Here is a 115,343-nt window from a genome sequence, read left to right as displayed (position 1 = left end):
TTCAGCAACAATACCATTAGCTTTAGATCAAGGAGTAAGTGAAGGAAAGCTCAATAATGATGAGAAGATTTTATTATATGGTTTCGGCGGTGGGTTAGCACAAGCAGGATTGCTTATCAATTGGACCCTATAACACTTTTTTGTGATATTGAGCAGCAGCTTTGTTCTTATTGATATAAAGGGTCAGTAGTTTAAGTTATCAAGGATACTAAAATAACAAAAGACACCGTACTAATAGGTATGGTGTCTTTGAATTATCTTAAGGATTTAAAAATCTCAAAATGGGCGGAAGTCGCCTATAGTAAGAAGTTTGGGTTTGTTAGTGATAAGTGAACAGGACCAAAATATCATGTTTACTCCAATATTTAGTGGGAATGCTATTTACAGTATATATCCCTGAAATTTGAGGAGGAAATTTTAACATGCTTGATGCTAAGACCATAGAAATCGTTCAGTCAACAGCACCTGTTCTCAAGGAACATAGTAAACCAATAGGAAAGAGATTTTATGAATTACTATTTTCAAAAGCTCCTGATTTGTATAATCTTTTTAACCAAACGAACCAAAAAAGAGGAATTCAACAAGAGGCCTTGGGATATGCTGTCTATGCTGCTGGTGAACATATTACGAACCTTGAAGCGATAAAACCTGTAATTAAAAGAGTTACTGAGAAACATCGTGCGATAGGGGTCAAGCCTGAACAGTATCCGGTTGTAGGTGAAACGTTGCTTCAAGCAGTTAAAGATGTGTTGGGTGACGGAGCCACAGATGAAATCATAGAGGCATGGGGAAAGGCCTATGGCTATATTGCAGATGCCTTTATTGATATTGAAAAAAACCTTTATGAGGAAACAGAACATCAGCATGGTGGATGGGAAGGATATCGAAGCTTCAATATCGATAAAAAGATAAAAGAAAGTGATGTGGTAACCTCCTTTTATCTAAAGCCTACAGACGGAAAACCCATTGCCTCCTACCATGCTGGGCAATACCTAACACTTAAGGCTGAAATTACTGGCGAGAAATATACGCACATACGCCATTACAGTCTTTCGGATTCACCTGGAAAGGATTACTACCGAATTAGTGTTAAACGTGAAGATGCCCATGGAGATGCTCCATCTGGAATTGTATCTAACTATATACATAGACAGCTGCAAGTTAGAGATACGCTGCAATTTTCTGCTCCAGCAGGTGACTTCGAACTGGATAACACCGATTTACCCGTTGTTCTAATTAGTGGCGGTATTGGCATTACACCTTTGCTTAGCATGTTAAATACCATTATAGAAAAGCAGCCACAACGTCAGGTTACGTTCATCCATGCAACAAGCAATAGTCAAACACATGCTTTTAAAGATCATCTGCAACAAATAGTGAATGAACATCAACATATAAAATCATTTGTAGTCTATGGTGCACCAACAGAAGCCGATCGAACCTCTGGGCATTTTGATAAAGAAGGATACGTAGGTTTAGACTTCCTGCAATCTATCGTTCCATCAAAAGAAGCTAATTTTTATTTTTGCGGACCTATTCCTTTTATGGAAGCAATCAATGAGGCCCTAAATAAATGGAGTGTATCGAAAGACCGTATTCATTATGAAGTATTTAGTCCACTCGCTATTTTAGGAGAAAAATAAGTAAACTAAATTTGTGAATAAAAAGGATCTTTCATTGAAGTGAACCCAAAAAGCTAGACACATTATTTACTTAGGCAGCCTTGAGGGCATGAACCCGGTAATCTACCGGATTCATGCCTTTTAATCTTTTCTTGATTCGTTGTGATTGTAGTAATGGAAATATTCTTCTAGTTCTTGTTTGAAATGCTTTCTTGTGCAATGGATTATGGGATTTTTTTCTTCCAAGTACCCTAAAAAAGCATGTAATTTTTCATTTATCGTATATTTAGTCAAAAAAAACTGTACCTCCAATTGTTAGTTGGTGACTAACGATTGGGGTGCAGTTCATTTTAGGGTTCTCTGTTATCCGACACTTGAAATTAAGTTACTTAACATTTTTCTCGGAAGCGTCTGTATTCTCTATCAAAACATTCTCTTGTTTATTTATTGCATTTTCAGCGGTATTTAACTTTTTTCTCATTGGGAAGTAATACAAAACAGCTGGGACAACTAACCCAATAATCCAAGCGATATCTGCTCCTTCAAAGGCCTTGGCTATCGGTCCTACATAGAATGATGTGTTTATAAAAGGGATTTCCGCCAAAATTGATACAAGAAATGCCATACAAGTAATCCAATTTATTTTGCCATATTGACCGTTCACATCAAAAATATCTTTTACATTGTAATGGCCATGTCGCAGCAAATAATAATCAACAAGGTTGATGGATGTCCAGGGAATTAAAAAATAACTAATGAAAAAGATGAAATTCAAGAAAAAGGATAGGAAATTACTCTGACCTAGTAAGCACAAAACGGTACCTGCTACTGTTACACAGAATATCATTCCTATTCTTACTTTCGGTGTGACCTTTAATTTAATAAACGGTTCAATTGTTGTTATGGTTGCCATGAATGCTCCATATAGGTTAAAGACATTTATAGCAAGCTGTCCAAAGATGATTATAAAGAACATGATTATAGCAAAATTTCCAAACAGGCTGGCCAAGTTACCGCCAGAGTGATCAAGGAAGTTAGGAATCGCTATGGTTAAGGTTGCGCCTAATGTCATCATCCATATAGTCCCGATGACTGTGCCAGCGTAACTATACCAAAATGTATGGGCCGTGGGTGTGGTTATCGGTAGATAGCGAGAATAGTCTGCAACGTAGGGGGCATATGCCAATTGCCATGTAGCAACCATACTCACCGCCAGCAAAAACACTGGTATATCCAAATTTCCAATGGCCCAACTGCCTGCCGGAACTTGCAATTGGAAGACTATATATGTAGCTACAATATAAATACAAAGAGACGCCCAGGATAATAATTTTTGCATTTTATGAATTAAGTTATAGCCATAAATGGTGGCCACGAAACAAAGAACATTTAGAAGTATTATGCTCCATGTTTGGTCGATCTTTGTTAAGCTGCTTAAGGTTTGTGCTGCAAGCAAACCGCTGCTGGCAAAGAAGCCTAAATAGACAAACATAACGAGAAACAAGGGGAAGATGGCTCCGATTACACCAAATTGAGCCCGGCTTTGGATCATTTGCGGAATTCCGAGTTGAGGTCCTTGAGCTGAATGGGAGGCCATGAAAATGGCGCCTAATAAGGTACCGACAATTATTGCAGCCAGACTCCAAAATAAATTAAGACCTAATGTAATGGGCAATGCCCCGGTCACAAGGGTGGTAATATGCATATTTGCCCCAAACCAAATTGGAAATAAATCCCGGGCCTTGCCATGGCGTTCATCTGCCGGAATATATTCTATACTGCGAGTTTCAACTTTCATCAATTTACCCCCTATCAAATTCGGTATACTACCATGTACCATGCAAGCTTATTTTATAGAATCACTATAATTGTAAGCGTATACAGATGTCAATATTTTCAGAAAAAATAATTTTTAAGGGAACTATCATAAAAGATCCGTTCATTCATCTAGTGAATTTCAATCAATCAGTTTGATTATTAGACTGAATGATTGAAAATATTAAACTTTAGTTTGAAAATTGTGGAACAACATATCTTCGAATAAAAAATAAAATTTTATTTTTTTGAATTGACAGTCTATTTACCATGACCTATAATTGCACTTATCAAGAGCTTGCATGGTACATGGTACAAACTTTTAAAAAGGAGGGGCTTTTCATTACAGCTATCTTAACGTTGGGGATTACGGCTCAGGTTACGAACGCTATACGCGAATCCATAGTAACTGGAGATTATGAACCAGGACAAAAATTATCGGAAACTGTTTTATCTGAATATTACAAAGTTAGTAGAACCCCTATCAGGGAAGCATTTAAACAGCTAGAAAGAGAAGGGTTAGTCGAGATCATTCCAAGGGTTGGAACATGTGTGACCAAACCAACTGAAAAGGAATTGGATGAGTTATTTACTTTAAAGGAAGTAATGGAAGGACTTGCAGCGGGGTTGCTTGCAGAAAGCGGAAGTGCTGAAGACATTAACAACCTTAAGCAAGCAGTGTCTGACATGGAGGTTGCTATACAAACCTCGGATAAAAAGCTATATGTCGAGGCTAATGATGTTTTTCATTCAGTCATCCAAGAAGGCGCCAATAACTCTAAATTAAGTTACATGCTAAACTTGCTGCTCAATCAAATACCTTATAGACAGTATGTCTTTTTAACCATCGAAGATCCGAATCGCCGTGAGAGATCATTAAAGGAACATCAGGCGGTCTTGATAGCTATAGAAAAAGGTGATCGGGAGGAAGCGGAGAAGGCCATGCGAGAGCATGTAAAAGCAAGTGGAATGCAACTTAAAATGGACATAGCAAAGAAACTTGGTCAAAAAAAGTGATATGAGGGGGAATGAGTACTATGAAATTTGGAATCTTTGCAAATCTTGCAGGACAGGGAAGACATGATGAGTATTATAAAGTGCTGGATGAAGCCCGTGAGCAAGCTATTTACTGTGATGAAAATGGTTATGATTCGATTTGGTATACCGAGCACCACTTTGGTCATGAAGGAAATGAATTGATTTCTAACCCGATCTTAATGGGGGCTGATATTGCTGCACGTACAAAGAACATTCGAATTGGACAAGCTGCGAATGTCGCCACTTTCTGGCATCCGCTGCGTTTGGCGGAAGACATAGCAATGCTTGATCAGTTAAGCAAAGGACGTGTGGAAGTTGGTCTGGCACGTGGATTATACGGACGGGAAGCGGCCAATTTAAACACTTTGGCAGATCCGGCAAATCAAGAACAAAACCGTGCACTGTTTGAGGAAACATTGGAAATTTTAAAAAAGGCTTGGTCAAACCGTTTCTTTTCACATCAAGGTGACATCTATCAATTTCCCCCTAAAGGTTTAAAGTGGAGTCACCCTATGAGCCCATCAACACCGGAATTTATGGATATGGAAAAAGGCGAAATTGATAAAATTTCCCTTATGCCTAGACCTTACCAGCAATCACTTCCGCTGTGGCAAGTAATTGATTCACCGCGTTCTATTGAATTGGCCGCGGAGAACGATATACAAGGAATGTTTTGGATGCCGACCGTCAAAGAATTAAAAGGCCGTTTTGAACTGTATCGTGAAAGGGCTTCCAAATCCAAAGGCTATGAAGTTCCACTTGGTCAGGGTATAGCTTTAGTACGTGATGTATATGTAGCTGAAACGATGGAACAGGCTCGTCAAGATGCGGCAGAAGCAGTATTGAACAACTATCGCTGGATTTGTCACTGGAGGGGGCTTAGCAACCTTATGGATCCGGGCGAAACAGTAAAAGAAGGACAGGAATTGAACTATGAATTCTTACATCCAAGAAATTTATTGTTTGGTACACCTGACTATGTAGCTGAGAAAATTCAAGAATTGAAGGAAGAACTGAATTTAGAAACTTTACTGCTTTGGGTGAACCATAATGGTTTGCCACATGAAAAAATGATGAAAAGTTTAAAATTGTTCACGGAAGAAGTAATGCCAAGATTCACAAAAACTAAATTGGGGGTAATGTAAATGTTAGATATTCGTAAAGTGTATACAGCTATTGAAGAAACACGTATTGAGGGCGGTAAAAAAGTAGAGAATCCCATCAAGATGATAACAACTATGGCGGTTATCAAAAATCCATGGGCTGGCAGAGGGTATGTTGATAATTTAAAACCGGAAATTGATGAATTTGCACCGCAAATTGGCGAACTATTAGTTGCTGAACTATTTAAGCACATTGATTCCGCTGATGACGTCGAAGCATTCGGCAAGGCAGCTGTCGTGGGAGTTGATGGGGAGGTTGAGCATGCATCAGCTTTTATCCATACTTTGAAATTCGGTAACAAATTCAGGGACGCCGTGAAAGGAACGAGTATCTTAAGTTTTACTAATAAGCGTGGTGGCGCTGGATCTGCTGTGCTCATACCGATGGTACATAAGACAGATGAGTCTGAACGCTCTCATTTCATTACATTTGAAGCTTCTATACCTGATGCACCAAGGGCCGATGAGATCGTTGTTGCCATTGGGGCTTCTACAGGAGGACGTCCTCATCCGAGAACAGGAAACAGGCATCAAGATATGGTTGAAATGGGGCTGGTTTAATGCCAACTACATTGCATGGAAAAGATTCGCTTCATTATGAAGAGAAAGGGATTGGTCAATCGCTTATCTTTATTCATGGTGTTGGTCTTGATCTTACGATGTGGGAAAAACAAGTTGAAGAATTGTCGAAACATTTCCATGTTATCACATATGACATGGTTGGGCACGGAGGATCCGAGCATCCTCCGGGTCCTTATTCCCTTTCACAGTTTGTTGAGCAGTTAGCAGAACTAATGAATCACTTACGGATTAAAGGAAGTCATATTATTGGTTTCTCCATGGGTGGTATGGTTGCTCAGGCATTTGCATTAAAATATCCGGATAAAGTAAAAACGCTAACAATTATGAACGCAGTGGCCAATCGGACGAAGGAACAGAGGAAAGCCGTTTTAAAAAGAGTGGAAGAAGTGAAAATAACGGGCCCTTTGGCAACAATTGAACCAGCCATTAAACGCTGGTTTAATCTTGAATTCTTGAATTCAAAGGAAGAGACCGTCAGTAAGATTCGGGAAAGACTTCAGACAAACGATGCTGCTTCATATTTAGCGGCCTATACACTTTTTGCAACTGCGGATGAAGAATTGTGGCCGCAGATCCACCAGATTAATATACCGACCCAAATTATAACAGGGGAGCATGATGTAGGTTCAAATCCCGAAATGGCAAGACAAATGCATGAAAAGATTGTGGATTCAGAATTAATGATAGTACCAAATATGAGGCATATGCTGCCGATAGAAGGAGCCAAAATAGTGAACGAAGTTATTAGGTCGTTTATTGAAAGACAAAAGCAAAGGGGTGACTCGATGTGAAAGAGCTGAAGAAATATCAGATGTATATAAACGGGGAATGGGTAGAATCATCAAGTGGTGAATATTTCGATAGTTATAACCCTGCAACCGAAGAGGCTTGGTGTCAAGTCGCCAAAGGGAATGCTGAAGATGTAAATCGTGCCGTTCAATCTGCGCATAATGCATTCTTGCATTCAGGATGGACCAATATGACATTCACGGAGCGGGGGCGTCTGGTTAGAAAGCTTGGAGAGCTGATTGCTGATCACTCTGAAGAGCTTGCGAAAGTCGAATCACTGGATAATGGGAAATTAATACGCGAAATGCGTGGTCAGGTAAAATATTTACCTGAATTTTTCTATTACTATGCGGGTCTAGCAGATAAAATCCATGGTCAAACCTTACCAATTGATAAAAAAGATATGTTCGCTTTTACATCCAAAGAGCCCCTGGGGGTAGTAGCCGCCATTACTCCTTGGAATTCCCCTCTTTATTTAACAACCTTGAAGCTTGCACCTGCACTTATAGCAGGAAATACCATAGTCATTAAACCTTCGGAAATGACTTCGGCCTCTCTATTGGAACTGGTGAAACTGGTTGAAGAAGCTGGTTTTCCACCTGGTGTAGTCAATGTTGTTACCGGTTTTGGAATGCCTGTAGGCGATACACTAACCTCCCATCCTCTTGTAAGGCGTGTGGCCTTTACGGGAGGTTCAGAATCAGCACGGCATATTGTTCGTAATTCGGCTCAAAATTTTGCACAGGTATCACTTGAACTTGGAGGGAAATCACCCAATATCGTATTTGAGGATGCTAATCCTGATAATGCGGCGATGGGTATCATAGCTGGTATATTTGGTGCTTCAGGACAAAGTTGTGTGGCAGGTTCGCGTGCATTTTTACATGTCGATATTTACGATGAAGTGATGCAAAAACTTGTAGACCGAGTATCGAAAATCAAGATTGGTGATCCTTTTCAAGATGAAACAGAAATGGGACCGCTGGCTACGCAGGCCCAATTGGAGCGAGTCGAAAAATACGTGGCTATCGGGTTAGATGAAGGTGGAAAACTTGTTTGCGGAGGTAAAAAGCCTGAATATTTAGAAAAAGGTTGGTATTTTGAACCCACGATCTTCGAGCATCACGATAATAATTCCCGTATTACTAATGAAGAAATATTTGGTCCTGTGTTAAGTGTTATCCCTTTTAAAGATGAAGAAGAGGTTATTCAATTAGCGAACAGTACTGATTACGGATTGGCAGCTGGAATTTGGGTGAGTGATATTGCAAAAGCTCATCGAGTCGCGAAAGCTATACGTGCTGGAATCGTTTGGGTGAATACCTATCGAAGTATTTCACCAATTGCTGCAATCGGCGGATCTGGCCTAAGCGGTTATGGAAGAGAAGGCGGTTATGAAGCGATTCATGAATATATGCAAGATAAAGTGGTTTGGATCAATACATCATCTGAGCCGATTCCTGACCCGTTCATAATGAGATAATAGAAATTTTTGGGTAGACGCTTTTATCGTAGGGTTTTAATAAGGAGGAAAAGTGAAATGAAATTACTGGGGATTTCAGGAACGATAATAGGAACGAAGACGAAAGTTGTTATTGAAAAGGTTTTAGAGGAAGTTAAGAATAACCATCCTGATATAGAAGTCGAATTGCTTGATTTGAAAAAGTATGATGTTCAATTTTGTGATGGCCGTAATCCGTCAACATACACTGGAGATACGAAAAAAGTAATTGATATCGTTACCTCAGCAGACTTTTACATTATAGGAACTCCAATATTCCAAGGGTCAATTACAGGAGCTCTTAAAAACTTATTTGATTTAATCCCCCCGAAGGATTTCCGTAATAAAGTAATGGGGCTAGTGGCTACCGGTGGAACCTACCAGCATTATTTAGTCATTGAAAATCAGCTGAAACCTATAGCCAGCTATTTCCGTGCATTTGTTGCACCTGGCTCTGTTTATGCTCATAACGACCATTTCAATTCACAAAACGAACTGGTTGATGAGGAAGTTTTGGAACGTATTTCAATGCTGAGTGAAGAAATCGTTTTTATGCAAAAAGCACTGAAAAGTACTAAACCAGAGCACCAATTAAGCTAAAAGATAGTAGATTTAGGAAATGAAAAAACTCCAGCTGATAAATCGTTTTGGAATTGAGTACATTTCAATTAGCAGAGCTAAGTAGCAAGGAGGGGACAAATTGCTATTAGATGTAGAAGAGATAATAAACTTAACTGATTTATCCTTTATTAGAGTTTGTAATGAACAGTATGGGATTAATAGAGGAGTTTATAATACCATCGATGCTTGGTTTTATAAGCAAGGAATTAGTAACATTCTAGAAAGGCGCAATAGTATATTGTATTTTCTTGAATTTATTAAGCGAAGTTCCGAGAGTGAAAATAATCACTGTAAATTTGGTCACGGTGGCTTAACGACAAAATTAGAAGAGTATTATTTTTCAAGAATGGAATCGACTGTTTCAAAAATTGCCTCTAATCTTTAGATGAAGCACTTACAAAGAGTGAAGGGTGGCTGAGAACATGACAATCATAGATAAAGTAGAAAAAAAACATTTACTAATTAAAGGGGAATGGGTGGAGGCGAAGGAGTATAGTCCGCTTCGTTCTCCTTATTCAGGAGAAGTCATAGCTGAAATCCCCCTGGCCACTGACGAAGAAACCGACCAAGCTATTGAAGCGGCGCAAAAAGCTGCTAAGGTGATGGCAAAAATGCCAGCCCATCAACGTGCGAAAATCCTGGAAACATTGGCCCATCTTCTTGAGGAGCGCGCAGATGAAGCCGCCCAAATCATATCTATTGAATCAGCAAAGCCGGTTACAACCGCTAAGGGCGAGGTGGCGCGAACAATTGAAACCTACAAGTTTGCCGCTGAAGAAGCAAAACGAATTCATGGAGAAACGCTTTCGCTGGATGCCGCCCAAGGCGGCGAAAACCGACTCGGTTACACTGTACGTGAACCGATTGGAGTGATTGGGGCCATAACACCTTTCAATTTCCCCATGAATCTAGTCGCTCATAAAGTAGGTCCTGCTATCGCCGCAGGAAATACAATTGTATTGAAGCCAGCAAGCCAAACGCCTTTATCCTCTCTGTTCCTCGGAGAATTATTACAGGAAGCTGGATTGCCTGCAGGAGCATTAAATGTTGTCACAGGTGGAGGAAGAGTGGTTGGAGACAAGTTGGTCACTGATTCTAAAGTAAGTATGATTACTTTTACCGGCAGCCCAGGAGTCGGAATTGGCATCCGCAACAAAGCCGGATTGAAACGAGTGACGCTGGAGCTGGGATCCAATGCAGCTGTCATCATTGACAGGGGTGTGGATATCGATAAGATCATTTCTCGTTGTGTGACGGGAGCATTTTCCAATCAGGGACAAGTATGTATTTCTTTGCAAAGGGTTTATGCTCATGAAGAAATCTACGATCGCTTTGTTGAAAAGTTTATAGAAGCAACCAAACTATTAAAATTAGGTGATCCGCTTGATCCAGAAACGGATGTTTCCGCTTTGATCTCCCCAAATGATGTTGAAAGAAGCCTCAATTGGATTGATGAGGCGAAACAAGGTGGAGCCAAGATTGCAACAGGTGGAATAGCGGAAGGCAATATCCTTCATCCGACCGTCATATTGGATGCAGATACTCACACAAAGGTATCTTGTCAAGAAGTGTTCGCCCCAATCGTTTTGATTAACAAAGTGCAATCAGTAGAACAAGCTATTGATTTGGTGAATGATTCAATATATGGCCTGCAGGCAGGGATTTATACGAATGATGTAAGTACAGCACTGGATGCAGCGGAAAATTTACAAGTTGGTGGAGTCATGATCAACGACATTCCGACATTCCGTGTGGATAATATGCCGTACGGTGGAGTGAAGGAAAGTGGAACTGGACGTGAAGGATTAAAATATGCAGTTGAAGAAATGACAGAAATGAAGCTGGTTGTCTGGAACCGAAATTAGGGGGTGGAAAAGCATGGCTTATTATGCAGCAATTTTACATATGATTGATGCTGAAAAAAATATAGAAGTGCGTCCACATCATATCGAGTATTTAAACGAACTTGATTGTAGAGGGAAGGTTTTTGCAAGAGGCCCTTTTGCGGATGGCTCAGGCGGCTTGGTTGTCTATATTGCAGACACATTTGAAGAAGCACTCTCTTTAGCGGAAAATGATCCTCACGTTGTACATAAAGTGCGGAGATTCGAATTAAAAGAATGGAACATTTAATAATGAAACGTTATGATTGCGTGTCAATGCAATGAATATATACCGGGAGCTGGAGACAGTTCCTTCATTATAGGGAGGGTTGCCGAGGCAACCTTTTTTTATGTGCAAATCAAATCGATAACGAAAAGGTAAAGTTATACCAAAAGTAAGTAACGATAATAATCAGACCTTACTACCCTTTTATAACTGCCAGTTGTTATATTGTGAAAGTATTAGTGCAAAAAAAATCAAAGAGCGAAATAAAAAAATGCTTCGTGTAGTTAAACAGGCAGGAAAAAATAGGTTTAAAAGTCTTGTCTATACAAGGCTTTTTTTGAATTAAGGTCAATTATGTGATAGCAAGATGGCTTATTAAGTTGAAAAATTATAGAATTGAGTAGCTGCTTAACTGGCTAGCGAAGACCCGGGGACGCTTGCTTTGACGAGGCTTGGAAGGCGGAAAGGCAGCGGTTTTCTGAAATCAACTGGATTTTTTTAAAATTTTAACTTTCTACAGCAGTTCCGGAAAATTAATCTGATTCCCTTGATATATCAAGGCTTTCTTCGGTGTCACCCATAAGTTGCATAGTAATGCGCTTATTACTATCTTTACTTTGCATAATTCATCTCACAATACTAGGAGTAGGAAAGGCGATGAACTCATTATGATTTTTAGCGAACGATTAAAAAAAGAACGGGAAAAAAGAAATTGGTCACAAAATGATCTAGCAGAGAAGATTCATGTGAGTCGCCAATCTGTGTCCAAATGGGAAACGGGAAAAAATTATCCAAGTATTGAAGTACTCATTAATTTAAGTGATTTATTTCAAATTACGGTAGATGAATTATTAAGGAGTGACGATGAATTGAAAGAAAAAATAATAAGGGAAAGTAAGCAGTTAGCATTTCCAAAAAGGAAAATGTTTTTTGATATCGTATTATTAATAGGAGCATTTTTGTTAGTGTCTAAATTAATTATTTTTGGTCTTAATAAATTTGCCGGCACCGATATTACCATTTTAAAAAGCATGCCAGTTGTATCGAATTTTTTACCATTAGCTTTGATGGTTATTGGCGGTATTGGTTCAGATTATTTGAAGGATAAATATGTAGATTGAAAGAACTCTGCTTATAAAACTGATTAATGAATCACAAAATGGAATCTTGTATTTCCCTTTTATTGGGGGCAGGAAAACTTTTTGATTAAACTTAATTATAAAAGAACAGAACCTTTGAATTTCAGGTTCTGTTTCTATTTCCTATTTGAACTTTTGCACTTCTTCTTGTCCCTCGAATTTGTTATCTTTCAATATGCCGATTTCTTCAATATGGTTTCGTGCCGTTTCATCCCCTAATTTATAAATGAGGGCATAAAGCCTTTTCATGGCTGCATCGTATTTATCATTTGCCCGGTCATGATGATAAAGAAGGTAGGGCACATGTGAACGGGCATATGCCTCCAGGTCATCTGTCCGGTGTTCCTCCAAGCATTGTTTCAATTCTGCAAGTTCCTCATCAGTTGCGTGTACAGTGAAGCTTGGATTCTCTTCAAGTTTTTGTCCGAGTAAGTCGCCGCTGACCAAATCGACATGATAGGTCTGTTTTTCCTGCATCATTCTGCGCATCATCCTTTCAAGCGTTTAGCTATTCTGTACCACTATTTGTAAAAAGTTAATCATCAATGTAAACATTTCCTTAATGAAAAAGATAGGAAATAGAGGTATCGGATTTCTTATCAAATGGTATAAGATGAATTTACAGAATAATATGGAAAATCAAGGAGTGATATAGTGAAGAGGTCAATCATGGTTATTTTTTTGGTGTTGATTGCTTCAGGCTGCGTAACAAGGAATTATGATTCCAATATGGATTTAGGGAAAAGTCAGTTGAATGAGGAAAATTATTTAGAAGCCCACGAGGCATTTGAATTAGCTTATAAAGAAGCAAAAACACCGGAAGCAAGGGAGTTAATGGATCTTTCAGGTTTTCTGGCGAGTGGAATGAAGAAATACGACGAACAGGATTTTGATTCGGCCAAAAGCGATTTTGAAGAAGCGACCGCATATAAAGCAAAATACCGGGAAGGTAAACTAATGGTTTCAAAGGCGGTGGAAATGCAACCGGTATCAGACTCCGCCACGATAGAAGCAGTAGAGGGAAATGACGAGGCGGAGCCGGCGGAGGAAGCAACTGTGGACGGAACCAATGGATCCAAAGTAGAAGATGAGGCGGCAACGGATACAATAGGCAAAGAAGAGAGCAAGGCTTCGGTTAGTACATTAAGTAAATCTCAGGCAGAGAAGCTTGTGATGGATTATGTGGACATGGAAAATTTTCCGAATTTGAATATCGAATATGATCATGATGCCGAAAAGGGAGATTACATTTTTCATGTTTTCGAGGTGTATGAACCTAGTCAGAAAAGTGGCCACAAAATCACTTGGGGCTGGTATGGAGTGAATAAGAAGACTAAAGAAGTTTATGAAGTCTTGTAGGATAACTGTATGGTCGAATTGAAGGCCCCTGTTGAGGCCTTTTTATTTTGCAGAGCAGCAAAATACAGGATTCGATATAATTTTATACTTTTTGTAAAAATGTCGTCCTATTCTTTATTTCTTAAGAATTTTTTAATATTTCCTGTTTATGATTGAGTCAAGTAAAGGACAAAGGACAATCATAGGAGGGATAAAGATGGAGAATTATAATGGTGATGAGCAAGTCAGAGTGAAGGCAGAACGGAAAAAGGGTAAGTCTCTTTGGCTAACTAGCCTTGTTTCCGGAACGGTTGCTGCTATGGTTACATCGTCTGTATTTCTATTTGGCGGGGACTTTATAGATCAAGAGAATAGTTCAGTGAATGAGTCAACCGAAACGGCAGGTGTACAGCAAACGGAAAGTGTTGAAAAAGATAAAAGTGTCACGGCGGAAAAGTTATCGACGAGTACGGATTCAAATGATAGGGCAGAGATGGTCGAATCAGCATCCAAATCGATTGTCGGGGTCGTGAATTTACAGGAGATGCAAAACCAGAACCCGTACCAGCGGCAAAGCACGGAGAGCGAAACGGTTGAGAGCGGCACTGGTTCAGGGGTCATTTACAAAAAAGCTGGTGGGAAAGCCTATATCATCACGAACAATCATGTTATTGAAGGAGCTAAGGAAGTCGAAATTTCATTGTATGATGGACAAAAGACAACGGCAGCTGTTGTCGGGGCTGATGCTTTGACGGACTTAGCGGTTTTGACAATTGATGCCTCGATGGCACCTGAGGGAATTAAATTCGGGAATTCCGATAGCATGCGTCCAGGTGAAGAAGTATTGGCAATTGGCAATCCTCTTGGACTTGATTTTTCACGATCGGTTACACAAGGGATCGTCAGTGCGACCGGACGCTCCATTTCAGTCGATACATCGGACGGGGAGTGGGAACTTGATGTCCTTCAAACAGATGCAGCGATCAACCCCGGCAACAGCGGCGGTGCATTGATCAACACCGCTGGGGAAGTGATCGGGATAAACAGTTTGAAGATTTCCGAAAATGGTGTGGAAGGCTTAGGGTTTGCCATACCAAGTAATGATGTGATTCCAATTGTTACGGAACTGATTAAAAATGGAAAAATCACGCGGCCATATTTAGGAGTCAGCTTGGCCAGTATAGAAGAACTACCGCAATATTACCTTCAAAATGTTCCAGAATCTGCTAAATCCGGCGTAATGGTGACGAGTATAGAGGCGGGCTCGGCTGCGGCGAATGGAGGGCTTATGCAACAGGATATCATCGTTGAGATTGATGGAACGAAAATTGATACCGCGGCAGCATTAAGGAAATACTTATATTCAGATAAGAAGATCGGCGATAAAGTAAAGGTTAAATTATATCGAGGCACTGAAGAGAAAACGGTAACGATCACCTTGCAAAAACCATAGAAAGAGTAAAGGCCCCTGGTTATTATCAGGGGTCTTATATTGGAGTTTTTTAATAGTATACAGTAGGTTAATATCGGAAAAATAGATAGTGTATTTGCACTGTTTTTGCAGTTTGTTCATATAGTCTTGAATACCTAAAAGTGAATGGTGGCGTCTTCTATTTGTCAAGGTTTTCATCGTGGATATGTTAAAAAATAGAAAAGATTTGACAAATTTGTGAAATGTCATAAAATAGAAAGAAAGGGGATGAAATTATGGAAGCTAATCAGAAGATGTTAGATGCAGTGAAATGGGTATCGGGCACAGGGTGTGTAATCGGAATTATTATTTTTGCTTTAAGTTTCTTTGTAAGCGATTACAATAAGGATTATATATTTACCGCTGTTGGAATCGCCATCACATTAAGCGCAGCTGCCATTTTTCTAGTTGGTATATTTTTTGTCCTGACAGAAGAAATGGTAATGAATACACATAAAGGCGAAAGAATTGAACCGGAAACGACTAAAATCATAAAAATGAAAACAAAGGCTAAATCTCCAACAAAAAGAAGTACAGAATTCAGTAACTAAAACGAGGAATATAGTGCAATATACTGTTTTTCTAAACAAAACTAGTTGTTCTTTTGCCTAACTTGCTGAATTTGAGTCAACTTGATCTCATTTAGTGAATGCGCTTTCATTTTATGTGTTATCAGAATCGAACTCCCAATTTGTTACGTTTTAATTCAATACAATATACTGCACTCGTCATTGCCAAACACACGATGTGCTTGACATCCAAACCAACTGCCTGCACGCCAGGAAATTCTCACTTACATTTTAAACTATATCCACGAGAAAAGGACACTTTTAAGAAGTCCTTTTTTTGTGGATTTTTTTCTATGTAATTTTAATTGATAATTCAAAAGGGATACAGGTATCAATATGGGGTTATTGGTCAGTGGGTTTTGCTAAAGGCAGATTTGATAGAACTACCAAACCTGAATTACTTCTACCACGACTATTGCTAAACGGCTGTTTAAAAATAATGACAGGGCATAAGGATTGCGAAAGAACCCAATTTCATTTCAAACTCGTTGTTTCCTTATATATATATAATATTGACCTGTGTTGGATCATAAGAGTATTGAAGCATGGAGACAACATCGTGTTTAATGTGTCTACCATTTACCAACCTCCATGGCCGAGTGAAAAAAATCCGTTTTAAATAATGTTTTCTAACGATAAATACTTAATTGACAGGGTAGGTAATATAATTCATAATCTTTAAGAGTTTTGAGGCAATATACACGGTGAATATAATGTGAAATTTTTATTTCATTATATTAGAGTAATATTAAACGGAAAGAGGATCGGTAATATATGCAATCCTGTACTGATAAGTGAATTTTCATAGGCAAGATTATGAAACATTTATTATATTTCATTTGCTGAAGATTTTCGAACATTTCAGTTCATTTACCATCTTCTTACTGCTCTTTAATGAACTTTATGTGACAGATGTCACTTTGTATTGTCTTTTTTTAGACTTGGGATTAATATTGGTATGTCGGGGTTTGTGAACATGGTAACACTTTGTCCGAATAATTACCAATTGGAATTTTATTATGTAAGAAAGGGGTAGTACTATGAAAATAAAATGGGCTCTATTAACTATACTTTTTACTATTGCCACTGTGCTAACCGGTTGCGATAACCCATTAATGGTCTTGGACCCTAAAGGGCCAGTAGCTGCAACACAAGCAGATGTTATTATGATTTCGATATGGACAATGGCCTTTGTCGTCCTTGTCGTTATGGTACTGTATATCTTCATGATAATGAAATATCGTGCTTCCAAACAACGTGATGATTATGAACCGCCTCATATTGAAGGAAGTAAGGTTCTTGAAATAATTTGGGTTGCGATCCCAATTCTAATCGTCGCTTTCCTATCCGTTGTTACTGTTAAAACAACAAATGAAGTTGAGGCAACACCTAAAGGATACGGTGATCAAGAACCTTTAATTATTTACGCTTCATCTTCCAACTGGAAATGGCATTTTAGTTATCCGGAAGAAGATATCGAAACAGTCAACTATCTGTTTTTACCTACTAACCGACCAATTGAATTTAAACTTTACTCATACGGTCCAATCTCAAGTTTCTGGATTCCGCAACTTGGAGGACAAAAATACGCGATGTCGGACATGGTTAATACGTTGCACTTAGCAGCTGATGTACCAGGAGAGTATATGGGTCGAAATTCAAACTTCAGTGGTTCAGGTTTTGCTCAGCAAACTTTCAACGTTAATGTACTGTCTGCAGAAGAATACGATAAGTGGGTAGATGAAATTAAAGCTACTGCTAAACCGATTACTGAGGAAAAATTCAATGAATTATTAAAACCTGGTCATGTGGGACAATCCACTTACACGGGAACTCACTTAGAGTTTTCCCCAGCTCCTGAAGGGGAAAATGCTGGTCATGACCACGGATCTTCTGATACGGAAGAAACTGATTCCAAGGATTCACACGAGGAACATTCAGAACACAGCAACATGAATCATGATCACTAAGAATTAATTTCGTATAAAACAACTAGGTTTACAAGATAAGGAATATTTTCCTGAAAGGAGTCACAAAAGTATGGATTACTTTGATCGATTTGCCGTACCTCATCCAAGTCCTGCGATTTATGCATCCATGGTTGCCATTGGTTTAACCATGATTGCGGTTGTTGCCGGAATTACCTATTTTAAAAAATGGGGTTACTTATGGCGTGAGTGGTTAACAACGGTTGACCATAAACGTATTGGTATCATGTACATCTTGGCAGCACTGCTTATGCTCTTCCGTGGTGGCGTGGATGCTCTTATGATGCGTGCTCAAACGGCTATTCCAGATAACGGTCTTTTGGATGGACAGCATTATAATGAGGTATTTACAACACACGGGGTCGTCATGATCCTGTTCATGGCTATGCCATTTATCATTGGGTTAATGAACATTGTCACACCATTGCAAATTGGAGCGCGTGACGTAGCATTCCCACGTCTGAATGCAGTAAGCTTCTGGTTATTCTTCATGGGGGCAATGCTATTTAACATCTCTTTCGTAGTCGGTGGTTCTCCTGATGCAGGTTGGACATCTTACTTCCCGCTGGCAAGTAACGATTTCAGTGAATCAGTAGGTTCTAACTATTACGCGATTGCAATTCAAATAGCTGGTATCGGTACATTACTGACTGGTATCAACTTTATCGTAACAATCTTGAAAATGAGAGCACCTGGCATGAACTTAATGAAAATGCCAATGTTCACATGGTCTATCTTGATCACAAACTTCATTATCGTTTTCGCTTTCCCTGTATTGACAGTGGCACTTGCGTTGATGACAATGGATCGTCTATTCGGAACTCAGTTCTTTACAATGGCCAATGGCGGTAGCGATATGCTTTGGGCGAACTTGTTCTGGGTTTGGGGACATCCTGAAGTTTATATAGTAATTCTTCCAGCTTTCGGTATTTACAGTGAAATCATTTCGACATTTGCACGTCGTAACCTGTACGGGTATAATTCGATGGTTATCTCCATGGTAGCTATTTCTACTCTATCTTTCATTGTATGGGCTCACCATTTCTATACAATGGGTCACGGTGCAATGGTTAATGGTATCTTCTCGATTACCACGATGGCAATTGCCGTCCCGACTGGTGTTAAGATTTTCAACTGGTTGTTCACACTTTGGAAAGGTAAAATCGTTTTTACCGTTCCGATGCTATACTCTTTAGCTTTCATTCCGATTTTCACGCTCGGTGGGGTAACAGGGGTTATGCTTGCAATGGCAAGTGCTGACTACCAATACCATAATACAATGTTCTTAGTAGCTCACTTCCACTACGTTTTAATCCCTGGTACTGTATTTGCCGTACTTGCTGGTTTCACGTACTGGTGGCCAAAAATGTTCGGTTTCATGTTGAGCGAAAAAATTGGGAAATGGTCGTTCTGGTTCATTACAATCGGCTTTAATGTAACATTCTTCCCGATGTTCATCACTGGTTTAGATGGGCAGGCACGTCGTATGTATACGTACTCTGAATCAACAGGGTATGGTCCATTGAATATGCTCTCTTTCGTTGGAGCGATTGGCTTGGCAATAGGTTTTGCACTTATTGTGTACAATATCTATTGGAGCACTCGTTATGCGTCAAGAAATATTTCAAACGATCCATGGGATGCACGTTCTCTAGAGTGGGCTACACATACACCAATCCCTGAATATAACTTTGCAATTGTGCCAACAGTTGATTCTACAGAAGCTTTCTGGGATTCAAAGAAAAAAGGCTTTAAGTTATTTGGCGGTAAAGTAGAAAAGATCCATATGCCAAATAACAGTGGTGTGCCGTTTATCATGAGCTGTATCTTCTTCGTTTGGGGCTTTGCGATGGTATTCAGCATGTGGATCATTGCAATCATTGCAACGATCGGTATCTTTGCTTGTATGATTCACCGTTCATTCGAAAAAGATCACGGACGTTATATCTCTGTTGAAGAGATCGAAGAAACTGAAAATAAATTGCGAGGTGCTAAGTAATGAAAATAGATAACTCGCTGCCACTAGAATATAGCACGGAAGAAAATCGCTTAAAGATTTTTGGATTCTGGATTTTCCTAGGAGCAGAAATAGCTCTTTTCGCTACACTGTTCGCCACTTATTTTGTATTAGTTGACGGAACTGGAAATGGTCCAACAGGGGAACATCTTTTTAAACTCCCAACCCTGATGTTTCAAACAATCTTTCTTTTAACTAGTAGTTTTACCATAGGTCTTGGAATCAATGCAATGAGACTTGGCAGACAGAAAGCAACGATTGGTTTCTTCATTATCACCCTTATTCTTGGTTTAGGCTTCTTGGGAGTCGAAATTTATGAATTCGTGGAGTATGTACATGAAGGAGCAACCATTCAAACAAGTGCTTTCTTATCTAGTTTGTTTACATTACTAGGTACGCATGGAGCTCACGTTACACTTGGTTTATTCTGGGGAACCTTCATCATCATGCAGATCAAAAAGCGCGGTATGACTCCAGAAACAACAAACAAGGCTTTCATCTTTTCACTTTACTGGCATTTCTTAGACGTTGTCTGGATTTTCATCTTCAGTTTCGTCTACCTGAAAGGAATGATGTAATATGAAAGAATTATTCCCACGGGGCCAAGTTATGGGATTTGCATTTTCTCTAGTCCTGACTTTGGTCGCACTATCAGTTATTATGTTTGATCTCTCACTAAAAATGGCTATGATCATCCTTCTTGTTACAGCTTTCATGCAAGCTGCACTGCAATTAGTTATGTTCATGCACGCAGGTGAGTCTGAAGATAAAGCATCGATTTACACAAACGTTTATTACGGATTGTTCGTTGCATTGGTTACAATTTTCGGTACAATGCTAACAATGATTTGGGGATATCAATAATCGATTCCGGAAAAGCTGGGCGTCTTGATGACGCCCAGTTTTTTTGTATTTTAATAAATATAAATTCTTATACCGATCCATGGAAATTTGTTAAGAAGGATGTGGATGAAACCATTTTGTTTAGTATAACCATTTCGGAACATTATATTTATAAAGGGGAAATTGCATTTAAATACAATGTTTTACCAAAGTAAAACGTTAATAGAACGGACACATCTTCTAAGAAAAACTGCCAGCCCTATTGATATAATAAGTTATATAAGAATTAATTTATAAATGTAGCGGAGATGATGAATTGACATTGCCGGTTTTGATTTTGACAATTATCTTAAGTTTGTTAAAAATATTGGTTTCCTGTCTTCCAACCGATGCTGTTAATTGGATTATCAGCAAATTTAAAATACACTCAGAAATTAGTGGCGGGAATGCGATCGTATCCTTTGACGGAAAACGTTTGGAAGGTGAAGAAAAAATTCAAGTTATTAATCATTTTAATAACGCCAGGTTTTTGAAGAAAAATCATATATTCCCGGGTAACGAGCAATTGTTTTTACATCCAGAGGACAGTGGGACTCCATTAGTCATTGATACTAAAAAAGGCAAAATTGATGTTAAGTTATTTGTGTACATTTACAATGACCGCGTGGATGTAATTAAACAGTACAAGAAGAAAGTCATTTCTTATAGTCTGTTTTCCGATAGCCTCCAAGAACGTTCCATGCCATTAATAAGAAATTTAGTTTAAGAACAGTAAATTGGTCTCAGTTTGTAAACAAAAGGGTTCTGTATTAAATTAAAAACAAAGTTGATTGGAACGGTGTGTGCGAGACCCTTGCGGGGAAAGCGCGTCCTGGGGAGACCTCGCAGGCGCAAAGTGAGTGCCAGGAGAGGAAATAAACGATTGAATTTAACAAACCCTCAACAAAAACTGTAGGAAAATCAATTATTAGCTTGTTTGTAGACAAAAGGGGTTCTATCTAAATTTTAAAACAAGTTGATTGGAACGGAGGGTACGAGACTCCTGCGGGAAAAGCGCGTCCAAGGGAGACCCCACAGGCGCCAAGAGCGCCGAGGAGGCTCCCGGACCGCCCGCGGAAAGCGAGTGCCTGGAGTGGAAATTAACGGTTAAATTGTCTACAGCTGAGACGGTCCTTTAAAAGATCGTCTTTTTTATAAGTCTTTTATTGTATAATCCCATTTCATTTAGGTGCTTTTTTCATTAAAGAAAAATTTTAAATTACTTGTTATTCAGAGGTTAACGTACACAAACTGACGACTGAATTTTAGTGTCTTTGTGTTTTTTAGTAGGAGGGAATTGCTGCAAGAGGGTCTTTAATAGTGCATATGAAAAATATTTTGGATATTATTTAATGGTAATAAAAAAGCAGGTATCTATTGCGATGCCTGCCTTCTTACGCTTTCCATTGTTTTTCAACTTGATGAAGGGCTTGTTGTAAAATTACTTCATGATCTGTACCCGGTTTAGCAAGGACGTTAGTTTGATAAGATTTTCCTTGGAAATCAACTGTTACTGTAACTTTTACCATTATGCATCTTTCCTTTCTTGATTCCGAATTAAATGAGGTGGTTGTACCTATTTCTTTAATACCCGTGGCAGAGGATTTTTCAAACATTTCAAAAGCTGTAAAATCTAAAGAATTAATAAAAGCTGTAAAATCTAAAGAATTAATATTCAAAATTATCTGATATTTTTAAGGATGTGTCAACATTTTTTTTTTTTTTGACCTACCCCATTTCCCGTTTAAATAAAAAACGACCTGGCTTGTACACATGACAGCCAGGTTGTTTTTGTAAACGAACTATATTCATATTTTAGTTAAAATAATACCGATTAATGCTGCAAAAACACCGGCAATTTGATAGGTTTTTAGTTTTTCCTTGAATAAATAACATCCAGCGAATACGACAACTAAACAGTTAAGGCTGACGACAGGAAAAATGATGCTTGCGATCCCGGTGTTCAATGCAAAGAAATAACATCCATAGCCTATCATGCTTAAAAAACCTACTAAGGAACCGATTTTGACTTCCTTTAGCTTGATTTTTTCTTTTTTAAAGGCCAGAGCCGAAAGAAGATAAAGCATTCCTCCTCCATACATTGATACTAAGATATCAAGGGAGTTTAAATGAAGACGTGTTGATGTCGTCATTAGAATTCCGAGCACACCAAATGATAAGATGGAGAATAATGTGTGCATGATCCAAGGGACATATTGATGGTTACCTTTGGCGTTAGGTGTATACTGGATAACTAATGTAGCGAGAAACATGCAGACTATTCCACTCCACTGCAAGGAAGAAATATGTTCGTGAAAAATTAAAGCTGCACAGAGTATGGGGAATATTGCATTCGCTGCGATTAATGGTGATGTCAAGCTTGCCGGCCCTTTTTCAAAGGCGCTTGCCATCTGGATGTTACCATTAGCGTTCAGTACACCAATTGCTGCACCAAGCATGATGGACAGCCAGTTCAGCTGCAAACCATCCATAAATACTCCATAAACAATGGACAAAATAAAAGCTGAAAAATAAAAGAAAAATTGGATATGGATCTTGGAATAGCCTTTTCCGCTGCTCCATTTGAAAATGCTGTTATTGATTCCGAAACATAAGCTGGTGATGAGTGCTGCAAAAATCCACATGTGTATATTCTCTTCTTTCTGATAGGTTGAACTGCTTTTTCCATTTTAAACTGAATATATAAAGGAATCAAACCCAATTTAAGAGAGTTGCATTGACAGATTGACTATTTTTTTTTATATTTACTAAGACAATTTTAAAATATTTCCCGATAAACGGGAGAGGTTCATAGCATCACCCTCTTAAAAAAACTATGGCTTTGATATTTTTCGCGAATCAACCATATCTTTGAGGAGATATGGTTTTTGTTATATAGAGGCCCATTTTATGAATCTCCCTGAAACGTGGGATTAGGAGGACTTTTAATGTCTGGAAGAAAAGAAGAAGAATTAAAAAAAGATATCACTCTGCTTGGGAATCAAGGAACAAAATATACATTCGACTATGCGCCTGAAATCCTTGAGTCATTCGATAACAAGCATCCGAACCGGGATTATTTCGTCAAATTCAATTGCCCGGAATTCACTAGCTTATGTCCGATAACGGGCCAGCCGGACTTTGCTACCATTTACATCAGCTATATTCCCAGTGTGAAAATGGTGGAAAGCAAGTCTTTGAAACTTTATTTATTCAGCTTCCGCAATCACGGTGATTTCCATGAAGACTGCATGAACATCATCATGAATGATTTAATCGAATTGATGGATCCTAAATATATTGAAGTCTGGGGCAAGTTTACACCTAGGGGCGGAATTTCCATCGACCCTTACACGAATTATGGGAAACCAGGTACGAAGTATGAGGAAATGGCGAATTACCGCTTGATGAACCATGACTTATACCCGGAAACCGTGGATAATCGCTAAAGAATAGGAGAGACAATGGGCATATGCCCGTTGTCTTTTTCTTTGTTATTAGCCATTCTTGATCAGTCGTCCTGATGAATTGTCCTTTTTGAAAATACAAATGTCCTCCTATAACGGAATTCCCACTTGATTGTTTCGAGAAAAAGCGTAATAATAGGGAGAGTTGATTTTGACAGAATATTTACGAAAATAGGGGATGTCGAGATGAAAGTTGCAAAGTTTGGTGGAAGTTCACTTGCGTCAGGTGAACAGTTGAGGAAGGTATTCGAAATTGTTGTTTCTGATCCAGAGAGAAAGATTGTAGTTGTTTCGGCTCCAGGGAAACGCAATTCCGATGATATAAAGGTGACGGATTTATTGATTGAAGCTGCGGAACAGCAGCTGCGCGGGGATAACGGAGAGCATTTGATAGAAGATGTCGTATCCCGCTATGCGAGCATTGCTGAAGAGCTGGATATATCCGAGAGTGTCATCACTGGGATTCATGAAAATTTAATGGCACTGCTGCATGCAGACCAAACTAACCCGAAGCGTTATCTGGATGCCTTGAAGGCCAGCGGCGAGGATAATAATGCGAAGCTGGTCGCAGGTTATTTCCAAAGCCGTGGTGTAGAGGCACAGTATATAAATCCAAAGAAGGCCGGCTTGATCGTAACGGATGAAGGTGGATTTACCAAGGTGCTGCCAGAGTCTTATGATCGGTTATATGCTCTGCGTGATGAGCCTGGAATCGTAGTATTCCCAGGGTTCTTCGGTTATACGTTAGATGGTGATGTGTTAACCTTCTCAAGAAGCGGTTCCGATATTACTGGTTCGATTCTTGCGAATGGGGTCAAAGCTGATTTGTATGAGAACTTTACGGACGTGGATGCCGTTTATGCGGTGAATCCAAATGTGGTTTCCAATCCGAAGGGAATCCGGGAATTAACCTATCGTGAGATGCGTGAGCTTTCTTATGCCGGCTTCTCGGTATTTCATGATGAGGCGCTGATTCCTGCATTCCGTGCGGGAATACCTGTCCATATCCAGAATACGAACAATCCGGCGGCACAAGGGACCCGCATTGTGAATACACGGGATAATACGAACGGGCCCGTTATTGGGATTGCGAGCGATAAAGGATTTTGCAGCATTTACATTAGCAAATATCTGATGAACCGGGAAGTTGGTTTTGGCCGGAAACTGCTGCACATCCTTGAAGATTATGGAGTTTCATATGAGCATATTCCATCAGGCATCGATGATGTGACGCTAATTCTAAGGCAGGACCAGATGAAAGGTGAAGCCGAGAAGAAAATCATTTCCCGAATCAAGAAAGAGCTCCATGCCGATGAAGTGAATGTGGAGCATGATCTTGCCTTGATCATGGTTGTAGGGGAAGGAATGCGTCATAATGTCGGTACAACGGCAAGGGCTTCAAAAGCCTTGGCCGAAGCGAAGGTGAATATTGAGATGATCAACCAGGGCTCTTCGGAGGTAAGCATGATGTTCGGTGTGAAAGGGCACAACGAAGAGACGGCGATTCAGGCATTATATCACGAGTTCTTTTGAGTATGGGCGTTTAGGGACCTCCTTGAAATGAACTGCACCCCCATTGTTAGACATCATCTAACAATGGGGGTGCAGTTTTCCTATAAAAGTGAATAATTTATGTAATTATCTTTAAGGGATTATGATAACCGGAATGCAACATTTCCCCGCTAATCATTGTGTTGCTCATAAACTATAAAAGGAAAGCCTCCAATCTTCTATTTGGAGGCTTTCCTTTTATGTTAATCCATAATGGTCAGGAGTTGATCGATCGCGTTCCTTGGACGCGGGGCAGGGATCATATCGGGATAGCCAACGTGAAGGCTGCCGACGATCTTCTCGCCAGGTTTCACGCCTAATGCTTCACGAAACTCCATGCTGTGTATCATGCCGTATGTTTCCCATATCATCCCGATTCCCTGTTCCCAGGCAAGCAGGCTGAAATTCTGGATCAAGGCACTTGTAGCCGCATAATCTTCTTCACGTGTCATGGGATTCGGATTCTCTTCCATGATCACTGTGACAAACATCGGTACACCTATAAGTTTATTATATCCTCGCTGTCCGGCTGCTTTTTTCTTTTCGGGGTCCTTCTCTTTGCCTTCCATGAATGCACGGGTTGCTTCTGCGAGTTTTAAGCGGCTATCACCCTGCACCACGACGAAGCGCCACGGTTGGGTCATTTTATGGTTCGGTGCCCATGTTGAAGTTTCCAATAATGATTGGATGGTATCAATAGGAACAGGAATGTCCTTAAATCGTTTGATGCTGCGCCGTTCTTTAATGATATCTTCTAGTTTCATGATCATCCTGCTCCTTTAATCATATATGTAAGTTTAATAGTTGAAAAAAATAATCCCCGGCTGCCTAATATGCTTCCAACGTGAATAAATTACTTGAATAAAGAGGGGGCAATATTCTAGTGACTTGCATTCGCTAATGAGCATATAATTTTACTAGGCACAGAGAAGCCGGGGCGACATTGTATCTATGTACAATATCAAAAGGGTACGATAAGAGAATATCGTAATTGCTTATCAAATTTCAGAGATCGATAATGAAATTGAAAATCATTATCAATTAGAATTTTCGCTTATTTCCTGTTATTTGTCAAGGGTATTTATAAAAAAAAATCAAGATATTTACCAATCTCTTAAAACAGTTAAATTCTTTTAAAAAATCTGTATAAAAATGTATAATGAGAGGATGAAAAGATGCTATCTACATATGAAGAATCGAAGGTGTCATAGATGAAAAAATTGTCCTCATTTCTTAAGCCGTACTGGCTTTTGATCATTCTTGCTTTATCCTTAATGATTGTCGAGCTCGGGGTAGAGCTGTTACAACCTTTATTTATAGCAAAAATAATTGATGATGGCATTTTGCAGAAAGATTTATCGGTGGTGATTAAATGGGGAAGTGTCATGGTTGGGCTTTCCGTTTTTTCATTTCTTGGCGGAATCGTTAATTCCTTTACGGCATCACATGTAAGTCAAAGCTTTGGACATGATGTCAGGAAAAGCCTTTTTGGTAAAATACAGGCGTTTTCTTTTGCGAATTTGAATAATATCCCGACTTCCTCGTTGATAACAAGGATGACAAATGATGTGACCCAACTTCAAAATACGGTTTTTATGGGCTTGCGTATCATGGCGAGGGCGCCATTGATCGTAATCGGCGGAGCGATAATGGCTATTGCGGTCGATTTGAAACTATCACTTGTTTTGGTCATTTCAATTCCGGTTCTTGTTTTCTTCCTGAGATGGGTTATGAAACGAGCAGCCAAGCTGTTTAAGCTCGTACAGAAAAAACTCGATAATGTCAATGGTGTCATGAGGGAAAACCTGATAGGCATGCGCTTGATCAAGGCTTTTCTTCGTAAGGAGCATGAAATCGGCCGATTTGACGATGCGAATGAAGAGTTGAAAAGAAAGACCGTGACTTCACTTCGTCTAATAGAAACGACGATGCCTGTACTGATGCTGGTCATGAATGTGGCGATTCTGATCATTCTCTGGCTTGGAAGCGAATTTATAACAACTGGAGATATACAGGTAGGGGAAGTTGTGGCAATTGTAAACTATGCCACAAGGATTGCGGCATCTCTTTCCGTTTTTTCATGGCTGATCATGGTCATTTCCCGTGCGAAGGCTTCAGCGGAGCGTGTGACGGAAATATTTGAAACCCCGATAGATATTGATGAAGGTAAGGCGGAAAGCAAGAGTGGGTCCGTCAATGGGGGAGGCATCAAGTTTTTGGATGTATCTTTCCGCTATCCTGGAACCGATACGCCGATATTGAAAAACCTGACCTTCTCTATCGATCCGGGAGAAACGCTTGCCATCTTAGGAGCGACAGGATCAGGGAAAACATCTCTGTTTCAGCTGATTCCGAGATTATACGAAGTTGAAAGCGGCTCCATTCAAATTGATGACCAGGATCTGAAAGATATCCCCCTGAATTCGCTGCGGAAAAGGATCGGCTATGTACCGCAAGAGGCGCTGCTTTTTTCAGGAACCATAAAAAATAATGTCGCTTGGGGAAAAGAAGGTGCCTCGATGGAGGAAATCATGGCAGCGGCCAAGCATGCTCAGGTGCATGAGACCGTAATGAAACTTCCGGAGCAATATGAAACTCAGTTAGGGCAAAAAGGAGTGAATCTGTCCGGGGGGCAAAAACAGCGCTTATCGATCGCAAGAGCATTGGTGCGCAGACCGAAGATTCTCCTTCTGGATGATAGTACGAGTGCGCTGGATTTGAAAACGGAAAGTAAATTGCTTGCCGCTTTAAAGGACTATACATGCACAACGCTCATCATTACACAAAAAATCAGTACAGCCATGGAGGCGGACAAAATCTTGTTGCTGGAAAGCGGTCAAGTCCTTGCGCTGGGGAAACATGAGGATTTGCTTCAAACAAGCGATCTTTATCGAAAAATCGTTCACTCACAGTTTGGGGAGGAGGGGATTTCGCTTGAGTCAAAGAATATCTCCCGATAAGGCAAAGTCTAAACCGGTCAACTCCTGGAATACGATAAAAAGGATCATTCCCTACTTAGCAACGAATAAAAGCCTGCTATTTTGTGTCCTTTTCATGGTGCTGATAAGCTCGGTTTTGGGATTGCTTGGCCCCTTTCTTGTTGGGATGGCCATTGATGATTATATTGTCACAAGAGATAGCGGGGGGCTGATCAGCCTTCTTTTCGGACTTCTCGGAGTCTATATATTCTATTCCCTATCCATGTGGCTTCAGAATTATTGGATGATCGGAATCGCGCAGGATACGGTTTATGAAATGCGCAATCAATTATTCAAAAAGCTTCACCAGCTGTCCATCCCCTTTTTTGACCGGCGCCAGCATGGGGAATTGATGAGTAGGGTCACGAATGATATAGAAAATGTCAGTTCCACTTTGAATAGTTCCGTCATCCAGATTTTTTCAAGTGTGCTGACACTGGTCGGGACGATCGGAGTCATGCTGTATTTGAGCCCTTTATTAACTGTTTTAACCTTATTCATCGTTCCTCTTATGTTCTTCGGTCTGAGGTGGATAACGAACCGGACGGGAAAGCTGTTTAAACAACAGCAGAAGAACCTTGGGGAGCTGAATGGGTTTATAGAAGAAACGATTTCCGGACAACGGATCGTAAAGGCTTTTTCACAGGAAGATAAAGTGATCCGGGATTTTATCATCCGGAGTGAAAACTTGAAGAAAGCCGGCTTCCTATCACAATCATACTCTGGTCTGATTCCAAAACTGATGAATTTACTGAACAACTTAAGTTTTACCGTAATAGCTGCTGTCGGCGGGTTTTTGGCGCTGAGTGGCATAGGAACGGTTTCCATCGGGGTAATTGTCATCTTCACCGAGTATTCAAGGCAATTCACCCGTCCGCTCAATGACCTGGCTAACCAATTCAATACATTCCTCTCAGCTGTTGCCGGTGCGGAGCGGGTTTTCGCCATACTTGATGAAGAAGAAGAGGAAGTGGATGAGAAGCAAGCCTCTGAACTTCGCGATATCCGCGGTGAGGTGGTCTTTGAGGGTGTTTCCTTTTCGTATAATGATGAGGAGCAAACGATATATGATGTTAATTTCCATGCGGAAAAAGGGGAGACCGTCGCGCTTGTAGGTCCCACTGGGGCCGGTAAGACCACGATCATTAATCTTCTTGCCCGTTTTTACGAGCCGAACAGCGGCCGGATAATGATTGATGGCCAGGATATCCAACAGGTGACGAGGTCCAGTCTCCGTAAGCATATGGGCTTCGTTTTACAGGATTCCTTCTTGTTTCAAGGTACGATTCGTGAAAATATCCGCTACGGACGACTGGAGGCGGAAGATGAAGAAGTGGTGAATGCAGCCAAGCTTGCCAATGCCCATTCCTTTATCATGAAACTGCCAGATCGATATGATACCATCTTGAATCAAGAGGGCAGTGGAATAAGTCAGGGGCAGCGCCAGCTATTATCGATTGCCAGGGCTATTTTAGCCGATCCCGTTCTATTGATTTTGGATGAAGCGACAAGTAGCATAGATACGATTACCGAACTTAAAATCCAGGAAGCATTACACCGCTTGATGGAGGGAAGGACAAGTTTTGTCATTGCCCACAGATTGAATACAATTCAGCAAAGTGATCAAATCCTTGTACTTGATGAAGGAAGGGTCATTGAAAAGGGATCCCATGATGAATTGTTGCGGCAGAAGTGTTTTTATTACGACCTATTTCGCAGTTCTTTAAGGGGAAATCAGATTGGATGAAGAAAGAATGTGTGCCGTCAGGTGCACATTTTTTTGTTGGTCCCATAACAAGGACAACTTCCGTTTCATTTAATGATGCACCTTCTAAAGATGGGGTTTTTTAACCGATGCGGTTTTTATAAAGAGTGTGAATTCAAAAATACATATTGGTGGTAAAAGAGGTAATTATCGACAAAATAATGGAAAATACTTTACAAATTGACCAATTTACTATTGCTAAAAATCCTTATGGTAACATATAATTCAGAATATATATAAAATTCTTTAAATTTAATGGGCGTGGGGAGGAATACAGCCCAGCACCCTTATAAATGAAGGTTTTTTATAGTTGTAAAATAGTTCAATGGAGGGGAGATGGAAATAAATGAAAGCGCTTAAGTCGGTTATACTTTGGGGGATCATATCTGCTTTGGGTGCGGTGAGTTTTGGTTTCGTCGCGCTAAACCGGGGGGAAAGCATCAATGCCATGTGGATTGTCACTGCAGCACTCTGTGTTTATTCAATTGCATACCGCTTTTATAGTAAATTCATTGCACGGAAAGTGTTTGAGCTAGATGACAATCGCCAGACTCCATCGGAAGCGAATAATGATGGGAAAGATTATGTTCCTACAAACAAATGGGTGTTGTTTGGCCACCATTTTGCAGCAATTGCCGGAGCTGGCCCTCTGGTAGGTCCCATCCTTGCAGCGCAGATGGGATATTTGCCAGGGACGCTATGGCTTGTAGTCGGAGTTGTATTGGCTGGTGCCGTACAGGATTTTATCATTCTCTTCGGTTCGATGCGCCGTAACGGCAAATCATTGGGAGAGATGATCAAAGAGGAAATTGGACCGATTACTGGATTGATAGCGATGATCGGTATCCTGGGTATCATGATCATTTTATTAGCGGTACTTGCCCTGGTTGTCGTAAAAGCGCTGGTGGGCAGTCCGTGGGGGATGTTCACGATTGCCTCGACCATACCAATCGCGGTCCTTATGGGCATTTACATGCGTTATATAAGACCGGGACGGGTTGGTGAAGGATCGATTATCGGAATCATACTATTGATGCTGGCTTTATATTTAGGCCGCTTTGTAGCTGAGAGCGCAACATGGGCGCCAATGTTCACATTCAGCGGGGAAACGATTGCTATCATGTTGATTGTATACGGATTCGTTGCCTCCGTTTTGCCTGTATGGATGTTATTGGCACCGCGTGATTACTTAAGCACATTCTTGAAAATCGGTACGATCATCGGACTTGCACTTGGTATCTTTATTGTCATGCCGAGCCTTGAAATGCCTGCCGTCACTCAATTCATCGATGGAACAGGACCTGTATTTTCCGGAAATTTATTCCCATTCCTATTTATTACGATCGCTTGCGGAGCGGTATCGGGATTCCATGCACTCGTTTCATCAGGTACAACTCCTAAAATGATTGAACGCGAATCGCATTCACGTCCAATCGGATACGGGGCGATGTTGACTGAATCCTTTGTAGCCATCATGGCGATGATAGCCGCCTGTGTATTGACGCCAGGTATCTATTTTGCCATTAACAGCCCGGGGGCCGTTGTGGGAACGGAACCTGCGCAAGTGGCTGCAACAATATCGGATTGGGGTTTCATTTTGACGCCTGAGATGATTACAGGCCTTGCAGAGGATGTTGGGGAAGAGACCATTATATCCCGTACTGGAGGAGCTCCAACCTTTGCTATCGGCATGGCCCATATCTTCTCGCAAGTGATTGGCGGAGCGTCCCTGATGGCATTCTGGTATCATTTCGCGATCCTGTTTGAGGCATTGTTCATATTGACCACCATTGATGCGGGAACCAGGGTAGGGCGTTTTATGATACAGGATATCATCGGCACCTTTTACAAACCATTTGCAAAAACGAATAAATGGCTGCCCAATATTATTGCGACTGCCATTTGTGTAATCGGTTGGGGGTACTTCCTTTATCAAGGGGTCATTGATCCTCTTGGCGGAATCAATACCCTTTGGCCGTTGTTTGGAATTGCGAATCAGATGCTTTCCGCCATTGCGTTGCTGCTTGGGACGACGGTCCTTTTCAAAATGGGCAAAAAAGCGTACACATGGGTCACTCTTGTGCCTACTACATTCTTGTTGATAGTGACCATGACGGCAGGGTGGCAAAAGCTGTTCCACGAAAACCCGGCGATTGGCTTTTTAGCGCATAAGGATAAGTTTAAAGCAGCCTATGATAATGGGGAAATTCTTGCTCCGGCAGCCAATCTGGCCGAAATGAAGCGGGTTATTGTCAATGATTATGTGGATGCTGCCCTTTGTGCCATCTTCATGATCGTGGTGATTACGGTCCTGATTTCTGCCATTAGGTTATGGATAAAGGTCTTGAAGAAGCAGAAAATAGATTTACATGAAACACCTTATGTATCAAGGTCATCATAAGGGAGGGAAGGCAATGTTGAAAAGATTAATTAAAATTCTAAGCTACAGGAAGCAGTTCGTCAGTTTGCTCGTCGGCGTGCCAAGTTATGATACGTATGTGGCACATATGAGAATGCATCATCCTGAGGATCCCGTGAAAACCAGGAAAGAATTTTTCTGCGAAGCCCAGGATGAACGGTATAATGCAAAGGGTGGGAAAGTGTCTCGTTGCTGTTAATTGAATATTTTTTGAGGGTCCTCAATATGAGGGCCCTTTTTTTTATTGGTTTTTTTGAAGCGGGATATAAGTAGAGGGGGAAATGTAACGGTAATGGAGTCGTAAAAATGTGGAAAAGTAATTATAAAACCAAAAAAATCAAATTATCTAAGCCTTTATTCATAGTGATGTTATATAACCTAACATTTTTTTATAAAATATAAAAATTAAGTTGAATTATTAGAAAATTAAGTATATGATAAAAAATATAACATAATAGTGTTAATAAACATAACATATACAAAAAACAAGGGGGAAAAAAACAGTATGCAAATGGCAGATTCGGTATTCATGTTTTTGGCGACAATGATGGTTTGGTTAATGACACCAGGGATTGCCCTATTTTATGGAGGGATGGTAAAAAGTAAAAATGTCCTGAATACGGCAATGCATAGTTATATGCCACTGGCTGTCATTTCGATTCTTTGGGTGCTGATTGGGTATTCATTATCATTTTCACCTGGTAATACACTTTTGGGCGGTCTGGACTGGGTTGGCTTAAAGGATGTAGGCTTTGCACCTGGACCATACAGCGAAACAATTCCTCATAGTTTGTTCATGTTATTCCAAATGACTTTTGCCGTTTTAACCGTCTCGATCATTGCAGGTGGCATTGCCGAGCGGATGAAGTTTTCAGCATTCCTGATTTTTACGATCCTTTGGTCTTTATTCGTATACGCTCCCGTTGCACATTGGGTATGGGGAGGCGGCTGGTTAGCGGAACTAGGTACACTTGACTTTGCAGGTGGCAACGTTGTTCATATTTCTTCAGGGGTCGCAGGTCTGGTTTTAGCGATCATGTTAGGTAAAAGGAAAGAGTCGGGGGACAGTGCACCGCATAATCTTCCTTTAACATTCCTTGGCGGATCATTAATTTGGTTCGGTTGGTACGGCTTCAACGTCGGAAGCGCACTGACAATCAATGAAGTGGCGATGAATGTATTTGTCAATACAGCTGTTGCAGCCGCTGCTGGTATCATAGGCTGGCTGATCGTTGAGTATATGGCTAATAAAAAGGCAACATTGCTGGGTGCGGTTTCCGGAGCTATTTCTGGCTTGGTGGCCATTACACCTGCTTGCGGGTTCGTAACCCCTGCCTCTTCCATCATCATCGGGGTCATTGGCGGTGCTGTATGTTTCTGGGGCGTATTCTTCCTGAAGAATAAACTGGGTTACGACGATGCACTTGATGCTTTCGGATTGCACGGGATCGGCGGGACATGGGGTGGGATCGCTACAGGTTTATTCGCGACCACTTCCGTTAACGAAAACGGTGCAGATGGTTTATTCTATGGAGATTTCAACTTGTTGTGGAAGCAGCTTGTAGCGATCATTGCGACATATATCTTCGTTGCCGTGGTCACTTATGTCGTTGCTAAAGTCATTAACCTTTTCGTGCCATTGCGTGTCAGTGAAGAAGATGAGTCAATGGGGCTTGATCTTACACTTCATGGAGAAAAAGCTTATCACGAATCCATTTAAAAGGGGGTTGCTCATATGTCCGAGGTTTTAACGAAAATAGAAATCATTACACGTCCAATCAAGTTTGAACAATTCAAAGCGGAACTGGCAAAAATAGGGGTAAGCGGAATGACTGTATCGGAAGTAAAAGGAACGGGTCTTCAGAAAAGTTATGTGGAAACCTATAGAGGCAGAAATCGTGAAATGTCACTACATGACAGAATGAAAATCGAAATCGTCGTGTGTGAAGTGCCAGTTCAGGATGTTGTGGATGTAGCAAGGAAATTCCTGAGTACAGGTAAACCAGGAGACGGAAAAATTTTCATTTATGAATTGGCGAATGTTGTGAATATCCGTACCGGAAAAGAAGGTCATGATGCGTTAAAGAATGACATCTGAATGTCCGGCCGAATGTGCCGGATACAGTTGATGTAAAGAAAGGGAGCTGAAAATGGGGAGACTGGTCCGAATTGTTAATGCAAAAAAACAGAAGATCGTTAATACGCTCATTTCAGAGGATGTATATCAACCTGATGACCGACCCTTTTTATTGGAATTGCCACTGAAAAATCTAGAAGAGATACTATCACTAAGAATAAAATCCTCGATTCAAAATACCCGTTTTGAAAAATGACCTTTAGCCGTTATCCTGTATGGGGAGAGCGGCTTTTTTATGCGTTTGATTTCCACCCCCAGTTGCATTTAAATGTTAGTATATAAGGAAACTTTTTTCTTGAATCCCCCATGGAAATTGGGGAGCTTTCCAACTATAATGAATAAGGATATAAATTTAAATACGATTTTTTTGCCCTTTTTGCCGCTTTTCGCTTAGTTACTTCAATTTTTCTTTAATTTTACGAAAAGTAAATTCAAAAAAATGTAAGTTTTCCAAAAAAATGATGAATTATTTCATGAATGCCCTGTTTAATAATAGGGAAATTATTAATATGTTCTTTTAAGAGGTGAAAGGAAATGGATCAATTTACGGTCGAATCCGTTTTAAATATCATCAGGGAATTTGTACCGAAGGATGCTTCAATTTCTGTGGCTGATTCCGAAAAATACATTTATTATCAACCGAGCAAACAAGTCGACTTAAGAATAAAACCAGGTGATTTAATCAGTGAAAACACAGCGACATATAAAGCGCTGAGTGTCCGAAAAAAAATAGGGGTGCAGGTTGAAAGCAACGTATTTGGCGTACCTTACTATGGGCTGAGTGTTCCTATCATGGACCAGGGCAATCCTTTAGGAGCGGTAACGGCCATCTTGCCGACAAAGCCATTAATTTTACCGACATCATTCTTGACCATTAAAACCGAAGATCGCTGGATACCGCTTCCGTATGATGAAATTATGTATTTGGAAGCTCAAAATAGGAAAACTAAAATTCAGTCCGAACGTGTGAGTGGATTTCATAAAATGAACTTAAGTGAACTGGAATTCATTTTACCTAGTGATTTATTCATTCGCGTGCATCGTTCGTACATCGTCAATATCAACTATATTCAAGAAATCCTTCCCGATTTTCATTCTACATTTTTACTGATAATGAAAGACAATTCCAAAATCCAGGTCAGTCAAACTTATGCAAGTCAATTCAGGAGGGCTTTAGGATTTTAATGATTCTCCCTTGTGTGAATAAAATGCTGGTTTATGCCCTATATAAGGCTTTTCATTCAAAAATGAATGTGACGATTACACAGGATTGGTAAAATTAAGTGTAAGAAAAGCGAAAATGGGGGTCTTTTGTATGAACGAAAGCGTTTTCAAAAAAATTCGCAATGAACAATTTAAGGGGAAAGTAGTTACAGCGGAAGAAGCAGCTTCATGGATTAAAGATGGGATGAAACTCGGTATGAGTGGATTTACCCGTGCTGGTGATGCTAAAGTTATTCCGATGGCTCTAGTTGAAAAAGCAAAAACTGAAAAATTCAAAGTTGACGTTTACACTGGTGCTTCATTAGGACCGGAAGTCGATCAACATATGGCGGAAGCCGGTATCATAAACAAACGTTTGCCGTTCCAAGCGGATAAAGGCATTCGCAATAAAATAAATGCTGATGAAGTCACTTATGTGGACCAGCATTTATCTCATACAGCTGAACAAGTTCGTCAAGGCATTGTCGGACCTATAGATTTTGCAATCATCGAAGCATTGGCGATTACGGAAGAAGGATTGATCATCCCGACAACTTCTGTAGGTAACTCAGCCATATTCGTTCAAGAAGCTAAACATGTAATCATTGAATTGAACGTGTCCCACCCAGAAGGATTGGAAGGGATGCATGATATATATACACCAGCTGAACAAGGGGAACGCGAACCGATTCCTATGACTAAAGCTAGCGATCGCCTTGGATCGATCGGTATTGCGGTTGACCCTGAAAAAGTAATGGGAATCGTCATTTCTACAGATCTTGATGCACCTTCTACAATCGTGCCGCCGGATGAAGAAACTGCAACAATTGCCAACCACCTCATTAACTTCCTTCGTGAAGAAATCAAGGCTGGCCGTTTAACTGAAAGCCTTGCTCCGCTTCAGTCGGGTGTAGGTTCAGTGGCAAATGCAGTATTCGCTGGCTTCCTTGATTCTGAATTTAAAGATTTGGAAGTTTATTCAGAAGTGCTGCAAGATGCGGTATTTGATTTAATCGATGCTGGAAAAGTTAAATTCGCTTCAGGTTGTTCGATCACATTAGCTGAAGAAAAAGGTAAGCAAGTTTACGGTGAGCTTGAAAAATACCGTGATAAACTAGTTCTTCGTCCACAAGAAATATCTAACCATCCTGAAATCATCCGCCGCCTTGGCTTGATTTCAATCAATACAGCGTTAGAGTGTGATATCTATGGTAACGTGAACTCGACACATGTTTCTGGGACAAGAATGATGAATGGAATCGGTGGATCGGGAGATTTTGCCCGTAACTCACGCCTAGGCATTTTCGTAACGAAATCATATGCAAAAGGCGGCAAGATTTCCAGTATCGTTCCTTTCGTTTCTCATGTGGATCATACTGAACATGATGTGGATGTATTAGTGACAGAGCAAGGGATCGCTGATTTACGTGGTTTGGCACCAAAAGAGCGCGTAGAGTTAATCATTGAAAATTGTGCGCATCCTGACTACCGTCCACAGCTTCGTGCATACTTCACTGAAGCGGTTGCGCAAACTGGCGGGCATCAAACTCCACACATTCTTGAAAAAGCATTTTCATGGCATACAAACCTAGCTAAAAACGGTACGATGCTTGAAGAGGTTCTTCAAGATCAAAAATAAGACTCAAAACCACCCCGCCAATACAGCGGGGTTTTTTTTATTTGGGTCCGTTTCCTGTATTGGGTGGAAAATCATGAATCTTTCAAATTTGCATGATGGTGCTTATTAGGTTTTTTTTCTCCAACATATAACAGATTTAAAGTGTAAAATGATGCTTAACCATCAAAAAGATAGGGAACTGTATCTTTAGGCTTTTTTCTTTTATTTTATATATAATTATTCATTCAAGTTATAGAAGTATGGTAAACTGCTAACAATGAAGGATTATCATACATAGAATTTTTCGCTTTCTTAGAAATAAGGAGTCATATAGAATGCTTATAGTGGAGGAGATTATTTGTTCAAGCAAAAACTGCATTTTTGGACGTTAGAGTTATTACTATTGTCTTTACTTTTTTATGTTGGTACAAAGATTTCTTTTCTTTTTGAACCAATAGTCATTTTTACATCTACATTGTTCTTTCCAATCTTGATTTCGGGTTTTCTCTACTTCCTGTTCAATCCCACTGTTGATTTCCTGGTTAAAAGAAGAGTGCCAAGGGGATTGGCGATATTATTGCTTTATGTATTTTTCCTGGGATTGATTAGTTTGCTGGTCGGTCTGGTTGGCCCGTCACTGTCCAAACAGGTTACGGATTTAATCAATAACCTCCCGGATTATTTCAATCAAACAAGGAAGTTCATTGAAGATTCAGCGGAGTCAAAATGGTTTTTGTGGACGGTGGAACAAGATTATGTACCTCTGCAAGAAGTAGGGGATTCGCTGCAAAAATATTTGACGAACTTACCTAGTAATATAACGAACAGTTTAACTTCCGTTTTCAGCGTAGTGACGAATATTACTTTAGTGGTCGTAACGGTTCCTTTCATCCTGTTTTATATGTTGAAGGATGGGGATAAGCTTCCGGCCGCCATTATGAAATTCGTACCGGTTCGCTATAGGAAACCAGCTTTAACAGTACTTCAGGAAACTGGCGCGACGCTTACTACCTACATACAAGGGCAAATGCTTGTTTGCATGTTTGTCGGGATCGGAACGTTCATCGGGTATTTGATCATTGGTTTGCCTTATGCGTTCTTATTCGCGCTAATTGGCGCTGTAACCAATATCATTCCATATGTAGGTCCATTTATCGGAGCCGCTCCTGCCGTCATTGTGGCGTTGATTCATTCACCGACAGAGGCGTTATTGGTCATTCTGGTTGTAACGGTCATTCAGCAATTGGATGGTAATTTCATTTCACCGTTAGTCATCGGGAAGAAATTGAACACACATCCTTTGACCATCATCATCCTATTGCTCGTGGCCGGAAACATTGCCGGTATCATCGGCATGATTTTGGCGGTTCCGACTTACTCCGTTGTTAAAACGATTGTATTGAATATCGTTAAGTTCATCAGAATCCGAAAAGAGGAAAAGCTTGAAGAGGATATATTGGAATGAAAAAACGGGTCCGACTCAATTGAGTCGGGCCCGTTTTCAGTGTGCCTAAATAGGTTACAAACCTAAGGAAATATATTTTACTTCCAGGAATTCCTCGATGCCCTGATGACCGCCTTCACGGCCGAGCCCGCTTTGCTTGAATCCGCCAAATGGAGCTTGCGGAACGGAAGGAAGTCCATCGTTCAAGCCTACAATTCCGAATTCAAGTGCCTCGGTGAATTTGATGCCCTTGGTGATATTTTCAGTGAAGACGTAAGCTGCCAAACCGAAGATGGAGTCATTTGCCCTCTTGATTGCCTCTTCGTCAGTCTTAAAGGAGGCTATAGGAGCTAGTGGACCAAATGTTTCTTCCTTCATGCAGAGCATGCTGTCATCAATGTTGGACAGTACGGTTGGTTCAAGAAAAAGGCCGCTTATTGATTTACCGCCAGCTTCGAGCTTAGCTCCGCTGCTGATTGCTTCATCTATTTGTTTTTGAACCTTATTCACTGCATTTTGATCGATAAGCGGACCGATATCGACGCCATCTTCCAGTCCGTTTCCTACCTTTAGTTCCTTTACCTTGGCAACGAGCTTTTCGATGAAGGCTTCTTGAATGGCTTCGTGGACATAAATGCGATTTGAACAGACGCATGTTTGCCCTGCGTTACGGAATTTTGAACTGATGATGCCATCTACCGCTTTATTAAGGTCGGCATCCTCAAGAACGATTGCTGGTGCGTGACCCCCAAGCTCAAGCGAGATTTTCTTTACCGTGTCAGCTGAGCCCCTCATAAGGGTTTTGCCGACTTCTGTAGAACCGGTAAACGTCAATTTACGAACCCTCGTATCTTGAAGCCAAGTTTCACCGATTTCTGATGATTTTCCTGTCACGACATTGATGACTCCTTTTGGAATGCCCGCTTCTTCAGCTAATTCAGCCATTTTTAAAGCTGTTATGGGAGTCAGGTTTGCCGGTTTAATGACGACTGTGCAGCCGACGGCAAGCGCTGGTGCCACTTTTCTTGTAATCATGGCTGCAGGAAAGTTCCAAGGCGTAATGACAGCTACAACTCCGACAGGCTGTTTAGTCACGAAAAGCCGCTTATTGGACACGGAAGCAGGAATCGTTTCGCCGTACACCCGTTTTCCCTCTTCGGCAAACCAAGATAAAAAGCCGTTTGCATATGTCATCTCACCAAGAGCCTCTTTAAGGGGTTTGCCTTGCTCTTCAGTCATGATTTTTGCCAGTTCTTCTTTATTATCATCAATCAATCGATGCCATTTCCAAATTAGTTCCGCACGTTCGTAGACTGAGAGTGCAGCCCAGCCCGTAAAGGCTTCATATGCGGCATCTGCAGCCTTCGCTGCTTCAGTTGCACCGCCTTTAGGAACGGTGGCAACTATTTCATCCGTTGCCGGGTTTCTCACTTCAATTTTATCCAATCCAAAATCCGACCACTCACCGTTAATAAATAATCCGTAATCCTTCATGATAAAACCTCCTAATTTGGTTAAATCCATCAAACTACTAAAACTTTTAACTTTATACTTTTACCTGTTACATAAAAGTATAAACACTTTTCACTGATTCTGAAATTTATTTGATTGGCTATTTATAGAAAATTGGCTAATTGATAGAAAGGGAGCAATACAAAAAAAGAGGTGCAAGTTGCACACCTCTTCATTCAGGGTTCGATTATTTTTCCGATGAGACGGCCACCTCACTCATATCACCTGAGATGGCTTGGTTTGGGTTGAATTCACCTTCTGATTTAGAAATGACCACTGTAGCAACGCTGTTACCGATTAGATTAGTGATGGCACGTGCTTCAGACATGAAGCGGTCTACTCCCAGCAATAATGCCATTCCTTCAACTGGAATCATTGGGAAGGCAGCTAATGTTGCAGCAAGTGTAATGAAACCGGATCCCGTTACACCAGCAGCACCTTTGGATGTTAACATCAAGATTCCTAGAAGGGTCAATTCCTGCCAGATGCTTAAATCGACACCATAGGCTTGGGCGATGAAAATCGCAGCCATGGATAAGTAGATGGATGTGCCATCAAGGTTGAAAGAATAACCGGTTGGGACAACCAACCCGACTACTGACTTTGAGCAACCGTATTTTTCTAGTTTTTTCATCACGCTTGGCAGGGCGGATTCCGACGAAGATGTTCCTAAAACTAAGAGGATCTCTTCTTTTATATAGGCAATGAACTTGAAAATATTAAAGCCGTACATTTTTGCGATCGAGCCAAGGATTAGTATGATGAATAGTGCCATTGTAATATATACGCTACCCATTAATTGTCCTAACGAGGTTAAAGAACCAAGGCCAAACTTACCGATTGTATAAGCCATTGCTCCAAATGCGGCCAATGGAGAAACTTTCATGATCATACCTACGATGCCGAAGAAAATGTCGGCAATATGCTGAAAGAAAGAAACGACTGGCTGCACTCTCGGTCCCATTGCCGCCATTGATAATCCGAATAATACGGCAAAGAATAGAATAGGGAGTAAGTCTCCGCCAGCCAGTGCTGCAACGGCATTTTCAGGAATGATATTAGAAATGAAAGCAACGGCTCCATGTTCCGTTTCGGAAGCGGCTGTTGTATATTGTGATACATCTCCGCCCTCGACGGAATCGATGTTAAAGCCTTTACCAGGTCCCAGCAGATTGACCACGATGATTCCGATGGCAAGTGCGAAAGTGGTAACGATTTCAAAATAGAGCAGGGCCTTTCCGCCGATGCGGCCAACCTTTTTCATATCGCCCATACCGCCAATTCCGATTACGACGGTTAAGAAGATGATTGGTGCAATGACCATTTTAATCATTTTAATAAATAAATCAGCTAATATCTTCAGTTGTTCACCGAAAGCAGGGAAGAAGAAACCGACTGTTATACCTAGAATGATACCGATGATGACCTGAACTGTTAAATTTTTTAATATTTTCAAGGTGCATTCTCCTTTTTTATATGATAGCGCTTTCTTAACTTGATAATAGTGTAACAGAAGAAAGAATCAGAATATTCTTTTGGTGATATTGTTTTCTTTTTGGTCTTTTTGGTCTTGGGGATTTTTATTAACTGAAGGGAAGAGGAGGAATTAAAAGTGACGATTAGGATATAGATAGATTACTAAGCTGCAAAAAAAAATACCGGTGGAGCACCGGTATTGGCGAAAATCAATTTTCAAAAGGTTTTATGATTGCATATAGAGTTCCGATCACAGGAAGTTTCAAACGGGCCTTGTCGGCAAGGCGCAGTGCACCGCCCTGTAAATGTTCCACTTCGAGGGTTAGGCCCTTCCGGCGGTCCTGGTGCATGGAAGAGGTAGAGTCGTCAGGTAAACCTGCCATGTTTTCCAACGCTTGAGCAATATTCTCCACAGTAATACCGACGTCATAAGCATTTGCAAGCTCCTTCATTTCAACAAGGACCTTTTCTAGCAATCCATTGGTTTCCGGGAATCTCCGTATCGTGCCGATAGGGAGGTTAGATGCAGTTGTCACACCGGAAAAAGCGGTGATGAACATATATTTGATCCACATCCTGATCAATATGTTTTCCGTTCTGCTTGCCTTCATGATAGCTGATCCGGCCGCCTGTTCGAATTCATCACAAATCTTTTTTTGTGACGGATGAAGCGGGCCATAGATTAAATCGTGATTTTCATTGGAGTGAATGACATGACCTTTTTCATCCAGGGTTGCTATGATGAAGGCGCTTCCTCCCAAGACGGCTTCTTCGCCCAGTTCGTCCTGTAAAATGGATACATGTTCCAACCCGTTCAAAAGCGGGAGGACCTTTGCGCCCTTTTCGACAAGCACCTTTAAATCTGTAAGGGTGCCTTGCAGATGCTGTCCTTTTACTGCGAGAATCACGAGATCGACCTTTTCTATATCATTTACATTCTCTGTGATATGAAGGTCGTTGAATTGGTAGTTTCCATGTGGGCTGCTTATGCTGATCCCGTTTTCTTTCAATTGTTTGGCGCGGTTTTTTCGGACAAGGTATTGAACATCCTGCCCGGCCTGCTGCAACCTGCCCCCAAAGTAGGAGCCGAGTGCCCCGGCCCCTATAATGACTATATTCAAAGCGCACACCTCTCTTTTGATTAAGATGTACTAATCATAACATTGACTGAAATTTCAGTAAATATTTTCCGTTTGAAGGTCAACTGGTTGTTTAAATGTTTGCAAGAATGGGAAAAACAAAAGACCAGCCTGAAAGGTTTCAGGCTGGTGCTTATCATTATTTATAGATTTTTACTTTAACGGTTTTTCTGCCCCAATTGATAGCTTTTGAGTGAGAAGAGTAGAAGACGTCAATTTTATTACCTTTGATTGCGCCGCCTTTATCTGCCGCAATGGCATCCCCGTATCCTTCTACATGAACTTTTGTTCCAAGTGGAATGACTTTAGGGTCGACTGAGATGGCTTTTACGTTAGGGTTTTTCTTTAAGTTAAGACCCGATGCTGTAATCCCGCTGCAGCCTTTGCAGTTCGCTGTGTAAGCTGTTGCCTTCACCGTGATAGTTTTATATTTCTTGGATGATGATGTTTTAGCTTTAGCTTTAGGTTTAGTAGAGGTCGATGTTTTCTTGACCTTTAAAACTTGTTTTGGATGGATGTTATCTTTTTTCAGGTTGTTCCAACTTTTGAGTTGATTGACTGTTATATTATGTTTATTGGCGATACCCCATAGTGTGTCGCCGCTTTTAACTTTGTATGTAGTAGTAGCAGCCGATGAAACTCCGGAAAAACTAAATACCAAAAAGAAAGCAGTGAATAGTGGAAGTAGTATTTTTTTCAAAATGAATAGTCTCCTTTGTTTTAAATCGTAGACTTAGAATAACAGGTCTTTATGACAGTAATGTTTCGGTGGAATAGTAATTGTGTTACAAAAAGGTTTCCCTTGATAAATAAATGTAATATAAACTAGGTCAAAAGGACTTGTCTAATAAATGTAAATATATTATTTATTATGTCAGTATAAGCGCATTTTTGTTAAATAGTGTTAATATAATGGCGTATCCTGTTTAATTAGGTAATATATGGATGTTAAATCCCTGGTTTTAAAGTCCTGTATATTTTGTAAAAAAACAACGTAATAATAGACGATTGAATGCTGTTTATTTTAGTAGGAGAGGATATGCGGAACATGAAAAAGACCGACATCTATGTGATGCCGGCTTTTTTCATGATTTGGATTAATGTAACACAAATTCGGAAGCGAAATCGACTAGCATTTTTTGATAGACTGCTACCGATTCAAGATTGACGCATTCCCTATCTCCATGCCAGTTCTCACCTTTTGGTCCGAATTCAATCGCTGGGATATCATATGCCGCAAAAAAGACGGTATCTGCGGAGCCGTGCTGTCCAAAAATGACAGCGTCTTGCTTGGTGTTTCTTTCGATAATCGGACGGAGCAGAGTGATGAATGGGTCTGACTCTTCGGTTTTTACAGGTTTACTGTACATATTAAGGTGGACATTATTTCCTGTCACACTTTCGATCTGAGCAATGATATCTTCCATTTTTTGCGTAGGAAGATAGCGAATATCAAGACTTAGCAAACAGGCATCCGGTACCTTATTATAGACCTCCCCGCCTTTTATTTTTGCTAGGTTAAGTGAAGGGGAAGGGTAAAGGGGAGTATGATCCCGGCTGAAAGGAAGTTCCTTTATTTTTTGATAAAGATCATAGGCCTTTTCAATTGCATTCACGCCTTCCCATGGACGGCTTCCGTGTGCGGATTTGCCGGATACTTCAATATCGAGACGAATGACACCCTTTGCCTGGAGTCCGATTCCCAATTGCGTCGGTTCAGCACAGATCACAAAGTCCCCTCTATAACCATGTTTCGCTAAATATCCGGAACAGTTCAACCCGCCAATCTCTTCATCCGATACGATCTGAAGCTGGATTTTCAAACCTAAGTCCTTATCTTTCAGTTCGGTAAATGCACACATCATCCCTGCAACTCCAGCTTTCATATCGGCTGTCCCGCGTCCATATAAGTTTCCTTCATGAACCTCAGGGAAAAATTGATCCGGCGTTCCGCTGACAACATCGACATGGCCATTCCAAATTAGGGTTTTATCTCCGCTGCCAATCTCGCTTACAAGCATCTTATAACCGTTATTTACGATCACATTCACGGTAAGTCCTTGATCTTTAAGCCAGTCCGCACAGTAATCAACTGCTTGGTTAGCTCCTTCTTTCGATGAACTGTCGATAGATACTAAATTTTTAAGTAACTCGATGAGCAAAAAGAAAACCTCCTAAAAATATGCATACTATGATTATATATACCCTTTCTGAGAAAGGGTTAACTCAAATTTTTTTTCCTGTTAAATAACGTTTAGCACTTTCATCCTCTGGGGTATGTAAAGGGGGAGCGACAATTTACATTCTTTAAGGAGGATGATAGATATGGATAAACGTATAATTGGTGTATATGAAACTGGAGAAGAAGCCATAAAGGCTGTTGAGTCATTACAGGCCCAAGGATATGATCGTGAAGATATTTCAGTGGTAGCTAAAGATAAAGAAGAATTAAATGCAGTGAATGAAGAAACGGGTACAAAAGTTGAGGAGGGGCTCGCAGCAGGTGCGGCGACCGGAGGTATTTTGGGCGGTGCTGCCGGATTATTAGCTGGTGTGGGTGCGTTGGCGATTCCGGGAATCGGACCGGTACTTGCAGCTGGACCGCTTGCTGCAACATTAGCCGGAGCGGCTGTAGGTGCTGGTACAGGAGGATTGGCCGGTACATTAATCGGTATGGGCATACCTGAAGACGAGGCGAATCGTTATGAAGCGGATGTAAAGAGTGGCAAGCTGCTTGTGTTAGTCGATTCGGATGCGAGAAAATCCAGTTCTTCTTACTCAGGAATAACGGAAACCGATGAAACTCTAACGAACGGTAGAAGAACTCTATAGGTCGTAAGTTAAAAAAGGACGGATCCCTTAGGACCCGTCCTTTTTTTTGATTAGAATGTGAACTTCTTTATTTCTTTGTGCATTTCCTGGGATAGGGCATCCAATTCACTAGCCAGGGCATTTAATTGTTCCATGGAAGCATTCGTTTGTTCTACGGAAGCAGATACTTCTTCAGTTCCTGCTGCAGTTTCCTGACTGATCGAATTTAATTTTTCTGCATTGCTTGCCATCCGTGTGACCTCGTTTACCATATCGTTCATCATGTCTTTTATTTCGTCAAAATTGCTGAATGTGTTCGCGATGATGGATGCAATGTGACTGAAGGCATTTTCCGTATCCGTTACAGAAGTATCCTGAAGATGGATTTTTTGATTGACTTGATCAATCAAATGAACGGTATTGGTTGTATCGGTTTGCATGGCTTGAATGATTTCAGAGATTTCTTTCAGTGAGTTTTCCGTCTGTTCGGCCAATTTCTTCACTTCATCGGCAACAACTGCAAACCCTTTTCCGTGCTCACCAGCCCTTGCTGCTTCGATGGCAGCATTCAGGGCGAGTAAATTCGTTTGTCCTGCAATCCCGCTTATGGTCTTTACGATCGCACTAATATCATTGGATCGGGCATCCAATGATTTGACTGCCGTACTCATCTTATTGGATATCTGGGACGTTTCATTGAATTGTTGTTTCAGGCCTTGCACTTGAGTGATTCCGTTTTCGGAAGCCTTGAACATATTTTCGGATTCCGTGGCCATTTTGCCCGTTTGCGCCTCAAGATCATTGATTTTGTCAGCCAATAGCTTTACGGCCATTTCGTTATTCTGCCCGACTTCGATTTGGTCTATGGCACCGGCTGCTATTTGTTCCATCGTCATGGCCACCTCGTTAGCTGCCGCTGAATTTTCATCGGCACTAGCCACTAGCGTCATGGAGGAATCCGATACTTTATCGGAAAGGTTGTTGACAACCCCTAACATTTGACTCATATTCCTGGTCATTAAGCTGGTGTCTTCTGCAAGTTGGCCTATCTCATCTTTCCTGGAAATGGAATTCCTGGAGGTGAAATCGCCGTCAGCCATTTTTCGTATAGATTCCTGCAGCTTTTTTATGGGATTCGTTAAAGAACGGGTGATGAAGATGGCAGATAGTGCAGTGACGGTAAAGACGATCAACAGTGTGATGATATTATCGATTATCATCGGGCTTGCACGGACTTTCACTTCATTTTCATCCATTACCCCTGCTATTCTCCATCCAGTGGTAGGATTTGTGGCGTATCCGACGATCCGGCTTTGCCCTTCATATTCCTCGATCATTGATCCGGAATCACTTTTCATTTTTTTGAAAATATTTTCCTTTGATATATCCTGTTTAATTTTTTCCTTGTCTGGATGTGTAACGAATGACCCTATCTTATCCAGCAAAAACGTATAGCCCGTTTCGCCGAATTTCGTTTGATTGACCATTGTGATCAATGTATCGATCGAGATGTCGACACCGAGCACGCCTATTAATTCATCACGATCATCATAAATGGCTTTTGCTGCCGTAATGACAAGTGTATCCGTCGCCTGATCAGTATAAGGTTCCGTCCAAATGGTCTTGTTTTTTTTGTTTCAATGCGGATTGATACCAGTCCCTTTGTCTTGGGTCGAAGTCAGCCGGCAATTCAGCTTTTGGGAATATTAATGTTTTTCCATCTTTCTCTGTGCCAAGGTATAAACCATTTATTTCAGAACTGCTTGATTGTGTATGGGAAAACTCATCCATTATGGATTCGGGGTTCTTATCATAAGTACTCATGATAGGATACTTACCGATTCTATCCAATTGACTTTCCGTTTTTTGAAAAAAGATTTCGAAAGAATCGTTCATTGACTTGACTTGACTTGCTCTTCCGTCGTTCCGGTAAGTTCCTGGGTCGTCAACTCGATACTATTTTTATAGCTCATGTAGGAGATGGCCATTCCGCTTAACATGATCAAAGCTAAAATAGGAATCAATATTTGTTTTTTTAGCGAATTAAAATACCAGTCTGTCAGTCTTTTCATATGTACAATTCTCCTTATATACCTCAAATTAATTTAGGCTTCTATAGATATTTCGGTCTGCTTTGACTTTTTTGAAGTTTAAAGTTAGAAAATTCCCAATATTAATTTTGAGGTGAGTGGGCGACATACAAGGTATGAGGGGGATATAGAGGATAAAAAAAGAGCTGACTGCCGTCGTCAACTCTTTCATTCAATGATAACTATTCGACTTGGATATTTTTTGTCCTGTCCATATACCATGTGTAAAACTCGTCTGCATATTCAACGGATACATCTTGGAACTTTGTATGGTGTACAGGCTTGGAGCGGTTGATCGTTTCAATTGTGGCAAGCCCGAAAAGCTTTTGCAGCTTCGAACGTTCCACCTCAATTTGAATGACCTTGCTTCTTTTGGTTATGAATAATGATGTTTCCAAACTTCCGGCTTTGAACTGAATGAACTCTTCATTTATTAAGTAACGGCTATTTTTGTAATCCATTATTCTCAATGTATAAATGAGAACGAGTAGAATCAGTGAGATATACCATAGGGAGGGGTTGAAATAATAGATCGCCAATGTTGTGAGAATCCAGAAAAAGCTAGGCCGCAGCATTCGGATTTTTAAGGCCTGTTTCGATAGTGACTTCATTGACCGCTCCACTTTATAAGCGGGTAAAATCTCTTCTACCATCCCATATGCCCGTTCAATTGATAAAAAAGGATAGAGGGTGTTCGTTTCCAGCTCTTCATCACCGGTGCTTCCTGCACTGATCAGTTTCACTTCTGCCAACCCTAGCAATCTTTTAATGATTGATTGGGTGATTTCGACTGCTTGTACTTTTTCTTTCCGAATGGAAAAAGCAGATTCATCCAGTACACCTTTCTTGATATATATGCGCTCATGATCGGATGAAATTTCATATTTTCCATATTTAACGAATGTGGAAACGATTCCGAAGGTAACGGCGACACATATGAGGCCTGCAAAAACGATGGTAATGATCCACCATGAATCCAATAACTTGGCAAGAAACCCTTCGGCATTCTCCAAATCGATAAAATCATCGAGTGTATTATATAACGTAGCCAATATCGGGATAAGAGCCAGGAAGCTGAGTGATGTAAAGGAAGCTTTCAGCACATCTTGTTTGCTTGGCGTGAAGTGGATCGTTTTTTCATAGGCTGGTTTCATATCCTCAGCTATTCGTTCTTCGGGAATATCCGCTTCGATTACCGGAAGTTCCTGTATTGAAGCATATTCCCCCTCAAGCCGTTCGGCCTCTTTTCGGGAAATCATCTCGAAAGGTACGCTACCCTGATCACCAGTCATCCCCGTTTCAAATGTTAAAGAGGTCAATCTGAAAATCTTATGAAATAACGTCGTGCGTTGCTGGACATTCTGAACCTTATGAAGCGGGACAGTTCGATACGATTTCGAGACAAGCCCTGAAGTAATATATAAGGTACCTTCTTTGATTTGGTATTTATATGTATACCATTTAAGGATGACAGAAATGACTTTCCAAATCAGATAAACTAGAAAGCCGATTTGGAGTACCTTCATATACATCTTTTCAGAACCGAAATTCAGGACATAAAGCATGATTATGAAAAATACATTTCCTTTCAGCAATTTCCAAAATTCGAAAGGGATTTTGATAGGGTGTAATCGTTTTGCTTGTTCTTCCATCATTAATCCACTTCCTTAATTTTTGCGAAATGGGCAATTTTATCTCGTAATTCATACGCCTCTTTCTCGGGGATGGCTGGTATGTCATGAGAGTCGCCCATTGTTCCGATGCTTAGGGAATAAAGGTTGTATTTTCGCAAAAACGGTCCTTGGTTCAATTTGACGGATTGAACCTTCGTCATCGGAATGAGTTCATGCGTTTCACTCCAGGCTCCACGTTTTGTTTGAATGAATTCTTCGTTCACGTCGTAACGCCAATACTTTTGCAATAGTATCGGTTCAATGAAGATGGACCAGATAGCATGGAAAAAAGATAATACGATAAGTCCGTTTAAAATCCATCCAATCCATTCTTTCCAAGTGAAATAATCATCAACAAATAATAGGATGCCAAGGACGGCGAGGATAATGAGGTTGGTAATGGCTTCAGTCATCCGCCACACCTTCACTGATTCTTTGGATATTTTCTTCGTTGGTGGCTGTATCTTGGAATACATATATTCACTCCTTACTATGTCTTTATACTTATACGGATTATCTTGCAAAAAAGTTCCCTATTATAAGTACATGTAAAGCAATTATGCAGCCGCATACCATGGAGTGGCGGCCGAATAATCCTGCAGTTTCCCGAGTATGTATAAATAAGGAGTTTTCTAGTGGATCTTTTCTTTTTATATGACCGAAAAATGGACAAGATAGAAGTGGTGAGTTTCTAGAGTGGGAGTGATAGGTTTGACGTATAAAAGGAAGTTGAGTTTTATATTCTTCCTGTTTTTGATTTGTTTTTTTAATGGAGAATCGATGCAGGCTGCGAATGATGATGGAAACTTAGGGCAGGAAATTCAACGAATATTGGAGCATTCGCTAGGATTGGCTGGAGCGTTGACGGGAATTTCCATCCGTTCAGCTGAAACGGGGGAAATGATTTATGAACGGGGGTCGCAAACGAGATTGCGGCCTGCTTCGAACCTTAAGCTTTTGACTGCAGCAGCTGCGCTGGAAACTTTAGGGGAAGATCATGCTTTTCAAACGGAACTATACATAAAAGGAGTGCAGGTTGGCCAGGTTCTGCAGGGCAATGTATACCTGAAGGGAAAAGGAGATCCCACATTATTGGAAAAGGATTTTGATGAGCTGGCAGCTTCACTGAAGCACAGGCAAGTTAAGTTCGTTCACGGGGATCTTATAGGCGATGATTCTTGGTATGATGATGTTCGTTATTCCCAAGACTTAGTTTGGAGCGATGGACAGGAATATTACGGTGCAGCCGTTTCGGCTTTAACCGCTTCCCCGAATGAAGATTACGATACCGGTACCATCATCGTGGAGATGACCCCTGGGGAAAAGGCTGGGAAGAGGGCAACGGTGAAGCTGGAGCCGGAAACCGATTACGTGAAGGTCATCAACAAAACGAAAACTGTATCGGCAGACGCTAATAACAAAATTGAAGTCGAACGGTCTCATGGCACACAAGTGATTACGGTGACCGGGACCATTCCGGAGCATTCCGGTGTGACCAAAGAGTGGATTTCGGTGGAAGATCCCACAGGATATGCGCTGAGCCTATTTGAAAAATCAATGAAGAAACATGGAATTAAAGTGTTGGGAAAAAGGAAAAAAGGGAAAACGCCAGTAGGAGCGGACATGATTGCCACTCATCAGTCCATGCCGCTTTCACAGCTGCTTATTCCCTTCATGAAATTGAGCAATAACAGCCATGCCGAGGTTTTGGTAAAGGAAATGGGCAAAGAGGCAGAAGGGGAAGGAAGCTGGAAGGATGGTTTGAAGGTTACTCGAAATCAGCTGAAGAGTATGGGTCTCGATATGCAAACGATCATGATGCGTGATGGATCTGGAATTTCACAAGTCAATATGATACCAGCGAATGAAATAACGAAGCTGCTGTATGCCGTTCAGGAAAAAACGTGGTTTCCTGCTTACTTGAATGCCTTACCGATTGCAGGCAACGAAAATCGGATGGTGGGCGGTACGCTTAGAAAGAGGATGAAAGGGACACTTGCAGCCGGGAATGTTCGTGCGAAAACAGGGACGATTTCAGGAACGAGCTCCTTATCAGGTTATGTGACGACCAAAAGAGGGGAAAAAATCATATTTTCAATCATCTTGAATAATTTTGTAGAAGAAAAAGGCATTACGGCAATCCAGGATAAGATAGCCGTAATGCTCGCAGAACAGGAAAACCTATTGGGAAGCGGCCAATAGTATTCATGGAAAGCTAAGTTTGAAGTTCAGGATCTGTGAGAAATAGGTCGGCATCAGTCAAATCATTTTTATATAGTTTCCCAAACGACTGTTAGTGACGCCTGTAATCCAAGAGGGGTATACACTGTCCAGCTTACTTCTGTTCGAAGAATCCTAAACGTTTTTCTTTAGTGAAAGACCTAATCTCTTATTTGTTTGAAACAAGGTCCATATCGAAAATTGGATTTTATTAAATAACAGTACCCTTCATCTTAGTTTTTTCATTTTATCCCCTCAAGGAAGGAATTTAAGGGAGGATGAATAGAAATAAGTAGTATAGGGGGAATGCTTATGAACTTTCCAACACTTAATGGACCGTATACGATTAGCAGTCTTATAGCTGAAATTCACGAAATTTCCAAAGAACGATCTCTCTATATATTGGCCATAGATGGCCGGGGCGGGTCTGGAAAAAGTACACTCGCTGCCCGTATCCAAGCAGAATGTCCGGGCAGCGCGGTCGTACATATGGATGACTTTTATTTGCCATCATCGGATAGGGTTCAACTGCCTCCATCCCAAAAGCCGATTGGAGCGGATTATGATTGGGAACGTGTTTGTAACCAAATCCTAAAACCGCTTAAAGAGGGGAAAGAAGCAAAATATCAAAGGTATGATTGGGAAACGGACACTATGGCCGAATGGCATGAGGTTCCTGCTGGGGGCCTTGTCATTATAGAAGGAACTTATTCTATCCGTAAAGAATTGGCAGGGTACCATGATTTCACGATTTGGGTGGAATGTCCCCGTGATCAGCGTTTGAAACGTGGCCTTGAGCGGGATGGTGAAGATGCGCGTCAAATGTGGGAGGATAATTGGATGGTTCATGAAGATCTCTATGTGGGTGCGCAAAGGCCTCAAGAAAGAGCGAATCTTGTTGTGGACGGAACGAGCTGAGTCAGAGGATATTTTAATTGTAAGGGTTTACCTATAAAATAGATTGTATGTTTAGATAAATTTCTGGGGAGCCAGAAACAGGGGGGAAACTATGTTTACTAATGAAGAACAAGCTGCCGTATATAAAGCCATTTATAACCGAAGGGATATCAGGAGTTTTTTGCCAAAGCCCATTTCAAAGGATATTCTCCGCAGAATTTTGGATGCTGCACATCATGCGCCGTCTGTAGGATTCATGCAACCTTGGAGTTTCATCGTGATTTCATCTCAGGAAACCAAAAACAGTTTGGCATGGGCAGCGGATAAAGAAAGAAGGGCACTCGCTATTCATTATGAAGGTGGTAAAGAAAATAAGTTTCTTAGTTTGAAAGTGGAAGGATTAAAAGAAGCACCATACACTATTTGTGTTACATGCGACCCGACACGGGGCGGCTCCCATGTTTTAGGGAGGAACTCCATTCCGGAAACCGATATTCTATCCACGGCCTGCGCAATTCAAAATATGTGGCTGGCTGCCTGTGCGGAAGGATTGGCAATGGGATGGGTAAGCTTTTATAAGAAAAATGATATTCGCGATATTTTGGAGATTCCGCCGCATATAGAACCCGTAGCACTCCTGTCGATTGGCTATACGGATCAATATCCGGATAAACCCATTCTTGAACTTGCTAATTGGGAAAAAAGAAGGCCGATGGATGAACTTATTTTCAAGGATAAATGGGGTAATAAATAAAACGATATATTAAGATTCCAAAACTGTTTATTAAGCCCCTGCTTCAGGGGCTTTTGGTTGTGATGAAAATATAAAAGACTCTTACGAAAGATACATCTTTTGAAAGAGTCTTTTTAAAAATTTGGTTTGATTTTAAAATCTGCGCCGTTTTGAAGATCCAGGTATACCGAGATCTTCACGGTATTTTGCAATAGTGCGGCGGGAGATCTTCGTTCCTTCATTTTCGAATATTTGACAAAGTTTCTGATCTGAAAAAGGCCTTATCTTATCTTCATCGGCAATCAGTACCTTTATTTTTTCTTTGATGGTGGTCGTTGATTCGGTTGCTTGGCTGTTCACGCGGTGTAACCCTCTAGTAAAGAAGTTCCTTAGTTTAAAGAGGCCATGCGGCGTCTGGATATATTTATTGCTCGTCGCCCTGCTGATTGTTGATTCATGAAGCTGAAGTTTTTCCGAAATGTCTTTCAGTGTCATAGGTTTTAATCCCGTAATTCCCTTCATGAAAAACTCTCGCTGCTCGTCCACGATTGACGCTGTCACTTTGTAAAGTGTCATTTGCCTTTGTTCAAGCCCTTTTAAAAGTAATTGGGCATCATTTATGTGCCCCTTTATATAATCTTTAGCTGGATTAACAGAATTCATAGCAACGTGGTTCTTGTAGTAAGGATTGATGGAAAGTTTAGGTGTGCAGCTATCGTTGACCGTTATCAGAAAACCTTCTTTATCTTTTTCCACGTAAACGTCCGGAACGATGTAATGAGTCATATCATCGGAAAAGTGACTGACTGGACGCGGGTTTAACGTACGGATGAAGTCCGAGGCCTCTTGTACTTCCTGAACGGTCACTTGGTAAAGGCCGGCAATTTTCCTGTAGCGTTTTTCTGCTAAATCCGTTAAATGCTTTTTAACGATCTTATACGCCAATTCATTGTAATCCTCATGCTCACGCAGCTGAATGAGTAAACAGTCGGTCAGATCTTTAGCCCCGACTCCAATGGGGTCAAGGGACTGCAATACTTGAATCATATTTTCGATTTCTTCCACGGACACGGAAAAATGCGAGGCAGCCCAATTGGCATCCAATTCAAGAAATCCATATTCATTTAAGTTCCCAATCAAGAATTGGAGAATTTTCTTTTCAAATGCTTTCAACGAACTTAGTAAACTCAATTGTTCCAGTAAATGGCTTTCCAGTGTTTCTGTGTTGATTGAATAATTGTTGATAGGGTTGTAATCATTGTCTCCGTTGAAACTTTTACTTTTAGAGGACCGTATCTGAGAATTTATTTTATGTGTATGAATGCTGGATTCAGAAAGTGTTGCGAGGGGTTCTTTAAAGCTAATTTCGAGAACGGGATTTTCGTAAGCCTGTCGGTTCAGGAAATCTATCAGTTCATGGGTGGAGTATTGAAGGATATTGATCGATTGCTGTAATTCAGGGGTTAATGACAATTTCAATGTTTGTTTTTGGTACAGTTCAAATCCTACCTGCATATATATCAACTTCTTTCGTTTAGATTAACATAGCGGCTCAAAAGGAATGAAAAAATATTAACATGATAATAATACAAATCTTCCGAAAATTCAACATTGTGTGTCAGGTTTTATAACATCAATTAGAAAATAAAGAGGGGGATTCAAAAATTTGTGTAAATTAATATTTAATTTAATGAATGGGTGTTGAGTGATCCAAATTCGAATCGAATGATTTGTATATGAATCAACACACACTCCTAATGATTCATCTATGAATCATTTTAATTTGAATACCTTTAATATAAGGCTCATATAATTTGGCATGCATCTTGCTATATCTATATATATAAATATAAAAAAACTAGCTTGAAAAAAATCCATACATGAGAAGGGTGTTTTTTACATGATTAAAGAGACGACGGGTATTCAGGAATTAATCGATTTGGATAAAAAGCATTTTATCCATCCGACTACGGCAATTGAACAACAGCAGGCAGATGGTCCAAGTTTCATCTTTAAGGAAGGAAAGGGAATATATCTTACGGATGTAACGGGCAGGACTGTCATTGATGGCATGGCTTCACTTTGGAATGTGAATATTGGACATGGACAAGAAGAGATGGCTGATGTCGCGAAGGAACAAATGGCGAAGTTAGCTTTCACCTCAAGTTTCGCCACTTTCAGCAATGAGCCGGCAATCCGTTTAGCGGCCAAAATCGCTTCCATCGCGCCTGGGGATTTGAATGCAGTTTTCTTCACTTCAGGTGGATCGGAGTCGAATGATACGGCTATCAAGCTTGCTCGACATTACTGGCTTTTGAAAGGGCAGCCTAATCGTCAAAAAATCATTTCCCGCTCGAAATCTTATCATGGAGTGGCAATGGGAGCCACAAGTGCGACTGGCTTGAAGCCGTTCCGAGACTTTACGAATTCAATCGCACCGGATTTTTACCATGTGGACGGTTCCTCCATTGAGGAGTTGCGCAAGGTCATAGAACAGGAAGGACCGGAAACGATTGCGGCATTTATCGCTGAACCGATTCAAGGGGCCGGCGGCGTGAACCTTCCTCCTGAAGGCTATTTTAAAGAAGTAAGGGAGATTTGTAATGAATACGGCATTTTAATGGTGACGGATGAAGTCATTACAGGTTTCGGAAGAACAGGGACTTATTTTGGGATTGAACACTTTGGTGTTGTACCTGATATGATGTGCTTTGCAAAAGGTGTGACAAGCGGATATGCACAGTTAGGCGGGGTCGTCCTGAATGATAAGATGCATCAGGATTTCATTGCCCTTTCAAAAGGCACGCTTTTACACGGCTACACATACAGTGGCCATCCTATGGCTTGTGCGGTTGCTTTGAAAAATATTGAAATAATTGAACGTGAAAACCTGATAGAAAACTCGAAACAGCGTGGTGAAGAGTTGCTTGCCGGCTTTAAGAAGCTTCAAAGCAAACATCCGATTATTGGTGATGTCAGGGCACTTGGATTAATTGGAGGCATCTCCATCGTAAAGGACAAACAAACAGGCGAAGGCTTTGAGACACAGCTTGCTCCAAGGCTGGTTGCTGAAGCGGCGAAGAATGGTTTGATTTGCCGTTCTGTTACGTTTGATCAAGATACACTCGTATTCGCACCGCCTTTAATCATTACTAAATCGGAAGTCGAAAGAATAATTGAAATCCTTGATGAGACATTTACTGCTGTCGAAAAAGAAATTTTATAAGAGGTGAAAGTGATGGTCATGACGGAAACGCTGAAAAAGAAATTATTTATTAATGGTAAATGGCAAGAAGCTGAAAAGTTCACGACACTAAAGTCTCCTTATAGCGGGGAAGTTCTAGCGGAGATTCCTTCGGCAAGCCTTGAAGATGTCGAGTTGGCAATAGAATCAGCCTATCAAGCTAGAAAAACAATGGCAGCTTTACCTAGTCATAAACGTGCTGCCATACTTGAAAAGCTTGCGAGCCTTTTGGAAAGCCGCAAAGATGAGGCAGCTGAAATAATTGCTAAAGAGGCAGCGAAACCGATTAAAACGGCAATGGTTGAAGTATCCCGGACGATTGCCACATATAAATTTGCAGCAGAGGAAGCAAAACGGATTCATGGAGAAACATTGACGATGGATGCTACAGCTGACGGAGAAGGAAGAATAGGATACACAGTCCGTGAGCCTCTAGGTGTCGTTGGTGCGATTACGCCTTTTAATTTTCCGATGAACCTGGTTGCCCATAAAGTAGGCCCGGCGATTGCTGCCGGAAATACACTTGTCCTGAAACCTGCAAGCCAAACACCGCTATCTTCGCTATTTCTTGCTGAACTCTTAGCCGAAACGGATTTGCCGGCAGGTGCATTTAATTTAGTTACCGGAAGCGGCTCGGTAATCGGCGATAAATTAGTCACCGATTCACGGGTGAAGAGCATTTCATTCACAGGCAGTCCGGCTGTCGGAATCGGGATCCGCAATAAGGCCGGGTTAAAGAAAGTGAGTCTTGAACTAGGTTCGAATGCGGCTGTCATCGTTGATAAAGGGATCAATATCGATAAAATCATCCAACGATGTGTATCGGCAGCATTCGCTTTTCAAGGGCAGGTCTGTATTTCCTTACAGCGTGCATATGTTCATGAAGAGGTATATGATGAGTTCGTCAAAAAATTCACAGAAGCAACGAATGGCTTGAAACTTGGAGATTCTTTGGACCCGTCGGTGGATATTTCGGCATTGATCAGCGCTGGCGATGTACAGCGAAGCTTGGATTGGATCGCTGAGGCTAAACAACACGGTGCGATTGTTGCAGCAGGAGGTAAATCTGAAGGAAATATCCTGCATCCAACTGTGTTGCTGGAAGTGGATGCAATGCTTAAGGTATCTTGCCAGGAAGTCTTCGCTCCAATTGTTTTGATCAATAAGGTTTCTTCCGTTGAGGAAGCGATTGACTTGGTCAATGATTCCGAATTCGGATTGCAGGCCGGGATTTACACAGAAAATATCAATCTGGCTCTTTCTGCCGCAGAAAAATTGGAAGTCGGCGGTGTTATCATTAATGATATCCCAACTTACCGTGTCGACAACATGCCATATGGCGGAGTCAAAAAAAGCGGAACTGGCCGCGAAGGGCTGAAATATGCCATTGAAGAAATGACGGAAATGAAATTGGTCATTATTAACCGGAATTAATCAGAAAAGAGGTGAGCAGCTGCTCATCTCTTTTTTTCTATGAATCTTGAATCTTGAAAGAGTTTGTCCCATGAGTTATGCAAAAATGAATAGGTAATTCACCACTGAATTTAAATTAGACAGGAAAGGGCATAAAACCGTGAGTTACCTAATATTTCAAACTGGCATGAATCTTGCTCATATCTAATATATAGGTAGATAACTTAAAACCGAGGAGGAAATTACATGCAGGAAACTTTGCAAAATAACAAGAAAAAAGAAGGAACGGGAGCACTGGACTTAAAGATGTTCATCAATGGGGAATGGGTGAATTCGACTTCAGGTGAGAAGAGGGATGTATTGAATCCGGCTACAGGGGAAGTTATTGCCAAAGCTGCGGAAGGAACACAGGAAGATGTGGATGCAGCGGTCGAGGCAGCAAAATATGCTTTCTATGAAGGTGGTTGGTGGGGAACTCCTGCAGTGGAAAGAGCTCGCATTTTATTCAAAATAGCCGACAAAATAGAAGAAAAAGCTGAAGAACTAGCTGCGTTGGAAACATTGGATAATGGGAAACCATTGCGTGAGGCTCGTTATGATATCGCTGATTCAGCAGCCTGTTTTAGATATTATGCAGGATTGGCTACAAAACCGACAGGTCAGACTTTTGAAGTTCCTGACGGCCAGCAAGCGATGGTCGTAAGGGAACCAATCGGTGTATGCGGGCAGATCGTTCCATGGAATTTCCCACTAATGATGTCAGCCTGGAAACTGGCTCCGGCGCTTGCAGCAGGAAATTCCGTTGTATTCAAACCATCTGAGATCACTCCGGTGACAGCGGTCAAACTATTTGAAATCATGGATGAGGTCGGATTGCCAAAGGGTGTCGCAAACCTTGTCTTAGGAGCGGGGCCAGTTGTCGGACAAGCCATTGCCGAACATGAGGAAATCGATAAAGTAGCCTTTACAGGAGGAACGGCAACAGGACGTAAGATCATGGAGGCTTCACTGGGTAACCTAAAGAAAGTGACATTGGAGCTCGGCGGGAAATCGCCTAATATCGTATTTGCGGACTCTGACTTTGAGACTGCAGTTGATTATGCTCTATACGGGATTTTCTGTAATCAAGGACAAGTGTGCTCAGCAGGCTCCCGTTTACTATTGGAAGAGTCCATTTACGATCAGTTCATTGCAAGTCTTACTGCGAAGGCGAAAAAGATCAAAGTAGGTTCAGGTTCTGATGAAAACAGCCAGATGGGACCTATCGTTTCAGAAGCCCATATGAACAAAATATTATCGTATATCCAAATCGGAAAAGAAGAAGGCGCCAAATTAATCGTCGGTGGAAATCGAATTAAAGAAGAAGGCATGGATAAAGGTTACTTTGTCGAACCTACTATTTTTGTTGATACGACACCGGACATGCGGATTGTGCAGGAAGAAATTTTTGGACCGGTGCTTGTCGTTCAAAAATTCAAGGATGAAGCGGAAGCTCTTCGACTTGCCAATGATACGAAATATGGTTTAGCGGGAGCGGTGTTCACGAATGATATCGCAAAAGCATACCGTGTCATTAAAAAAGTGCGTGCCGGCATCACATGGATTAACTCATATCATCCAACTTATAACGAAGCTCCTTGGGGAGGATTCAAGCAAAGCGGAAATGGACGCGAACTGGGAACTTTCGGTTACGAAGCTTATACGGAAGTGAAGCAAATCAATAACAACTTGGATATCCAGCCAACAGGCTGGTTTGATGAAGAGTAAATAGCTTGACGAAAAGGCTGTTCCTTAGGGAACAGCCTTTTTTTGTGGAATCGAGATATAATCCGGAAAATCGCAGATATATTTCTGAAATCGGAGATATAATCCGGAAAATCGCAGATAAAATGCCGGAATCGCAGATATAATTCAAAGAATCGCAGATATAATCAAAGATTGCTTAACGTTGACCTACTCTTGTTGGACTTTTTCAAGATCCACCCGTCCTGAGAAGAAAACGGCGCCATTACCCATATCTGCGAGGCGATCTGGGGTAAGGGAATTGATGTGTTGCTTTGTTTCGGGAGTATTCTGCCACAAGCCTTGGCTGACAAGAACGCCTGGTAACACATTTTCACCGGGAGCAGCGGTAAGCAAACATTCACCGCGACCGTTCCAGATTTTTACGATATCTCCGGAGGCTATCCCCATAGTTTTAGCATCAGCGGCATTCATGTGCAGTTTCGGTTCCTTTTCCATGGAGATATGTTTGGCATTATTTGAAAAGGTTGAATTCAAGAAATTGTGATTAGGTGCCGGAATGAATAAAAATGGCAGGTCGCTGTCTTTAATGATTGGCGTATATGTTGGCAAAGGCTCGTATCCATCCCGCTTCATCCGTTCGGAATAAAGTTCGATTTTACCGCTTGGTGTCGGGAGTTTGCCTGGGAACATCGGCTGCATTTTGGCTTTGACAAATTGATTCCTTGAAAGTGAGTCATAGGTGATGCCTTCCAAATGCGGGTTGTCGGGAAAATCCAGCGCCTGCCGTATCATATCTTCTTCTGAATCTCTAAATGCTTGTTCCTCAAATCCCATTCCAACAGCCAACAGTTTGAACAATTCAACATTCGATTTCGATTCGCCATATTTTTCGACTACAGGTTTTTGTATTTGGACGTAATTATGCCAGTATGAATTATAAAAATCCTCCGTTTCATAAGATGACGTGGCAGGAAGGACGAGGTCGGCAAACATGGCCGTTTCGGTTAAGAATAGATCATGGACCACTGTGAATAGATCTTCCCGCATTAGACCTTCCTGTACCTTATTTGCATTCGGAGCGACAAGTGCTGGGTTGGAGCCGTATACAAACATGGAGCGAATCGGATTTTCTTTTTCCAGAAGAGCTTGCCCGATTTGGTTCATATTAATGGTCCGGGTAGCTTTATTTTGCAATAAATCCGGACGTCTTAAGGAATTTGTATTAAACGCGAGATATCCTGAATTCCCTTTGATGGCTCCGCCGCCTTCCGCCATCCATTGGCCGGTAAGTGCAGGCAGGCAGGCAATGGTGCGTACTGCCATGCCGCCATTGTCATGGTGCTGCAGGCCATTGCCTATCCGTACGAATGATGGACTGGTCGTGCCATACATCCTGGCTAATTCATATAAGTCATCAATTGGAACGCCAGTGATAGCGGAGACCGTCGCAGGGTCATATTGGCGGACGTGTTCACGGAATTCAGCAGCACCCACTGTGTATTCATCGAGAAAGGGCTGGTCGACTAGATTCTCGGCATATAGGATATGCATTAATCCGAGGGCGAGCGCACTATCTGTACCAGGCAGAATCGGAATGAACCAATCCGCCCACTTGCCGGTTTGGTTTTTATGTACGTCAATGACAACTACTTTGGCCCCGTTTTTTCGGGCTTGCTGGGCAAGCGTTACTTGGTGCATATTTGTGCTCACAGCGTTAATGCCCCACATGATGAAAAGCTTTGTATGAATCGTTTCTTCTGGGTCGGTGCCGAATGAACCACCCATTGTATAGCTGTATCCGACTGAGCCGGCCGCGTTACAAATGGAACGTTCGAGCATGCTTGCACCGAGCTTGTGGAAAAAACGGCGATCCATCCCCTCAGCGCTAAGATTGCCCATGTTTCCGTAAAAGCTGTAGGGAAGTATGCTTTCCGGACCGTGCATATCGATCAGGTCTTTCCATTTGGAAGTGATTGTGTCAATGGCCTCTTCCCAACTGATTGGAGCGAATTTCCCTTCTCCTTTCGGACCGATGCGCTTTAATGGCTGCTTTAAGCGATTGGGGTCATATAGACGGGCAGTCATGTTGCGGACTTTGTTGCAAATATTCCCTTTTGTGACTGGATGATCAGGGTCTCCTTGAACTTTAATGATTTTCCCGTCTTTTTTGTGCAGCAGTAAACCGCATTGATCAGGACAGTCAAGAGAGCAAACAGAGGGAAAGACTCCATCTGGCTGATTGATATAGGGTTGCATGGCGTATTCCTCCTAATAATTTAATCTAATAAAATGAATTTTCTTAATTATATTGAAAGTGAAATCGATGAAAGGTGCAAGAACTTCTTAACATATGTTTTTTTTTCTGATAAGCTTACTAGATGAAAAATTAACCTAGGGGGATTCATTTTTGGATTACGGAATTATAATATCAATTGGAATATACATGGCAGGCATGCTGTTAATTGGTTATTTGGCCTATCGGAAAACGGCAAACTTAACCGATTACATGCTTGGCGGACGGAACTTGGGCCCGGCTGTAACTGCATTGAGTGCAGGTGCTTCCGATATGAGCGGCTGGCTGTTGATGGGTCTTCCGGGTGCAATGTACATAAGCGGGTTGAGTGCTGGCTGGATTGTCGTCGGCCTGTGTGCAGGGTCTTATTTAAACTGGCTATTCGTGGCACCAAGACTTCGGACATATACGGAAGTGGCCGGCAATTCGATTACGATTCCCGACTTTTTGGGAAATCGGTTCAAGGATGGCTCCCGGGTCTTAAAAGTGGTATCAGCATCGGTCATTTTAATTTTCTTCACCTTTTATACATCTTCAGGAATGGTAGCAGGCGGTGAGCTTTTCCGCACCGCTTTCAATTTGGATTACCGTTGGGGCATTTGGCTGACGGCGAGCGTCGTTATTCTTTATACATTATTCGGCGGATTCCTGGCTGTTAGCTGGACGGACTTCGTACAAGGTACGATTATGTTCATTGCCTTAATTCTAGTCCCGGTTGTCACGATTGTAAATATTGGTGGCTGGGATCCCACCTTCAATGAAATAAAATCGATCAACCCGAATTTATTGCATGTTTTTGAAGGAACGTCAACCATTGGCATCATATCTCTTCTGGCTTGGGGGCTTGGTTATTTCGGACAGCCTCATATAATCGTTCGATTCATGGCGGTTTCATCTGTTAAAGAATTGAAAAGTGCACGGCGAATCGGTATGGGCTGGATGATTTTTGCCATCGTCGGAGCGATGTTCACCGGGTTGGTGGGGATTGCTTATTTTAACCTGACAAGCAGTCCTTTAGGGGAAAAAAATGCTGAGTCCGTCTTCATCATTTTAGCTAAAGAACTGTTTCCTTCCCTAATTACAGGCTTTTTGTTGGCTGCGATTTTAGCAGCGGTCATGAGTACGATTGCATCTCAGCTGTTAGTATCAGCAAGTGCCCTGACCGATGATTTCTATAAGCAGTTCATTCGGCCGAAAGCATCTGATAAGGAATTAGTTCTGGTAGGTCGGTTTGGTGTATTGGCGATATCTGCCATTGCCTTATTATTGGCGTTTAATCCAAGCGGTACGATCCTTAAATTGGTTGGTTATGCATGGGCTGGTTTCGGAGCGGCATTCGGTCCTGTCATTCTGTTAAGCCTGTACTGGAAACGGATGACGAAATGGGGAGCCCTGGCGGGAATGATTGTCGGTACGGCAACCGTGATCGTCTGGGATATGATCGATAAGTTCGCTGAAGTATACGAAATCATTCCTGGTTTCATCGCTGGTTCAATAGCGGTGGTCGTTTTCAGCTTATTATCGGCCAAGCCTACAAATGATATAGAAGAAGAATTCAATCAAGCCATTAAAAACCTCTCTTGATCATTGAAGGTCCAGTTAAAATGCTCTGGATTTTTTAGCGATATAAAACAATGATTGCAATATATATGGTACAATATCGATAGAGTCCTTATGTTGAAAACATGAGGGCTTTTTTTGAGTGATTTGGGAATAATAAACCTAAAACAATACAAAGGAAAAAATATGAACCAATCTCATAAAATTGCATGTAAAGTGGCTTTTATATATATAACCATTGGGGTCTTATGGATTGTCGTTACAGATTACATCTCTATGACACAGGCAAGGGCAGATGTTCGGATATATGCAATGTTTCAACATTCCAAAGGATGGATGTTCATTTTCATTACCGGGCTTTTCCTATACTTCATAATCAGGTATTGGACGGGGAAAATGTTGAGGTCCCAACAGGAATTCATTCTGAAGGATGAACAGTATCGGTCGCTGTTCAAGCATAACCCGGATTGTGTCCTTGAGCTGAATCTCGAAGGAAATGTTGTTTCGCTAAACCCGGAAGCTGAGAAACTGTTGGGTCATAATAGTGACAATTTGAAAGGCAAGAATGCGAATCATCTCCTCAACTGGAATGAAAGTGATAAAGTATCTGAATTCTTTTTACAGTCCCTTCAAGGGGAGGCTGTTAAATTCGAAACGACCATCCAGAATAGCAGTGATGAAAAACGGATAATCCGTGTGACTTTTTTACCGATCATCGTTCACGCTGAAATGCTAGGGGTATATGCAATCGTTAGGGATATTACTGAATTGCGGCGCGAAGAGGAATTGATGATCATGTCTGAAAAGCTATCTGTTATCGGACATCTGGCTGCCGCTGTCGCACATGAGATAAGGAATCCACTGACATCGTTAAAAGGATTCGTACAGTTAATGGATATGACCCAGGAAGTAAACCCGCTGCATTCCGATATCATGCTGAAGGAAATTGACCGAATCAATATTATCTCAAGTGAACTTTTGGTTCTCGGGAAGAAACAGGATGTCGCATTTCGCAGGATCGATCTTGCCGACAGTTTACAGCAGGTATTCACGTTGATGAAAGCAGAAACGAATTTGAATAATATCGAAATGGGGTTCAGGGTTAAAACTGCCGAACCGATTTATATTATGGCTGATTCAATTGAACTTAAACAGTTGGTAATCAATATCATAAAGAACAGCATTGAAGCGATAAAGGATAAAGGGGAAATTGAAATTTCGCTGCAAATCATCGATGGGCAAGCTTTAGTCAGCGTGAGTGATAATGGCATGGGAATGGGTCCCGAGCGCCTTGAACGGATTGGTGAGCCTTTTTACTCCACGAAGGAAAAGGGCACAGGGATCGGGCTTGCAATTTGCCGGAAGATCGTTCATCGCCTTCAGGGGGAAATGGATTTTGAAAGTGAGATAAACAAAGGGACGACGGTTACAATTCGCATTCCGTTGGCTACTGAACAAGAATAAATGGTACTATGAAAGATAGGAAAAGTTTTATATTAAAGGAGAACGATATGAGCGAATTACCTGCATTAATAAACGATAGAAAACCATATATACAAGAGGTCTGGAAAAAGTCCGGATTCGGACAACTTACCCCGATTCAAACGAAAGCGATTCCCGTGATTGTCGAGGGAAAAGATATCATGGCCGAATCACCGACAGGTACAGGAAAAACATTAGCATATTTACTGCCTTTGCTGGAAAAGATAGATCCTGAAAAAAAATCGCCCCAAGCTTTGATTTTGGCATCATCACGAGAACTGGTCATGCAAATCAATGAAGAAATTCGCATTTGGTCAGAGGGAAGCGGCATTACGGGTGCAGCATTCATCGGCGGTGCTAATGTGAAAAGGCAGTTGGACAAACTGAAGAAGCGTCCACAGGTGATTGCTGGAACACCGGGACGGATATACGAATTGATTGCCCAAAAGAAATTGAAGATGCATGAAGTTAAGACGATAGTACTTGATGAAGGTGACCAATTGATCACTCCGGAGCATATGGGAACGATCAATAATATTATCAAAACAACGCTAAAAGACCGGCAAATCATGGTGTTTTCAGCGACCCTGCCGGAGGAAACGGAAAAAGCGGCCAGGGGATTCATGAATGAACCCGAAATGATCAAGGTTGATAAGCATGAAAAAATGGAATCAAAGGTGGACCATCTTTACTTTGTTGTTGAGAGACGTGAAAAGTCCAAGATTCTGGAGAAAATCACAAGACTTAAAGATGTGAAGGCCCTTGCCTTCCTGAATGATATAGCAGAGCTGAGCGTCTTACATGAAAAGCTGAGCTATAAAGGTATTGAAATGGGCGTGCTTCATGGCGAATCCAATAAAGTCGACAGGGAGAAAGCGCTGCGCAAGCTGCGTTCCGGAAAATCCCCGATGCTGATAGCAACGGATGTAGCGGCAAGGGGGCTAGATATTAAAGGCCTTACTGCGGTCGTTCATATTGATATGGCTGACAACATCGAACAATATATCCATAGATCCGGGAGAACTGGGCGTGCTGGTGCAGATGGGACTGTCATTTCAATCGTAACGGAAAGAGAAGAGCGAGAGTTGAAAAAAATGGCTCGTGAACTGGAGCTACCATTAACGAGAGTAACCTTCTATGGTGGAAACATCGTAGTCGATGAATGATTCGGAAAAAGGGACGGCCATGGCGGCTGTCCCTTTTTTACGAATGCCCGTAGGATTAAAATTAAAAGAGTTGCTCAATTTGCAGAATCCAATTGAACTTATTCATCTATTGCCCTCGAGAAATCATATTATATTTACTATTCAGGGGTTCATTTATGGGTGATAATCATGAATGAAAACGCTTCCTTTATATAGGTTTTTGACATATGATAGCAATAGACATAGGTTAGGAGGAGACGGTATGACAGGAAAGTATAAACAGTTTGAAACGGCAGTCATCCATGAAGGATATGACTCGAAGAAGCATTTAGGAAGCTTGGCAACACCCTTATTCCAAACCTCAACATTCACTTTCGAAAATGCCGAGCAAGGTGAGAGGCGTTTCGCCGGTATGGAAGATGGATATATATATTCACGACTTGGAAATCCAACGGTACAGGTGCTTGAAGAAAAGATTGCCGCTTTGGAAGGCGGGGAAGCTGGCCTTGCTTTCGGTTCAGGCATGGCTGCCGTTTCAGCTGTGCTTTTTGCGTTAACAAAAACAGATGACCACATCCTATGCTCACAGGGGTTATATGGTTGTACATTTGGCCTTCTGCAGCTAATGAAAAATAAATACCGCATCACTCATGATTTTTGTGAAATGGATACAGAAGAACAGGTAAGGAAAATGATCCGGCCGGAAACGACCTGCATCTATGTAGAAACCCCGATCAATCCGACGATGAAAATGATTGACTTACAGATGGTGGTGAAAGTTGCGAAGGAATATAATGTGACGGTCGTAGTGGATAATACGTTTTCGACGCCATACCTACAGAGACCGCTTGAGTATGGCTGTGATATCGTCCTTCATAGCGCTACGAAATATCTTTGCGGGCATGGGGATGTCGTTGCAGGACTTGTCGTAGGTAAGAAGGAATTCATGAATCAGGTAGCTGGGACTACACAGAAGGATATCGGTGGAATCATTTCACCTTTCGATGCCTGGTTACTATTGCGGGGGTTAAAGACCTTGCCTGTCAGGATGGACCGTCATTCGGCCAATGCAATAGAAATCTTTCATGAACTTAAGAAACATCCAAAGGTGAAAAAGGTATATTATCCAGGTGATGAAGCCTCACCGGATCATTATATAATGCAAAAACAGATGAAACATGGCGGCGGCCTTATCTCTTTCGAATTGCATGGCACAAAACAGGATGCACAGGAATTCCTCAATAAATTGAAACTAATCAAAATTGCCGTAAGTCTTGGGGATGCCGAAACATTGATCCAGCATCCCGCTACCATGACGCACTCTGCCGTTCCTGAAGATTCACGGAAACAAATGGGCATCAGTGACCAGCTGGTCCGTCTCTCAGTTGGCCTAGAAGCTTGGCAGGATGTCTGGCAAGATCTTCAACAAGCATTTTAGGCTACTATTTTCCTTCTATTTTTAATGAAGATGGTGATGGATACGATAAAAGTGATGACAGCCAGGATATAAGAAATGTCCGTAATTACCGGATAGGCGGAGCTATTTCGTATCCCGATGCCTATGAACGCCCAAACGAATACGAGAGGATAGCACCAATCCCGGTTTTTACCTGCAAAGACAAAAGCCAGGATTGTTGCTGCAATCAGCAGGACGATCGTCCAGGCTAAACTTGAAACCCCAAAACCGTCCCATTTGATATACGTGAGGTAATAAGAAATGTCAGCAATCGTTGCAACACTTACCCAGCCTGTATAAACGGAAAACGGAAATAGGTCGAAAGGAGTGTGCTCCACTTTTTTTATGCTTGTATAAATGACCATTAAAGTAGCCAAAAGAGCAATGATAATGAATACGGATAACAAAAAGTGTTCATAGTGCCAAGCCAAAAGCCAAGCGCCATTCAAGACACAGCTTAAAGCGAACCAAGGGAAGGATGCCTTATAAGCAGGGCTGTTTTGATGTTTGCTTAAAAACTGCCTGAATACCCAGATGGCGAGCAGGAAATAGATCAAGCCCCATATGGAAAATACATATCCGGCAGGAGTGAAAAGGACATCAAGTTTATCGGAAATCTCTCCTGATGTCTGGCCGTTCAATGGCAGGAAATTAGCTAAAAAATTCATCGTAACGACGAACAGATAGAAAATCAAGTTGATGATGGAAATAAGCATAAGGCTTCCTCCTTATATGAATTGTGATCCTCTAACCCTATTCCACATATTTAGCCTGATTAACCTCTTTGGAGCACATCGGGGACTTTGGAGGTCGTTTTTCCATAAAGAGAGGAAGTTTCTGTAACAATTGAACCATTTAAGGTTAGAAATTTTACATCTTCACTTTATGGTGATAAAATATTCAAAGATTCATATTATTTTAGTCCTTCGGGGTCGGGTGAAAATCCCAACCGGCGGTGATGAAGAAATTCTAAGCCCGCGAGCCTGTTAAAGGCAGGATTTGGTGAGATTCCAAAGCCGACAGTAAAGTCTGGATGGGAGAAGGACGTGTGGAACCCAAGTGTATACGTACGCCTAATTTTTCAAAAATGAAAATATTAGGCTTTTTAGGTATACAATTTTTTCACTCATTTCTCCTGCTAACTCCTTAGGTCATCCTAAGGGGTTTTTTATATTTTATAAAAGGGGGAAAAACATGTTTACGGGAATCATTGAGGATATCGGTACCGTACATTCCATGAAAAAAGGAAAAAGCAGTATGGAGTTATCGATTCGTTCTGAAAAAATCCTTGAAGATGTTCATCTGGGGGATAGTATTTCAGTAAACGGAGTCTGCTTAACGGTAACGTCCTTCACGAAAAGTTTGTTTACGGTCGACGTGATGCCGGAAACGGTCAAAGCTTCCTCGATCCGGACATTGAAATTGGGATCACCTGTGAATCTCGAACGAGCCATGAGTGCACAGGGAAGGTTTGGCGGCCATTTTGTTTCAGGTCATATCGACGGAACCGGAACGATCATAAAAAAAGAACGGAAAGAAAATGCCGTTTATTATGTAATCCAATTGGAAGAGGGGCTCAGTGCCTTTTGCATTCCAAAAGGATCCGTGGCCATTGATGGAACGAGCTTGACGATATTTGGGATCGAAAGGAACCTATTGACTGTATCACTGATTCCATTGACTCATCAGGACACCATATTGGGACAAAAAGCGGCTGGCGATATCGTTAACATCGAAAACGACATGATAGGGAAATATATAATACATCAAATGAAAAATGGCAATCCAAAACCAGGACTGAATTTAGAGTTTTTGGCAGAGCATGGATTCTAATAAAAGGGCGGTGTAATGATGTTCCATACAATAGAAGAAGCGATAGAAGATTTGAAGGCTGGCAAGGTAGTAATCGTATCCGATGATGAAGACCGTGAAAATGAAGGGGATTTTGTAGTGCTGGCCGAAAAGGCGACACCGGAAGCGATTAATTTCATGGCAACTCATGGACGTGGTTTGATTTGTACAACCATCACTGAAGAACTGGCAGCGAAATTGAAACTGCATCCTATGGTAGGAGAAAATACCGATCATCATGGCACTGCTTTTACGGTAAGTGTCGATCATAAAAGCACCTCTACAGGAATCAGTGCTTTTGAAAGGTCCTTGACCATCCTTGAGCTTCTTAATGAAGATTCGGTCGCTGAAGATTTTCAAAGGCCTGGTCACACTTTTCCGATAGTCGCTAAAGAAGGCGGCGTATTAAGGAGGGCAGGACACACGGAGGCATCGGTGGATTTGGCGAAGTTATGCGGTGCCGCTCCAGCTGGTGTCATTTGTGAAATCATGAATGAAGATGGATCGATGGCCCGGGTATCCGATTTAGAAGTCATCGCTGATAAATTCAACTTGAAATTCATTACGATAGCCGATTTGATTCGGTATCTTCAACAAAATGATACTATCGGGAAACAGGAGCTTGAACTGAACATCCCGAAAGCTTGAGGATTTAAGGAATTACATCAGAACAAAAAAATTATATTGTTTTTTAAAATTAGGAGGAATTGGACATGGGGAAAACTATTGAAGCACAATTAATCGGATCAGGATTGAAAGTCGGCATCGTGGTAGGAAGATTTAATGAGTTTATCACAAGCAAGCTTTTAGGAGGGGCATTGGATGGCCTTAAGCGTCATGGCGTTGATGAGAATGATGTTGACATCGCTTGGGTCCCAGGTGCTTTTGAACTACCGTTAATTGCAAAAAAACTTGTGAATACAGGTAAATATGATGCGGTAATCGGCCTTGGAACGGTAATCAGGGGTGCCACTTCACATTATGATTATGTTTGTAATGAAGCAGCTAAAGGCATGGCTTCCGTTTCCTTGGAAACAGGTGTACCGGTTATCTTCGGTTTGCTGACAACTGAAAATATTGAACAAGCGATTGAACGTGCAGGAACAAAATCAGGTAACAAAGGCTATGAAGCGGCCGTTAGTGCAATTGAAATGGCCAACCTTGGAAAATTGATTGAACAGTGATTTGGCATAAGGAAGCCGCAGGGAATAACGTCCCTGCGGCTTTTTTTGATGTACCGGATCATTTGTCGGATTGGGTCAGCTTTCTTAAACCATTAAGCAATTCTTCAAAGTTCGTAAAGTTCCTAGCCATTTGATCGATTAGTGAATGCTGATCTTCAACATTCGCAGCAACCTCTTCAAGGGAAGCGGCATTCTCTTCTATGATGCAAGCTACATTGGTGACTTCATTTGTTGCAGTGCCCGAGGCAAGGTATGAAGCATCGTTTGAAACTGTATCGATTGTTCCATGACTTCTAGCGTGTTTCCTTCAATTTGCTTGAAAACATGTTTGACTTCCTCGGACTTTTCCTTTATCAAACTGGCCACTTCCAAGCTTTGGTTGACCCCGTTTGTGACTTCTGTGGATTTAAGGTTTATATTACTCAGGATCTGTTGAATTTGATTGGTGGCATGCCGGCTATTTTCCGCAAGCTTTCTGATTTCATTGGCCACGACTGCAAAGCTCTTACCATGTTCACCTGCTCTGGCCGCTTCGATGGAAGCATTAAGGGAAATTAAATTCGTTTGTTCCGATATGTCTTCAATCATCGCTAATATGGCCTGGATGTTCTTATTTTGCTGGTTTAATTCATCCATTAGTATCGCGGTCTCTTTGGCTTTGTCACCAACTGATAGGATGTCTTTGGCAAGGACCACCATTTCTTCGCTGCCGTCCTTTGTCCTTGTTCCATTTTCCATGGTGAAAGTTTTCATTTTTTCCGATGAGATAGTGGCATGCTGGATTTCTTTATCGAATGAATCGATGAATTCCTTCACTTCGTTTGCGCTTGTAGCCTGTAATTCAGTATTTCTGGTCACTTCAATGAAGGCACTGGTGACTTCCTCGGATATTTTCCTTTAGTGTGGACGTTTTCTTGAAGCTCATTATAAAAATTGGTCAATCCGTTAACGGATCGGGTGATCTCATCAAGCATGGCTGATTGTTTGATCTCTGCTTTCCGGCTCTTTTCCAATTCTAACAATGCGACGTTTATGGATGCGATTCCAATCAAACTTAGAAGGATGGAGAGGGTGGAAGCTAAAAGAAATAAGAGCAAAATTACGATAAAAGAGTCTCCGTCAGCAGATAATCTGCCTGTAAGCGTGTCGGACCATAAAGTAAGGTAGATAAGAACCACTGAATGGATGACGATGGACGGAACCAAATGACGATAATCATAGTAAATGGAAGTGAACAATATGCCTATGAACATTAATCCCAAGGATAAAAGGCTTCCGGACTGAATGATAATCGATGCAATTAAAAGGTTTGTCGTGATTCCTATGAGATAAGGCAGAAAGAGAGAGCCTTTTTTCTGTTTAGGGAGAATTGCAGCTAGGATGGCTGGGGAATAGCTGGAAATGGCCATTATGGCGACTTGTTGACTAGGGATGCCTAGGAAGATGGATAGGATAAGACTAAGAGTGATCACTGAAAACATGATGACGATAACGGGGAGATGCCTTGAATCATTAATGGTTTGTTGTGCTGCCCTGTCTGTTTTAAAGGAATGCATGAAAATACCTCGATTTCAAAGTAATGTGTTTTCCTTATATATCGGTATAAATTATGGAAAATAAAGAATCATTAGGGAATTTTTCAAAAAAAACGAACAAAAGCAACGCGTAATGGAAGCCAGGATAAAATATGCGGATATGATTATGCTACAATTGTAAAGATTGCAATTGAAATTCATGTCTTTAGGGAAAAGTAAATTTATTAGTTACTAGGAGGGGTTTGTGTGTACCATCTCTTTACACATAATGATTTAGATGGAGTCGGCTGCGGCATTATAGCTAAGCTGGCCTTCGGAGAAGAAGTAGTGGTAAGTTATAATTCAATTGGTCGCCTTAATCAGAACGTAGGAGCATTTCTTGAGCAAGCCAAACTTGAGGATACATTGATCGTTACTGATCTATCGGTTGATGAAGATAACGAAAAAATGATTACTCAGTTTGTGGAAGATGGAGGCAAAGCGCTGCTGATTGATCATCATAAGTCAGCATTGCATTTGAACGAACATGATTGGGCATCTGTAACTGTCGAACAGGAAGATGGTAAACAGACGGCAGCGACATCATTATTCTATCAGTATGCAGTTGAAAATAAATACCTGGAACCTTCAAGCATTGTCGCTGAATTCGTTGAATTGGTCCGACAATACGATACTTGGGAATGGGAAGTCAATAAAAATACAACGGCAAAACGATTGAATGACCTGTTTTTCATGATTCCGATAGAGGAATTCGAAATGAAAATCGCAAATAAGCTGTCGACGGCTGAAAGTTTTACTTTTGACGAAGTGGAGCAAACCCTTCTGAATGTTGAAGAGAGTCGGGTGGATCGGTACATAAACAGGAAAAAAAGAGAAGTCTATCAGGCTACGGTCGGTCCCCATACAGCTGGTGTGGTCCATGCAGAGTCATATCACTCAGAATTGGGTAATGAACTGTCGAAAGAGTTCTCGCATCTTGATTATATAGCGATCTTGATGGTTGGAAGTAAAAGAATCAGCTTCCGGACAATTCACGACGATATTGATGTTTCTGAAGTTGCTGGCAAGTACGATGGGGGCGGCCACCAAAAAGCGGCAGGTTGTACCATGTCCGAAAAGGCGTATAGCCAATATGTCGAAAAGACTTTCTTTGCCGAGCCCCTTAAACGAGACGCACATAAGAATCAACTGAATGTAAAGGAATCCCCAGAGGGCTGCCTATATTCAACGAGAGACAAACAGGACATATTCATCTATGAAGATGAAGAAGAGCAATGGATTGTTGAAATCAACGGAAAACAACAGAAAAAAACATTCGATACATTTGCGGAAGCGGAAAAATACATGAAGCGGAAATACGCGGCATGGCTGGCCCATGATGAAAGATATGAAGAGTTTGTCAATAAGGGATGAATAGGAAGGCGGCTGTCCGAATGGGATAGCCGCTTTTCTATCTTTTGTCGTAATTCATGATTTTACCTTTTAAGCGGGACAGGATGGACAATCGTGCGGGACGGTTTTTTTGGAATGGAGTTTTGGCGATGAAGAATTGCATTGATTTCTCCGCCGATCACAAAAATCAGACCACTCAAATACAGCCATAGCATCAAGATGATGACGCCTCCTAAACTGCCGTAAGTGGAAGAATAGTTGGCAAAATTACTGACATAGAATGAAAATCCAAGTGATATTCCCAGCCAAAGTACAGTTGCGGTCACTGCCCCAGGGATGACATGTTTAAAGGGAAAACTTTTATTCGGTGCAAAGCGATATAAAAAGGTCAGGACAAGTGATATGACCACAACTGCGATAACCCACCGTAATAAGCTGAATAATATTTGCGTTTCTTCAGGGATCGGAATGACTTGCTGTAATAAATCGATGATCACTTTTCCGAAGACGGGGAGGCCCAACATGACGATGAATGCTACAACCAGGCCTAATGTCAATACAATGGAAATGAAGCGGGCTTTAATGAAATTTCTTGTTTCTTCAACATCATAGGCGATATTCATGGAATGGATGAACGCATTCATTCCATTGGAAGCGGACCATATGGTGCCAAGGAAACCAAAAGTCAGTAGGCCGCCGTTCCGTTCAGATAATATGTTAATGATATTTTTCTCGATGACTTCCATCGTTTCCGCAGGCATGAAGGTTTTTATCGTGTCCAGGGCAGTCTGAATATCGATGTTCAGATAAGGTAATAAGGACAGCAGTAAAATGAGCAAAGGGAATAGTGCCAGTAGATAGTAATAAGCTTGTTCTGCTGCCAGCCCGGTCACACGATCTTCCTTTATTTCTTTAATCAGTTTCTTTGAAAATTTTATCGACTTATCCATCTGGGCATCACTCCTGAATAGTTACTTAGGTTATTGCTTCTTTTCCCTCTGTTCATATAAGTTAATCCTCAAAAGAAAAGAAATTGAAAGCTCTAATCCGAGCGCTTGTAAAAGCTTCTGACAATGATATGCCGGAATGATGGAGAGGTGAAGAAAAGGGATAGCCAAGGATGACCAACCTTAGCCAGTTCATTTTTCAATGCCTTTTTTAAAAAAAGTTTTGCAGAAGTCGGGGAATGGCGAGTATCATACTTATGAAAATCAGGATTGAAGATTCATACAGCAAGCGACTAACTGATATGTGCTTTCGATAATTCAGCCTATCAATAATGCCAACACTACTGTTAGGTATGATTTTATGCCCTCTTTAAAACAAGTATAATAGCTAATTAAGTGATTTATTAAGGTAAACAGAAAAACGGCCAGACATTTGCTGTCTGGCCGTTTTTCTCTATTGCACTTCTTTTCCCTGTTCCTTTTGAACTTTCGGAGGGGTCCATTTGAATACTTTATTTAGGATATTATAGATGTGTTTGGATTCTTTGGTAAGGATCGGCCCAAGAATCGCTAAGGTTAAAACATAAAGTGCCGCAAACGGGGTTAGTATAGGCATTAAACCGCCTGCAATGCCTAAGTTGGCTAAAATGATGGAGAATTCGCCGCGTGAAACGATCGTTAAACCGATGTTTGCGGAAGCTCTGTGAGATAAACCGGATTTGCGTCCAGCGATCATACCAGCTGCAAAGTTACCGATTATGGTGATGATGACGGCTCCAAGAACCATCCAGACAGCTCCGCCAAGGGTCGTCGGATCAATACTCAAGCCAAAGCTGAAGAAAAATATGGCCCCGAAAAAGTCTCGAAAGGGAATGACAAGTTTCTCGATCCTGTCACTATGTTCCGTTTCAGAAAAGACTAGGCCGAGCAGTAATGCACCGATGGCTTCCGCAACATGAATCGTTTCCGAGAAACCGGCAATGAAGAATAGTAAGGCGAACACGACGATGATAAAAATCTCATCGGAGGATATATTGAATAATTTGTTAAGGACCCCAGATGCTTTCCGGGCGATAACGAAAAATATCAGCATATACCCAATCGCGATAAATGTAGAAAGTAATGTTCCCCAAACGGAACCAGAAGAGCTTAATACCAATCCGGATACGACTGATAAATAAACAGCGAGGAAGATATCTTCAAACATGATGATGCCAAGGATTAGCTCCGTTTCATTGTTACCGGTCCTTTTAAGGTCCACAAGCACCTTTGCCACAATGGCACTTGAAGAAAAACTGATGATCCCGGTTAATATCAGAACCTCTTTCAATGGAAGACCGAGCAGGAAACCGTACAGCAAGGCCATTCCCACGTTGATTAAGATGTAATAGGTTCCGCCTGTCACGATATTTTTCCCGGATTTCATAAGCTTTTTGACGGAAAATTCAAGCCCTAGGTAAAAAAGAAGGAATAAAATACCGACCCGACCGAGGAATGCTATGATTTCATCGCTTTCGATGAAACGCAGGTCAATTAATCCGAAGTGCGGGGCATGGGGGCCAACGAGCATCCCGATGATAATTAATAGTGGAACATTCGATATTTTGAATTTACCTGCTACGAGAGCGGCTAATGCCACTAGAAGTAGGGCAGTTCCCACTTCAAAGACTAAATGGTCCATATGAGCTTAGTCACTCCTTTCGTCGGTCAATAATTCTCTTGTGAGGTTTCGGATATCTTTTCTTTCACCGGATATCACAAGGGTGTCGCCTGTTTCGATGATGGAGTCAGGACCAGGATTATTCAGTTGTTTTTTTCCTTTTTTAGAATGGGCGATGACGGTCACGTTATAATTGCTCCTGATATCAATCGAACCGATCGTTTGATTGATGGCCTTTGAACCTGGTTCGACTTTGAACCATTCAATCACCAAGTCACCCAATGACATTTCAATCGTTTCAAGTGCTTGTGGTTTATAAACCATGCCGCCTATGATGGAAGCCATTTGCCGTGATTCCTGATCGTTAAGGGTGATGCTCGATATGACGTCCTCATGTTCATTATCAAAATGGTATAATTCCCGACGGCCGTCATCATGAATGACGATTACTAACTTTTCATCATTTCTCGTTATGATTTCGAATTTTTGGCCAATACCAGGAAGTTCACTTTCTCTAATTCTCACTGGAATTCCTCCTTAAAATGTTGGTTAGAGTTAATAGAAGATAGCAGAATGTTTATAAGTTAACGTCAATATTCGTCTTGAATTTCTTCTCCTTTGATATGCCAATGTATTTTAATGTCTCCGATGGACTGGAATGATGGTAATGCTTCTGTATCAATGCCAGTGACACTCCTTGTTTATAGGCATGGTAGCCAAAAGTTTTACGCATCGAACTTGCTCCGAATTTGCCTGTCAGCCCTGCACCTTCCACAGCATCATGGATGATTCGGTGCGCCTGTTGACGTGTAATCGGCTTTTTTGTCTTAGGGGAAAGAAATAAAAATTGACCTTCGATAACCTTCGAGCCTTTAAGGTATTCTTGTAAGGCGGTACGGACTTTCAGGTTCAAATAAATTTGGTTTACTTCGTCATTTTCCGTCCGCTGCTCATAGAACTCCTTGATTTTGCCTGTTTCATCCAGAACGCTGGCGACGGTGATTTCGAGCATTTCATTAATCTTCATACCTGTATTGATGCCGAGTACAAACAATAAATAATCCCGACTGGAGTGAGAGCGTAAGTATGTTTTTATTTTGCTGATTTGATTGATATCCTTAAAGGCTTCTACATATTCCATAGATCTTCTCCTCTTGCCAATGTAACATAATTAGATTATAACACAAGTTATGTAACATTGCATGCGTTTAGTTCTGCAGGTTATTCCTATCCAAACAGTAAAAAAACCTTTTCCTTATTCTCTACGCAAACGAGGTAAAATATTTCAGGGAAGTTATTTAACGTGGAAGTTGCTGTCTGCAAATGGGGGAGGCCTGAAAGGAAAAAAAAGAAACCCCAAGTCGGGGTTTCCTCAATTTTTTAGTATACGGCTTTTTGTAATTTGTGAATGACCTCAAGTGAAAGCCCGGTTCCGATGGCAACTGATTCAAGCGGGTTATCTGCAAGTTGGACTGGGACGACGATTTCATTCGTCAGCCATTCTTGTACCCCGTTGAGAAGTGCACCCCCGCCGGATAAGATGACACCTTGATCGACGATATCCCCGCTCAATTCAGGAGGACAATCTTCCAAAGTGGCCCTTATTGCTTCCAGTATATGAAGAAGCGATTCCTGTATGGCTTCCTGGACGTCAGTGGATGATATTGTAATCGGCTTTGGAAGACCCGTTACAAGATCGCGGCCCCTGACTTCCATGGTGATCACGGAATGTTTAACGAGTGCGTAGCCGATTTCTTTTTTTATTTCCTCGGCTGTTCTTTCCCCAATCAGCACATTATGTTTTTTTCTAACATATTGGCTGATATCTTCATCCAATTGATCTCCGCCAATTCTGATTGAATTGCAAGAAACGACGCCGCCATAAGAGATGATTGCGACCTCAGTCGTTCCGCCGCCGATATCAACGATGACATTGGCAACTGGCTCTTCGACAGGCAAGCCCGCACCTATTGCTGCTGCTACTGGTTCCTCGATAAGGTGGACCTGTTTCGCTCCGCAGCTTTTGACTGCATCCTGAATGGCCCTTCTCTCAACTGATGTGGAACCTGATGGTGTACAGACCACTACACTAGGTTTGCGAATCGATAAACCTAGGGCCTTACTTGCTTTTTTCATGATTTCCCGAAGCATTTGCGCGGTCACGTTAAAATCCGCAATGACACCATCCTTAAGCGGACGGATTGCCACAATATTTCCAGGTGTTTTCCCGATCATGTTTTTTGCATCCACTCCGACTGCCAATACTTTATTAGTCTCTATATCAATGGCCACCACAGATGGCTCATTAAATACGATTCCTTTATTTTTACTGTAAACTAGCGTATTTGCAGTTCCTAAGTCAATGCCTATTTCTGTATTTGATAACATCTAGTCACCCCTCCATAAGAGTTTGACCCCTATATACTCATTCTACCTTTTATAGCGAATTTGTGGGGGTGGGAAATCTAGTAAATAGTGGAAGTGCCGTGCTGTTCCTTTCATAGAGCGAAAACATGAGGAAATATAAAAATGCACTGGTGAGGGAGGCGCGCCAAGAACTATCCTGACACTGGAATGGTGAAAACAAGCGTGGTTGCAGCTTTGAATCCGCCTATTTTATGTTAAGATAAAGATGAAAATCCGCTTAAATAAAGAAGGTAATTTTGTGAGTGTAAATTTAATCGAGAGTAAGAGTTTTAGAGTCATCTTTACAGCTTTTCTAGCTTTCTTGGGTGGTTATTTGTTTGATAGCCTTGGAATATACCTGCCATGGATGCTTGGACCATTATTCGTCGTGATGATTGCTAAAGTGAAGTTAAGGAAGTACTTGTATTGGTCTAAAACCTTTAGAAGTACTGGATTGGTCATTCTAGGTTTACAACTGGGCAGTTCATTCACGAAACAATCGCTAAATGAGATGATTGAATATCTGCCTGTTATGCTTTTTACGACAATTGCAATCATTTCATTTACAGTGTTGACCGGCTGGTTTGTCGGAAAGCGAATGAACTTATCCTTGGGCACATCGATGCTTGGCAGTTTTCCGGGAGGCCTTTCCCAGATGGTGGTCTTAAGTGAGGAAATGAAGGATAGTGATGAAACGGTTGTAGGTTTCATGCAAACACTGCGGGTCATCCTGGTGATATCCATTGTTCCTTGGATTGTGACCCATGTAATGTCAGTTGAATCAGGTGCGGTAATGGCCGTATCGGAGCGGCCGTTTTTCTTATTTGAATATGATGGGAAATTAGCCATCATGATGTTGGTAACATTGCTGATATTCATCTTCATCACAAAGAAAGCGAATTTTCCGCTGCCTTTTTTGCTAGGACCTCTCATGGCCGCAGCACTATTCAATTTAGCAGGCCCAGGTGCCCCACAGATTCCTGACTTTTGGTTGAACTTGTCGCAATTGTTGATAGGCGCACATTTAGGCTACACATTGAAGGTTGATAACCCCCGACTTTTCAGAAAGATGTTCGGGGCTGTATTCGTCAGTAATGTCCTATTGATTGGATTTTGCTATTATCTTTCCATTCAGTTTGCCCCAATCCTATCTTTACAGGCGAACGAATTATTTTTGAGCATGGCGCCAGGCGGCGTCGCCGAAATGGCAGTCACAGCCATGTCTGTGCATGTGGATTTATCCGTTGTCACAAGCTTTCATTTATTCAGGATCTTATTCATTTTATTTTTTCTATCACCCATCATAAAATGGCTGGCCGGAAGAAACCACGGGAAACAAAAACAGGGACAAAGCTGACAGGCTTTGTCCTTTTGGCGTTAAGCGGAATTCACCAGTAAAAGTGCAAAACTCACGAGTAAAATGCTGAAACTCACGAGTAAAAGCGCGGAATTCACGAGTAAAATGCCAAAATTCACGAGTAAAAGAGCAAAACTCACGAGTAAAAGCGCATATTCCAGACGTATTAAGATAATTTCGTACAGAACAGGCTGGTAATTCCATTCTCGAAAGAATATTGTATCCAAAACATTGAAATGTACTGTTGGTTAAGCTCATCTAGGCAATAAAGTTGTAGATTTTGTGATGATTTAGTGAAAATTGAAATCGAATAGTAAAATAATCCTCACTTTTTTTGAACTTCATCCGATATAAGGAGGAGACGAGACTTTAAATGAATGGGTGAGTATTATGGATATAACATCAGTTTTGGGCGTAGTTCTGGGTATCGTGGCCATCTTGGTCGGAATGGTGTTGAAAGGCGTTAGTGTAACGGCGCTGATTAACCCGGCGGCTATTTTGATCATTATTGTAGGGACGATAGCTGCTGTCGTAACGGCTTTCCCTTTGTCGGAATTAAAAAGACTACCAAAAATATTCAAGATTTTATTCTTTGAACAAAAATTGACAAAGCCTGAAGATTTAATAAAAACCTTTTCTGAATGGGCGGTCATTGCCAGGAAAGAAGGCTTATTGGAATTGGAAAGCATTTCGGATCAAGTGGATAATACTTTTTTGAAAAATGGCTTGAATCTTGCAGTCGAAGGTCAGAGTGCCGATTATATTCGTGATATTTTAGCAGAGGAAATAGATGCGATGGAAGAACGTCATCTAAGCGCGGCAGCGATTTTCAGTCAGGCCGGTACATACGCACCGACGCTGGGTGTATTGGGTGCGGTAATCGGGCTGATTGCTGCATTGGGTAATATGGCCGACACGGAGGCTTTGGGACATGCCATATCTGCCGCGTTCGTCGCAACCTTGATGGGGATTTACACGGGGTATGTGTTATGGCATCCATTTGCCAATAAGCTAAAACGGAAGTCGCAGCAGGAAGTTCGAATCAAAGAAATGATGATAGAAGGTATTTTATCGATCATCGAAGGGGAAGCGCCGCGAACGATTGAACAGAAATTAACATCATATTTGCCTGCTGGAGATCGTAAAAAGTGGTTAGAAGGCGATGTGAGAGAAGATGGCTAGGCGCAAAAAGAAACAAAGGCATGAAGAGCATATCGATGAATCATGGCTGGTTCCCTACGCCGATATCTTAACATTGCTTCTCGCGCTTTTTATCGTCTTGTTCGCTTCAAGTTCGGTTGATGCAGTAAGGTTCCAGCAGTTGTCCAATGTATTTAACCAGGTTTTTACAAGCGGAACGGGTTTTATGGATTTTCCAAGTGATTCCCCCAGCAATGAGCCAACGTCACCAGAACAAAGAACAGGTGCGGAAGATCTTGAGAAGCTAGGGAAAAACGAGCAAGAAGAACTTACGGAAGTTCAGGAGCGTGTAAATGCCTACATCCAAAAGAATGATTTAACGGATAAATTGGGAACGAACCTTACGGATGAAGGCATGTTGATTTCAATTAGGGAAAACGTGCTGTTTGAATCTGGTGTGGCTGAGGTGAGAAGTGAAAACCGAAAAATCGCTAAGGAAATCTCGGATTTGCTGGTCATGGATTTACCCAGAAACATTATCGTAAGCGGACATACCGATAATATTCCTATAAAGAATTACCAGTATGAATCCAACTGGGATCTGAGCGTGATGCGATCCGTGAATTTTATGAAACTTCTCCTCGAAAATAAAGAGTTGGATCCCGAAATGTTCAGCGCTAAAGGACATGGGGAATTCAAGCCGGTTGCTTCCAATGAAACGAAAAAAGGAAGGGCGAAAAACCGGAGAGTTGAAATCCTAATTGTTCCACGGACAGCGATAAATGAGTGAAAACCTGTCAGGAATGGACGGGTTTTTCTTTTTTAAGGAGATTATATGGAAAGAGAATATACAAATGTGATGGAAGAAATCGTTGTGACTTGGGTGCAGGTTTTAATGTCAGGTATGGAATACCAAACATTTTGTTCATGCGGTAAATGTAAAAATGACATCATCACATTATCATTGAATAACCTGCCTAATTACTATGTAACCACGGAAGGGCGGAAAAGGATATTTGGAAATTTGAATACAGAAGAAAACAGGAAATGGATCAATAAAAGAATCATCAATGCGATACATGTTGTTGGCCAGTATCCTAAACATTGATTTGCTGCTTTGGGAATAGGCTAATGAAATATATCACTAACATTAATTATGTGTTTTATTTATGGTGGCAGAGGGAACATAAATAAAGTGCAAAGTAGGTTCATTCGATCAAAAATTGAGGAGATGAATTATTATGGGTAAAAATATCGCATGTGTAGTAACGGATATGTTTGAGGACTCGGAGTATAGTGAACCGGCAAAGGCATTTGAAGAAGCCGGCCATACGGTAACGACGATTGAAATGATAAAAGGAAAAACTGTTAAAGGAAAACAAGGGGAGGTAGAAGTCGAGATTGATGAAAGCATCGACTCAGTGAAACCGGAAAATTTCGATGCATTATTCATCCCCGGTGGGTTCTCGCCTGATCAGCTGCGTGCTGACGAACGCTTCGTATCTTTCGCCAAATCGTTCATGGATGATAAAAAGCCTGTATTTGCAATCTGTCATGGACCGCAGTTGCTGATTACAGCCAAAACACTTGAAGGACGCCACGCAACAGGATATACATCCATTAAAGTCGATATGGAATATGCAGGTGCCACATATTTGGACAAGGAGGTTGTGGTTTGCGGAAACCAGCTTGTAACCAGCAGGACACCTGAAGATCTTCCGGCATTTAACCGGGAATCGCTCAATCTATTGAAATAATGAAAAATCCCGGCAGCTGCCGGGATTTTTCATTTTAAAGGATTCATATACTTTCATCTTTGCAGTAAAATAAAAGGAGAGACGAATAAAAAAGGAAGTGTCACGATTGATCGTATTAAAATCTGCACGTGAAATTCAAGCGATGCATGAATCGGGTAAAATTTTGGCAGCTTGTCATAGGGAGATTGCTAAGTTGATTGTTCCTGGGGTGACAACATGGGAAATAGAAGAATTTGTTGAAGGATTCTTAAAAAAACATGGTGCGAAGCCGGAACAAAAGGGTTACAAAGGGTATGAGTATGCGACATGTGCCAGCATAAATGAAGAAATCTGTCATGGTTTCCCTCGTAAGACCCCTTTGAAAAATGGAGATATCGTAACGATTGATATGGTCGTCAATTATAACGGGGCCCTTGCCGATTCTGCCTGGACGTATACGGTCGGTAAGGTTTCAAAGGAAACCGAGCATTTGGTTCATGTGACGAAGGAATCTTTATATAAGGCGATTGAAGTATGTGTGGTAGGCAATCGGATTGGAGATATTGGTCATGCCATACAAACATATGTCGAGGCGGAAGGCTTCTCTGTCGTTCGTGATTTCATCGGCCACGGGATAGGAAGTGTCATTCATGAAGAGCCGCAGGTTCCGCATTATGGACTGCCGAATAAAGGCCCGCGTCTTAAGGAAGGCATGGTATTCACCATCGAGCCAATGGTAAACGTAGGTACATATAAAGCAAGCCGGGATCCGAATGGGTGGACGGCATCCACTGCAGATGGGAAATACTCGGCTCAATATGAGCATACGATTGCCATTACGAAAAACGGTCCGCTTATTCTGACCGAACAATGAAAATGAAAAAACAGCATCGATTATGATGCTGTTTTTTCATTTTAATCAATTGGCCGTTCCAATGAATACAAATCTTCTTCTATATTTCCTAATCTGTCCTCAATGACTTTTTTAGCATCTTTGATACCTTCATTATAAATAAATGGAGCAATATTTTCGAAAATGAACTGCAAGTGATTTTCAGCAGCGATTTCACCGATTTCCTTGCCATGTTCCTGATACACATATTCTTGGATACTTTCGATCATCTTGCGGCGTTTTTCTATGGGGAATTGAATGAACATTGTGCCCTCCTTCATATTTGTTCTAAAAACCATGTAATGAATGAATCCGAATCCAAAGGGAAGACGGGTACTGAAGCATGATTCCTGGTTCGATCCAGACATTCGGGCCAAGCCACCGCTGCTTTGACATTAGTAAGCCGTTCCAATAACACGAGGTCACTTTCTTCTTTGATTAAAATGACCTTAGGAAAGTCCTCTTGCTTATAACCCTCAATTAAAATCACATCAGGGAGAAATAGACACAGTAATTGAATCAGCTCAGTTATAGGAGTTTCCCCCTTGAAATTCCCTAGCAGCTCGATTGTTCCATCACCTTCAACAAGTGAAGCTGCCGCCCCAGCCTGAAAGTGTTTATTGGAATCCTTCATACCGTTAACATCCGGTTTTCCGCCATGTCCATGATGTTTTAAAACGGCTGTCTCTAATTTGGCTTTGCGAAGCTTTTTGATAATATTCGTTATGAAGGTCGTTTTACCTCTATTTTGATAGCCAACCACCTGAAAAATAAAGGGCTTCACCAAGGCCATTTGCATCCTTCTTGGTCTTCAAGGAGCAGGATGTCCACGAGATCTCCAGTTTGAAAACCACGGGTCCCCCCAGGTAAGACGGTCAGTGAATTGGCACCTGCCAAGCTTGTTGTAATATTGGATTTATCCACACCACTGGGAATTACCTTCAACTGGCCGGATTCATAAAATAATCGGGTCCGAAGCAGACGTGAGAATGGATTGGGCTTTAAGAAGTCCTCTGCCAATTGGGCAGTCTCTTTTCGTAAATGCGGATGTTCCGAAAACAGCATGGTGCGGATGATCGGTCTTGCAAATAGTTCAAAGCCAACATAACTAGCGGAAGGATTGCCGGATAAACCGAATAAAAATTTGTTATTATATACCGCTACGGTCGTCACGCTGCCGGGGCGCATGGCCACTTTGTTGAATAAGACTTCAGCACCCATTTTTTGATAAATATCCGGGAGAAGGTCAAAATCACCGACAGAAACCCCTCCAGTTGTAATGAGCAAATCCACTTCCTTCAAGGCAGTTGAAATGGCCTCGTAACTTAATTCGAATTCGTCCTTAAGTTTTCCATAAAAGCGGACTTCTCCTCCGGCCCTCCGAATTTGGGCGGAGATGGCATGTGAATTGCTGTTACGGATTTTCCCGGGCTGCAACGGTTCGTTAACATCAAGAAGTTCCGAACCTGTAGCGAATAATCCGACGACAGGTTTCTTGGCAACTGGGACTTCGGCATATCCGAATGTTGCCAGCAAGCCGATGATCCCTGGATTGATCGCTGTTCCTTTTTTTACAAGAACATCGCCTTTCTTTGCATCCTCTCCTTGAAAAGAAACGTTTTCGCCTTCCTTAAGTGAGCGTTTAAATGATATGTACTTCTTTCCGTCCTTTTCGAATTCCTTTGTGAGCTCGAGCATGATTACGGCATCACACTCAGCTGGCATCTGAGCTCCAGTCATGATTCTCGCCACTTGATTTTTTTGTACAGGGATAGTCGATACCATCCCCGCAGCAAGCTCTTCAACCACTTCGAACTCAAGAGGGTTATTTATGGAACCCTCTGCCGTATCCTTGGACCTGAGGGCGAATCCATCATATGGAGAGCGGTTAAAATGCGGAACATCATTTGTAGCTACAATATCTTGAGCCAAAAAACGGTCTTGGCTTTCCTCGAGGGGAATCAGTTCCGCATGTCCTATTAATTTATGCTTCATCACTTTTTCCACTGCTTCTGCAATACTGATGGGTGTTCTTCTTTCTACCATGCTTACAACTCCTGTCGGTTTTCAATTTCTATATCAAATGTATCAGAATTATTTTAAAAATGAAAAAAATCCTCACCGGTATGGGAGGATTTGAATGTTACTTATTACGCAGTCTTCCAAGTTCTTCGGCGATCGCTTCCATTTCACGGACACTGAAATTTGTTTTTTTCATCACCATTGTATAAATATCGTGCAGCTCTTCGTACATTTCGATATCAAAATGGGTTGATTTGATTGCACCGAAGTTCATCACTTTTAATTTATCCTTGATTGCTTCGATCATAAACTCGACACTTTCGGCTGTGTTTTGCGTTAAATCCATTTCCCTCATCCTTTCATACGTTCCTAAATTATTTTCATCTTTGCATGATTACCGCTGGAAGTCAATGAATATTACGAAGCTTGATCCCCAATATACTTGGTCATCTCCACGTTTTAAACTGAGGGAGTTTGGGAAAAGATAGGAAAAAACTTTTTTAAACATTGTATAATGGAGATAGCTACCATTATCCATCAACTAATATATGACGAGGAGGAGAATATATGAGCAACATTCGAGAAGAATATAAGTGTGACAAGAAAAGTAAATTTATGCAAGCGGTCTTTATTGGGGCGTTAGCAGGGGCTGCGATAAGCCTTTTTGACAAGGATACGCGTAATTCTGTATTGGAAAACAGTAAAAGCTGCATGAGTAATATGAAGGAATTCGTGAAGAATCCTAATGGGGTGCTTACACAAGTACGTGAAACATCATCCAAGGTCCGTTCCACTGTTGAAAAAATTTCCGATGATGTATCCTTCATTTCCCAAAAGGTGGAGGAAATGAAAGATATTCCATCGCAAGTTGCCCAAGTCGTAATGGAAACGAAGGAAGTCTTTGCTGCAGAGCAAGATGAGTCATCTTCAAGTCACCATGAACGGATTTCCTTAAATTAGAAAATGGGGTGGAGGTATGGCCAATAAAAAAGAATGGCTGAAAGGCTCATTCTTCAAGACTTTCATAAAACGGTTACAGATGGATGATGTGTCGGGGCTTGCCGCACAGCTGTCTTATTTCTTCTTACTTTCCCTGTTTCCGTTACTTATTTTTTTATTCACCTTATTGGCCTATCTGCCATTTTCCCAAGAAGATATATTAAATACCGTCCGTACATATGCGCCTGACGATTCGATGAAAATCATTGAGGCCAACCTATCTAAAGTAATGGAAGCGAATGGGACTTTATTGTCGTTTGGTGTCATCGGAACGATATGGTCGGCATCGAATGGGATGAATGCAATCATTAAAGCATTTAACCATGCATACGATGTAAAAGAAAGTCGAACTTTCTTTATTTCCCGGGGAATGTCGATTCTTCTCACTTTAGCGATGATTTTTGTTTTTATTGTCGTTTTATTGCTGCCGGTATTCGGAAAACAGATCGGAGTATTCCTATTTGCCGAAATTGGACAATCCGATGAGTTTCTTACGATTTGGAACCAGCTTCGCTGGGTGATCAGTACGCTTGTATTTTTAATTGTGTTCACTATCCTTTATTGGATTGCCCCCAACATAAAGCTGAAATGCATAACCGTACTGCCCGGTGCTATCTTTGCAACGGCAGGATGGAGTCTTGTTTCCTTTTTGTTTTCTTTTTATGTGGAGAACTTTGCTAATTATTCCGCAACATATGGAAGTCTTGGAGGGATCATCGTATTAATGGTCTGGTTTTATTTATCGGGGCTCATCATCATACTGGGCGGGGAAATAAATGCGCTCATAAGTGAAAGGCAAAAACCAGAATGTGCATGAGCTTCCTGGAGTTCCCGTAATAGCGGACAATCATGCTGCAGATACTATTCAAGAAATAACAACTTTTGAAGAGGAGGAGTTCTTTCATGAGTAAAAAGGATGGCAGCACAAAGCAAAAAGGAAAAAATAAAGGTTCGAACCATAAAACATCAGGTTCTGCAAATGGTAAGAACGGATATCACTAAATGAAACGATCATAAAAAAAGGGAGCCTTGGAGGGCTCCTTTTTCATGCTTAGTTTCTCAAAAGTCTTAAGCTGTTCAGTATAACGAGAATTGTGCTTCCTTCATGTCCAATGACGCCGTATGGAAGGTCAAGGAATTGAAGGAAATTGGATGCGATCAGGATCATGATGACCGAAATTGAAAAGATGACGTTTTGTTTGATGATTCGATTCATCTTCTTGGATAATTTGACTGCTTCCGCGATGCGCGGCAGGTCATTCTTCATCAGAACAACATCCGCTGTCTCCAAGGCAACATCCGTGCCTTCACCCATTGCAATTCCCACAGATGCTGTTGCTAATGCAGGTGCATCATTGATGCCATCCCCAACCATTGCTACAGTGCCGAAATGTTCTTTCAGCCTTTTCACTTCAGTCACTTTGGTTTCTGGCAGGCATTCGGCAATATATGCATCAATATGGCTCTCCGACGCAATCGCTTTAGCCGTTTTTTCACCATCGCCTGTCAGCATGACGGTATGGATGCCCTCATTTTTCAAAGCTTCGATGGCTGTAATGGTTTCTTCACGCACGACATCTTTCAAAGTGAGAATACCGGCAATCCCTTGATCATCCTTTGCATAAACGATTGTCTTACCTTGTTCAGCCAATGTCAGTGCAATGCCATTTTGGAATCGTTCTGCTTCACTGCGACCGACGAAATCAGCTTTTCCAACTTTCCAAAGCACGCCATTGATGTATGCTTGAACCCCATTGCCTGATATATCTTCCATGTTATCCGGTTTAATGATGTCTCTTTGCAATTTCGTTTTGGCATAACGTACGATCGATGTTGCCAAAGGGTGGTTCGAATAATTTTCAACAGATGCAATATGAAATAAGAAATCATCTTCGTTTAAATCTTCGCGGATAATGACATCCGTTACCTCTGGTTTTCCTTTTGTCAATGTACCGGTTTTATCTAAAGCAATTGCCTGCAGGTTACCTAGATTCTCAAGATGGATGCCGCCTTTAAATAAAATGCCATGACGAGCACCATTTGAAATGGCAGAAAGCGTAGCTGGCATAATAGAGGCGACAAGGGCACAAGGAGAAGCGACAACGAGCAGGATCATCGCTCTGTAGAATGTTTCGGTCCAGCTCCACCCCAATATGAAATGGGGTACGAACATCATCAAGCCGACAACGGTCAATACCACTTTTACATAAGTCCCTTCAAACCGTTCAATGAACAGCTGGGAAGGGGACTTTTCACTTTGTGCGGATTGAACGAGAGTGATTATTTTTTGAAATAATGTTTCACTTGCTGGTTTGGTGATTTCCACGGTAATCGTACCACGGAGATTAACCGTTCCGGCAAATACTTCATCATCCAATGATTTGCTGACCGGTATGGATTCACCTGTGATGGCGGCTTCATCGATATTGGTACGGCCGTCCGTGATTTTTCCGTCTGAAGGAACTCTCTCACCTGGTTTCACTAAAATCAGATCTCCGACATGCAGCTGTGAAACGGATACGGTTTCTTCATATCCGTTAGTGATGCGCAGTGCTTCCTCAGGCTGTAAGTCCATAAGTGCCGAAATTTCTTTATGGCTTTTATTCATCGTGTATGTCTCAAGGGCACCGCTTAAAGCGAAGATGAAAATCAATATGGCACCTTCCGTCCAGTATCCGATGACCGCAGAACCGATGGCCGCAAAAATCATCAGCATCTCAACATTCAATTCCCGGTCGGCAATCGTATCTTCTATTCCTTCTTTTGCCTTGGCATATCCGCCAATCAAGAAAGAAGCTACGTATATGACAATGGAAGTGGACTCCATTCCGTTCTTTGAAAGGGCCCAGCCCAACACTATTAATAAACCGCTGAATAATGCAGCAAAAAGTTCTAGATGAGGTTTTGCTTTTTCCAACCAAGTGGTTTGGCATGTAGCCGGTTGGGTTAAATGTTTAGTATCTGTAGTCATAAGATTCCCTCCCACATTCTTCTCTATTTTGTGTAAATGATATAGATTATCATTTGTATGATATATAATTGAGAAAGATAATCAACGTCATTTCTCTGGATAAAATATGAAAGCTGCCACCGTAATTGCGATGACAGCAATGTTTTCAAAGGTTTTTAAACGTAATGTCCCTTTTGTTATTATTATAATACCACATATCCTATTCGGAAATAAAGAAGAATGATTCTAATCTAGTAAAAAATATAAAGTACTTCCTAATATACAGCCGCTATTGAGAAATACCTTTCAAATTGAATAATAAAAGAAGTAGTCCAGATAATAAACTATACTACATAACTGAAGCAGGCATTTTCTCTTTAAACAAGGCCAATGAAATGAAGACAAGGAAAAGCATGATGCTGATCATGTAGAAAAAATTCCCACCTTGTATATGTTCAATGACCATGCCGCCAAAAAACGGGCCGCCGATGCTGCCGAGGCTAAAGAAAATACTGCATAATAAATTTCCAGCAGGTAATAGGTTTCGAGGCAAAAGGTCTGCCATATAACTGATTCCTAGCGAGAAAGTCGAACCAACCATCATTCCGCCAAACATAAAGCAAATGAATAGACCAAGCACTGAATAAGAATAAATCCCTGCAAGAGTGAATATGGTAAACCCTGAAAAAAGTATCGTCAGCAAGGTCTTTCGCCGGCCAAAACGGTCACTTATCATCCCCAAGGGAATCTGGGTAAGCAGGGTCCCCGCGGAAAATGCCGGAATGATGATGGATACGGCGGTTAAATCGATTCCGGAGCGCAGGGCGAATACAGGAAAATTGCTATTCAATGATGCTTCAAGCACGCCGAATGTGAACGGAAGTAAAAAAGCGACCCAAGCTATGCGGCTAACTTTCGTAAACCTTTTGAGTGTGCCAAAGAATGATGTGCTTTCAGAATCATCCTGTTCAGGAAGCTCATTTCCAATAAGGAAAACAGTGGACCAAGCTAGAAGACTAAGTATGGATGTGATGATGAAAGGCAAAGACTGATTAATCTCGAGAAGCTTCGTCATCATCGGGCCAACCATGAAGCCAAGACTGAAGAAAAGTCCATAAATGGCAAGATTCCTTCCGCGCTTCGTTTTTGGTGAAATGGCAGTGATCCATGTCTGGGTAGCAAAGTGAAGTGTATGATCGCCGATTCCAATGAAGAAACGCAGTACGAACCAAAACCAGAATGATTTCCAAACAGGAAATAAGGCAAGCGATAGAATGACCGTTATCCCACCAAATAATATCAATGGCTTATAGCCGTATTTACGGAGCGGGGCTTCCATAAAAGGAGAAATCAACAGAATTCCAATATAAAGCGAGGCTGCATGAAACCCGTTTAGAGATGAGCTAATTCCGTCATTTTCAAAAATGATGGCTATGATCGGCAGAAGCATCCCTTGAGAAAACCCGGATATGCCGACAATTAAGATTAAAACGCTAAAAAGCAATTTATTATTCATAAAAATCATGTCTCCTAAGAAATGTATACCTTCTTGATGTTACATCTTAGGAAGAGGATTAAGCAATAGAAATTTGGGTAAATATTGACAAGAAGAGAGAGGATGATAAAATTTTCCTTTGTCTACGCCGGAAGATTATGTATGATAGTTTTTGTTACATAAAAGAACTATAGGATTGTGAGGAGAAGTATCGTGAATAAAATATTTTTGGGGCTTGTCCTGTTAGGCGTCCCTATATCAGTCATTGGGTCATTATTGCATTGGCCGAGTGTGATCATGTTCATCGTATATTGCTTAACCATCGTCGCGCTAGCAGGATTCATGGGCCGTGCGACTGAAAGCTTAGCGATCGTTATGGGACCAAGGATTGGCGGTCTCTTGAATGCAACCTTTGGAAATGCAGTGGAATTGATCATATCCATCTTTTCATTAAAGGCGGGGCTTGTGGGGGTCGTGTTGGCTTCTTTGACTGGTTCCGTATTAGGAAACTTATTGTTGGTGGCAGGACTTTCATTCTTTGTGGGAGGGACTAAATATAAACGGCAGAAATTTAATGTATTCGATGCGAGGCATAATGCCGGTCTATTGATTTTTGCAGTTATTGTAGCCTTCGTCATACCGGAAGTATTCACACAAGACATGAGTGAATCACGTACGATGTCGTTAAGTGTAGGAATTAGCATTATTTTGATCTTATTATATCTTGCTGCATTATTCTTTAAATTGGTTACTCACCGCGGGGTATATCAGCATACGGAGAAACCCGAGGAACATGAAGAGGAAGTACCGGAGTGGAGCAGGAAAAAGGCAATTATAATACTTGCTGCCGCTACATTGGCCGTTGCGTATGTATCGGAGAAACTTGTTCATACGTTCAGCGAAGTAGGGGAAACCTTCGGATGGTCGGAGTTATTCATAGGTGTCATTATCGTTGCAATCGTGGGTAACGCGGCAGAGCATGCGTCCGCCGTCATAATGGCCTATAAAAACAAAATGGATGTCGCAGTGGAAATTGCCGTTGGTTCCACGCTTCAAGTGGCGATGTTCGTAGCTCCTGTACTCGTACTTATTTCATTAATGTATCCAACGCATATGCCGCTTGTTTTCACAATGCCAGAACTGATATCAATGGTTACAGCAGTCTTTCTGATGATCATGATTTCGAATGACGGGGAAACGAACTGGTTTGAAGGCCTTACCTTATTGGCGGCTTACTTTATTATGGGAATTGGATTTTACTTATTATAAGAAATGCAGGCCTTCCGATGCGGGAGGTCTTTCTTTTCATATAATTGAAAAATAAAAATGACTCTGCTCAGGTTAGATTTAGCAGAGTCATTTCTATATTAGTAAATTACCATTCATAAGTTATTCCAAAATTTTTCATCATGCTTTTGTAAAAGTTGAGAAATATTCTAGAGTGTCACACCATCCTTTTACATCAGATTTAAGTATAGGCGAATTCGTTTTCTGTCATCCTTTAAAAGGGTGTCATGGATTGTTCGATAAGCATACCTCCTGAATGTTTAATAGGTATGAACGATTTCGCCTCCTTTTTATAATGTAAAATAAGTATAACCGATTTAAATAAAAAAGTAAATATTCTGAACTTTACAAATTCATTACAAAATCGAAATAAGAATGAAATGTATAGAATGTTGGCTAAAAACAAAATCTATAACAAAATGATTGAACCCCTCAAAAGGAGTGCGACAGCATGAGAAGAACTATTCTTATTACGATGATTGCCCTAATTGCCTTCATTCAGGCGAATGTAAGTTTTGCAGCTGATATTCCAGAAGGCAAAGCAAATCCGAATATGGTGAATATCCCACCTTCCGTTTTGAATATTGCAAAGGAGAATACGTATCCGAACCCAACCCAGGATCTTCCGATGCTGCAGCCGAGTAAGTTGGCCGAACAATTGATCGATTCGTCGGATATCAAGATTGAAAATCCAGAACTCATCCATATGTTGAATGAATCGGCAATTGCAAAAGCTCCGCTTGCTTTTGGTTACAGGGCGACGATTTACCTTGGCCATTGGGCATTGAATTATGAGTCTTCGGAAACGGCGCCAAACTGGGAATACCAAAAAATCAATACGAATTACTACGATAATCGCGGCGGTGAGGTTCCATACAAGATCCGTTATGTCCAGGAAAGTCAGAAGGCAGTGAGTGGCGGTCTCACAGCGAAAATCCCTAAGGCAGAGGATGTTCAAAAGATGATGCTGTTAAAAGCCACTGAGAAAACGAATTTGCCATTGGCTTTTGAAACGATCATCGGAGCTGGTACGAAAAAAGATGAAGTATACAATGTTGCTTCTAATAGGATAGGTTACTTATCCAGTTATGCTTCCGCCGTCAATGAAAAAGGGAAGGTCACATATGGGGAAGTGTATTTGAACCTAAAAGGAAGTAAAAGAACCATTACGATAAAGAACATCACTTCACAAGGCATCGGTGCATGGATACCGGTTCAGGACCATGTTTCCTTCAGCTTTACAGTCTCGCAGCAACCCAGGTAAATTGAAAAACTCGCCGGATTGGCGAGTTTTTTTTTCATATGGTTGACTTCCTGATCCTGAAGTCCTCCTTCGGGTAGTATGCATTTTTGACGAGAACATTCGGGCCTAGACATTTGACTGCCGGGCAGTGGCAATTCAATTCATTGGCCAGTTTCGAATTCATCCATGTTTCATAGGATTCGGTCAAGGGCTGGTCTTTGATATTCCCTAATGTAGGCGCGTCCCCGAAATCGGTCACGATCACTTCCCCGGTGAAAATATTGATGTTCAACCGGGAACGTCCATCAGGATCATTACGAACAGTCACTTTATGTGAACCATAAAGGCGTTGAAGCAGCTTTATATCCTCTTTACTGTTATTGCAAGGATAAAATGGCAGGGTACCGAAAAGCATCCAAACATTTTCATCACGGATATCAAGCAAATGATGAATCGCTTCACGCATTTTGTCCAATGATAAAGTTTCAAGTGCCGAAGCGAAATCGCTTGGATACATCGGATGAATTTCATGCCTTTGACATCCCATTTCATCGACGATCTGTCTGTGAATATGCTCAAGATGAGGCAATGTCCGTTTATTAAGCATCGTTTCTGCAGAAACCAGCACACCAGCCTTTGTCAGGGCCCGGGAATTTTCGATCATTTTATCAAATAATTTCTTTCGCTGTTCCCGAGATGGTTTTCGGTCCATCATGGCAAAGCCGATATCAATGAATTCATCGATTGTTCCCCAGTTATGGGAAATGTGCAGAACATCCAAATAAGGAATGATTTCCTCATACCGTTCCAGGTCAAGGGTCAAATTGGAATTGATTTGTGTCCGGACCCCGCGGCTACGGGCATATTTCAATAGAGGCAAAACATAATTCTTCACTTGTTTTCTTGAAAGCATCGGCTCCCCGCCAGTGATGCTGAGCGAGCGAAGCAAAGGGATCTCATCGAGGCGCTGAATCAGTAATTCCAGTGGCAGTGCATCCGGGTCCTTGGGCTGGAGTGTGTAACCGACGGCACAATGCTCACAACGCATATTGCAAAGGGTGGTTGTGGTGAACTCCACATTGGTAAGGCTGAGTTTTCCATATTGTTCAACGTCCATATATGCTTCCCAAGGGTCATACTTGGGTGTAATTGGTGTTAAAAGATCTTGCTTGATTATTGACATATTTAAAACTCCTTACGTAATAATGCACTAACCCATTATGAACAATGGGGACAAAAATTGTCAAATGGCAGAGAGCTGCATTTATAGCTTGCCATTGCACTTTCAAGCAGATTTCGTTACGATGAAAGAAGAACGGAAGGAGAGTGCCTCATGGGAAAATCCATTACAGGTAAAAACGAACAATTAACATACTTAAAAGAACGCCTCACGATGTTCATGGAAGTTCTTGATCATATCGAACCGGAAAATACGGAGTTGGAAGATATAGACCGTTTAATCGGCATGTTAGATGATTTGGAAGGCAAAGTGGAACAATTCAAAACCCGCGAAGACTAATATCTGTTTCGATAGTATGATTTTTTCAATGTTAATATTCATGAAGGGATGACGGGAAAACTGCGTCATCCTTTTTTGATGGAAATGATTGGTGATGAAATTTAACTCATGGGCTATTTCTGGCGCTTTGCTCATTTCTCTCCAAATTGCTTTTCATTATGAAAAATAATTACTTGTTTTCGAAAGATTATGTTAGATGTATAATAAAACGGGTGTTGTATCATTCGCTATTTATAGAGAAGCAGGGAAATGATTAAATTTAGGGGAAATAAGAGGGGGAAGAGAAATTTGGATATTCAAAAATTCCAAGAAAGTATGTACAGTCTTATCGTTGAAACTTCAACGAATCTTCCAAAGGATGTTCGTCGTGCGGTCAAAAGTGCAAAACAACGTGAAAATGCAGGTACTCGTTCTGCATTGAGCCTGACTACCATCACGAATAATATTACAATGGCTGACGACAATGTATCACCGATTTGTCAGGATACTGGTCTGCCGACTTTCAAAATAAAAACTCCAGTTGGCGTGAACCAACTTGAAATAAAAAAAGCAATCCGGAATGCGATCATTTTAGCGACAAAGGGCGGAAAACTTCGTCCAAACGCAGTTGACTCTTTATCGGGTGAAAATAGCGGGGATAACCTTGGGGAAGGTCTTCCTGTCATTAAATTCGATCAATGGGAAAAAGACTATATTGATGTTCGTCTCATCTTAAAAGGCGGCGGCTGTGAAAATAAAAACATCCAATACAGTCTGCCTATGGAGCTTGAAGGATTGGGAAAAGCGGGCCGTGATTTGGACGGAATCCGTAAATGTGTCCTTCACTCTGTCTACCAAGCACAAGGACAAGGCTGCAGTGCCGGCTTCATCGGCGTTGGTATCGGAGGAGACCGTTCATCCGGATATGATCTGGCTAAGGCTCAACTTTTCCGCAGTAATGAAGATGTGAATCCGAATGAAGACCTTCGTAAACTTGAAGATTACATCATGAAGACAGCTAATGAATTAGGAATCGGCACGATGGGCTTTGGCGGCGAAACTACACTGCTTGGATGTAAAATCGGTGTCATGCACCGTATTCCGGCAAGCTTTTTCGTATCCGTTGCTTACAACTGCTGGGCGTTCCGCCGTTTAGGAGTTAAAGTCAATCCTGAAACAGGCGAAATCAATGAGTGGTTATATCAAGAAGGGGAGAAAATCGACTTTGCTTTGGAAGCAGAAAAAGCAGCGAAGGATGAAGTGGCAGCCGCTGCAGAATCGGACGTTGAAGCTTCCCGTGAAATCACCCTGCAAGCACCAATCACGGAAGAACAAATCCGTGAATTAAAAGTTGGTGACGTAGTTCATATTAACGGCAGAATGTATACAGGCCGTGACGCCATCCACAAGCACTTATCTGAAAATCCTGCACCAATCGACCTAGATGGACAAATCATCTATCACTGTGGACCAGTTATGCTGAAGGATGAAGAAGGCAAATGGCATGTGAAGGCTGCCGGACCGACAACAAGTATTCGTGAAGAACCATACCAAGGCGATATCATGAAACGATTCGGCATCCGTGCAGTTATCGGTAAAGGCGGAATGGGACCAAAAACTTTGGAAGCACTTAGTGAACACGGCGGCGTTTATCTAAATGCAATCGGCGGGGCTGCTCAATATTATGCAGACTGCATCAAATCCGTCGAAGGTGTGAACTTCACTGAATTTGGTATTCCAGAAGCAATGTGGCATCTGAATGTTGAAGGATTCACTGCAGTAGTAACCATGGATTCACATGGAAACAGCCTGCATAAAGACGTTCAGCAATCTTCATTGGAAAAATTGGCACAATTCAAAGAACCTGTATTTAAATAAATGTATGGCAAAAGACGCTCACCAAACGGTGAGCGTCTTTTGCATAGCTTACTCTTCTATTTCCGGCAGTGGATCAATCCTTGATGCATCCTCTAAATTCAATCCACTTTTCACAAAATGAACAAACACTCCACCACTTAAACCAAGACAACCAACAAAGCCTAAAGTGATAACCCATTCCAGCATTTCATTCCCCCCCTGCTAAATGTATATGAAAAAAAGGCGAAAATTACCTCAGAAAAGTACAATCTTTTGGAAAGGTCGCACATACATTAGAAGAGAAAGGGGGGATTTTCATGCAGAATAACTACTTCTTATTCTTTATGGCCATGCTAACCGGTTTTGCTTTCATCAGACTTCCTGTGGCAAACACGATTTTCTCCGGACTTGAAACATTCCTTGACGTAATCGGAATTGTACTCGTTCTCATTTTCGCTATCGCCATTATTTGGAAGGCGGCACAAGCGTTATTTAAAGGATAAACAAAACATGGAGGGCCAATCCTTTTCGGAGGAGAGGCCCTTTTTTGCGTTGAATTATAGATACGAACTAACTAATTCGGCCTCCGGGGCGTTAATTTGATCCAGAGTGAAATTTATTCGACCCACGGGGCGAAAAATTCGACCTGCGGCGAGATCAATTCGACCTTCACATTATCATGCATATAAATCTCCATGTTTCAAACAATAAGAAAAAAGAACATGGGGGATATTCCAATGAAAAAAATGGTGATTTTATCCGCTTTTATTTGCTTGATATGCTCTTTGGCAAGCCCGGCTTTTGCAGAATCCTATAACTGGGGTTTCAATAAAGGAAAAAATGGGACACCTGCCGATGCCGGTAAAAAATTCAATGAAATGCTGCCTGAATATGAAGCGATTTATAAGGGGGATACAAAGAAAAAAGTCGTTTATTTAACATTTGATAACGGTTATGAAAATGGCTATACGGCCAAAATTTTAGATGTTATGAAGAAACATGGTGCTCCTGGAGCTTTTTTTGTCACGGGTCATTATTTAAAAACGGCACCTGAGCTTGTTGTCCGTATGGCTAATGAGGGGCATATCGTAGGAAACCATTCATGGAACCATCCGGATATGACCAGCGTGACGGACGATGTGATTCGCACGGAGCTTGAGCGGGTAAAAGAAGGAACGGAAAAATTAACGGGGCAAAAGGGAATGAACTATTTAAGGCCGCCTCGTGGGGTATTTAATGAGCGAACAATGAGAATCGCAAAAAAAGAAGGGTATTACCACATCTTCTGGTCACTGGCATATAGAGACTGGATTGTTGATCAACAAAAGGGTGCCGCGTTCGCACACGATGAAGTGCTTAAGCAGATTCATCCCGGTGCGATTTTATTGCTGCATACCGTATCGAAAGATAATGCGGAAGCATTGGACTCGATTCTGACGGATCTTGAAAAACAAGGGTACGCATTCGGTAGCCTTGATGATTTAATGATTGAGAAGCAGTTGCCGAACCGAATGCTTTATTAAAATGAGAAGCGGGTCCTGTAGAGATAATTCAGGTCCCGCTTTTATCCATTCTCCTCAATTTCAAGTAATATTTCAGGAAACATGCTATAATACGTGGAAAACTGCTAAAGGATGGATCGCTTGTGTGGACAGAAAAATTACAGGTTCAAGGACCCTATAATTTCGATCTAGTTCTCGAACGATTATCGTTAGACCCACTTCAGGTAGTTGATTTTACTAACAGGACGGTAAAAGTTCCGCTATATATAGAAAAAGAACCAATCGTTTTGCAGGTTCAGGCAATAGGAAATATCGATGAACCATCTTTTATCATCAAAGGTCATTCAGAGGAATACAAGTCAAAAGCAATCGAACGGTTAAAAAAGGTTTTTCATTGGCATCAGCCATTAGAAGGCGTTTCCCGGCATTTCCGGGAATCCGATTTGCGGGAAATCTTCGAAGAGCACCGCGGTACTGCCATAGTCTTGGACTTCGATTACTACAGTTGCCTCGTCAAATGCATCATACATCAGCAATTGAACTTATCCTTTGCCCATACGCTTACGGAACGATTCGTTAAAACCTTCGGCTACCAGATGGAAGGTGCCTGGTTTTATCCGACGCCGGATACAACCGCCCAACTTAAAATCGAGCAATTGAGAGCCATTCAATTCAGCGGCCGGAAAGCGGAATACGTCATCGGACTTTCCGAGCAGATCATTCAGGGCCATCTCAACCTTGATATAATGGAAAAGCTATCCGATCAAGATGTTATGGATATACTAATAAAAATACGCGGTATCGGTAGATGGACGGCTGAAAACTTCCTGCTTTTTGGACTTGGCCGGCCGAACCTATTTCCTAAAGCCGATATTGGCATTCAAAATGCCTTGAAAATATTATATGGCTTACCGCAAAAGCCAACCCAAGAAGAAATGGAGACCTATAGTGATAAATGGGCTCCATATCTAAGCTACGCTTCCCTCTATTTGTGGAGAAGCATTGAAAAACGGAGTGAAAAGAAATGACAAACATTCAAGATACAAAACTGGAAGTGAACCAAACCCTTCCCCTTACGATTAAACGGCTTGGCATTAATGGAGAGGGAGTCGGTTATTTCAAAAAGAAAGTCGTCTTCGTCCCAGGAGCATTGCCTGGTGAAGAAATTGTAGCTTTGGTCACAAAGGTACAGCCAAACTTCACCGAGGCGAAAATAAAAACCATCCGTAAAGAATCACCGCATCGCATTGCAGCGCCATGTCCGGTATACGCTGAATGCGGCGGATGTCAGTTACAGCATTTAAGCTATGACCAACAGCTTATCGAAAAGCGCGATATCATCATTCAAGCGATGGAACGCCATTCGAAATTCCCAGTTTCTTCATTAAACGTAAAAGAAACGATTGGTATGGAAGATCCTTGGAATTACCGCAATAAAAGTCAGTACCAAGTCGGCCAAAAAGATGGTAAATTGATTGCTGGCCTTTACGGCTTGAATTCCCATAATCTGATCGATATCCCGAATTGCCTTGTACAGCATAAGGCAACAAATAAGGTAACACGTACAGTGAAAAAGATACTAAAGAACCTGAACATCTCGATATATAACGAAAGAAAAAGAAAAGGTGTTATTCGTACCGTCATTACACGGGTAGGCTTTGAAACAGGTGAAGTGCAGGTTGTCCTTGTTACAGGTGCGGAGGAAATTCCACAAAAAGATCAGTTGCTAAAACAAATTCGAGACCAATTGCCAGAAGTGAAATCGGTCGTTCAAAACATCAACAACCGGAACACATCACTGATCTTTGGCGAAAAAACGATTCACCTGGCAGGCGAAAAAGTCATCAACGAAACATTGGGTGACCTATCATACGAACTATCAGCCCGTACATTCTTCCAGCTTAACCCCGTTCAAACTGTTCGCTTATATGATGAAGTGAAAAAAGCGGCAGCCTTAACCGGCACGGAAAAAGTGGTTGACGCTTATTGCGGTGTAGGAACCATTGGGCTATGGCTGTCTGAAAATGCCAAGGAAGTCAGAGGAATGGACGTCATTAAAGAATCCATCGAGGACGCCAAGAAAAATGCCAAAAAACATAAACGCGACAATGTATACTATGAAACAGGCAAGGCCGAGAATATCCTTCCACGCTGGACCAAAGAAGGCTGGAAACCGGACGTACTTGTCGTCGACCCGCCAAGATCCGGCTGTGACCAATCATTACTGCAGACAATCTTGAAAGTAAAACCGAAAACCATAGTGTACGTATCATGCAACCCTTCCACATTGGCGAAGGACTTACAAGAACTGGGCACTTCTTATCGCGTTGAGTCCATACAGCCTGTGGACATGTTCCCGCAGACGAGCCATGTAGAGTGTGTCTCGCAACTCATTTTAAAAGAAGGCAAATAACGAATCGCTAGTTGCCGTTGTATAGAGTTTTTACACTACTTGTAAAGGGTTAATGAAGGTGTATTGGATATGAATTTCACCATATATGACACACTTTCACCCTACGGTTGGCATGATGTAAATGGATAAATATATTGGAATCACGTATTGATTATAAGGGAATAAAATACTGATTTTCTGAGAACATGTTTTTATTAAAACATGTTCTCCTATTTTTTATTCTTCTTCATAATGTAATTCTGGTGGGTTTGAGCTATAAATGCGTTTTGGGTATTCAAGTCCGCCGTCAATTCCATTCAGGACCGATTTTCGTTAAATAAACATTGCCGATTTTCACAATAGTTTTTCACAAATTATAAATGTCCAAAATGTACTTGTGTTTGATAATGAGTTATTAAGCATGATATAAGTGTAAAAGAAGTGGAACATTGGGCTTTTATATTTTTTGACCGAGAGTTTGAAGTTGTATCCATAGTGAGAGGATTTGAGTTTGAAATGATAGATAATTTTTGGCGTGATTTACCACGGCCATTTTTTGTACTTGCACCAATGGAAGATGTGACAGATGTTGTTTTTCGTCACGTAGTAAGTGAAGCTGGTCGACCGGATGTATTTTTCACAGAGTTTACAAACTCGGATAGCTATTGTCATCCAGAGGGCATGAAAAGTGTGCGTGGCCGTTTGACTTTTACAGAAGATGAACAGCCAATGGTGGCACATATTTGGGGGGATAATCCCGAATATTTCCGTCAAATGAGTATTGGCATGGCAGAGCTGGGATTTAAAGGCATCGATATTAATATGGGCTGCCCTGTACCGAATGTGGCATCGAGAGGGAAAGGTAGTGGCCTTATTCTGCTTCCAGACGTTGCAGCAGAACTTATTCAAGCAGCAAAAGCGGGCGGACTGCCTGTCAGCGTGAAAACACGACTTGGCTATAATGATGTAAATGAGTGGGAGGAGTGGCTGACGCATATTTTAAAACAGGATATTGCGAACCTTTCCATTCATTTGCGTACAAGAAAGGAAATGAGCCAAGTAGATGCGCATTGGGAGCTAATTCCGGAAATCAAAAAATTACGTGACCGTATCGCACCTAATACGCTACTAACAATCAATGGAGACATTCCTGATCGTCAAACTGGGATGCAGCTTGCTGAACAATATGGTATTGATGGCGTTATGATCGGGCGAGGTATTTTTAAAAATCCTTTTGCTTTTGAAAAAGAGCCAAAAGAGCATAGCAGTAAAGAATACCTTGATCTTTTAAGACTGCAGCTTGATCTTCAAGATCAATACGCGGAAGAAGTGCCACGTTCAATCACAGGGCTTCATCGCTTTTTCAAAATTTATGTCAAAGGATTCCGTGGAGCTGGTGAATTAAGAAATCAATTGATGAACACGAAATCAACAGATGAAGTACGTGCATTGCTTGATAACTTTGGAAAAGAAGGTTGATGGGAGCAATAAGCAGAGTGATCCGGGAATCTGTAAAAGGTTCTCGGATTTTAACCTGCGTTTATTTCCATCCATTTGTGAAATAATGAAAGTACTGTGAATAGAGAAAATACATAGGAGGTTTTTGGATGCATAATCATGATATATTAATTCGATTAAGATATGCGCTTGATATTAAAAATAAAGATATGGTAGAGATATTTAAACTCGGGGAGATCGAAGTGACAATGGAAGAAGTCATGCAGATGCTCACAAAACCAAAAGATGATTATTATGATGAATATGAAGAATATGATGATATGGATGAAGAGGAAGATGGGATAACCTGCAATAACATGATGTTAGAGTCCTTTTTAAATGGTTTGATCATTTTTAAAAGAGGGAGACAAGAGCCAAAACCTGGTCAGCCTCAAAGTCAGGCACCGGCTGTAAAGAATAAGGAAAGTGTGAATAATATCCTTCTGAAGAAACTGAAAATAGCATTATCATTAACCAGTGAGGATATGATTGATATTTTGGAAGAAGCAGGAGTCGTGATAACCAAAGGGGAATTAAGCGCTATACTAAGAAAAGTGGGTCATAGGAATTATAAAGAGTGCGGAGATCGCTACGCGAGGAATTTCTTAAAAGGATTAACTTTGAGATATAGGGGATAACACTGTATCATGCCCATTATGAATCAGACCATGAAATCGTGAAAAATACTTTTCACAATTTCATGGTCTTTTTTTTATGATGTTATTGAAGGGATAGAAAGTGCGAAATAGTAAAAAAACAGAAGGGACCCTCAAGGCACCTTCTGAATCATTAACCTTCCCTTTTAAAAAGTCTGGCTTTGCAAAATTCGGGTTGGGATATTTATAGAAGCCTTCTCCTGCTTCTCTTCCGATTTTCCCTTTATCGATATACTCTGTTTTCTTCTACATTATTACCAAGCCAATTTGCCGAAGCAACAGGCCGTCCAAAAAAATTCCTCGCTTTGCACTTCGCTAATGAAATCTGGAAAAACAATACGGCAGAAATCATGAAGCATCCTGGAACGGATAGTGAAGTGTTCGATGAAATGATTGATTTTTTGCAAAAGCGATTGGAATGGTTCCTCTGCCTTTACATAAAGAGCAGCCAGGCTATATTCTGAATTCCTTATTGAGTGGCTGATACGGAAACCATCGATAAAATGTGGATGGTCGCAACAGGGGCACCTCTTGGTCCTTTCGCTATATTGGACGTGGTAGGAATCAATACCGCTTATTGCAAAAGCGAAAGCGACAGGTGATCCAGAGGTTGAAAAGCTGGCTAGCTTAACATTTTGAAAAGGTTAAAGATCAATTTTCCAATTCTACAGCTATAATTGGGTCGGGAATGAATCCAGGGGTGGTCCAATGGATGGCCATTGAGCTGTTAAAGAGTGATTCAGAGGAACGAACGCTTGGCTGTTACATTGTAGAGCATGACAATTAGTTTTTTAAGGACAAATCGAAGGCAAAGAATGACGTCATTTACACAACCTGGTCTCCCGAATGCTTTTTGGATGAGGCTATTTCAAGCTATCCAATGTTTATGAATCACCATACACCGCTCTTTTTATATGAAAATGTTTATGATGTCGAATTTAAGGTCACATTAGGGGACAAACAGTTTTACGGTTGTTTAATGCCTCATGAGGAAGTATATACTTTAGGTAAATTGTAATGGAAGGCGGCTTTTTATATAAGGTAAATGACCATACGACAGAGTTAATCCGCTCGAATCTGGATGGGCCGATCAATTATGGAACCATGACATGAAGGTTCTCGATCCGCTTGAAGCCGAACTTGACGGGGAAGATCTAGTTGGTGTCCTTATTGTTTATCAAGATAAGGAGCGTTATATGTATAATACATTAAAGAATCGCGATATCTTTTCCAAATACAAAACCAATGCAACATACTTTCAATTGGCCTGCGGGATATGTGCTTCATTATCAGTGCTGCTAATGGATCAAATCCCCAAAGAGGTATACTATATGGATGAGTTATTGTTAAATACCAATAATCATTACGGTCAATATTTGACCTATTATATGACGAGTTTTGTAATTGGGGAAAACAATCATTCAGATGGACCTTTACTTCACAGAATGAAAAAGATGAATCAATAATGTGAATTTTAAGTCGGCATCAATGAAGGGAGCTGGCTTAAATTTTCAACTATATAAAGTTGTGCACAAGGTGGGGGAAAGGAAAAAGGGAAAATCCTTATTCTTCAAATTTCCCTTCTGAATGTGCATAACTTTTTTGTTTTTTTGATCTTCTTTTTACGTGAACGTTACGGCAATACCCGGAGCTGATCAGCAGCTCTTTTTTTATTGTTGTAATGGACTTTAGCGTCCATTAGTACAATGTAAAACAGACAAAAAAGAGGATTAGTAATCCCCTTGCAGACTATAGACAATTTCATTTTTTTCTTGAAAAAAGTTCCAGATCGATTTAAGAAATTCGCTCCCTTTCCGCCGACTGTCTGCCAAGCCGCATCTGGAAGGGGTGTCGCAAATTTTTTCCATCCAGTGAGTTTTCGTCTCATTTAAAACAGTAAAAAATAATGGAGTATAACCAAGTATTGTTTTAAAAATATGGTGAAAATCACTTCGGTAAAATAGTGGAAGGGATTCGGCAGGAGACCATTCCGGACTCCCTTTTTCGACAAACTGAAAGAGGATAATCAATCCCCTTGGTTGTCTTCATTTGTTTGTTCATCAGATTTTTGGACGATTTCTTTTAATTCACCAATGTCACCTTTTGCATTGATAATCTCAAAAATCTCATTTAAGCCTTCTGAGGTTTTTTCATCTTCCGTTTTCATTATAACCCTCCTTAATTAGGTTAATGGTTAAGGTCTCCAAAAAACCAGTAGATAAAACATCGGTTACCTTGGAAAATTGATGAAATTCTCTTTGTGTTTCTATTGATATAAACGCATTTTAGGCGAATGCTGATTGTAAAAACTACAAAAATTCAAATTTTTTTGTCCACACAATATGGACAACATTAAAATTATCAATTATTATGATTGTAATAACACTTAGTATAAAGGGATTTACGTTAATGTTGGGTGTGTTTCTGGAGAAGACACGTGTATTTTTGGAAAAAAGGGAAAAAATACAATGTTTTTTAAATAGGGGTAAAACATATAAAGATCCTGCATTTATTCCAACCATCAATGAGGGGGTATGTTAAATGTCAAGTGAAATATTAAATAAATTTTTGAAAGAAAATTTGGAAGATTTAAAAGAAAAGGGGCTTTACAACGTTATTGATCCGGTGGAAGGTCCAAACGGTCCTGTAATCACCATTGCAGGCAGAGAGCTAATTAATTTATCATCCAATAATTATTTAGGTTTAGCAACAGATAGACGATTAATAGAGGCTTGCATAGAAGCGACGAAAACATATGGTGTCGGTGCCGGTGCCGTTCGTACGATCAACGGAACGTTAGACATTCATGTCAAATTAGAAGAAAAGCTTGCCGAGTTCAAACATACAGAAGCAGCCATTGCTTATCAATCTGGATTTAACTGTAATATGGCAGCGATTTCAGGAGTGATGGATAAACACGATGCCATTCTTTCAGATGAACTGAATCATGCTTCAATCATTGATGGTTGCCGATTATCCAAGGCGAAAATTATTCCTTTTATCCATTCCGACATGGACGATTTACGGGCAAAAGCACGTCAAGCAAAGGAGTCCGGATTGTATAACAAGATCATGATTATTACCGATGGAGTTTTCTCGATGGATGGGGATATTGCCAAACTTCCTGAAATTGTGAAGATTGCTGAAGAGTTCGATTTAATTACGTATGTTGATGATGCGCATGGTTCGGGTGTATTAGGTAATGGTGCAGGAACGGTAAAACATTTTGGATTATCGGATAAAGTGGATTTCCAAATTGGAACATTATCCAAAGCCATTGGTGTTGTTGGAGGCTATGTAGCAGGAAAGAAAGATTTGATTGATTGGTTAAAAGTGAGAAGCCGTCCATTTTTATTTTCAACGGCTGCCACACCGGGAGCAGTTGCAGCTAGTATAGAAGCCATCGATATTTTGATGAATAGCTCAGAACTTCAAAATAAGCTGTGGGAAAACAGCGATTATTTGAAAAAAGGCCTAAAAGAATTAGGGTTTGATATCGGGGAGAGCGAAACACCGATTACACCTTGCATTATAGGCGATGAAGCAAAAACGCAGCAATTCAGCAAGAGGCTGAATGAAGAAGGTGTGTATGCCAAATCCATCGTATTCCCTACCGTTCCAAAGGGTACAGGAAGAGTGAGGAATATGCCTACTGCTGCTCATACAAAAGAGATGCTGGATCGTGCAATTGCCATTTATGAAAAAGTAGGAAAAGAGATGTCGATCATATAAGAGATTGCTTGTTTCAGAGTTTAAAACATGGGGAGGGATTTTTGATGAAAAAGGTCTTGGTAACGGGGGCTTTAGGTCAAATTGGTTCAGAATTGACGCTGAAAATGAGAGAGATTTATGGAGCTGACAATATCATTGCAACAGATATTCGAAAAACGGACAGCGATGTTGCTCAATCAGGTCCATTTGAGATATTGGATGTTACGGATGAAAAAGCGATGTATAACATGGCAAAAAAACATGAAGTGGATACGATTATACATTTAGCCGCTTTATTGTCGGCAACAGCTGAAAAGAAGCCGCTTTTAGCTTGGCATTTAAACATGGGCGGATTGGTCAATGCTTTGGAATCTGCACGAGAACTCGATTGCCAATTATTTACACCTAGTTCCATTGGTGCCTTTGGTCCAACCACTCCTAAAGATTGGACACCGCAAGACATCATTCAACGGCCGAACACGATGTACGGCGTGAACAAAGTATCCGGAGAGTTATTATGTGATTATTATCATCATAAATTTGGGGTTGATACGAGAGGTCTTCGATTCCCGGGACTGATTTCGTATGTGACACCTCCTGGCGGCGGAACTACCGACTATGCAGTTGAAATTTACTATGAAGCGATTAAAAACAAGCGATATACTTCTTACATTGATAAGGGAACGTATATGGATATGATGTATATGCCGGACGCTTTAGCAGCCATCATTACATTAATGGAGGCAGATGCCTCAAAATTGAAACATCGGAATTCTTTCAATGTTTCTGCCATGAGCTTTGATCCGGAGCAAATTGCAGCCGAAATTAAAAAGCATATTCCGGAATTTGTCATGAATTATGAAGTCGATCCTGTAAGACAATCCATTGCAGACAGTTGGCCAAATACAATTGATTCAACTTGTGCGAAGGAAGAGTGGGGATTCAAGGCGGAATATGATTTGGAGAAAATGACGAATGATATGTTGTTAAAGCTGAGATTAAAGTCCCTTTTAGTAACAGCATAATAAACCTGCCAGCCGAATAAAAGAGTTGCAATACTCTTTTATTCGGGTTACTTTATACAGGGGAATTTTAATGTTTAAGGGGTGAGCTGTTATAAACGATAAAAAGTAAGCGCTTTCTATGAAACCTTGAACAGAATTAAGAAATAATATGAAATTTGATAGTAATCTTTCTAACTGTCAGGAATGCTTAAGAGTGAAGAATGATTTTATGGGGCAGCTTTAAGAAAGATTAAAAAAAGTGGAGCCTGCTATATCATTTCTATACTAAATAGGGAGTGTATTAAGCATCTTGAAAAAATTTCGACTATTAGTAGTGTAGGGGGAAATGGAATGGCAAACAAAGATTTGAATAGGGAGTTGAAAGGTCGTCATATTCAGATGATCGCTTTGGGCGGAACGATTGGTGTCGGTTTATTTATGGGTTCAGCCAGCACGATCCAATGGACAGGCCCGTCTGTAATGTTAGCTTATGCGATTTCTGGGCTTTTTATATTCTTGATCATGCGCGCAATGGGGGAAATGTTGTATTTGGAGCCAAGTACAGGTTCATTTGCAACATTTGGTTATAAGTACATTCATCCATTGGCTGGGTATATGACAGCATGGAGTAACTGGTTCCAGTGGGTTATTGTCGGGATGGCAGAAATTATTGCAGTGGGGACGTACATGCAGTATTGGTTCCCTGATCTCCCTGCTTGGATTCCAGGTTTAATCGCAATGGTGATTCTTGGAGCAGCGAACTTAATTTCCGTTAAATCCTTTGGGGAAATTGAATTTTGGTTTGCATTAATTAAAATCGTGACAATCATTTTAATGATCGTTGCAGGATTTGGACTTATCTTCTTTGGAATCGGTAACGGAGGGGAAGCCTTAGGATTATCGAATCTTTGGGAGCATGGCGGTTTATTTACAGGTGGCTGGAAGGGCTTCTTCTTTGCTCTTTCACTGGTGGTTGCCGCTTATCAAGGTGTAGAATTAATTGGGATTACAGCTGGTGAAGCAAAAGATCCGCAAGAAACGATAACGAAAGCGATTCAAAGTACCATTTGGCGTATTTTAATCTTCTATATCGGTGCGATTTTCATTATTGTAACCGTTTACCCTTGGGATCAATTAAGCGCGATTGGCAGTCCATTTGTTGCGACTTTTGCGAAGGTTGGTATCACGGCAGCAGCTGGAATCATTAATTTTGTCGTAATCACGGCTGCTATGTCTGGCTGCAATAGTGGTATTTACAGTGCTGGACGCATGCTTTACACATTAGGGATGAATGGACAAGCACCAAAATTCTTTGCTAAAGTATCTAATAGCGGTGTTCCTTTATTCGGTACGTTCGGAGTGATAGTCGGGTTAGCAATTGGGGTTGTTTTAAGTTATATTGCACCAGAAAATTTATTTGTACATGTATACAGTGCGAGTGTGCTTCCTGGAATGATTCCATGGTTTGTCATTCTGATCAGTCAAATTAAATTCAGGAAAATCAAAAAAGCTGAAATGCACAATCATCCATTCAAGATGCCTTTTGCACCTGTTACAAACTACCTGACCATCGCTTTCTTGGTCATGGTATTAATCGGTATGTGGTTTAATGATGACACACGTATATCACTTATGGTTGGAATAGGTTTTCTGGCTATCGTTGTAATTAGTTATTTCGCTTTTGGAATAGACAAGCGTGTACAAGCCAATGCTCAGGCAGAGGCTCAGGAAGATAAAGTGGGTTAATCTATCATTCACTTTGGGTTTTACAAAGGGTTGCTGCGGCAGCCCTTTTCCAATGAATTAAAAGGGCAGTTCAGTTTTAACAAGAGATGATAAAATGGAATAAAATGATTGATTCATTGTGAAGGGTGAACTTTTTATGTTTGGACTTAAAAAATCATAAGAAAAGGGGAAGTTGACAATGACAACTTCAAAGAAGAATTTGAGGACTTGCGAAAAGGGACACAAATACTATAAATCCAGCGACTGTCCGACCTGCCCTGTATGTGAGCAGGAACGAAAACCTGACACCGGATTTCTTTCAGTGCTCTCGGCACCTGCCAGACGTGCATTGGAATACAATGGGGTAACCTCTTTACAACAGCTCTCAACATATAGTGAAAAAGAGATTTTGAAATTTCACGGTATGGGACCAGCTTCTTTACCTAAACTTAGGGCTGCTTTGGAGACAGGCGGGTTATCATTCAAAGATTAATCACTTTACGTGGATAAGGAATCATGAACATCTTTTTTATGATCATCATCCTTGTTAAACTGATAGTAACTCTAAAAAGTGAGGTAACGAAAAATCATGAGTTCCTATACTCCCTATTTTGAATTCAATCGAGAAAAGTGGGCATCTCTGCGAAACCATACTCCTCTTCCTTTAACTGAAGAAGAATTGGATAACTTAAAAGGAATAAATGAAGAAATATCCATTGTGGAAGTAGAAGAGGTTTATTTGCCCTTGACTCGTTTGATCAATTTACATGTTGAAGCATCTCAGCAGCTTAACACAGCCACCACTTCATTTCTAAAAACTGATGCTAAAAAAGTACCTTATATCATTGGGATTGCTGGGAGTGTTGCTGTAGGAAAGAGTACGACAGCAAGGTTGCTTCAGACTTTATTATCTAGATGGGATAATCACAGAAACGTAGGTCTTGTAACTACCGACGGTTTTTTGTACCCAAATGATCTTTTAGAAGAAAAAGGACTCATGAAAAGAAAAGGGTTTCCTGAAAGTTATGATACTCAAAAATTAATTAATCTTATCGGAGATGTAAAAGCAGGAAAAAATAAAGTGGAAGTTCCAATCTACTCACATTTGAAGTATGACATTTTGCCAAATGAAGTGCAGACTATCTGTAATCCGGATATTTTAATAGTGGAAGGTGTTAATGTTCTTCAAGTTGACAAGGAAAACCAAGTATTCGTCAGTGACTTTTTTGATTTCTCACTCTATGTAGATGCAGACGTAAACGACATAGAACGATGGTATGTTGAAAGGTTTCTTTTACTTCAAAAGACCGCATTTCAAAGTCCTGAATCCTATTTTCACCGTTATATTAACTTGTCTAAGGAACAGGCCATTAAACAAGCGACTCAAATTTGGGAAGAAATTAATTTGAAAAATTTACATGAAAATATACTGCCGACTAAAGGACGGGCAAAACTCGTCTTGAAAAAAGGATCAGAACACAAAGTTGAAAATATCTTTTTGCGAAAATAATAAAATGAATGTAAGGATTGTGTATTAGAATAATATTTTTTGGTAATAGCAATAAAGTAAGGAATTTTATTTATAAGGGGCTATGCAATAAGTCTTAAAATTAGCAATATTATCAATGATCTTACCTTATATTGGTTTAATTATCAGTAATTATTGGTATTGTTATAATATCTAATAATTGGGTGAAATTTATTATACAAGTTAAAAAGGTAGGAGTTTAACAGTTTCAGGAAGGTCCTTATTTTTTAGGGAAATGGTTACAGATCCTTCTAATTTCACTTCTGATTTTGTCAATAAATGTGTATTTTCATCGCTTTTTCCGATGTGTCAATATTATTTCACTAACAGTTTCTTCCTTTAATAAGGGGAAGTTGCTGAAGAAATCTTTTAATGCGACTATCGGGGCGGATAAGTTTAAGCTAATTTCTTCACAAAATCAATATTTTAACAAAAAAAGTAATAGTAGAATATTTTAATCTATGAAATAATAATAATAGACTATGATATAGTTATAAGGAGACAGAAAAGGTGTGTTCCTTGTTCGTGCCTGGCTTTTTGTGACACCTAAGCAGGAGCGCCTACATCTTTTTTGAAAATATAGGGGATAAGGAAGGTTATAATGAGCAACATACAGAAACAAACAGACGTTATCTTAATTGGCGGCGGAGTCATGAGCGCGACTTTGGGATCATTACTGAAAGAGTTAGCACCGGAATGGGAAATCAAAGTATTTGAGAAGCTTGCAAACGCAGGAGAAGAAAGCTCTAACGAATGGAATAATGCGGGTACGGGTCATTCTGCACTGTGCGAGCTTAACTATACATCCGAAAAATCTGACGGATCTATAGATATAAGCAAAGCAATTAAAATTAATGAACAGTTCCAAGTTTCATTGCAGTTTTGGTCGTATCTTGTAAACTGTAAGCTGATTGATAATCCGCAAGACTTTATCATGCCATTGCCTCATATGAGTATGGTACAAGGGGATAAAAATGTAGCGTTCTTAAAGAAACGTTTTGAAGCGCTGTCAAAAAATCCTCTGTTCCAAGGTATGGAGTTTTCCGATGACCCAGCAAAACTGATGGAATGGATTCCACTTATTATGCAAGACCGTCCATCAAATGATTCTATAGCGGCAACAAAAATTGATTACGGTACTGACGTTAACTTTGGTGCTTTGACACGCATGTTGTTTGACCACTTAAAGACTAAAAACGTCGATATCAAATATAAACATAGTGTTGATAATGTTAAACGGGCTAGCGATGGCACATGGGAATTAAAAGTGCGTAATGTCGATACTGGCAGCGTAGAACGCCATAATGCTAAATTCGTCTTTATCGGAGGCGGGGGCGGAAGCTTGCATTTGCTGCAAAAATCCGGTATTCCTGAAGGGAAGCATATCGGCGGATTCCCAGTTAGCGGATACTTCATGGTATGTAATAATCCGGAAGTTGTTGCGCAGCATCATGGAAAAGTATACGGAAAAGCTAAAGTTGGTGCTCCACCAATGTCTGTTCCGCATCTTGATACACGTTTTATCGACAATAAAAAATCGTTGCTTTTTGGACCATTTGCGGGCTTCTCTCCGAAGTTCTTAAAAACAGGTTCAATGTTCGATTTAATAACTTCCGTAAAACCGAATAATGTTTTAACTATGTTGGCGGCAGGCGCGAAAGAGATGCCATTGACAAAATACCTGATCCAGCAAGTTATGTTATCGAAGGAACAGCGCATGGAAGAGTTACGAGAGTTCATCCCGAACGCTAAGAGTGAGGATTGGGATTTAGTAGTAGCTGGCCAACGTGTACAAGTTATCAAAGATACTGCTGAAGGCGGCAAAGGTACACTTCAATTTGGTACGGAAGTTGTCAGTGCATCCGATGGCTCGATTGCAGCATTGCTAGGTGCTTCTCCAGGGGCTTCTACTGCTGTTCATGTTATGCTTGAGGTAATTAATAAATGCTTCCCGCAACGTATGAAAGAGTGGGAACCGAAAATTAAAGAAATGATTCCTTCTTATGGAGAGTCACTAATGGAAAATACAGAGCTTCTGCACGAAATTCAAACTTCAACATCAGAGACGCTTGGTCTAAGCAAAAAAAAAGAGCTAGTTTATAGTTAATTTTTGGATACTGAAGCAATATTGAAATTAAAAACAACAGAACCTTTAATCTATCATTGATTGAAGGTTCTTTTTTTGTTTTAAAGCCTATTCAATTAATGATGCTTATTTGTAGGCAAACTCGAAGAAAATTGAGTTTATGGCTTGTACAATTTGGACGTTGATTGGAACGAGAGCACTCGCTTTCCGCGGGCGGTCCGGGAGCCTCCTCGGCTTGCGCCTGCGGGGTCTCCCCTAGAAGCGCTTTTCTAAGCAGGAGTCTACCTTCCGTTCCAATCAACTTAGTTTTAACTTTTAGATAGAACCCTTTTGTCTACAAACTGAGGGATGCTATTATAGCATCCCTAAAGATTTCTGCTTCTAATGTATTTTTGAATTTATTTGGGAAATGGTTTCTTTATCGCAAATAATGAAAAGCTGTGCATCATCAGGAATTCGTGCATCTAATTTTTGGTTTATGTTAAGATCGCCACGATCTGCTACCAGTGTGGCTCCTTTGTTAAGAAGATCTATAAACGCATCACGATAGGTTAGCCATTCATCTTGTTTAGGAATCTCATACATAGTTTCTTCATATTTTGTGCTCATAAGTTCTGAATACATGTGGGTGACTCCATGAGAAAATAATGATCGTACTGCTGCGTGGGAGATCATTTCTTGCGTAGGAATGAACTCATCCACCTTTACACGCTCGAATAAACGAATATGCTTTTGATTGATCACCTCGGCTGTGACATGAATGGACGTATTCGTTTTTTCTTCAATGGCCGTTATGGCAGTGGCAACTAATAATGTCTTTCCATCGACAAGTAACGGATCCTTTGTAGCATAATTATCTTGTGTTATTTGGTCAGCAAAAATGATAACGCCTTTTGCTTTAGGCAGATTTGCGCGGAGTAATGTTTCTTCATCGGTGGCATCCCCGCGAACATAAAACAGACGCTCCTCCATCATAGGAGCTTTTTCCAAGTTATCAATGATTACAATATCAATGGTTTCATCAGATTTAAAAATTTCTTGGAGTGCAGATTTTGACTTATCACTCCAACCAATCAAAATGATATGATTTTTACCTGTATATTTCATTTTTCCACCAACTTTACGTTTTTCGATAAGATATACAGATTTAATGATTTTTCCAATAAAAAGACTAACAAGCCCAATACCCGTGATGTAAAGACCAATGGTAAATGCTTTTCCAAGATCGGTGACCGGTGCATAGTCCCCAAAACCAACCGTAGCAAGCGTTGTAAGAACCCAGTAAACTGAGGTTAAATATGATTCGAACGTCTGTGGTTCTATAGAAAAAGCAACATACGCAGCAACTAATATGTATAAAATGGCAAATGGTATAAAGATTCTACCTCTTAATTTAATCAGGTAATATATTATTTTTTTTACCTTAATTCTCATCATACCCATCCTAGTTTTCAAGTCATCATCGATTAAATTTATATTTCCCCAATTTAACAATTAAATAAACGTAAGTGTAAAAAAACTATTTTTTACCCAAGTAGGGAGTAAGAAGCAAAAGAGAACTGTTTAAAATAACGTTCTGAAGTGAACCCAAAAAGTTAGACACTTTATTTACTAGGCAGCCTTGAGGGCATGAACCCGGTAATCTACCGGGCTCATGCCTTTTAATTTTACCTTG

At 41.0% G+C, this 115,343-nt stretch carries 107 protein-coding genes, 4 pseudogenes and 2 riboswitches (1 of these 113 running past the window's edge); of the genes and pseudogenes, 73 read left to right on the top strand and 38 right to left on the bottom strand.

Going from position 1 to position 115,343, the window contains the following annotated elements; genetic code table 11:
• Positions 1-133, top strand: the end of a protein-coding gene (locus tag V3595_RS21915) for a beta-ketoacyl-ACP synthase 3 (RefSeq protein ID WP_485909530.1). It extends 851 nt beyond the left edge of the window; only the last 133 of its 984 coding nucleotides appear in the window; its start codon lies beyond the left edge, outside the window; it ends in the stop codon at positions 131-133.
• A 289-nt stretch (positions 134-422) separates the two neighbouring features.
• Positions 423-1,643: an NO-inducible flavohemoprotein gene (hmpA, locus tag V3595_RS21910; RefSeq protein ID WP_485909528.1), complete on the top strand. Its 1,221-nt coding sequence runs from the start codon at positions 423-425 to the stop codon at positions 1,641-1,643.
• Positions 1,644-1,713: 70 nt separating this feature from the next.
• Here the strand turns inward: hmpA and V3595_RS21905 are convergent.
• Together V3595_RS21905 and V3595_RS21900 are read right to left on the bottom strand one after the other, a co-directional pair.
• Positions 1,714-1,829 (bottom strand): annotated as a pseudogene (locus V3595_RS21905) (IS3 family transposase); the annotation flags it as partial.
• 178 nt (positions 1,830-2,007) lie between these two features.
• The gene (locus V3595_RS21900) at positions 2,008-3,420 is read right to left on the bottom strand and encodes a purine-cytosine permease family protein (RefSeq protein WP_485909526.1); all 1,413 of its coding nucleotides are present in this window, start codon (positions 3,418-3,420) and stop codon (positions 2,008-2,010) included.
• 287 nt (positions 3,421-3,707) lie between these two features.
• Here V3595_RS21900 and V3595_RS21895 point away from each other — a divergent pair, with 287 nt between their 5' ends.
• The 10 genes from V3595_RS21895 (at position 3,708) to V3595_RS21850 (ending at position 12,361) form a co-directional block, all read left to right on the top strand.
• Positions 3,708-4,454: a GntR family transcriptional regulator gene (locus tag V3595_RS21895; RefSeq protein WP_137017877.1), complete on the top strand. Its 747-nt coding sequence runs from the start codon at positions 3,708-3,710 to the stop codon at positions 4,452-4,454.
• Positions 4,455-4,474: 20 nt separating this feature from the next.
• Positions 4,475-5,620 carry an LLM class flavin-dependent oxidoreductase gene (locus V3595_RS21890; RefSeq protein ID WP_101224942.1) on the top strand — a complete coding sequence of 382 codons (1,146 nt, stop codon included), beginning with the start codon at positions 4,475-4,477 and terminating at the stop codon, positions 5,618-5,620.
• Positions 5,621-6,199 (top strand): amino acid synthesis family protein, encoded by a 579-nt coding sequence (locus V3595_RS21885; protein WP_057278565.1) that lies wholly within the window; start codon positions 5,621-5,623, stop codon positions 6,197-6,199.
• Entirely contained in the window at positions 6,199-7,011 is an 813-nt protein-coding gene (locus tag V3595_RS21880) for an alpha/beta fold hydrolase (RefSeq protein WP_485909523.1), read from the top strand. The genes V3595_RS21885 and V3595_RS21880 overlap by 1 nt, the downstream gene beginning before the upstream one ends.
• Positions 7,008-8,492, top strand: coding sequence for an aldehyde dehydrogenase (locus V3595_RS21875; protein WP_241665108.1), 1,485 nt, complete (start codon positions 7,008-7,010; stop codon positions 8,490-8,492). Before V3595_RS21880 ends, V3595_RS21875 begins: the two co-directional genes overlap by 4 nt.
• Before the next feature lie 57 nt (positions 8,493-8,549).
• Positions 8,550-9,110, top strand: a complete 561-nt coding sequence (locus V3595_RS21870; protein ID WP_485909521.1) for an NADPH-dependent FMN reductase — start codon at positions 8,550-8,552, stop codon at positions 9,108-9,110.
• Positions 9,111-9,210: 100 nt separating this feature from the next.
• Positions 9,211-9,516, top strand: coding sequence for a hypothetical protein (locus V3595_RS21865; RefSeq protein ID WP_485909519.1), 306 nt, complete (start codon positions 9,211-9,213; stop codon positions 9,514-9,516).
• Between the two features lie 37 nt (positions 9,517-9,553).
• Positions 9,554-10,996 carry an aldehyde dehydrogenase family protein gene (locus V3595_RS21860; protein WP_485909517.1) on the top strand — a complete coding sequence of 481 codons (1,443 nt, stop codon included), beginning with the start codon at positions 9,554-9,556 and terminating at the stop codon, positions 10,994-10,996.
• Positions 10,997-11,009: 13 nt separating this feature from the next.
• Positions 11,010-11,264, top strand: a complete 255-nt coding sequence (locus V3595_RS21855) for a YciI family protein (RefSeq protein ID WP_485909515.1) — start codon at positions 11,010-11,012, stop codon at positions 11,262-11,264.
• A 644-nt stretch (positions 11,265-11,908) separates the two neighbouring features.
• Positions 11,909-12,361, top strand: coding sequence for a helix-turn-helix domain-containing protein (locus tag V3595_RS21850; RefSeq protein ID WP_485909513.1), 453 nt, complete (start codon positions 11,909-11,911; stop codon positions 12,359-12,361).
• A gap of 141 nt (positions 12,362-12,502) precedes the next feature.
• On the opposite strand, the gene V3595_RS21845 is transcribed toward V3595_RS21850, so the two are convergent.
• Positions 12,503-12,859, bottom strand: a complete 357-nt coding sequence (locus V3595_RS21845) for a hydrolase (RefSeq protein WP_485909511.1) — start codon at positions 12,857-12,859, stop codon at positions 12,503-12,505.
• 189 nt (positions 12,860-13,048) lie between these two features.
• On the opposite strand from V3595_RS21845, the gene V3595_RS21840 reads away from it, so the two are divergent.
• The 8 genes from V3595_RS21840 to V3595_RS21805 all read left to right on the top strand — a co-directional run bounded on the left by V3595_RS21840 (position 13,049) and on the right by V3595_RS21805 (position 21,371).
• The gene (locus V3595_RS21840) at positions 13,049-13,738 is read left to right on the top strand and encodes a hypothetical protein (RefSeq protein WP_485909509.1); all 690 of its coding nucleotides are present in this window, start codon (positions 13,049-13,051) and stop codon (positions 13,736-13,738) included.
• 196 nt (positions 13,739-13,934) lie between these two features.
• The gene (locus V3595_RS21835; protein WP_485909507.1) at positions 13,935-15,170 is read left to right on the top strand and encodes a S1C family serine protease; all 1,236 of its coding nucleotides are present in this window, start codon (positions 13,935-13,937) and stop codon (positions 15,168-15,170) included.
• Between the two features lie 254 nt (positions 15,171-15,424).
• Positions 15,425-15,739, top strand: coding sequence for a hypothetical protein (locus V3595_RS21830; RefSeq protein WP_485909505.1), 315 nt, complete (start codon positions 15,425-15,427; stop codon positions 15,737-15,739).
• A gap of 1,058 nt (positions 15,740-16,797) precedes the next feature.
• Complete coding sequence (gene qoxA, locus V3595_RS21825) at positions 16,798-17,727, top strand: cytochrome aa3 quinol oxidase subunit II (RefSeq protein ID WP_485909503.1); 930 nt, start codon at positions 16,798-16,800, stop codon at positions 17,725-17,727.
• Positions 17,728-17,797: 70 nt separating this feature from the next.
• Positions 17,798-19,744, top strand: coding sequence for a cytochrome aa3 quinol oxidase subunit I (qoxB, locus tag V3595_RS21820; RefSeq protein ID WP_101224932.1), 1,947 nt, complete (start codon positions 17,798-17,800; stop codon positions 19,742-19,744).
• On the top strand, positions 19,744-20,340 hold the full coding sequence (gene qoxC / locus V3595_RS21815) for a cytochrome aa3 quinol oxidase subunit III (RefSeq protein WP_048684979.1): 597 nt from the start codon (positions 19,744-19,746) through the stop codon (positions 20,338-20,340). The genes qoxB and qoxC overlap by 1 nt, the downstream gene beginning before the upstream one ends.
• Position 20,341: 1 nt before the next feature.
• The gene (qoxD, locus tag V3595_RS21810) at positions 20,342-20,626 is read left to right on the top strand and encodes a cytochrome aa3 quinol oxidase subunit IV (RefSeq protein WP_048684982.1); all 285 of its coding nucleotides are present in this window, start codon (positions 20,342-20,344) and stop codon (positions 20,624-20,626) included.
• 295 nt (positions 20,627-20,921) lie between these two features.
• Positions 20,922-21,371 (top strand): YfmQ family protein, encoded by a 450-nt coding sequence (locus V3595_RS21805; protein ID WP_485909500.1) that lies wholly within the window; start codon positions 20,922-20,924, stop codon positions 21,369-21,371.
• A gap of 667 nt (positions 21,372-22,038) precedes the next feature.
• Here the strand turns inward: V3595_RS21805 and V3595_RS21800 are convergent.
• Both V3595_RS21800 and V3595_RS21795 read right to left on the bottom strand, forming a co-directional pair.
• Positions 22,039-22,323, bottom strand: coding sequence for a BA3454 family stress response protein (locus V3595_RS21800; protein WP_485909498.1), 285 nt, complete (start codon positions 22,321-22,323; stop codon positions 22,039-22,041).
• A 129-nt stretch (positions 22,324-22,452) separates the two neighbouring features.
• Positions 22,453-23,289 carry an EamA family transporter gene (locus tag V3595_RS21795; protein ID WP_485909496.1) on the bottom strand — a complete coding sequence of 279 codons (837 nt, stop codon included), beginning with the start codon at positions 23,287-23,289 and terminating at the stop codon, positions 22,453-22,455.
• Between the two features lie 153 nt (positions 23,290-23,442).
• Positions 23,443-23,488, top strand: a riboswitch (PreQ1 riboswitch).
• A gap of 104 nt (positions 23,489-23,592) precedes the next feature.
• On the opposite strand from V3595_RS21795, the gene queF reads away from it, so the two are divergent.
• Both queF and V3595_RS21785 read left to right on the top strand, forming a co-directional pair.
• The gene (gene queF / locus V3595_RS21790) at positions 23,593-24,093 is read left to right on the top strand and encodes a preQ(1) synthase (RefSeq protein WP_034305880.1); all 501 of its coding nucleotides are present in this window, start codon (positions 23,593-23,595) and stop codon (positions 24,091-24,093) included.
• 204 nt (positions 24,094-24,297) lie between these two features.
• Positions 24,298-25,644: an aspartate kinase gene (locus V3595_RS21785; RefSeq protein WP_137017865.1), complete on the top strand. Its 1,347-nt coding sequence runs from the start codon at positions 24,298-24,300 to the stop codon at positions 25,642-25,644.
• A 221-nt stretch (positions 25,645-25,865) separates the two neighbouring features.
• Here the strand turns inward: V3595_RS21785 and V3595_RS21780 are convergent, their stop codons facing one another.
• Positions 25,866-26,426, bottom strand: a complete 561-nt coding sequence (locus V3595_RS21780; RefSeq protein WP_485909493.1) for a nitroreductase family protein — start codon at positions 26,424-26,426, stop codon at positions 25,866-25,868.
• 447 nt (positions 26,427-26,873) lie between these two features.
• Here V3595_RS21780 and V3595_RS21775 point away from each other — a divergent pair, with 447 nt between their 5' ends.
• The 10 genes from V3595_RS21775 (at position 26,874) to V3595_RS21730 (ending at position 39,247) form a co-directional block, all read left to right on the top strand.
• Entirely contained in the window at positions 26,874-28,622 is a 1,749-nt protein-coding gene (locus tag V3595_RS21775) for an ABC transporter ATP-binding protein (RefSeq protein WP_485909491.1), read from the top strand.
• Positions 28,522-30,387: an ABC transporter ATP-binding protein gene (locus V3595_RS21770; RefSeq protein WP_485909489.1), complete on the top strand. Its 1,866-nt coding sequence runs from the start codon at positions 28,522-28,524 to the stop codon at positions 30,385-30,387. The genes V3595_RS21775 and V3595_RS21770 overlap by 101 nt, the downstream gene beginning before the upstream one ends.
• A gap of 364 nt (positions 30,388-30,751) precedes the next feature.
• The gene (locus V3595_RS21765) at positions 30,752-32,806 is read left to right on the top strand and encodes a carbon starvation CstA family protein (protein WP_485909487.1); all 2,055 of its coding nucleotides are present in this window, start codon (positions 30,752-30,754) and stop codon (positions 32,804-32,806) included.
• Positions 32,807-32,819: 13 nt separating this feature from the next.
• Complete coding sequence (locus tag V3595_RS21760; RefSeq protein WP_098370450.1) at positions 32,820-33,023, top strand: YbdD/YjiX family protein; 204 nt, start codon at positions 32,820-32,822, stop codon at positions 33,021-33,023.
• Between the two features lie 306 nt (positions 33,024-33,329).
• Positions 33,330-34,544, top strand: coding sequence for an ammonium transporter (locus V3595_RS21755; RefSeq protein WP_485909485.1), 1,215 nt, complete (start codon positions 33,330-33,332; stop codon positions 34,542-34,544).
• A gap of 15 nt (positions 34,545-34,559) precedes the next feature.
• Entirely contained in the window at positions 34,560-34,922 is a 363-nt protein-coding gene (locus tag V3595_RS21750) for a P-II family nitrogen regulator (RefSeq protein ID WP_063235326.1), read from the top strand.
• A gap of 52 nt (positions 34,923-34,974) precedes the next feature.
• Positions 34,975-35,157 carry a hypothetical protein gene (locus tag V3595_RS21745; RefSeq protein ID WP_485909483.1) on the top strand — a complete coding sequence of 61 codons (183 nt, stop codon included), beginning with the start codon at positions 34,975-34,977 and terminating at the stop codon, positions 35,155-35,157.
• 338 nt (positions 35,158-35,495) lie between these two features.
• Entirely contained in the window at positions 35,496-36,146 is a 651-nt protein-coding gene (locus V3595_RS21740) for a LytTR family DNA-binding domain-containing protein (RefSeq protein WP_133351753.1), read from the top strand.
• Positions 36,147-36,276: 130 nt separating this feature from the next.
• Entirely contained in the window at positions 36,277-37,803 is a 1,527-nt protein-coding gene (scpC, locus tag V3595_RS21735; protein WP_485909481.1) for a succinyl-CoA:acetate CoA-transferase ScpC, read from the top strand.
• A 337-nt stretch (positions 37,804-38,140) separates the two neighbouring features.
• Complete coding sequence (locus tag V3595_RS21730) at positions 38,141-39,247, top strand: AI-2E family transporter (protein WP_485909479.1); 1,107 nt, start codon at positions 38,141-38,143, stop codon at positions 39,245-39,247.
• Between the two features lie 54 nt (positions 39,248-39,301).
• Here the strand turns inward: V3595_RS21730 and V3595_RS21725 are convergent, their stop codons facing one another.
• The 5 genes from V3595_RS21725 to V3595_RS21705 all read right to left on the bottom strand — a co-directional run bounded on the left by V3595_RS21725 (position 39,302) and on the right by V3595_RS21705 (position 45,515).
• Positions 39,302-40,720: an NAD-dependent succinate-semialdehyde dehydrogenase gene (locus tag V3595_RS21725; protein ID WP_485909477.1), complete on the bottom strand. Its 1,419-nt coding sequence runs from the start codon at positions 40,718-40,720 to the stop codon at positions 39,302-39,304.
• 205 nt (positions 40,721-40,925) lie between these two features.
• A complete protein-coding gene (locus V3595_RS21720) occupies positions 40,926-42,194 on the bottom strand; it encodes a dicarboxylate/amino acid:cation symporter (RefSeq protein ID WP_485909475.1) in 1,269 nt (422 codons plus the stop codon).
• Between the two features lie 229 nt (positions 42,195-42,423).
• Complete coding sequence (locus tag V3595_RS21715) at positions 42,424-43,335, bottom strand: ketopantoate reductase family protein (RefSeq protein WP_485909473.1); 912 nt, start codon at positions 43,333-43,335, stop codon at positions 42,424-42,426.
• 157 nt (positions 43,336-43,492) lie between these two features.
• A complete protein-coding gene (locus V3595_RS21710; protein WP_485909471.1) occupies positions 43,493-44,053 on the bottom strand; it encodes a 3D domain-containing protein in 561 nt (186 codons plus the stop codon).
• A gap of 397 nt (positions 44,054-44,450) precedes the next feature.
• A complete protein-coding gene (locus V3595_RS21705) occupies positions 44,451-45,515 on the bottom strand; it encodes a M20 family metallopeptidase (protein ID WP_485909469.1) in 1,065 nt (354 codons plus the stop codon).
• Between the two features lie 163 nt (positions 45,516-45,678).
• Between V3595_RS21705 and V3595_RS21700 the strand changes: the two genes are divergently transcribed.
• On the top strand, positions 45,679-46,185 hold the full coding sequence (locus tag V3595_RS21700) for a general stress protein (protein ID WP_241590034.1): 507 nt from the start codon (positions 45,679-45,681) through the stop codon (positions 46,183-46,185).
• A gap of 50 nt (positions 46,186-46,235) precedes the next feature.
• Here V3595_RS21700 and V3595_RS21695 read toward each other — a convergent pair whose 3' ends face one another.
• From V3595_RS21695 to V3595_RS21675, 5 genes are all read right to left on the bottom strand, one after another.
• On the bottom strand, positions 46,236-47,738 hold the full coding sequence (locus tag V3595_RS21695; protein WP_485909546.1) for a methyl-accepting chemotaxis protein: 1,503 nt from the start codon (positions 47,736-47,738) through the stop codon (positions 46,236-46,238).
• Between the two features lie 22 nt (positions 47,739-47,760).
• Positions 47,761-47,988 (bottom strand): PDC sensor domain-containing protein, encoded by a 228-nt coding sequence (locus V3595_RS21690; RefSeq protein WP_485909467.1) that lies wholly within the window; start codon positions 47,986-47,988, stop codon positions 47,761-47,763.
• A 68-nt stretch (positions 47,989-48,056) separates the two neighbouring features.
• Entirely contained in the window at positions 48,057-48,236 is a 180-nt protein-coding gene (locus V3595_RS21685; RefSeq protein ID WP_485909465.1) for a hypothetical protein, read from the bottom strand.
• A 200-nt stretch (positions 48,237-48,436) separates the two neighbouring features.
• Positions 48,437-49,909: a PH domain-containing protein gene (locus V3595_RS21680; protein ID WP_485909463.1), complete on the bottom strand. Its 1,473-nt coding sequence runs from the start codon at positions 49,907-49,909 to the stop codon at positions 48,437-48,439.
• Positions 49,909-50,403, bottom strand: coding sequence for a PH domain-containing protein (locus V3595_RS21675; RefSeq protein WP_034305830.1), 495 nt, complete (start codon positions 50,401-50,403; stop codon positions 49,909-49,911). The genes V3595_RS21680 and V3595_RS21675 overlap by 1 nt, the downstream gene beginning before the upstream one ends.
• Positions 50,404-50,707: 304 nt before the next feature.
• Between V3595_RS21675 and dacB the strand changes: the two genes are divergently transcribed.
• The 3 genes from dacB (at position 50,708) to bluB (ending at position 53,798) form a co-directional block, all read left to right on the top strand.
• Positions 50,708-52,129, top strand: coding sequence for a D-alanyl-D-alanine carboxypeptidase/D-alanyl-D-alanine endopeptidase (gene dacB / locus V3595_RS21670; protein WP_485909544.1), 1,422 nt, complete (start codon positions 50,708-50,710; stop codon positions 52,127-52,129).
• Between the two features lie 330 nt (positions 52,130-52,459).
• Positions 52,460-53,065 (top strand): uridine kinase family protein, encoded by a 606-nt coding sequence (locus tag V3595_RS21665; protein ID WP_485909460.1) that lies wholly within the window; start codon positions 52,460-52,462, stop codon positions 53,063-53,065.
• Between the two features lie 91 nt (positions 53,066-53,156).
• On the top strand, positions 53,157-53,798 hold the full coding sequence (bluB, locus tag V3595_RS21660) for a 5,6-dimethylbenzimidazole synthase (protein ID WP_133351777.1): 642 nt from the start codon (positions 53,157-53,159) through the stop codon (positions 53,796-53,798).
• A 132-nt stretch (positions 53,799-53,930) separates the two neighbouring features.
• On the opposite strand, the gene rpoN is transcribed toward bluB, so the two are convergent.
• Positions 53,931-55,292: an RNA polymerase factor sigma-54 gene (gene rpoN, locus V3595_RS21655; RefSeq protein WP_485909457.1), complete on the bottom strand. Its 1,362-nt coding sequence runs from the start codon at positions 55,290-55,292 to the stop codon at positions 53,931-53,933.
• A gap of 385 nt (positions 55,293-55,677) precedes the next feature.
• Here rpoN and V3595_RS21650 point away from each other — a divergent pair, with 385 nt between their 5' ends.
• The 3 genes from V3595_RS21650 (at position 55,678) to V3595_RS21640 (ending at position 60,201) form a co-directional block, all read left to right on the top strand.
• Positions 55,678-57,003 (top strand): aminotransferase family protein, encoded by a 1,326-nt coding sequence (locus V3595_RS21650; RefSeq protein ID WP_485909455.1) that lies wholly within the window; start codon positions 55,678-55,680, stop codon positions 57,001-57,003.
• A gap of 18 nt (positions 57,004-57,021) precedes the next feature.
• Entirely contained in the window at positions 57,022-58,455 is a 1,434-nt protein-coding gene (locus V3595_RS21645) for an aldehyde dehydrogenase family protein (protein WP_485909542.1), read from the top strand.
• 225 nt (positions 58,456-58,680) lie between these two features.
• A complete protein-coding gene (locus V3595_RS21640) occupies positions 58,681-60,201 on the top strand; it encodes an aldehyde dehydrogenase family protein (protein WP_230177866.1) in 1,521 nt (506 codons plus the stop codon).
• A 186-nt stretch (positions 60,202-60,387) separates the two neighbouring features.
• On the opposite strand, the gene V3595_RS21635 is transcribed toward V3595_RS21640, so the two are convergent.
• The gene (locus V3595_RS21635; protein ID WP_485909453.1) at positions 60,388-62,436 is read right to left on the bottom strand and encodes a molybdopterin oxidoreductase family protein; all 2,049 of its coding nucleotides are present in this window, start codon (positions 62,434-62,436) and stop codon (positions 60,388-60,390) included.
• A gap of 151 nt (positions 62,437-62,587) precedes the next feature.
• Here V3595_RS21635 and putP point away from each other — a divergent pair, with 151 nt between their 5' ends.
• From putP to megL, 4 genes are all read left to right on the top strand, one after another.
• Positions 62,588-64,057 carry a sodium/proline symporter PutP gene (putP, locus tag V3595_RS21630; protein WP_485909451.1) on the top strand — a complete coding sequence of 490 codons (1,470 nt, stop codon included), beginning with the start codon at positions 62,588-62,590 and terminating at the stop codon, positions 64,055-64,057.
• A gap of 192 nt (positions 64,058-64,249) precedes the next feature.
• On the top strand, positions 64,250-65,497 hold the full coding sequence (locus V3595_RS21625) for an ATP-binding protein (protein WP_485909449.1): 1,248 nt from the start codon (positions 64,250-64,252) through the stop codon (positions 65,495-65,497).
• A gap of 47 nt (positions 65,498-65,544) precedes the next feature.
• Entirely contained in the window at positions 65,545-66,681 is a 1,137-nt protein-coding gene (locus V3595_RS21620) for a DEAD/DEAH box helicase (RefSeq protein ID WP_101224899.1), read from the top strand.
• 241 nt (positions 66,682-66,922) lie between these two features.
• Positions 66,923-68,098 carry a methionine gamma-lyase gene (megL, locus tag V3595_RS21615; RefSeq protein WP_485909447.1) on the top strand — a complete coding sequence of 392 codons (1,176 nt, stop codon included), beginning with the start codon at positions 66,923-66,925 and terminating at the stop codon, positions 68,096-68,098.
• Here the strand turns inward: megL and V3595_RS21610 are convergent.
• Positions 68,095-68,832 carry a TspO/MBR family protein gene (locus V3595_RS21610; protein ID WP_485909445.1) on the bottom strand — a complete coding sequence of 246 codons (738 nt, stop codon included), beginning with the start codon at positions 68,830-68,832 and terminating at the stop codon, positions 68,095-68,097. The two genes, megL and V3595_RS21610, sit on opposite strands and share 4 nt — an antisense overlap.
• 202 nt (positions 68,833-69,034) lie before the next feature.
• Positions 69,035-69,165, top strand: a riboswitch (FMN riboswitch).
• Positions 69,166-69,310: 145 nt separating this feature from the next.
• On the opposite strand from V3595_RS21610, the gene ribE reads away from it, so the two are divergent.
• The 3 genes and pseudogenes from ribE to ribH all read left to right on the top strand — a co-directional run bounded on the left by ribE (position 69,311) and on the right by ribH (position 71,151).
• Entirely contained in the window at positions 69,311-69,949 is a 639-nt protein-coding gene (gene ribE / locus V3595_RS21605) for a riboflavin synthase (protein ID WP_137017840.1), read from the top strand.
• 18 nt (positions 69,950-69,967) lie between these two features.
• Positions 69,968-70,606: pseudogene (gene ribB, locus V3595_RS21600) on the top strand (3,4-dihydroxy-2-butanone-4-phosphate synthase); the annotation flags it as partial.
• 74 nt (positions 70,607-70,680) lie between these two features.
• On the top strand, positions 70,681-71,151 hold the full coding sequence (ribH, locus tag V3595_RS21595) for a 6,7-dimethyl-8-ribityllumazine synthase (RefSeq protein ID WP_048685088.1): 471 nt from the start codon (positions 70,681-70,683) through the stop codon (positions 71,149-71,151).
• A gap of 210 nt (positions 71,152-71,361) precedes the next feature.
• Here the strand turns inward: ribH and V3595_RS21590 are convergent, their stop codons facing one another.
• Together V3595_RS21590 and V3595_RS21585 are read right to left on the bottom strand one after the other, a co-directional pair.
• Positions 71,362-71,850: a methyl-accepting chemotaxis protein gene (locus V3595_RS21590; protein ID WP_485909540.1), complete on the bottom strand. Its 489-nt coding sequence runs from the start codon at positions 71,848-71,850 to the stop codon at positions 71,362-71,364.
• Positions 71,851-72,005: 155 nt separating this feature from the next.
• The gene (locus V3595_RS21585; RefSeq protein ID WP_485909443.1) at positions 72,006-72,707 is read right to left on the bottom strand and encodes a hypothetical protein; all 702 of its coding nucleotides are present in this window, start codon (positions 72,705-72,707) and stop codon (positions 72,006-72,008) included.
• 225 nt (positions 72,708-72,932) lie between these two features.
• On the opposite strand from V3595_RS21585, the gene V3595_RS21580 reads away from it, so the two are divergent.
• Entirely contained in the window at positions 72,933-74,099 is a 1,167-nt protein-coding gene (locus V3595_RS21580; RefSeq protein WP_137017838.1) for a DHH family phosphoesterase, read from the top strand.
• A gap of 62 nt (positions 74,100-74,161) precedes the next feature.
• On the opposite strand, the gene V3595_RS21575 is transcribed toward V3595_RS21580, so the two are convergent.
• From V3595_RS21575 to mreBH, 5 genes are all read right to left on the bottom strand, one after another.
• Positions 74,162-75,028, bottom strand: a complete 867-nt coding sequence (locus tag V3595_RS21575; protein WP_485909440.1) for a YihY/virulence factor BrkB family protein — start codon at positions 75,026-75,028, stop codon at positions 74,162-74,164.
• A 451-nt stretch (positions 75,029-75,479) separates the two neighbouring features.
• Entirely contained in the window at positions 75,480-76,706 is a 1,227-nt protein-coding gene (locus tag V3595_RS21570; RefSeq protein WP_101224893.1) for a cation:proton antiporter, read from the bottom strand.
• A 6-nt stretch (positions 76,707-76,712) separates the two neighbouring features.
• Positions 76,713-77,210: a cation:proton antiporter regulatory subunit gene (locus V3595_RS21565; protein ID WP_137017835.1), complete on the bottom strand. Its 498-nt coding sequence runs from the start codon at positions 77,208-77,210 to the stop codon at positions 76,713-76,715.
• A gap of 52 nt (positions 77,211-77,262) precedes the next feature.
• The gene (locus tag V3595_RS21560) at positions 77,263-77,826 is read right to left on the bottom strand and encodes a tyrosine-type recombinase/integrase (protein WP_101224891.1); all 564 of its coding nucleotides are present in this window, start codon (positions 77,824-77,826) and stop codon (positions 77,263-77,265) included.
• A gap of 239 nt (positions 77,827-78,065) precedes the next feature.
• Positions 78,066-79,073, bottom strand: coding sequence for a rod-share determining protein MreBH (mreBH, locus tag V3595_RS21555; protein ID WP_137017834.1), 1,008 nt, complete (start codon positions 79,071-79,073; stop codon positions 78,066-78,068).
• Between the two features lie 277 nt (positions 79,074-79,350).
• On the opposite strand from mreBH, the gene V3595_RS21550 reads away from it, so the two are divergent.
• Positions 79,351-80,448, top strand: coding sequence for an AbrB family transcriptional regulator (locus V3595_RS21550; protein ID WP_485909437.1), 1,098 nt, complete (start codon positions 79,351-79,353; stop codon positions 80,446-80,448).
• 20 nt (positions 80,449-80,468) lie between these two features.
• Here V3595_RS21550 and V3595_RS21545 read toward each other — a convergent pair whose 3' ends face one another.
• Positions 80,469-80,675, bottom strand: a complete 207-nt coding sequence (locus tag V3595_RS21545) for a hypothetical protein (protein WP_485909435.1) — start codon at positions 80,673-80,675, stop codon at positions 80,469-80,471.
• A 163-nt stretch (positions 80,676-80,838) separates the two neighbouring features.
• On the opposite strand from V3595_RS21545, the gene motA reads away from it, so the two are divergent.
• From motA to map, 5 genes are all read left to right on the top strand, one after another.
• A complete protein-coding gene (gene motA / locus V3595_RS21540; RefSeq protein ID WP_485909433.1) occupies positions 80,839-81,630 on the top strand; it encodes a flagellar motor stator protein MotA in 792 nt (263 codons plus the stop codon).
• A complete protein-coding gene (gene motB, locus V3595_RS21535) occupies positions 81,623-82,378 on the top strand; it encodes a flagellar motor protein MotB (protein WP_402905951.1) in 756 nt (251 codons plus the stop codon). The genes motA and motB overlap by 8 nt, the downstream gene beginning before the upstream one ends.
• A 45-nt stretch (positions 82,379-82,423) precedes the next feature.
• Positions 82,424-82,696 (top strand): late competence development ComFB family protein, encoded by a 273-nt coding sequence (locus V3595_RS21530; RefSeq protein WP_485909431.1) that lies wholly within the window; start codon positions 82,424-82,426, stop codon positions 82,694-82,696.
• Between the two features lie 133 nt (positions 82,697-82,829).
• Entirely contained in the window at positions 82,830-83,345 is a 516-nt protein-coding gene (locus V3595_RS21525) for a type 1 glutamine amidotransferase domain-containing protein (protein ID WP_485909429.1), read from the top strand.
• A gap of 106 nt (positions 83,346-83,451) precedes the next feature.
• On the top strand, positions 83,452-84,198 hold the full coding sequence (gene map, locus V3595_RS21520; protein WP_485909427.1) for a type I methionyl aminopeptidase: 747 nt from the start codon (positions 83,452-83,454) through the stop codon (positions 84,196-84,198).
• 41 nt (positions 84,199-84,239) lie between these two features.
• Here the strand turns inward: map and V3595_RS21515 are convergent, their stop codons facing one another.
• From V3595_RS21515 to V3595_RS21500, 4 genes are all read right to left on the bottom strand, one after another.
• Entirely contained in the window at positions 84,240-84,482 is a 243-nt protein-coding gene (locus V3595_RS21515) for a DUF2164 domain-containing protein (RefSeq protein WP_063234700.1), read from the bottom strand.
• 11 nt (positions 84,483-84,493) lie between these two features.
• Complete coding sequence (mobB, locus tag V3595_RS21510; RefSeq protein ID WP_485909425.1) at positions 84,494-85,009, bottom strand: molybdopterin-guanine dinucleotide biosynthesis protein B; 516 nt, start codon at positions 85,007-85,009, stop codon at positions 84,494-84,496.
• Complete coding sequence (locus V3595_RS21505) at positions 84,997-86,262, bottom strand: molybdopterin molybdotransferase MoeA (RefSeq protein ID WP_485909423.1); 1,266 nt, start codon at positions 86,260-86,262, stop codon at positions 84,997-84,999. Before V3595_RS21505 ends, mobB begins: the two co-directional genes overlap by 13 nt.
• A 97-nt stretch (positions 86,263-86,359) precedes the next feature.
• Entirely contained in the window at positions 86,360-86,584 is a 225-nt protein-coding gene (locus V3595_RS21500; protein ID WP_034305672.1) for a DUF1128 domain-containing protein, read from the bottom strand.
• 221 nt (positions 86,585-86,805) lie between these two features.
• Between V3595_RS21500 and V3595_RS21495 the strand changes: the two genes are divergently transcribed.
• Together V3595_RS21495 and V3595_RS21490 are read left to right on the top strand one after the other, a co-directional pair.
• The gene (locus V3595_RS21495) at positions 86,806-87,198 is read left to right on the top strand and encodes a YtxH domain-containing protein (protein ID WP_350301154.1); all 393 of its coding nucleotides are present in this window, start codon (positions 86,806-86,808) and stop codon (positions 87,196-87,198) included.
• Positions 87,199-87,214: 16 nt separating this feature from the next.
• Positions 87,215-88,054 (top strand): YihY/virulence factor BrkB family protein, encoded by an 840-nt coding sequence (locus V3595_RS21490; protein ID WP_402905961.1) that lies wholly within the window; start codon positions 87,215-87,217, stop codon positions 88,052-88,054.
• A 234-nt stretch (positions 88,055-88,288) separates the two neighbouring features.
• Here the strand turns inward: V3595_RS21490 and V3595_RS21485 are convergent, their stop codons facing one another.
• Both V3595_RS21485 and V3595_RS21480 read right to left on the bottom strand, forming a co-directional pair.
• Positions 88,289-90,208: a heavy metal translocating P-type ATPase gene (locus V3595_RS21485; RefSeq protein WP_485909421.1), complete on the bottom strand. Its 1,920-nt coding sequence runs from the start codon at positions 90,206-90,208 to the stop codon at positions 88,289-88,291.
• A gap of 328 nt (positions 90,209-90,536) precedes the next feature.
• Positions 90,537-91,703, bottom strand: a complete 1,167-nt coding sequence (locus V3595_RS21480) for an MFS transporter (protein WP_485909419.1) — start codon at positions 91,701-91,703, stop codon at positions 90,537-90,539.
• 192 nt (positions 91,704-91,895) lie between these two features.
• On the opposite strand from V3595_RS21480, the gene cax reads away from it, so the two are divergent.
• Positions 91,896-92,951 carry a calcium/proton exchanger gene (gene cax, locus V3595_RS21475; protein WP_485909417.1) on the top strand — a complete coding sequence of 352 codons (1,056 nt, stop codon included), beginning with the start codon at positions 91,896-91,898 and terminating at the stop codon, positions 92,949-92,951.
• 469 nt (positions 92,952-93,420) lie between these two features.
• Positions 93,421-94,233, top strand: a complete 813-nt coding sequence (locus V3595_RS21470; RefSeq protein WP_485909415.1) for a YfkD family protein — start codon at positions 93,421-93,423, stop codon at positions 94,231-94,233.
• 34 nt (positions 94,234-94,267) lie between these two features.
• Here V3595_RS21470 and yfkAB read toward each other — a convergent pair whose 3' ends face one another.
• On the bottom strand, positions 94,268-95,395 hold the full coding sequence (yfkAB, locus tag V3595_RS21465) for a radical SAM/CxCxxxxC motif protein YfkAB (protein ID WP_101224875.1): 1,128 nt from the start codon (positions 95,393-95,395) through the stop codon (positions 94,268-94,270).
• 150 nt (positions 95,396-95,545) lie between these two features.
• On the opposite strand from yfkAB, the gene V3595_RS21460 reads away from it, so the two are divergent.
• Together V3595_RS21460 and V3595_RS21455 are read left to right on the top strand one after the other, a co-directional pair.
• Positions 95,546-95,731 (top strand): SE1561 family protein, encoded by a 186-nt coding sequence (locus tag V3595_RS21460; RefSeq protein WP_101224874.1) that lies wholly within the window; start codon positions 95,546-95,548, stop codon positions 95,729-95,731.
• A 288-nt stretch (positions 95,732-96,019) separates the two neighbouring features.
• Positions 96,020-97,588 (top strand): fumarate hydratase, encoded by a 1,569-nt coding sequence (locus V3595_RS21455; RefSeq protein WP_133351834.1) that lies wholly within the window; start codon positions 96,020-96,022, stop codon positions 97,586-97,588.
• A gap of 48 nt (positions 97,589-97,636) precedes the next feature.
• Here V3595_RS21455 and V3595_RS21450 read toward each other — a convergent pair whose 3' ends face one another.
• Positions 97,637-97,774 (bottom strand): hypothetical protein, encoded by a 138-nt coding sequence (locus V3595_RS21450; protein ID WP_170971547.1) that lies wholly within the window; start codon positions 97,772-97,774, stop codon positions 97,637-97,639.
• Between the two features lie 110 nt (positions 97,775-97,884).
• Here V3595_RS21450 and V3595_RS21445 point away from each other — a divergent pair, with 110 nt between their 5' ends.
• The 6 genes from V3595_RS21445 to V3595_RS21420 all read left to right on the top strand — a co-directional run bounded on the left by V3595_RS21445 (position 97,885) and on the right by V3595_RS21420 (position 103,596).
• Entirely contained in the window at positions 97,885-98,070 is a 186-nt protein-coding gene (locus tag V3595_RS21445) for a hypothetical protein (RefSeq protein ID WP_485909413.1), read from the top strand.
• Between the two features lie 234 nt (positions 98,071-98,304).
• Complete coding sequence (gene pdaA, locus V3595_RS21440; protein WP_485909411.1) at positions 98,305-99,090, top strand: delta-lactam-biosynthetic de-N-acetylase; 786 nt, start codon at positions 98,305-98,307, stop codon at positions 99,088-99,090.
• 122 nt (positions 99,091-99,212) lie between these two features.
• Positions 99,213-100,097, top strand: a complete 885-nt coding sequence (locus tag V3595_RS21435) for a DNA-3-methyladenine glycosylase family protein (protein ID WP_485909409.1) — start codon at positions 99,213-99,215, stop codon at positions 100,095-100,097.
• Complete coding sequence (gene rlmD / locus V3595_RS21430) at positions 100,094-101,482, top strand: 23S rRNA (uracil(1939)-C(5))-methyltransferase RlmD (protein ID WP_485909407.1); 1,389 nt, start codon at positions 100,094-100,096, stop codon at positions 101,480-101,482. The genes V3595_RS21435 and rlmD overlap by 4 nt, the downstream gene beginning before the upstream one ends.
• A gap of 495 nt (positions 101,483-101,977) precedes the next feature.
• Positions 101,978-102,940, top strand: a complete 963-nt coding sequence (locus V3595_RS21425) for a tRNA dihydrouridine synthase (protein ID WP_485909538.1) — start codon at positions 101,978-101,980, stop codon at positions 102,938-102,940.
• A gap of 128 nt (positions 102,941-103,068) precedes the next feature.
• Entirely contained in the window at positions 103,069-103,596 is a 528-nt protein-coding gene (locus V3595_RS21420) for a YehS family protein (protein WP_485909405.1), read from the top strand.
• A gap of 162 nt (positions 103,597-103,758) precedes the next feature.
• Here V3595_RS21420 and V3595_RS21415 read toward each other — a convergent pair.
• Positions 103,759-103,857: pseudogene (locus V3595_RS21415) on the bottom strand (3-hydroxyacyl-CoA dehydrogenase); the annotation flags it as partial.
• Between V3595_RS21415 and V3595_RS21410 the strand changes: the two are divergent.
• Positions 103,857-104,244, top strand: a pseudogene (locus V3595_RS21410) (3-hydroxyacyl-CoA dehydrogenase NAD-binding domain-containing protein); the annotation flags it as partial. The pseudogenes V3595_RS21415 and V3595_RS21410 sit on opposite strands and share 1 nt — an antisense overlap.
• Before the next feature lie 479 nt (positions 104,245-104,723).
• Entirely contained in the window at positions 104,724-105,080 is a 357-nt protein-coding gene (locus V3595_RS21405) for a hypothetical protein (RefSeq protein ID WP_485909403.1), read from the top strand.
• Positions 105,081-105,640: 560 nt separating this feature from the next.
• Here the strand turns inward: V3595_RS21405 and V3595_RS21400 are convergent.
• Positions 105,641-105,781 (bottom strand): hypothetical protein, encoded by a 141-nt coding sequence (locus V3595_RS21400; protein WP_241589992.1) that lies wholly within the window; start codon positions 105,779-105,781, stop codon positions 105,641-105,643.
• A 374-nt stretch (positions 105,782-106,155) separates the two neighbouring features.
• Here V3595_RS21400 and V3595_RS21395 point away from each other — a divergent pair, with 374 nt between their 5' ends.
• The 6 genes from V3595_RS21395 to V3595_RS21370 all read left to right on the top strand — a co-directional run bounded on the left by V3595_RS21395 (position 106,156) and on the right by V3595_RS21370 (position 113,689).
• Complete coding sequence (locus V3595_RS21395) at positions 106,156-107,346, top strand: glycine C-acetyltransferase (protein WP_485909401.1); 1,191 nt, start codon at positions 106,156-106,158, stop codon at positions 107,344-107,346.
• Positions 107,347-107,390: 44 nt separating this feature from the next.
• Complete coding sequence (locus tag V3595_RS21390; protein WP_137017813.1) at positions 107,391-108,350, top strand: L-threonine 3-dehydrogenase; 960 nt, start codon at positions 107,391-107,393, stop codon at positions 108,348-108,350.
• Positions 108,351-108,680: 330 nt separating this feature from the next.
• A complete protein-coding gene (locus tag V3595_RS21385; protein WP_402905987.1) occupies positions 108,681-110,075 on the top strand; it encodes an amino acid permease in 1,395 nt (464 codons plus the stop codon).
• Between the two features lie 178 nt (positions 110,076-110,253).
• Positions 110,254-110,547, top strand: a complete 294-nt coding sequence (locus V3595_RS21380) for an RNA polymerase alpha subunit C-terminal domain-containing protein (RefSeq protein WP_137024044.1) — start codon at positions 110,254-110,256, stop codon at positions 110,545-110,547.
• A gap of 96 nt (positions 110,548-110,643) precedes the next feature.
• The gene (gene coaA / locus V3595_RS21375) at positions 110,644-111,564 is read left to right on the top strand and encodes a type I pantothenate kinase (protein WP_402905991.1); all 921 of its coding nucleotides are present in this window, start codon (positions 110,644-110,646) and stop codon (positions 111,562-111,564) included.
• A gap of 619 nt (positions 111,565-112,183) precedes the next feature.
• Positions 112,184-113,689, top strand: a complete 1,506-nt coding sequence (locus V3595_RS21370) for a malate:quinone oxidoreductase (RefSeq protein WP_137017810.1) — start codon at positions 112,184-112,186, stop codon at positions 113,687-113,689.
• 360 nt (positions 113,690-114,049) lie between these two features.
• Here the strand turns inward: V3595_RS21370 and V3595_RS21365 are convergent, their stop codons facing one another.
• The gene (locus V3595_RS21365) at positions 114,050-115,102 is read right to left on the bottom strand and encodes a potassium channel family protein (RefSeq protein ID WP_260356545.1); all 1,053 of its coding nucleotides are present in this window, start codon (positions 115,100-115,102) and stop codon (positions 114,050-114,052) included.
• Positions 115,103-115,343 lie beyond the last annotated feature (241 nt).

Source organism: Bacillus sp. CFBP9009 (genome assembly GCF_036541465.1).
Taxonomy (GTDB): domain Bacteria; phylum Bacillota; class Bacilli; order Bacillales; family DSM-1321; genus Peribacillus.
Note: the sequence above shows the minus strand (reverse complement) of the source record. Positions and strands in the feature narration are given on the sequence as shown.

Coding starts and splice junctions, on each gene's coding strand:
- V3595_RS21895 (WP_137017877.1), top strand. CDS start 3,708: ATGACCTATAATTGCACTTATCAAGAGCTTGCATGGTACATGGTACAA.
- V3595_RS21740 (WP_133351753.1), top strand. CDS start 35,496: ATGGATCAATTTACGGTCGAATCCGTTTTAAATATCATCAGGGAATTT.
- V3595_RS21745 (WP_485909483.1), top strand. CDS start 34,975: ATGGGGAGACTGGTCCGAATTGTTAATGCAAAAAAACAGAAGATCGTT.
- queF (WP_034305880.1), top strand. CDS start 23,593: ATGTCTGGAAGAAAAGAAGAAGAATTAAAAAAAGATATCACTCTGCTT.
- V3595_RS21610 (WP_485909445.1), bottom strand. CDS start 68,832: ATGCTTATTTCCATCATCAACTTGATTTTCTATCTGTTCGTCGTTACG.
- V3595_RS21380 (WP_137024044.1), top strand. CDS start 110,254: ATGACAACTTCAAAGAAGAATTTGAGGACTTGCGAAAAGGGACACAAA.
- motB (WP_402905951.1), top strand. CDS start 81,623: ATGGCTAGGCGCAAAAAGAAACAAAGGCATGAAGAGCATATCGATGAA.
- V3595_RS21390 (WP_137017813.1), top strand. CDS start 107,391: ATGAAAAAGGTCTTGGTAACGGGGGCTTTAGGTCAAATTGGTTCAGAA.
- V3595_RS21795 (WP_485909496.1), bottom strand. CDS start 23,289: ATGTGGATTTTTGCAGCACTCATCACCAGCTTATGTTTCGGAATCAAT.
- V3595_RS21635 (WP_485909453.1), bottom strand. CDS start 62,436: ATGCAACCCTATATCAATCAGCCAGATGGAGTCTTTCCCTCTGTTTGC.
- V3595_RS21585 (WP_485909443.1), bottom strand. CDS start 72,707: ATGCATTCCTTTAAAACAGACAGGGCAGCACAACAAACCATTAATGAT.
- V3595_RS21525 (WP_485909429.1), top strand. CDS start 82,830: ATGGGTAAAAATATCGCATGTGTAGTAACGGATATGTTTGAGGACTCG.
- V3595_RS21900 (WP_485909526.1), bottom strand. CDS start 3,420: ATGAAAGTTGAAACTCGCAGTATAGAATATATTCCGGCAGATGAACGC.
- V3595_RS21365 (WP_260356545.1), bottom strand. CDS start 115,102: ATGAGAATTAAGGTAAAAAAAATAATATATTACCTGATTAAATTAAGA.
- V3595_RS21445 (WP_485909413.1), top strand. CDS start 97,885: ATGCAGAATAACTACTTCTTATTCTTTATGGCCATGCTAACCGGTTTT.
- qoxC (WP_048684979.1), top strand. CDS start 19,744: ATGAAAATAGATAACTCGCTGCCACTAGAATATAGCACGGAAGAAAAT.
- V3595_RS21640 (WP_230177866.1), top strand. CDS start 58,681: ATGCAGGAAACTTTGCAAAATAACAAGAAAAAAGAAGGAACGGGAGCA.
- V3595_RS21460 (WP_101224874.1), top strand. CDS start 95,546: ATGGGAAAATCCATTACAGGTAAAAACGAACAATTAACATACTTAAAA.
- yfkAB (WP_101224875.1), bottom strand. CDS start 95,395: ATGTCAATAATCAAGCAAGATCTTTTAACACCAATTACACCCAAGTAT.
- rlmD (WP_485909407.1), top strand. CDS start 100,094: ATGACAAACATTCAAGATACAAAACTGGAAGTGAACCAAACCCTTCCC.
- scpC (WP_485909481.1), top strand. CDS start 36,277: ATGAACGAAAGCGTTTTCAAAAAAATTCGCAATGAACAATTTAAGGGG.
- V3595_RS21620 (WP_101224899.1), top strand. CDS start 65,545: ATGAGCGAATTACCTGCATTAATAAACGATAGAAAACCATATATACAA.
- V3595_RS21590 (WP_485909540.1), bottom strand. CDS start 71,850: ATGGTGGTCCTTGCCAAAGACATCCTATCAGTTGGTGACAAAGCCAAA.
- ribE (WP_137017840.1), top strand. CDS start 69,311: ATGTTTACGGGAATCATTGAGGATATCGGTACCGTACATTCCATGAAA.
- V3595_RS21395 (WP_485909401.1), top strand. CDS start 106,156: ATGTCAAGTGAAATATTAAATAAATTTTTGAAAGAAAATTTGGAAGAT.
- V3595_RS21570 (WP_101224893.1), bottom strand. CDS start 76,706: ATGGACCATTTAGTCTTTGAAGTGGGAACTGCCCTACTTCTAGTGGCA.
- V3595_RS21880 (WP_485909523.1), top strand. CDS start 6,199: ATGCCAACTACATTGCATGGAAAAGATTCGCTTCATTATGAAGAGAAA.
- V3595_RS21755 (WP_485909485.1), top strand. CDS start 33,330: ATGCAAATGGCAGATTCGGTATTCATGTTTTTGGCGACAATGATGGTT.
- rpoN (WP_485909457.1), bottom strand. CDS start 55,292: ATGCAGGTAGGATTTGAACTGTACCAAAAACAAACATTGAAATTGTCA.
- V3595_RS21885 (WP_057278565.1), top strand. CDS start 5,621: ATGTTAGATATTCGTAAAGTGTATACAGCTATTGAAGAAACACGTATT.
- ribH (WP_048685088.1), top strand. CDS start 70,681: ATGGGGAAAACTATTGAAGCACAATTAATCGGATCAGGATTGAAAGTC.
- motA (WP_485909433.1), top strand. CDS start 80,839: ATGGATATAACATCAGTTTTGGGCGTAGTTCTGGGTATCGTGGCCATC.
- V3595_RS21485 (WP_485909421.1), bottom strand. CDS start 90,208: ATGACTACAGATACTAAACATTTAACCCAACCGGCTACATGCCAAACC.
- V3595_RS21470 (WP_485909415.1), top strand. CDS start 93,421: ATGAGAAGAACTATTCTTATTACGATGATTGCCCTAATTGCCTTCATT.
- V3595_RS21765 (WP_485909487.1), top strand. CDS start 30,752: ATGAAAGCGCTTAAGTCGGTTATACTTTGGGGGATCATATCTGCTTTG.
- mreBH (WP_137017834.1), bottom strand. CDS start 79,073: ATGTTATCAAATACAGAAATAGGCATTGACTTAGGAACTGCAAATACG.
- V3595_RS21505 (WP_485909423.1), bottom strand. CDS start 86,262: ATGGTAGAAAGAAGAACACCCATCAGTATTGCAGAAGCAGTGGAAAAA.
- dacB (WP_485909544.1), top strand. CDS start 50,708: ATGCAGGCTGCGAATGATGATGGAAACTTAGGGCAGGAAATTCAACGA.
- V3595_RS21725 (WP_485909477.1), bottom strand. CDS start 40,720: ATGAAGGATTACGGATTATTTATTAACGGTGAGTGGTCGGATTTTGGA.
- V3595_RS21850 (WP_485909513.1), top strand. CDS start 11,909: ATGATTTTTAGCGAACGATTAAAAAAAGAACGGGAAAAAAGAAATTGG.
- V3595_RS21645 (WP_485909542.1), top strand. CDS start 57,022: ATGACGGAAACGCTGAAAAAGAAATTATTTATTAATGGTAAATGGCAA.
- V3595_RS21405 (WP_485909403.1), top strand. CDS start 104,724: ATGAAGGTTCTCGATCCGCTTGAAGCCGAACTTGACGGGGAAGATCTA.
- qoxA (WP_485909503.1), top strand. CDS start 16,798: ATGAAAATAAAATGGGCTCTATTAACTATACTTTTTACTATTGCCACT.
- qoxB (WP_101224932.1), top strand. CDS start 17,798: ATGGATTACTTTGATCGATTTGCCGTACCTCATCCAAGTCCTGCGATT.
- V3595_RS21675 (WP_034305830.1), bottom strand. CDS start 50,403: ATGTATTCCAAGATACAGCCACCAACGAAGAAAATATCCAAAGAATCA.
- V3595_RS21420 (WP_485909405.1), top strand. CDS start 103,069: ATGCATAATCATGATATATTAATTCGATTAAGATATGCGCTTGATATT.
- V3595_RS21480 (WP_485909419.1), bottom strand. CDS start 91,703: ATGAATAATAAATTGCTTTTTAGCGTTTTAATCTTAATTGTCGGCATA.
- V3595_RS21760 (WP_098370450.1), top strand. CDS start 32,820: ATGTTGAAAAGATTAATTAAAATTCTAAGCTACAGGAAGCAGTTCGTC.
- V3595_RS21830 (WP_485909505.1), top strand. CDS start 15,425: ATGGAAGCTAATCAGAAGATGTTAGATGCAGTGAAATGGGTATCGGGC.
- V3595_RS21490 (WP_402905961.1), top strand. CDS start 87,215: ATGGCCAATAAAAAAGAATGGCTGAAAGGCTCATTCTTCAAGACTTTC.
- V3595_RS21775 (WP_485909491.1), top strand. CDS start 26,874: ATGAAAAAATTGTCCTCATTTCTTAAGCCGTACTGGCTTTTGATCATT.
- V3595_RS21400 (WP_241589992.1), bottom strand. CDS start 105,781: ATGAAAACGGAAGATGAAAAAACCTCAGAAGGCTTAAATGAGATTTTT.
- V3595_RS21870 (WP_485909521.1), top strand. CDS start 8,550: ATGAAATTACTGGGGATTTCAGGAACGATAATAGGAACGAAGACGAAA.
- V3595_RS21840 (WP_485909509.1), top strand. CDS start 13,049: ATGGTTATTTTTTTGGTGTTGATTGCTTCAGGCTGCGTAACAAGGAAT.
- V3595_RS21495 (WP_350301154.1), top strand. CDS start 86,806: ATGAGCAACATTCGAGAAGAATATAAGTGTGACAAGAAAAGTAAATTT.
- V3595_RS21575 (WP_485909440.1), bottom strand. CDS start 75,028: ATGGATAAGTCGATAAAATTTTCAAAGAAACTGATTAAAGAAATAAAG.
- V3595_RS21780 (WP_485909493.1), bottom strand. CDS start 26,426: ATGAAACTAGAAGATATCATTAAAGAACGGCGCAGCATCAAACGATTT.
- V3595_RS21515 (WP_063234700.1), bottom strand. CDS start 84,482: ATGTTCATTCAATTCCCCATAGAAAAACGCCGCAAGATGATCGAAAGT.
- V3595_RS21845 (WP_485909511.1), bottom strand. CDS start 12,859: ATGATGCAGGAAAAACAGACCTATCATGTCGATTTGGTCAGCGGCGAC.
- V3595_RS21530 (WP_485909431.1), top strand. CDS start 82,424: ATGGAAAGAGAATATACAAATGTGATGGAAGAAATCGTTGTGACTTGG.
- qoxD (WP_048684982.1), top strand. CDS start 20,342: ATGAAAGAATTATTCCCACGGGGCCAAGTTATGGGATTTGCATTTTCT.
- V3595_RS21425 (WP_485909538.1), top strand. CDS start 101,978: ATGATAGATAATTTTTGGCGTGATTTACCACGGCCATTTTTTGTACTT.
- V3595_RS21685 (WP_485909465.1), bottom strand. CDS start 48,236: ATGAAAAGACTGACAGACTGGTATTTTAATTCGCTAAAAAAACAAATA.
- V3595_RS21500 (WP_034305672.1), bottom strand. CDS start 86,584: ATGGATTTAACGCAAAACACAGCCGAAAGTGTCGAGTTTATGATCGAA.
- pdaA (WP_485909411.1), top strand. CDS start 98,305: ATGAAAAAAATGGTGATTTTATCCGCTTTTATTTGCTTGATATGCTCT.
- V3595_RS21855 (WP_485909515.1), top strand. CDS start 11,010: ATGGCTTATTATGCAGCAATTTTACATATGATTGATGCTGAAAAAAAT.
- mobB (WP_485909425.1), bottom strand. CDS start 85,009: ATGGCCTTGGTGAAGCCCTTTATTTTTCAGGTGGTTGGCTATCAAAAT.
- V3595_RS21750 (WP_063235326.1), top strand. CDS start 34,560: ATGTCCGAGGTTTTAACGAAAATAGAAATCATTACACGTCCAATCAAG.
- V3595_RS21785 (WP_137017865.1), top strand. CDS start 24,298: ATGAAAGTTGCAAAGTTTGGTGGAAGTTCACTTGCGTCAGGTGAACAG.
- V3595_RS21835 (WP_485909507.1), top strand. CDS start 13,935: ATGGAGAATTATAATGGTGATGAGCAAGTCAGAGTGAAGGCAGAACGG.
- V3595_RS21665 (WP_485909460.1), top strand. CDS start 52,460: ATGAACTTTCCAACACTTAATGGACCGTATACGATTAGCAGTCTTATA.
- megL (WP_485909447.1), top strand. CDS start 66,923: ATGACAGGAAAGTATAAACAGTTTGAAACGGCAGTCATCCATGAAGGA.
- V3595_RS21770 (WP_485909489.1), top strand. CDS start 28,522: ATGAGGATTTGCTTCAAACAAGCGATCTTTATCGAAAAATCGTTCACT.
- V3595_RS21690 (WP_485909467.1), bottom strand. CDS start 47,988: ATGAGTACTTATGATAAGAACCCCGAATCCATAATGGATGAGTTTTCC.
- V3595_RS21370 (WP_137017810.1), top strand. CDS start 112,184: ATGAGCAACATACAGAAACAAACAGACGTTATCTTAATTGGCGGCGGA.
- V3595_RS21450 (WP_170971547.1), bottom strand. CDS start 97,774: ATGCTGGAATGGGTTATCACTTTAGGCTTTGTTGGTTGTCTTGGTTTA.
- V3595_RS21700 (WP_241590034.1), top strand. CDS start 45,679: ATGGATAAACGTATAATTGGTGTATATGAAACTGGAGAAGAAGCCATA.
- coaA (WP_402905991.1), top strand. CDS start 110,644: ATGAGTTCCTATACTCCCTATTTTGAATTCAATCGAGAAAAGTGGGCA.
- V3595_RS21385 (WP_402905987.1), top strand. CDS start 108,681: ATGGCAAACAAAGATTTGAATAGGGAGTTGAAAGGTCGTCATATTCAG.
- V3595_RS21680 (WP_485909463.1), bottom strand. CDS start 49,909: ATGATGGAAGAACAAGCAAAACGATTACACCCTATCAAAATCCCTTTC.
- hmpA (WP_485909528.1), top strand. CDS start 423: ATGCTTGATGCTAAGACCATAGAAATCGTTCAGTCAACAGCACCTGTT.
- V3595_RS21890 (WP_101224942.1), top strand. CDS start 4,475: ATGAAATTTGGAATCTTTGCAAATCTTGCAGGACAGGGAAGACATGAT.
- bluB (WP_133351777.1), top strand. CDS start 53,157: ATGTTTACTAATGAAGAACAAGCTGCCGTATATAAAGCCATTTATAAC.
- V3595_RS21860 (WP_485909517.1), top strand. CDS start 9,554: ATGACAATCATAGATAAAGTAGAAAAAAAACATTTACTAATTAAAGGG.
- V3595_RS21650 (WP_485909455.1), top strand. CDS start 55,678: ATGATTAAAGAGACGACGGGTATTCAGGAATTAATCGATTTGGATAAA.
- V3595_RS21560 (WP_101224891.1), bottom strand. CDS start 77,826: ATGGAATATGTAGAAGCCTTTAAGGATATCAATCAAATCAGCAAAATA.